99 protein-coding genes, 2 tRNA genes and 1 riboswitch (2 of these 102 cut by a window edge) are annotated in these 115,343 nt (G+C 43.3%); of the genes, 57 read left to right on the forward strand and 44 right to left on the reverse strand.

Annotated elements, in window-relative coordinates; all coding sequences use genetic code 11:
* Positions 1-136: the 3' portion of an aspartate/glutamate racemase family protein gene (locus U1P77_RS11570; RefSeq protein WP_321155129.1), read on the forward strand. The gene continues 635 nt to the left of window position 1, outside the view; the window shows 136 of its 771 coding nt (coding positions 636-771); its start codon lies beyond the left edge, outside the window; the stop codon is at positions 134-136.
* A gap of 120 nt (positions 137-256) precedes the next feature.
* Positions 257-1,204, forward strand: a complete 948-nt coding sequence (locus U1P77_RS11575) for an alpha/beta fold hydrolase (RefSeq protein ID WP_321155130.1) — start codon at positions 257-259, stop codon at positions 1,202-1,204.
* Positions 1,205-1,370: 166 nt separating this feature from the next.
* Here U1P77_RS11575 and U1P77_RS11580 read toward each other — a convergent pair whose 3' ends face one another.
* The 4 genes from U1P77_RS11580 to U1P77_RS11595 all read right to left on the reverse strand — a co-directional run bounded on the left by U1P77_RS11580 (position 1,371) and on the right by U1P77_RS11595 (position 4,431).
* Complete coding sequence (locus U1P77_RS11580; protein WP_321155131.1) at positions 1,371-1,748, reverse strand: DsrE family protein; 378 nt, start codon at positions 1,746-1,748, stop codon at positions 1,371-1,373.
* Between the two features lie 195 nt (positions 1,749-1,943).
* Complete coding sequence (locus U1P77_RS11585; protein ID WP_321155132.1) at positions 1,944-2,486, reverse strand: acyl-CoA thioesterase; 543 nt, start codon at positions 2,484-2,486, stop codon at positions 1,944-1,946.
* A gap of 45 nt (positions 2,487-2,531) precedes the next feature.
* On the reverse strand, positions 2,532-3,605 hold the full coding sequence (locus U1P77_RS11590; protein ID WP_321155133.1) for a YheT family hydrolase: 1,074 nt from the start codon (positions 3,603-3,605) through the stop codon (positions 2,532-2,534).
* 226 nt (positions 3,606-3,831) lie between these two features.
* A complete protein-coding gene (locus tag U1P77_RS11595) occupies positions 3,832-4,431 on the reverse strand; it encodes a YigZ family protein (RefSeq protein ID WP_321155134.1) in 600 nt (199 codons plus the stop codon).
* A gap of 115 nt (positions 4,432-4,546) precedes the next feature.
* On the opposite strand from U1P77_RS11595, the gene U1P77_RS11600 reads away from it, so the two are divergent.
* Together U1P77_RS11600 and U1P77_RS11605 are read left to right on the forward strand one after the other, a co-directional pair.
* Entirely contained in the window at positions 4,547-5,251 is a 705-nt protein-coding gene (locus U1P77_RS11600) for a pseudouridine synthase (protein ID WP_321155135.1), read from the forward strand.
* Between the two features lie 632 nt (positions 5,252-5,883).
* Positions 5,884-6,948, forward strand: coding sequence for a disulfide isomerase DsbC N-terminal domain-containing protein (locus tag U1P77_RS11605; RefSeq protein ID WP_321155136.1), 1,065 nt, complete (start codon positions 5,884-5,886; stop codon positions 6,946-6,948).
* Between the two features lie 45 nt (positions 6,949-6,993).
* Here U1P77_RS11605 and U1P77_RS11610 read toward each other — a convergent pair whose 3' ends face one another.
* Positions 6,994-8,058, reverse strand: coding sequence for a homocysteine S-methyltransferase family protein (locus U1P77_RS11610; RefSeq protein WP_414479013.1), 1,065 nt, complete (start codon positions 8,056-8,058; stop codon positions 6,994-6,996).
* A gap of 39 nt (positions 8,059-8,097) precedes the next feature.
* On the reverse strand, positions 8,098-8,757 hold the full coding sequence (locus U1P77_RS11615) for a DUF2939 domain-containing protein (protein WP_321155137.1): 660 nt from the start codon (positions 8,755-8,757) through the stop codon (positions 8,098-8,100).
* Between the two features lie 496 nt (positions 8,758-9,253).
* On the opposite strand from U1P77_RS11615, the gene dnaJ reads away from it, so the two are divergent.
* Both dnaJ and dapB read left to right on the forward strand, forming a co-directional pair.
* Entirely contained in the window at positions 9,254-10,393 is a 1,140-nt protein-coding gene (dnaJ, locus tag U1P77_RS11620) for a molecular chaperone DnaJ (protein ID WP_321155138.1), read from the forward strand.
* A 245-nt stretch (positions 10,394-10,638) separates the two neighbouring features.
* The gene (gene dapB, locus U1P77_RS11625) at positions 10,639-11,469 is read left to right on the forward strand and encodes a 4-hydroxy-tetrahydrodipicolinate reductase (protein ID WP_321155139.1); all 831 of its coding nucleotides are present in this window, start codon (positions 10,639-10,641) and stop codon (positions 11,467-11,469) included.
* A 168-nt stretch (positions 11,470-11,637) separates the two neighbouring features.
* Here dapB and U1P77_RS11630 read toward each other — a convergent pair whose 3' ends face one another.
* The 7 genes from U1P77_RS11630 to gshA all read right to left on the reverse strand — a co-directional run bounded on the left by U1P77_RS11630 (position 11,638) and on the right by gshA (position 20,018).
* Positions 11,638-12,813 carry a type III PLP-dependent enzyme gene (locus U1P77_RS11630; RefSeq protein WP_321155140.1) on the reverse strand — a complete coding sequence of 392 codons (1,176 nt, stop codon included), beginning with the start codon at positions 12,811-12,813 and terminating at the stop codon, positions 11,638-11,640.
* 206 nt (positions 12,814-13,019) lie between these two features.
* On the reverse strand, positions 13,020-13,565 hold the full coding sequence (gene def / locus U1P77_RS11635) for a peptide deformylase (RefSeq protein ID WP_321155141.1): 546 nt from the start codon (positions 13,563-13,565) through the stop codon (positions 13,020-13,022).
* Positions 13,566-13,915: 350 nt separating this feature from the next.
* The gene (locus tag U1P77_RS11640; protein WP_321155142.1) at positions 13,916-14,170 is read right to left on the reverse strand and encodes a GlsB/YeaQ/YmgE family stress response membrane protein; all 255 of its coding nucleotides are present in this window, start codon (positions 14,168-14,170) and stop codon (positions 13,916-13,918) included.
* A 511-nt stretch (positions 14,171-14,681) separates the two neighbouring features.
* On the reverse strand, positions 14,682-16,277 hold the full coding sequence (locus U1P77_RS11645) for a glutamate ligase domain-containing protein (RefSeq protein ID WP_321155143.1): 1,596 nt from the start codon (positions 16,275-16,277) through the stop codon (positions 14,682-14,684).
* A gap of 516 nt (positions 16,278-16,793) precedes the next feature.
* Positions 16,794-17,438, reverse strand: coding sequence for a copper resistance protein NlpE N-terminal domain-containing protein (locus tag U1P77_RS11650; RefSeq protein WP_321155144.1), 645 nt, complete (start codon positions 17,436-17,438; stop codon positions 16,794-16,796).
* 421 nt (positions 17,439-17,859) lie between these two features.
* Positions 17,860-18,387: a disulfide bond formation protein B gene (locus tag U1P77_RS11655; protein WP_321155145.1), complete on the reverse strand. Its 528-nt coding sequence runs from the start codon at positions 18,385-18,387 to the stop codon at positions 17,860-17,862.
* 56 nt (positions 18,388-18,443) lie between these two features.
* Complete coding sequence (gene gshA, locus U1P77_RS11660) at positions 18,444-20,018, reverse strand: glutamate--cysteine ligase (protein WP_321155146.1); 1,575 nt, start codon at positions 20,016-20,018, stop codon at positions 18,444-18,446.
* Between the two features lie 324 nt (positions 20,019-20,342).
* Here gshA and U1P77_RS11665 point away from each other — a divergent pair, with 324 nt between their 5' ends.
* The gene (locus U1P77_RS11665) at positions 20,343-21,044 is read left to right on the forward strand and encodes an IS1 family transposase (protein WP_321155147.1); all 702 of its coding nucleotides are present in this window, start codon (positions 20,343-20,345) and stop codon (positions 21,042-21,044) included.
* A gap of 289 nt (positions 21,045-21,333) precedes the next feature.
* On the opposite strand, the gene erpA is transcribed toward U1P77_RS11665, so the two are convergent.
* On the reverse strand, positions 21,334-21,714 hold the full coding sequence (erpA, locus tag U1P77_RS11670; protein ID WP_321155148.1) for an iron-sulfur cluster insertion protein ErpA: 381 nt from the start codon (positions 21,712-21,714) through the stop codon (positions 21,334-21,336).
* A 504-nt stretch (positions 21,715-22,218) separates the two neighbouring features.
* Between erpA and U1P77_RS11675 the strand changes: the two genes are divergently transcribed.
* Positions 22,219-24,279, forward strand: a complete 2,061-nt coding sequence (locus tag U1P77_RS11675; RefSeq protein ID WP_321155149.1) for an ATP-binding cassette domain-containing protein — start codon at positions 22,219-22,221, stop codon at positions 24,277-24,279.
* Positions 24,280-24,386: 107 nt separating this feature from the next.
* Here the strand turns inward: U1P77_RS11675 and U1P77_RS11680 are convergent, their stop codons facing one another.
* A complete protein-coding gene (locus U1P77_RS11680) occupies positions 24,387-24,749 on the reverse strand; it encodes a septal ring lytic transglycosylase RlpA family protein (RefSeq protein WP_321155150.1) in 363 nt (120 codons plus the stop codon).
* Positions 24,750-25,243: 494 nt separating this feature from the next.
* Between U1P77_RS11680 and U1P77_RS11685 the strand changes: the two genes are divergently transcribed.
* Together U1P77_RS11685 and U1P77_RS11690 are read left to right on the forward strand one after the other, a co-directional pair.
* The gene (locus tag U1P77_RS11685) at positions 25,244-26,239 is read left to right on the forward strand and encodes a DnaJ C-terminal domain-containing protein (protein WP_321155151.1); all 996 of its coding nucleotides are present in this window, start codon (positions 25,244-25,246) and stop codon (positions 26,237-26,239) included.
* An 83-nt stretch (positions 26,240-26,322) separates the two neighbouring features.
* A complete protein-coding gene (locus U1P77_RS11690; RefSeq protein ID WP_321155152.1) occupies positions 26,323-26,646 on the forward strand; it encodes a chaperone modulator CbpM in 324 nt (107 codons plus the stop codon).
* Between the two features lie 151 nt (positions 26,647-26,797).
* Here the strand turns inward: U1P77_RS11690 and sstT are convergent, their stop codons facing one another.
* From sstT to U1P77_RS11710, 4 genes are all read right to left on the reverse strand, one after another.
* On the reverse strand, positions 26,798-28,000 hold the full coding sequence (gene sstT, locus U1P77_RS11695; protein WP_321155153.1) for a serine/threonine transporter SstT: 1,203 nt from the start codon (positions 27,998-28,000) through the stop codon (positions 26,798-26,800).
* A 337-nt stretch (positions 28,001-28,337) separates the two neighbouring features.
* Positions 28,338-28,802 carry a DNA polymerase III subunit chi gene (locus U1P77_RS11700; RefSeq protein ID WP_321155154.1) on the reverse strand — a complete coding sequence of 155 codons (465 nt, stop codon included), beginning with the start codon at positions 28,800-28,802 and terminating at the stop codon, positions 28,338-28,340.
* A gap of 53 nt (positions 28,803-28,855) precedes the next feature.
* Entirely contained in the window at positions 28,856-30,511 is a 1,656-nt protein-coding gene (locus U1P77_RS11705) for a leucyl aminopeptidase (protein ID WP_321155155.1), read from the reverse strand.
* Between the two features lie 300 nt (positions 30,512-30,811).
* Positions 30,812-31,411 carry a cysteine hydrolase family protein gene (locus U1P77_RS11710; protein ID WP_321155156.1) on the reverse strand — a complete coding sequence of 200 codons (600 nt, stop codon included), beginning with the start codon at positions 31,409-31,411 and terminating at the stop codon, positions 30,812-30,814.
* Positions 31,412-31,788: 377 nt separating this feature from the next.
* On the opposite strand from U1P77_RS11710, the gene U1P77_RS11715 reads away from it, so the two are divergent.
* Positions 31,789-33,108, forward strand: a complete 1,320-nt coding sequence (locus U1P77_RS11715; protein WP_321155157.1) for an LPS export ABC transporter permease LptF — start codon at positions 31,789-31,791, stop codon at positions 33,106-33,108.
* Positions 33,109-33,146: 38 nt separating this feature from the next.
* Positions 33,147-34,367, forward strand: a complete 1,221-nt coding sequence (lptG, locus tag U1P77_RS11720) for an LPS export ABC transporter permease LptG (RefSeq protein WP_321156687.1) — start codon at positions 33,147-33,149, stop codon at positions 34,365-34,367.
* 114 nt (positions 34,368-34,481) lie between these two features.
* Here lptG and U1P77_RS11725 read toward each other — a convergent pair whose 3' ends face one another.
* Complete coding sequence (locus U1P77_RS11725) at positions 34,482-35,090, reverse strand: class I SAM-dependent methyltransferase (protein WP_321155158.1); 609 nt, start codon at positions 35,088-35,090, stop codon at positions 34,482-34,484.
* Positions 35,091-35,313: 223 nt separating this feature from the next.
* Here U1P77_RS11725 and U1P77_RS11730 point away from each other — a divergent pair, with 223 nt between their 5' ends.
* Together U1P77_RS11730 and U1P77_RS11735 are read left to right on the forward strand one after the other, a co-directional pair.
* Positions 35,314-36,228, forward strand: a complete 915-nt coding sequence (locus U1P77_RS11730) for a DMT family transporter (protein ID WP_321155159.1) — start codon at positions 35,314-35,316, stop codon at positions 36,226-36,228.
* A 432-nt stretch (positions 36,229-36,660) separates the two neighbouring features.
* Positions 36,661-36,858, forward strand: coding sequence for a hypothetical protein (locus U1P77_RS11735; protein WP_321155160.1), 198 nt, complete (start codon positions 36,661-36,663; stop codon positions 36,856-36,858).
* 40 nt (positions 36,859-36,898) lie between these two features.
* On the opposite strand, the gene xerD is transcribed toward U1P77_RS11735, so the two are convergent.
* The 7 genes from xerD to recN all read right to left on the reverse strand — a co-directional run bounded on the left by xerD (position 36,899) and on the right by recN (position 43,548).
* Positions 36,899-37,837 (reverse strand): site-specific tyrosine recombinase XerD, encoded by a 939-nt coding sequence (xerD, locus tag U1P77_RS11740; protein WP_321155161.1) that lies wholly within the window; start codon positions 37,835-37,837, stop codon positions 36,899-36,901.
* Positions 37,838-38,102: 265 nt separating this feature from the next.
* A complete protein-coding gene (locus U1P77_RS11745) occupies positions 38,103-39,296 on the reverse strand; it encodes a methyltransferase (protein ID WP_321155162.1) in 1,194 nt (397 codons plus the stop codon).
* Positions 39,297-39,583: 287 nt separating this feature from the next.
* A complete protein-coding gene (tusA, locus tag U1P77_RS11750; protein WP_321155163.1) occupies positions 39,584-39,844 on the reverse strand; it encodes a sulfurtransferase TusA in 261 nt (86 codons plus the stop codon).
* A 56-nt stretch (positions 39,845-39,900) separates the two neighbouring features.
* Positions 39,901-40,407 (reverse strand): hypothetical protein, encoded by a 507-nt coding sequence (locus U1P77_RS11755; protein WP_321155164.1) that lies wholly within the window; start codon positions 40,405-40,407, stop codon positions 39,901-39,903.
* Positions 40,408-40,514: 107 nt separating this feature from the next.
* Complete coding sequence (gene ruvX, locus U1P77_RS11760; RefSeq protein ID WP_321155165.1) at positions 40,515-41,069, reverse strand: Holliday junction resolvase RuvX; 555 nt, start codon at positions 41,067-41,069, stop codon at positions 40,515-40,517.
* A gap of 54 nt (positions 41,070-41,123) precedes the next feature.
* Positions 41,124-41,687, reverse strand: a complete 564-nt coding sequence (locus tag U1P77_RS11765) for a YqgE/AlgH family protein (protein ID WP_321155166.1) — start codon at positions 41,685-41,687, stop codon at positions 41,124-41,126.
* Positions 41,688-41,868: 181 nt separating this feature from the next.
* Positions 41,869-43,548, reverse strand: coding sequence for a DNA repair protein RecN (gene recN / locus U1P77_RS11770; protein WP_321155167.1), 1,680 nt, complete (start codon positions 43,546-43,548; stop codon positions 41,869-41,871).
* Between the two features lie 703 nt (positions 43,549-44,251).
* On the opposite strand from recN, the gene U1P77_RS11775 reads away from it, so the two are divergent.
* The gene (locus tag U1P77_RS11775; RefSeq protein ID WP_201554113.1) at positions 44,252-44,587 is read left to right on the forward strand and encodes a pyrimidine/purine nucleoside phosphorylase; all 336 of its coding nucleotides are present in this window, start codon (positions 44,252-44,254) and stop codon (positions 44,585-44,587) included.
* A 252-nt stretch (positions 44,588-44,839) separates the two neighbouring features.
* Positions 44,840-45,610 carry a 23S rRNA (guanosine(2251)-2'-O)-methyltransferase RlmB gene (rlmB, locus tag U1P77_RS11780; RefSeq protein ID WP_321155168.1) on the forward strand — a complete coding sequence of 257 codons (771 nt, stop codon included), beginning with the start codon at positions 44,840-44,842 and terminating at the stop codon, positions 45,608-45,610.
* On the opposite strand, the gene coaE is transcribed toward rlmB, so the two are convergent.
* The 4 genes from coaE to pilB all read right to left on the reverse strand — a co-directional run bounded on the left by coaE (position 45,573) and on the right by pilB (position 50,496).
* Positions 45,573-46,274, reverse strand: a complete 702-nt coding sequence (gene coaE, locus U1P77_RS11785; protein WP_321155169.1) for a dephospho-CoA kinase — start codon at positions 46,272-46,274, stop codon at positions 45,573-45,575. The two genes, rlmB and coaE, sit on opposite strands and share 38 nt — an antisense overlap.
* Before the next feature lie 108 nt (positions 46,275-46,382).
* On the reverse strand, positions 46,383-47,282 hold the full coding sequence (locus tag U1P77_RS11790; RefSeq protein ID WP_321156688.1) for a prepilin peptidase: 900 nt from the start codon (positions 47,280-47,282) through the stop codon (positions 46,383-46,385).
* Positions 47,283-47,307: 25 nt separating this feature from the next.
* Positions 47,308-48,531 carry a type II secretion system F family protein gene (locus U1P77_RS11795; RefSeq protein WP_321155170.1) on the reverse strand — a complete coding sequence of 408 codons (1,224 nt, stop codon included), beginning with the start codon at positions 48,529-48,531 and terminating at the stop codon, positions 47,308-47,310.
* A gap of 255 nt (positions 48,532-48,786) precedes the next feature.
* Positions 48,787-50,496: a type IV-A pilus assembly ATPase PilB gene (gene pilB, locus U1P77_RS11800; protein WP_321155171.1), complete on the reverse strand. Its 1,710-nt coding sequence runs from the start codon at positions 50,494-50,496 to the stop codon at positions 48,787-48,789.
* 360 nt (positions 50,497-50,856) lie between these two features.
* Here pilB and tpiA point away from each other — a divergent pair, with 360 nt between their 5' ends.
* The 14 genes from tpiA to pnp all read left to right on the forward strand — a co-directional run bounded on the left by tpiA (position 50,857) and on the right by pnp (position 64,416).
* Entirely contained in the window at positions 50,857-51,702 is an 846-nt protein-coding gene (gene tpiA / locus U1P77_RS11805; RefSeq protein ID WP_321155172.1) for a triose-phosphate isomerase, read from the forward strand.
* 220 nt (positions 51,703-51,922) lie between these two features.
* Positions 51,923-52,231, forward strand: a complete 309-nt coding sequence (gene secG / locus U1P77_RS11810; RefSeq protein ID WP_321155173.1) for a preprotein translocase subunit SecG — start codon at positions 51,923-51,925, stop codon at positions 52,229-52,231.
* Between the two features lie 223 nt (positions 52,232-52,454).
* Positions 52,455-52,538, forward strand: a tRNA-Leu gene (locus tag U1P77_RS11815).
* Between the two features lie 124 nt (positions 52,539-52,662).
* A tRNA-Met gene (locus tag U1P77_RS11820) sits at positions 52,663-52,739 on the forward strand.
* 443 nt (positions 52,740-53,182) lie between these two features.
* Entirely contained in the window at positions 53,183-53,683 is a 501-nt protein-coding gene (gene rimP, locus U1P77_RS11825) for a ribosome maturation factor RimP (RefSeq protein ID WP_321155174.1), read from the forward strand.
* 116 nt (positions 53,684-53,799) lie between these two features.
* Positions 53,800-55,284 carry a transcription termination factor NusA gene (gene nusA, locus U1P77_RS11830; RefSeq protein WP_321155175.1) on the forward strand — a complete coding sequence of 495 codons (1,485 nt, stop codon included), beginning with the start codon at positions 53,800-53,802 and terminating at the stop codon, positions 55,282-55,284.
* 151 nt (positions 55,285-55,435) lie between these two features.
* Complete coding sequence (infB, locus tag U1P77_RS11835) at positions 55,436-58,156, forward strand: translation initiation factor IF-2 (RefSeq protein ID WP_321155176.1); 2,721 nt, start codon at positions 55,436-55,438, stop codon at positions 58,154-58,156.
* A gap of 172 nt (positions 58,157-58,328) precedes the next feature.
* Positions 58,329-58,748, forward strand: a complete 420-nt coding sequence (locus U1P77_RS11840) for a ribosome-binding factor A (RefSeq protein ID WP_321155177.1) — start codon at positions 58,329-58,331, stop codon at positions 58,746-58,748.
* Between the two features lie 9 nt (positions 58,749-58,757).
* Positions 58,758-59,792 carry a tRNA pseudouridine(55) synthase TruB gene (gene truB, locus U1P77_RS11845; RefSeq protein WP_321155178.1) on the forward strand — a complete coding sequence of 345 codons (1,035 nt, stop codon included), beginning with the start codon at positions 58,758-58,760 and terminating at the stop codon, positions 59,790-59,792.
* A 136-nt stretch (positions 59,793-59,928) separates the two neighbouring features.
* Positions 59,929-60,312 carry a DJ-1/PfpI family protein gene (locus U1P77_RS11850; RefSeq protein WP_414479091.1) on the forward strand — a complete coding sequence of 128 codons (384 nt, stop codon included), beginning with the start codon at positions 59,929-59,931 and terminating at the stop codon, positions 60,310-60,312.
* Positions 60,313-60,425: 113 nt separating this feature from the next.
* Positions 60,426-60,593 carry a hypothetical protein gene (locus tag U1P77_RS11855; protein ID WP_321155179.1) on the forward strand — a complete coding sequence of 56 codons (168 nt, stop codon included), beginning with the start codon at positions 60,426-60,428 and terminating at the stop codon, positions 60,591-60,593.
* 119 nt (positions 60,594-60,712) lie between these two features.
* The gene (locus tag U1P77_RS11860) at positions 60,713-60,892 is read left to right on the forward strand and encodes a hypothetical protein (protein ID WP_321155180.1); all 180 of its coding nucleotides are present in this window, start codon (positions 60,713-60,715) and stop codon (positions 60,890-60,892) included.
* A gap of 264 nt (positions 60,893-61,156) precedes the next feature.
* Positions 61,157-61,423, forward strand: a complete 267-nt coding sequence (gene rpsO, locus U1P77_RS11865) for a 30S ribosomal protein S15 (protein ID WP_321155181.1) — start codon at positions 61,157-61,159, stop codon at positions 61,421-61,423.
* An 896-nt stretch (positions 61,424-62,319) separates the two neighbouring features.
* Positions 62,320-64,416: a polyribonucleotide nucleotidyltransferase gene (pnp, locus tag U1P77_RS11870; RefSeq protein ID WP_321156689.1), complete on the forward strand. Its 2,097-nt coding sequence runs from the start codon at positions 62,320-62,322 to the stop codon at positions 64,414-64,416.
* A 165-nt stretch (positions 64,417-64,581) separates the two neighbouring features.
* On the opposite strand, the gene U1P77_RS11875 is transcribed toward pnp, so the two are convergent.
* The 4 genes from U1P77_RS11875 to U1P77_RS11890 form a co-directional block, all read right to left on the reverse strand.
* Positions 64,582-65,172 carry a macro domain-containing protein gene (locus tag U1P77_RS11875; protein WP_321155182.1) on the reverse strand — a complete coding sequence of 197 codons (591 nt, stop codon included), beginning with the start codon at positions 65,170-65,172 and terminating at the stop codon, positions 64,582-64,584.
* 102 nt (positions 65,173-65,274) lie between these two features.
* Entirely contained in the window at positions 65,275-65,832 is a 558-nt protein-coding gene (locus tag U1P77_RS11880; RefSeq protein ID WP_321155183.1) for a hypothetical protein, read from the reverse strand.
* A gap of 157 nt (positions 65,833-65,989) precedes the next feature.
* Positions 65,990-66,247 carry a YheV family putative metal-binding protein gene (locus U1P77_RS11885; protein ID WP_321155184.1) on the reverse strand — a complete coding sequence of 86 codons (258 nt, stop codon included), beginning with the start codon at positions 66,245-66,247 and terminating at the stop codon, positions 65,990-65,992.
* A complete protein-coding gene (locus U1P77_RS11890; RefSeq protein WP_321155185.1) occupies positions 66,247-68,463 on the reverse strand; it encodes a M3 family metallopeptidase in 2,217 nt (738 codons plus the stop codon). The genes U1P77_RS11885 and U1P77_RS11890 overlap by 1 nt, the downstream gene beginning before the upstream one ends.
* Positions 68,464-69,055: 592 nt before the next feature.
* Between U1P77_RS11890 and U1P77_RS11895 the strand changes: the two genes are divergently transcribed.
* The 4 genes from U1P77_RS11895 to U1P77_RS11910 all read left to right on the forward strand — a co-directional run bounded on the left by U1P77_RS11895 (position 69,056) and on the right by U1P77_RS11910 (position 73,485).
* Entirely contained in the window at positions 69,056-70,168 is a 1,113-nt protein-coding gene (locus tag U1P77_RS11895; RefSeq protein WP_321155186.1) for an AOC03_06830 family ribosome hibernation factor, read from the forward strand.
* Positions 70,169-70,324: 156 nt separating this feature from the next.
* Complete coding sequence (locus U1P77_RS11900) at positions 70,325-71,137, forward strand: glutathione S-transferase N-terminal domain-containing protein (protein WP_321155187.1); 813 nt, start codon at positions 70,325-70,327, stop codon at positions 71,135-71,137.
* Positions 71,138-71,547: 410 nt separating this feature from the next.
* Entirely contained in the window at positions 71,548-72,306 is a 759-nt protein-coding gene (locus U1P77_RS11905) for an endonuclease/exonuclease/phosphatase family protein (RefSeq protein WP_321155188.1), read from the forward strand.
* Positions 72,307-72,477: 171 nt separating this feature from the next.
* Positions 72,478-73,485, forward strand: coding sequence for an NADP-dependent oxidoreductase (locus U1P77_RS11910; RefSeq protein WP_321155189.1), 1,008 nt, complete (start codon positions 72,478-72,480; stop codon positions 73,483-73,485).
* Positions 73,486-73,806: 321 nt separating this feature from the next.
* Here the strand turns inward: U1P77_RS11910 and U1P77_RS11915 are convergent, their stop codons facing one another.
* Genes U1P77_RS11915 through U1P77_RS11925 form a run of 3 tightly spaced genes read right to left on the reverse strand, consistent with a single transcriptional unit; the run spans position 73,807 to position 77,465 of the window.
* Positions 73,807-74,547: an alpha-ketoglutarate-dependent dioxygenase AlkB family protein gene (locus tag U1P77_RS11915; RefSeq protein WP_321155190.1), complete on the reverse strand. Its 741-nt coding sequence runs from the start codon at positions 74,545-74,547 to the stop codon at positions 73,807-73,809.
* Complete coding sequence (locus U1P77_RS11920) at positions 74,547-75,500, reverse strand: alpha/beta fold hydrolase (protein WP_321155191.1); 954 nt, start codon at positions 75,498-75,500, stop codon at positions 74,547-74,549. Before U1P77_RS11920 ends, U1P77_RS11915 begins: the two co-directional genes overlap by 1 nt.
* Before the next feature lie 48 nt (positions 75,501-75,548).
* Positions 75,549-77,465: an ABC transporter ATP-binding protein gene (locus U1P77_RS11925; RefSeq protein WP_321155192.1), complete on the reverse strand. Its 1,917-nt coding sequence runs from the start codon at positions 77,463-77,465 to the stop codon at positions 75,549-75,551.
* Positions 77,466-77,755: 290 nt separating this feature from the next.
* Here U1P77_RS11925 and U1P77_RS11930 point away from each other — a divergent pair, with 290 nt between their 5' ends.
* Positions 77,756-78,670, forward strand: a complete 915-nt coding sequence (locus U1P77_RS11930; protein WP_321155193.1) for an EamA/RhaT family transporter — start codon at positions 77,756-77,758, stop codon at positions 78,668-78,670.
* Between the two features lie 200 nt (positions 78,671-78,870).
* Positions 78,871-79,761, forward strand: coding sequence for a fructose bisphosphate aldolase (locus U1P77_RS11935; RefSeq protein WP_321155194.1), 891 nt, complete (start codon positions 78,871-78,873; stop codon positions 79,759-79,761).
* A 119-nt stretch (positions 79,762-79,880) separates the two neighbouring features.
* On the opposite strand, the gene thiC is transcribed toward U1P77_RS11935, so the two are convergent.
* Positions 79,881-81,824: a phosphomethylpyrimidine synthase ThiC gene (gene thiC, locus U1P77_RS11940; protein WP_321155195.1), complete on the reverse strand. Its 1,944-nt coding sequence runs from the start codon at positions 81,822-81,824 to the stop codon at positions 79,881-79,883.
* 271 nt (positions 81,825-82,095) lie between these two features.
* A riboswitch (TPP riboswitch) is annotated at positions 82,096-82,220 on the reverse strand.
* Positions 82,221-82,547: 327 nt separating this feature from the next.
* Between thiC and pstS the strand changes: the two genes are divergently transcribed.
* The 5 genes from pstS (at position 82,548) to phoU (ending at position 87,778) form a co-directional block, all read left to right on the forward strand.
* Entirely contained in the window at positions 82,548-83,699 is a 1,152-nt protein-coding gene (gene pstS, locus U1P77_RS11945) for a phosphate ABC transporter substrate-binding protein PstS (protein ID WP_321155196.1), read from the forward strand.
* A 143-nt stretch (positions 83,700-83,842) separates the two neighbouring features.
* A complete protein-coding gene (pstC, locus tag U1P77_RS11950) occupies positions 83,843-84,799 on the forward strand; it encodes a phosphate ABC transporter permease subunit PstC (protein ID WP_321155197.1) in 957 nt (318 codons plus the stop codon).
* A 183-nt stretch (positions 84,800-84,982) separates the two neighbouring features.
* Positions 84,983-85,831 carry a phosphate ABC transporter permease PstA gene (gene pstA, locus U1P77_RS11955; RefSeq protein ID WP_414479092.1) on the forward strand — a complete coding sequence of 283 codons (849 nt, stop codon included), beginning with the start codon at positions 84,983-84,985 and terminating at the stop codon, positions 85,829-85,831.
* Positions 85,832-86,138: 307 nt separating this feature from the next.
* A complete protein-coding gene (gene pstB, locus U1P77_RS11960; protein ID WP_321156690.1) occupies positions 86,139-86,897 on the forward strand; it encodes a phosphate ABC transporter ATP-binding protein PstB in 759 nt (252 codons plus the stop codon).
* A 161-nt stretch (positions 86,898-87,058) separates the two neighbouring features.
* Positions 87,059-87,778, forward strand: a complete 720-nt coding sequence (gene phoU, locus U1P77_RS11965) for a phosphate signaling complex protein PhoU (protein WP_321155199.1) — start codon at positions 87,059-87,061, stop codon at positions 87,776-87,778.
* 43 nt (positions 87,779-87,821) lie between these two features.
* Here phoU and U1P77_RS11970 read toward each other — a convergent pair whose 3' ends face one another.
* Both U1P77_RS11970 and argH read right to left on the reverse strand, forming a co-directional pair.
* Positions 87,822-88,118 (reverse strand): oxidative damage protection protein, encoded by a 297-nt coding sequence (locus U1P77_RS11970; RefSeq protein WP_321155200.1) that lies wholly within the window; start codon positions 88,116-88,118, stop codon positions 87,822-87,824.
* A 246-nt stretch (positions 88,119-88,364) separates the two neighbouring features.
* Positions 88,365-89,858, reverse strand: coding sequence for an argininosuccinate lyase (argH, locus tag U1P77_RS11975; protein ID WP_414479014.1), 1,494 nt, complete (start codon positions 89,856-89,858; stop codon positions 88,365-88,367).
* 377 nt (positions 89,859-90,235) lie between these two features.
* Here argH and U1P77_RS11980 point away from each other — a divergent pair, with 377 nt between their 5' ends.
* The 6 genes from U1P77_RS11980 (at position 90,236) to U1P77_RS12005 (ending at position 96,023) form a co-directional block, all read left to right on the forward strand.
* Positions 90,236-90,991, forward strand: a complete 756-nt coding sequence (locus U1P77_RS11980) for a histidine kinase (RefSeq protein ID WP_321155201.1) — start codon at positions 90,236-90,238, stop codon at positions 90,989-90,991.
* Positions 90,992-91,148: 157 nt separating this feature from the next.
* The gene (locus tag U1P77_RS11985; protein WP_321155202.1) at positions 91,149-91,886 is read left to right on the forward strand and encodes a LytR/AlgR family response regulator transcription factor; all 738 of its coding nucleotides are present in this window, start codon (positions 91,149-91,151) and stop codon (positions 91,884-91,886) included.
* Between the two features lie 295 nt (positions 91,887-92,181).
* The gene (gene hemC / locus U1P77_RS11990; RefSeq protein ID WP_321155203.1) at positions 92,182-93,213 is read left to right on the forward strand and encodes a hydroxymethylbilane synthase; all 1,032 of its coding nucleotides are present in this window, start codon (positions 92,182-92,184) and stop codon (positions 93,211-93,213) included.
* A 73-nt stretch (positions 93,214-93,286) separates the two neighbouring features.
* Complete coding sequence (locus U1P77_RS11995; protein WP_321155204.1) at positions 93,287-94,309, forward strand: uroporphyrinogen-III synthase; 1,023 nt, start codon at positions 93,287-93,289, stop codon at positions 94,307-94,309.
* Positions 94,310-94,429: 120 nt separating this feature from the next.
* Positions 94,430-95,410, forward strand: coding sequence for a hypothetical protein (locus U1P77_RS12000; protein WP_321155205.1), 981 nt, complete (start codon positions 94,430-94,432; stop codon positions 95,408-95,410).
* A gap of 112 nt (positions 95,411-95,522) precedes the next feature.
* Entirely contained in the window at positions 95,523-96,023 is a 501-nt protein-coding gene (locus U1P77_RS12005) for an acyl-CoA thioesterase (RefSeq protein ID WP_321155206.1), read from the forward strand.
* Between the two features lie 145 nt (positions 96,024-96,168).
* On the opposite strand, the gene ribBA is transcribed toward U1P77_RS12005, so the two are convergent.
* Both ribBA and U1P77_RS12015 read right to left on the reverse strand, forming a co-directional pair.
* Complete coding sequence (ribBA, locus tag U1P77_RS12010; RefSeq protein WP_321155207.1) at positions 96,169-97,281, reverse strand: bifunctional 3,4-dihydroxy-2-butanone-4-phosphate synthase/GTP cyclohydrolase II; 1,113 nt, start codon at positions 97,279-97,281, stop codon at positions 96,169-96,171.
* A gap of 327 nt (positions 97,282-97,608) precedes the next feature.
* Positions 97,609-98,898, reverse strand: coding sequence for a replication-associated recombination protein A (locus tag U1P77_RS12015; RefSeq protein ID WP_321155208.1), 1,290 nt, complete (start codon positions 98,896-98,898; stop codon positions 97,609-97,611).
* Positions 98,899-99,104: 206 nt separating this feature from the next.
* On the opposite strand from U1P77_RS12015, the gene U1P77_RS12020 reads away from it, so the two are divergent.
* Both U1P77_RS12020 and U1P77_RS12025 read left to right on the forward strand, forming a co-directional pair.
* Positions 99,105-99,638, forward strand: a complete 534-nt coding sequence (locus tag U1P77_RS12020; protein ID WP_321155209.1) for a type IV secretion protein Rhs — start codon at positions 99,105-99,107, stop codon at positions 99,636-99,638.
* Positions 99,639-99,801: 163 nt separating this feature from the next.
* Positions 99,802-100,830 carry a hypothetical protein gene (locus tag U1P77_RS12025; protein WP_321156692.1) on the forward strand — a complete coding sequence of 343 codons (1,029 nt, stop codon included), beginning with the start codon at positions 99,802-99,804 and terminating at the stop codon, positions 100,828-100,830.
* Positions 100,831-100,942: 112 nt separating this feature from the next.
* On the opposite strand, the gene gltA is transcribed toward U1P77_RS12025, so the two are convergent.
* On the reverse strand, positions 100,943-102,223 hold the full coding sequence (gltA, locus tag U1P77_RS12030; protein ID WP_321155210.1) for a citrate synthase: 1,281 nt from the start codon (positions 102,221-102,223) through the stop codon (positions 100,943-100,945).
* Positions 102,224-103,316: 1,093 nt separating this feature from the next.
* Between gltA and sdhC the strand changes: the two genes are divergently transcribed.
* The 8 genes from sdhC to sucC all read left to right on the forward strand — a co-directional run.
* On the forward strand, positions 103,317-103,703 hold the full coding sequence (gene sdhC, locus U1P77_RS12035) for a succinate dehydrogenase, cytochrome b556 subunit (protein ID WP_321155211.1): 387 nt from the start codon (positions 103,317-103,319) through the stop codon (positions 103,701-103,703).
* Between the two features lie 20 nt (positions 103,704-103,723).
* Positions 103,724-104,110: a succinate dehydrogenase, hydrophobic membrane anchor protein gene (gene sdhD / locus U1P77_RS12040; RefSeq protein WP_321156693.1), complete on the forward strand. Its 387-nt coding sequence runs from the start codon at positions 103,724-103,726 to the stop codon at positions 104,108-104,110.
* A gap of 398 nt (positions 104,111-104,508) precedes the next feature.
* Positions 104,509-106,359 carry a succinate dehydrogenase flavoprotein subunit gene (gene sdhA / locus U1P77_RS12045; protein WP_321155212.1) on the forward strand — a complete coding sequence of 617 codons (1,851 nt, stop codon included), beginning with the start codon at positions 104,509-104,511 and terminating at the stop codon, positions 106,357-106,359.
* 197 nt (positions 106,360-106,556) lie between these two features.
* Complete coding sequence (locus U1P77_RS12050) at positions 106,557-107,267, forward strand: succinate dehydrogenase iron-sulfur subunit (RefSeq protein WP_321155213.1); 711 nt, start codon at positions 106,557-106,559, stop codon at positions 107,265-107,267.
* 1,187 nt (positions 107,268-108,454) lie between these two features.
* A complete protein-coding gene (locus U1P77_RS12055; protein ID WP_321155214.1) occupies positions 108,455-111,322 on the forward strand; it encodes a 2-oxoglutarate dehydrogenase E1 component in 2,868 nt (955 codons plus the stop codon).
* 118 nt (positions 111,323-111,440) lie between these two features.
* Positions 111,441-112,715 (forward strand): 2-oxoglutarate dehydrogenase complex dihydrolipoyllysine-residue succinyltransferase, encoded by a 1,275-nt coding sequence (odhB, locus tag U1P77_RS12060; protein WP_321155215.1) that lies wholly within the window; start codon positions 111,441-111,443, stop codon positions 112,713-112,715.
* Between the two features lie 298 nt (positions 112,716-113,013).
* Positions 113,014-114,465, forward strand: coding sequence for a dihydrolipoyl dehydrogenase (lpdA, locus tag U1P77_RS12065; RefSeq protein ID WP_321155216.1), 1,452 nt, complete (start codon positions 113,014-113,016; stop codon positions 114,463-114,465).
* Between the two features lie 143 nt (positions 114,466-114,608).
* On the forward strand, positions 114,609-115,343 hold the 5' portion of the coding sequence (sucC, locus tag U1P77_RS12070) for an ADP-forming succinate--CoA ligase subunit beta (protein WP_321155217.1). It continues 432 nt past the right edge of the window; only the first 735 of its 1,167 coding nucleotides appear in the window; its start codon is at positions 114,609-114,611; its stop codon lies beyond the right edge, outside the window.

Genomic DNA, 115,343 nt, shown 5'->3' on the forward strand with positions numbered 1-115,343 from the left:
AGGCGCTGAGGGTGTAATATTGGGCTGTACCGAGATTGGACTGTTAATCAGCCAAGATGACAGCCCGATTCCTGTCTTTGATACCACGGCTATCCATGCGGCAGCGGCGGTGGAGTTTTTGGTGGGTGACCGCTAATATCTTCTTTGTTGTGCAAACTCTGACTTGACCGTAATCATAAATTAATTTGCCATAAATGGGCTTATGCTAAGATTACGTATTCAAGTTATTTTGCCAACCATAAACGAGGATGTTTTTATGACATTACTGCGCACGAGTTTAGCCGCTCTACTGACTCTTTCTGTAGTGGGATGTACGACGCCCAATACCTTTACAGTCGCCACGACCCAAAAGCTCGTACAGTATGAACGGAATAAATCAGACCTTGAGACCAAAGCATTTACGCTGGCGTCTGGTGAGCAGATGACTTACCTAGAAGGCAGCAACTTGGCTGGCGAGCCTTTATTATTGATCCATGGCTTTGGCGGTAATAAAGACAACTTTACGCGTATCGCAGATGAGTTAGAGGACTATCATCTGATTATTCCAGATCTGCTAGGTTTCGGTAATTCTAGTAAGCCGCCGCAGGCAGACTATCGCGCAGATGCACAAGCAGCACGCTTGAACGAGCTACTGCAAGCCAAAGGCGTGGCATCGGCCATTCACGTCGGGGGTAATTCTATGGGCGGTGCTATCAGTGTTGCCTATGCGGCAATGTATCCTAATAGTGTCAAAAGCCTGTGGCTACTGGACAGTGGTGGATTTTGGTCAGCAGACATGCAACGAGAGTTCAAAGCGTCGGACCTTGATAACAGTCCCTTGTTGATTGATAGCACCGAGGAGTATTTTGCGATGTATAAAACGGTTATGTACAAGCCGCCTTATGTCCCCAAAACCGTGCAAGCAGTCTTTGCACAGGAAAGTATTGCCAATCGCGAGCTGAATACCAAAATACTCAAACAGATCGTTGAAGATAATGTGGCGGCGCGTGCCAAAGTCATTGCCGAGTATAATATTCCTACGCTGATTGTTTGGGGAGCCGAGGACCAAGTATTAAAGCCTGAAACTGCTCATTTGATGAGTGAGTTGATACCGCAAGCGAAGGTCATTATGATGGATGAAGTCGGACATGTACCGATGGTAGAAGCAGTGAAAGAGTCGGCAGACGACTATAAAGAATTTCGTAAAGGGTTAGAGGCGAAGTAGCTTTTGTTATTCGAAAACATTAGCTCTTGAAATAGTCACTTTCAAAATGTGGGCTGCCAAAAAAAAGAAACATCAGGATATCTGGTGTTTCTTTTTTTTGTTAGTAGGGGACTGTTATTTGACTATGGAACTGTAATTAAAATAAGTGCTTATGCCAATTTAACTTTTAGTTCAATTGCAACGAGCCTTTCGCACTCATGAGCAACTCCACCACATCATCACCACTGATGACATCGAAGCGCGTATCGATTTCTGATTCATCTACACCACTATGCTTCATACAAGCACCGCAGACCAATACTTGACCGCCTTTTTCAATAAAGGCTTCTAGCAACTTGCCAGCAGGTTCAAAAGGGGCGCCAATATCAACATCATCTAGAGCGTTAGGTAGCGCTAAATGCACAGCATCCACCATCAAGATAACCGTTGCAGAGTGTCCTTTTTCTAGCGCTTTGCCAGCCATTGTAAAGGCCAAAGTAATTTTACTTGGGTTGGTTGTTTTGTTATCAAATAAAGTACCGACATAATTCGTAGTTTTAATCATATTGTTCTCCTATTAGAGTTTTATTCTATTGAATAAGTTACTAACTAATAGCCTACCATTTATTATGCATTATTATATAATGTATTGTTATAAGATAGTAACGCCTAAGTGACTTAAGTCACTTAGGCGTTGCAAGTTATCAGTAAGGTATCTGAGTGAGCGTAACCGCATAATTTACTATTAGACACTTGTACTTCAACTAATAAGCGGCCACGGACGGTGAGTATCACTCTCAATCCATTCTTTTACATAACCGGTTGGCGGCATATCCCACTCTGATTTACCCATCGTTTTAAGTACGCTTTGAGTGTCAATCACACGGCCCTTTTCAGTGACGCCAGTCCGTAGTAATGTCGAAGAGCAAGGCTTACCTTTGACCCACATGGAATGCTCAAGATACAGCCAACGCTCATCTATGGCGACGATATGGGTCTTGATAGTGACTTTGTCCAAAAATCGAATACGCTTACGGTATTGAATAGTGCTACCTGCGACCACCATCGCCCAACGTTTTTTAAGTAACATACGCCCAAGGCCCGTACGGATAATAAAATCAGTACGTCCTATATCATATATGGTCAATACCCGACCATTATTCATCTCTAACATGACGTCGAGATCGGTTAGGCTACAGCGAATCATTACTTCACTGGTCTGGGTAATATCTAGAGACCGGCCTTTTTTGTTAGCGATAACAGCATCAACGATAGACTTGGTGTAGCGAATATAGGGGTACATAAAGTAGTCTCAAAAGTCTAGAAAGTAGAGCCATGATTTGCCAGATTACACACCGATAGAGTGAAAAAAAGCACTGACAGTTTCGGGTATCCAGTTAATATCAAATTTTGACGTTTTTGCTTTTTTACCATTCGCTAGAGACGGCTTGGCATCTGACTGAGTAGCGTTGATTTTTTTATTAGAGTGCTTTTTGTCTGAACGATAGCGAAGATAGCCGATATGACCACCGTGATCCGTCTCCAGAATAGTGACGCTATCAGAAACATCGTTGGGGGTAGCGGTAAAGCCAATAAAAGGATCGTCTTTAGCGCTAATCAGCAGTAGCGGATGAGTCACACCCAATAAATGAGGTAGGGCAGAAGAGGAATGATAATAGTCGTTCTTAGAGCGATAGCCGTGACGCGGGGCCGTAAAAATATTATCGAAGTCGCTAATGCGATTGACTGCCTTAATAGAGGCGATTTCCTCTTTGGTTATATCATTGGCCAGCGCTTTTTTGATAATGGGATTGAGCAAATAGGGCGTATAAATACGGTGACTCAAAAAGCTATGCATAGTGATAGCTGCCGATGACATATCAACGGGTGCGGAGATGACCACTGCGCCATCACACAACGCTTTATCACCATGCTCACCCATGTATTTTGCCAACGCATTACCGCCCAATGAGACCCCAACGGCATAAATATGCGCATACTGTTGGCGTAAGTTTTCTAGCGCGTGATGTACTTCACCCGTGTCACCCGCAGTATAAAACACGCGTCCGCTAGCAGGAATACCACCGCAACTGCGAAAATGTGCTACGACAAAGTGCCAACCCTGAGCATGCATCTCATAAGCCAACACGCGCGCATAATGGCTGTCGCTACTGCCTTCCATACCATGAAATAGCACAATTAACGGTGTCTTTTCTAACGCATCATCATTACCTGTGTCTGTGTTCAGCTCATGGGCATCATAAAAGTCATAAGCAATATCGCTTTCATCCAAAGAGTCTTTTTCGACCACCCTTCTGTAAGTGGGTGCTTTTGGGGCAAAAAACTTGGGCAAGATACTTTGTAGGTGCGGATTAGTGAGCCAAAATGGCGGCTTAAATTTGTTATAAGTAAAATTAGTCATAGAGTCGTATCAGGTTTGATTAAGAAAAAAGGGTAATAGTACATTTTTTTTAATAAAATTGCTGTGTTTTCAAATATTAAGTTTCACGTGAAACAAATAATATATTTTAACTAAGGTATTAAAAGTAACTATCATACTCAGCTATGAGCAGGGTTCCAATATTTTTTAGTGAACCATTCAGTGAACAGACATATACTCAGAAGATAAGTTATTATTAACAATTTGATTAGTCGTCGTCATATAAAACCTTACCTGCCATCGCCAGCTCTATCTTTAGCGCTTCAATATCGCCCTCAGCAATGGTAACGGTTAATAGCACATTCTCACTATAAGCAACGTCGTCAATACTACCGTTTAAGCTGTCGACCACATAGCGGCATTGTGCTTCAGTGGCAAACTCAGCCTGTATTTTGATTTGAGCCATTGCCACATAAGGGCTTAATATCATTTCATCGACTGTGGCTTGCGCAGAGCCAGCATAGGCGCGTGTCAGACCGCCCGCGCCAAGCTTAATACCGCCAAAATAACGCACTACTATAATAATGATGTTGCCAATAGCTTTGTGCTGAAGGACGTTTAATATAGGTCGTCCTGCCGTACCACTTGGCTCACCATCATCATCGAAGCCAGCACTGGTGGTATTGGTTGGATCACCGATAATATAAGCCCAGCAATAATGACGGGCATCGGCATATTGCTCGCGCAGTTGTTCCACGTGAAACATAGCTTGTTCACGTGAAGTTACTGGATAAGCATAAGCAATAAATTCAGATTTCTTAATTTCAAGACGCGCGTTTACTGCTTTTTGTAGGGTTTGATAACTCATAATTAATTTAGGGTCTAGGTGGAATATGCTAAACTTGTATCATAACTACTGTCGCCTATATTGGGCGCAGTGTTCATTTTATTCTCCACTATAGCAACTGATGGTAGTAAATAGCATGCGTTTAGATAAATTTATTAGTAAAGCCACCGAGCTGTCACGTAAAGAATCCAAAAAAATTCTGCACGCTAGTGAAGTCACTGTCAATGATAAGGTGATTAAAGATCCTGGCGTACATGTTGATATTGTTAATGACGACGTCATGTGGGCAGGCGAGCCGTTATCGGTCGCTGCTGGCAATCGTTATATCTTATTGCATAAGCCAGAAGGTTTTGAATGCACGCTTAAAGTCAAAGAGCATCCTATCGTTACTGAGCTGATAGCTGTACCGGAGATTGGTAGTTTACGTATTGCCGGACGCCTTGATGTCGATACTACTGGGGCACTACTGATTAGTGATGATGGCAAATGGTTGCATCGCGTTACTAGCCCTAAGCACGAACACGCTAAAATCTATGAGCTGACCTTGGCTGATCCTATGGATAGCGATGCACAGGCCAATGCGGTAAAAGAAGTCGCTGAAGGTATCTTATTAGATGGCGATTACGAAGACACTAAGCCTGCTATTCTTGAATTCATTGATGAGACCCATGCACGCTTAACCCTAGAGCAGGGTAAATATCACCAGGTCAAACGCATGATGGGTTACTTTGGTAATAAAGTAACTGAGCTGCATCGCGCTAGCATTGGCCATATTAATCTAGACGGCTTAGAGAAAGGCGACAGTCGCTTTTTGACTGCAGAAGAAGTGGCAAAGTTTTAACAGGACTTTTCTTATAGTTGAGCCACTTTAAAAAAAATACAGTATGGCTGGGAGAAATTTTCGAAGCATCGAAAAGTGACGCAGTCACACAGCAAGCTAGAAAAATTTCTGCCAGTTATACGAAACCATGTGTATATCTATTTTATTTGGTACTGACTATACAACCAGTTTGTTTATGACTAGCTTTGCCTCTTTAGGTAGTATTAATTAGAAAGTATTTAAAAACGTAGCACTGTAAAAACAATAACGGCAGCAGCTCTCTAATCATGTGAGCTGGCTGCCGTTATTGTTTGTCTCTTAGTATTTTCTATTATTCATACCTTGCTGCCTGTCTCTGTTGCTTGTCTCTTAAACATGGGTAGCAGTTTTGCAAAATTAGCCGCCAGGTCCTTATCATGCCCTTATAAAAATATGCCAATGTGCTAAAGTCTGTCCATGTTTTTTAATCTACTTTTTTGCATAATGTATTTGAGCTTTACTAAAACTCATTATTAAAACTGTGTGCCAATTTTATTTTAGAGTAACAGTATCAGCTTAGTGTTTTTAACTTAAGTGCTTTTAAACTAAGTGCTCTTAAATTATATAGATTAGATTAGCCGACGACTTTGTATAAACTTGATAGGACAATCCCTGTGAAACTACCTGTATTAAAATCTGCTAGCCTCATTACTGCCATGCTATTGGCAACGACTGCTTGCGCGCAGCCTACTGCAACAACATCTCCTAGCGAAAAGGCTAGTAAAAGCGTTCAAAGTACACAAACTACAGGTGAGGTTAACGCAGCTGTTGATAGCCAATTACGGCAAGTATTAAAGCAAGCCGGTATCAAGACTCAGATAACGTCTATTGCGCCATCGAACTTGCCTAACATGTATCAAATTAACCTTGCTGGACAGCCACCGCTGCATATGACTGAAAGCGGTCAATATGTCATTCAAGGTAAACTACAAAAGAATCCGAGTAAGCGTCTAGTGCTTGAGACCCCAGTGCGTAGCAGTAGTGCGCAAGCTGGTATTCCTGTCAATCCCAAAACTAAATCTGGCCTGTTAGCCAATATGGGTGCTCTCAAAAATATGAGTACTAAGACGCCATTTTTTTATACGGCAGTGCCGGGTGTGATCTGGGGTGCAACGTTAGAGGGCGTACCGTTCTTAGTATCGGATGATGCTCAGTACGTGACGGATGGTGAAATCTCAGTGATTGAAAATGGACAGTTTACTGGACTGGATGAGAATTTTGAAAAACGTAAAAACCAGTCGGTATTTAGCACGTTAGATGAGTCGCAACTGATTACCTATCCGGCAACCACAGCTGAAAAAGCGGTGATCTATGTGGCTACTGATGTCAATTGCCCTTATTGCCGCATGTTGCATAAACAGATGAGCAGTCTTAATAAAAAAGGCGTGACGGTTAAAACAATCGGTTATCCTATTTATGAACAGTCACCGGAGCAAATGCGTGGCATCTGGTGTCAAGCTGATGAAACCAGCCGCCGGAACGCTTTGGATAAAGCGATGTTAACAGGCAAGATGACCCCAGCGCCGGCAAGTTGTAGCGTGGATCATGTTGCGCCCAATCGCGAAAAAGCGGCTGGGCTTGCTGTGGTAGCAACACCTGCGATTTATCGTGATGACGGCGTACTGTTTCAAGCCAGCTTTGAGAGTCCGGAATTTTTAGAATTTTTGGGAGTAGAATAAACCACTACATAGATAAAGTACTAAAGTTACAAACTTAAAAAGACATCATTGCCTATCAGCCATGTGCTGCGCGAGTCGTTCAATATGCTCGACGCCAATACCACAGCAACCACCAATAATGCTGGCACCAGAGGCTTGCCAGAGTGTTGCCCACATCAAGTAATGCTCGGGGGTAGTGTCTTTACGTATTTGGCGCAGTTGTGCATTGGCTTGTTTGTGGATTTGTTTTGAGACAAAAGCATTGGCATAGACGCCCAGCTGCTGGGGATGTGACGCTTTGTCGATAATCGCCTTCGCAACTTGCAATGCTGAATTCATGACCTCAGGTTGACTACAGTTAAATAGTACGGCATCGACGTTCAATGCCATCATAGCTTGTACCGCCTCTGCTACTGGTTCACCAGAGCGTAGCATAGGTGTGCTCATGGCTCGATCGGGTTCGATAGTGTCATTGGTGTCATCAGTAGCGCTATCTAGTTGACTGTCGTCTAGCGTAAACGCGATCCAAATGGGTTTCTGTGCGAGCTCTTTTTGAGTAGCTGTGAATTCAGTAATCAACTTATGCCATGTTAACGCTTCAACGATGCTGCTTTGAGTTTCCACCAGCCATATGTCCACATAGTCTACTTGTGCGGATAATAACGGATGCGCGATAGCAGGGGCTTGCTTGGCATCGAACAAGTCGGGTCGGTAAGAGCCAAACAGTGGGGGCAAACATCCAGCGATTTGTACGGTTGCTGGACTGTCAGGCTTTTTGCTTGCTTGCTTGTTGTTTGCTTGTACGGCTTCGAATGCGAGCTTCGCTGCCGTTTTTATGAGCCGTTCACCTTCAGCAAAAAATCTATCTCCTAAATGATAAGGGGTTACCGCATAGCTATTGACGGTGATAACCGTGGCACCAGATTTTATGTAGTCTAAGTGGATATCACGAACACTACTTGGCGCTAGACTCAATGACAGTGCTGACCATTCAGGTTGGCGAAAGGGGGCACCGCGTCGCTCAAGCTCACGTCCCATCCCTCCATCTAATATAGTCATTGGCGCCGGGGTTGTGGATGAGGCATGAGACTGACGGCTCATCACCTTAGGCGTTGTTTGAGTGTGCATCATAAACTCACTTATAAAATAGACCAAAAGACATGCCCTACATTAAGGCAGAATAACATCAACGATTTTCCAATCAATTAACCCTTCACGTGCCATCATTACGGTAAGCGGATAACCTTTGATCTGACCACTGATACTAAAGCAATTGATACCGCAGTAGCTTAATGTTGGCTTATTACTATCCGTCCCTTGAGCTACTTGCTGCTCTAATTGCGTGGCTTGTTTTTCCATGATCTGTTGCATTTGGTTTTTGACCACCGCATTGACATCACCGCGATGAATAATAAGATCTTGGATCAGGTTTTTTAGATCAACTTGATTGCTAGAGATTGCCCAAGCTGCGGCCAGCTCTTTGGTAGCGGTATTGGCTTGACCTTGAGTGTTGATTAGCTTTTCTATATTTTGCGGCGTGATGGCACCGTCTACGGCTTGTGCAATAAAGCCGTTCGCTGCTTGAGTCAGCGGCTCACCACCAAGCTCAGCGACCAATGGATATTGCGTCATAGTATTAGCAAACTTACTGGTCAACTGGGTTTGGACACTCGGGCGTACTTGCTCATAATCAATGGCGGCGGCGATGGTCGCACCGTCTTTGGCATCATAAGCATTTTTGAGCTGATAAGCGCTGTAGTAAGGTGAACCAGCATATACCGCTATGGCGATGACAACCAATAATATGAGTAATGTGGTCAGCTTTTTCATAGATATAGATACCTTTACAGTGTTTGTCCAGCGTGTTTGTGGCGATAAATACTAGCACGACTTAGCGATATAAAGGTACAAAAATATATGGGTATGACAAGGTAATATCAGTTCAGTATGGTTGTAGAGAGATACGTATTTATTATAGTTACCTTATTAGCCTGCTAGGTATTTTTATGGACTTTCAATCGTGAATTTTGCTGCCTTTAGACAAACACTAGCAGACCAGTCAGTAATTTCTCTATTCGATAACTTGATAAATCAGCGCACCATCTCCATAGATAGCGCAAACTTTTAATAATTGATCTGGTTAAACAGCATCCCGCCGTATTCGCTCGTCCATTCATTTAGTATCTTTTTTACATCGTTAATAGAGCCACTATGTTTCATGTGAAACAGTCGCTTGCGATTAGGTATAAAAAGATCAATGTAACAGTTGACGACAGGGTCGATAGACCTGCCAGCCGGCGGCACTGTGATGACGATAGGAGAGCTCATGAGTAAGCGCGATTTTTATGAAATATTAGGTGTCAGTCAAACAGCAGATGGCAAAGAGATCAAGCGATCTTACCGTAAGCTGGCGATGAAATACCATCCAGATCGTAATTCTGATGATCCTGATGCCGAAGATAAATTCAAAGAAGCCTCTATGGCTTATGAAGTGCTCAGCGATACCGATAAGCGTTCAGCTTATGATCGTATGGGTCATGCCGCCTTTGAAAACAATATGGGTGGTGGCGGTGGCTTCGGCGGCGCCGGTGGTGGCAACTTCCAAGATATCTTTGGTGATATCTTTGGTAACTTCGGTGATGTCTTTGGTCAATCGCGTGGCGGCGGTGGCGGGCGCTCGCGTCGCGGCTCAGACTTACGTTATGTATTAGAGCTGACTTTGGAAGAAGCCGTACGCGGCTGTAAAAAAGAAGTTAGCTTTACTGCGCCAGCCCCTTGTGACACTTGCGATGGTAAAGGCGCAAAAAATGCTTCGGATGTGGTCACTTGCCAGATGTGTCATGGTCAAGGTCAAGTACGTATACAACAAGGTTTTTTCCAGGTACAACAAGCCTGCCCTCAGTGCGGCGGTTCTGGTAAGCAAATCAAAAACCCTTGCCCAGACTGTCACGGTAATGGCGTCAAAGATAAGTCTCGTAACCTAGAAGTCGCTATCCCATCCGGCGTCGACGATGGCGATCGTGTGCGCTTATCCGGCGAAGGGGAAGCAGGCGGTACAGGTGTTCAAAACGGCGACTTATATGTCGAAGTACGGGTTAAGCCGCACAATGTCTTTACTCGCCAAGGTGCCGATCTGTACATGGACGTGCCAGTAAGCATCACTGATGCTGCGCTCGGTAAAGAAGTCGAAATTCCCACTTTAGATGGCAAAGTAAAAGTCAAAGTCGCCGAAGGGACGCAAAGTGGCAAGCTGCTACGTGTTCGCAGTAAAGGCGTGACTCCGGTACGTACCACCATGAAAGGCGATATGATCTGCCGCGTGGTTATCGAGACTCCAGTGAACCTAAACCGTGAGCAAAAAGACTTATTGCGTCAGTTCCAAGACACGCTAGATGATGACAGCCATCATCAGCAGTCACCGCATAAAAAGTCATTCTTTAAAAAGTTTGGTGAATTGTTCGATTAATAGATTTTATTATTAGCAATAAGCTTTATTGAATAAATCATTATCTTAAGCCCCTAAGTTTCACGTGAAACTTAGGGGCTTTTTTGTTTCAATCAACATAGTTAGCACTGTTTCTGAATAATCCTGAAATCACTCTATTCAACAGAACGCTTTTGCTAAACGTAAAAAAATTAATTCATGCTATGATATTAAAAAAGTTTATTAACGATTATCACCTCACAAAATAAAAATTTCAGGATAAAATCATGAGTCAAAAAGCAGACGAACAAACCATTAATATCGGCGTTATCGGAGCAGGTGGACGGATGGGGCGTATGCTCGTCGAGGCGGTACAAGACAATCCGCAGACCACATTAAGCGCAGCGATTGAACGTCAAGGTTCAAGTTTGGTTGGTGCCGATGCTGGAGAAGTGGCGGCTATAGGACGCTTAGAGGTACAAATCGTTGATGATCTAGCTGCCGTGATTAATAATATTGACGTGCTCATCGATTTTAGCTTGCCTGATGCTACTGAGCAAAATATGCAAGTTTGCGCTAAACATAAAGTGGCGATGGTCATCGGTACTACTGGCTTCAATGAACAACAAGAACAAGTGTTATCAGAGGCAAGCAAGAAAATTGCTATCGTTTATGCGGGTAACTATTCTACTGGGGTTAATTTGTCATTAAAGCTGTTAGAGATGGCCGCTAAAGCGTTCGGTGCTGATGCCGATGTGGAAATTATTGAAGCGCATCATAAGCATAAAATTGATGCGCCATCTGGTACGGCTTATATGATGGCCGAAGCAGTGGCACAGGCGCGCGGACAAAATCTAAAAGATGTAGTGAACTATGGCCGTGAAGGCCAGACAGGCGAGCGCGAAGCAGGTGAGATTGGTATTCATGCGATACGCGGTGGCGAAATCGTCGGCGATCATACCGTGATGTTTATCGCTGATGGGGAAGTGGTTGAAATTACCCATCGTGCCCGGGAGCGGATGACCTTTGCCGCAGGCGCAGTACGGGCCACTACTTGGATAGTTCAGCAGCCGGCTGGACAATATAATATGCAAGATGTCTTGGGTTTAAATGAGTAGGGCTGAAATAATTAATGCTTAAATGAGCAGGCTTAAATGCGTAGGGCTTAAATGCGTAGGGCTTAAATGAGCAGGCTTAAATGCGTATTCTTAAGTTATTGATAATAGGGAGTAGCACGTGGATACAGGCAAATATACCGCGCTTTTTTGATTGCGATTTATTGACGATTAATCAATATAAACCACTTCTAATGGCGGAAAGCCATTAAACTCAACGGACGAATAAGAGTTGGTATAAGCACCCGTGGTGAGCCAATAGATTTTATCACCAATCTCCAGCTCTTCGGGTAGCTGATAGCCCGTTTCTTCATACATAATATCGGCCGAGTCACAGGTTGGTCCTGCCAATACTACGGTTCCTTGACTGGTTGAGGTTTCCATCTTAGGGGTATAAATAGGATATTTAATTGCCTCACCTAAGGTTTCAATTAACCCTTGGAATAGTCCCACATCGGTATAGACCCAACGCGATAAATCGGTATGTGATTTACGTGAAATCAGTACAACATCACTGACCAACACGCCCGAACCGCCAACCAATGAACGCCCAGGCTCTAGGATAATCTCCGGCATATCTTCAGCGTCATAGTCGTCAGTCAGGTAGCGTTTGATTTCTTCTGCATAGACCTGTATTGGGTTTACTTCACTGATATAGTTGGCTGGAAAACCGCCACCCAAATTAATCATTTGTAGCTTGATGTCTTCTTCATGAATGATCCAATCAAACATATATTTGACCTTGGCCAACGCATCATCCCACGCTGCCACATCTCTTTGCTGACTGCCCACATGAAATGAGATGCCATAAGGCACTAGTCCCAAATCGCGTGCTTGAACCAGCAAGTCGATCGCCATATTAGGGTGGCAACCAAACTTACGCGACAGTGGCCATTCAGCGGTATCGGACCCTTGTACCAAGATACGTACAAATATGTTTGAACCTGGCGCATAGTTCGCAATATTTTTTAAATCGGCTTCCGAGTCAGTAGCATACAGACGCACGCCTTTATCATAAGCATACTTGACATCTTTGGCTTTTTTAATGGTATTGCCGTAAGAGATACGTGAGGCATCAACGCCGCAATTGAGTACCCGATCCAGCTCATAAACGGATGCACAGTCAAAGTTTGATCCCAGCTCAGCGAGTAAATTGATTACCTCAACCGCAGGACTGGCTTTCATTGCATAATGAATTTTAGCGTCGGGAAAAAATCCCACCATTTCATGATATTTGGTCGCGATACGGCTCAGGTCAACCACCAAAAATGGGGTTTCGCGACCTTCAGTAACTTGAGTGAATTTCTGCCAGCCGGCAGAGTCAAAATATTGGTCAATTTTGATCATGGTAGCAAACCTTTAATGAAGACAATAAAACAGGTAGACGATAAATGGATAAAATAAAGACAATACCGAAAAAAAAGGTCATATAGCACGCAACAATGACTCTAAAACATGAAGCATTGGTGACACAATCTAACGCTTTAAAACGTAATGACCATTAAGAAGACTCAATGATCGTCAAACTTAGCAACTATTAGATCCAGTAACCATTAAACAGACGTTGGTTGTAATTGCTTATCCGCTTCCTGCTTCTCTCTTATTTTGAGCACTTTACGAACTTTATCGCGGGCGCGAGTTTGTTTAAGGTGTGATAGGTAATCAACAAAGATAACCCCATTCAAGTGATCCATCTCATGCTGAATACACACTGCCAGCAAGCCTTCTACTTCTTTATCCATTGCTTGACCGTCTTGATCTAAAGCTTCGATACGCACTTTATTGGGGCGCTCAACCTTGTCATAGACATCAGGTACGGACAAACATCCTTCTTCGTATGGTTGCTTCTCTTCTACTAATGGCGTGATTTTTGGGTTAATAAATACCATCGGTGTGTCTTTGTCTTCGGATAAGTCCATGACAATCAGTTGGATATGTCGGTCAACTTGGCTGGCGGCGAGGCCAATACCTTCCGCGTCGTACATAGTCTCAATCATATCAGTGATTAGAGTCTTGATTTCAGCAGTGACCTCTTTTACTGGTGTGGCAATCGTGCGCAGGCGCGGGTCAGGGTAGCTTAAAATAGGGAGTAATGCCATGCGGCTTACCTCAATAATACGGTTAGAATAGGTCGTTTATTATAAGATAAATGGGGACAAAAGTAACATTTATCAATAGGTATAAATAATATTCAAGACAAAATAATACGGAACAGGATGCTTTAGCTCAAAAAAAAGGCTAGTAGGTAGATTAAACTTACAGTCTTTACTAAATGATCTCTGGTAAGACAGGTTTTACCAAATATACGGGCAAAAGTAAAGTATCCGCTTTTTAGCTTTACAATAGAAACTCTTTAGATCAAGACAATAAAAAAGACCTCGCTCTAAGCAAAGTCTTTTATGTAATTAGAATTTAGACTGTTTTTACTTTAAAATTATATGAAGCCCAGTTATACGCGGCGTTTGTTCATAATCATCTCATAGATGAATAACAAGATAATCGCACCGATTACTGAGAATATTAAACCTGTAATGCCACCATCAGCATCAATACCGATTAGACTGGCTATAAAGCCACCTAACATGGCACCGATAATACCCAGTACAATAGTCATAATCCAGCCCATAGGATCACTGCCCGGCTTGATAGCACGTGCTAGTAAACCAGCAACCAAACCTACGATAATCATCCAAATAAAACCCATTGCTGTTCTCCCAATCTATAATAAATAATTTTATTGTATTCAATGCTATTGTTCTCATGTTGATAGCCCTATTGTAATCACCCGCTGCTATTAAAAATAAGCACAAAATGTTACCAGTGTAGGGGCTATGTGAGAAAACCAGCTGATTTGCTATCTTGAAGGTAGATTAGGTAAATGAAAGGTTAATAAGGTAGCCAAGTCGCTAACGTAAATTTTATCTATAACTTTGGTTTCCAGAAATTAAACATAAAAATAGCGCAGCTCGTTAGTAACGACACTACGCTATAGACTTAAATATAATAAGGTCAAACAGTAATTTTTTTCAGTAATGCTTTACCGGTGTTGCTTTGTTATAGTCTGTAAACTTTAAGACAGATATAGTGTGGCTGGTAGAAATTTTTGCAGCTTCTGTCTGGCGAAGCGCACAGCACGCTAGAAAATTTTTACCAGCTGCACGCCTTTATCTACGTATCGCTTTTATTTAGCATTGATTATTGTCTTAAAGAAAAGGTCAGGATATCTGACGCAAGGCTACTAATAAGCGCTCATGAATACCTTCAAAACCACCGTTAGACATGATAACGATGGCATCGCCTGCCTGCGCATGGGTTCTGATATGTTCAATAATGGCATCAACACTAGGAAGGACTTGCTGAGATCCATTGTGCTCATTGCTAAGGTTGGCACGATCAATAACGTCTTTTAGGCCCCACTCAAGGCCAGCAGGTTCATACCATAGCGTATAGTCTGCTAACGCTACTGATTGCGCTAAGCTATCTTGATGAATGCCCATCTTCATAGTGTTACTACGGGGTTCAATAATAGCCCAAATTCGTCTACCCGTTAGCTTCTTTTTGGCACCATCTAAGGTGGTGGTAATGGCCGTCGGGTGGTGAGCAAAATCATCAAAAACTAAAATATCATTAACATCACCAATCAGCTCCATGCGGCGCTTGATTCCAGCAAATGCTGACAACGCTGCGCAGGCAGTAGGGATATTTACACCAACATTATAAGCAGCAGCGACAGCCACCAAGGCATTATTAACGTTATGGATGCCACTCATCGACCAATCTACAATAGCGGTCGCTTTGGTACCAGTATCAGTATTTTCATCAAAGCTGACTTTAAATTGGCTGCCATCTTGGTTGATTAGCTCGGCTTGCCAGTTGCTTTTTATTTCTGAACTACTTTCTTGATTGCTATATTCTTGATGGTTATGAGGCTGATTGTCAGCTGACTTATCATTACTGGGCTGGTCATCACTTAATTTTTTATCAATGACAGCAGTACGCCAAATGGGTGTCCAAACCCCTTTAGCTAAAGTTTCTTCTAAACTAATAGTCGCCGAAGGCATGATGATTTTTCCCGTACTGGGAATCATGCGCACCATATGATGGAACTGGGTTTGAATGGCATTAAGGTCCGCAAAAATATCCGCATGATCAAACTCAAGGTTGTTTAAGATTGCCGTACGCGGGCGATAATGAACGAACTTTGAGCGCTTATCAAAAAACGCAGAATCGTATTCATCCGCTTCAATGACGAAATAACCATTGTAACCACTGTCTGACTGTGGTGTCGCCTCGTTCTCGGCTTTATCTATCTCACTCGTACTGTGAGCTGCGCCCAAATAACTGCTATGAGCAAAAACCTGTTGCAAGCGCTTATCAGTGGTATCCACTAACGGCACGCCGCCAATCAGAAAACCAGCATCGATACCGGCATAATGAAGTATCCATGCCAGCATAGTGGTCGTGGTGGTCTTACCATGAGTACCAGCAACCGCTAAAACATGACGGGACTGCAATACTTGCTCAGATAAAAACTGAGGCCCTGAAGTGTAACGCATGCCTTGATCAAGCATATGTTCAATCACTTCCATGCCGCGTTTCATGGCGTTTCCGACCACTATCAAATCTGGCGTTGGCTGCAAATGCTCTACTAAGTAGTCCTCCAAGATAGTAACCTCGGCCTGCTTAAGCTGGGTAGACATTGGCGGATATATATTTGTATCTGAGCCTGTTACTGTATGCCCGAGCTCCCGAGCCAGTAGGGCAAGCGAGCCCATAAAAGTACCACAAATACCAAGGATATGAATATGCATAGACCTTCCGTGCTCACTTAAATAAAATAGATAAAAAAATGTAGAGTGATACTATAGTCAATGCTAAATAAAAGCGATACGTAGATAAATCCGTGCAGCTGGCAAAAATTTTCTAGCGTGCTGTGCGCTTCGCCAGACAGAGGCTGCAAAATTTCTACCAGCCACACTGTGTCTGTTTTAAAGCATACCGACTACATAACATATAATACAGCAGCATCAAAGCCCTGCTCAACCTCAGCATGCTGCACTAAAAATAGCAGATAGTTGTCAGCCTATAACCGCGGCAAATAAAAACTCATTGTAAAGTAAACACCGTTAGATAACCAATAAAAAACGCCCAATAAGTAGGCGTCATCCAGCTCATAAATTTTACTTATTCACTTATCTAATAGTGCGCTTAAGACAGAATATAATTCTTTAGACCTGTTATGCGTGGCTTTTCAAAAAGACAGCATATGTGAAGACCACTTATGCCAAAATCCCTTTATAGCTCGGCTATTTTGTTAACACAACCAGCTATTTGCGTGACAAAGTATAGTCAGCATTTGGATTCTGATCTTTATCCAGCATGACTAAGTGATTGTCTTGAATGCGATAAGTCTCGATATTTTTATTTTCATAAACGATCGTAATCGTATTACCGTCTTGGCGATAAGTACCGGATTCAACCAAGAGTACTTTCGGCGACTCTGGATTGTTATAAACACTGGTCTTTAGTATCGAACCATCAGCGAATAAATTTAGCGTAATGTCGATATCATCACAAAATAAGCAAGGCAACATGCCGATATAATCCCCTATTAATGTCGCCTGAAGGGTACTATTATTAAGTGCTCCTGAAATCATCGGCGTGCGCTGTGCTTGTGCACCATCGCCTACCTTAATAGCTGAGATGAGCGACTGACCTTCGTCCACACCACTCAATTCATTATCTGAGTTCGCATTATCATTTCCATCACTATTTTGCCTGGCTTCTGCTGTATTTTGCGCACTATCAACAGACGCGGTTTGAGTCACTGTACTACTATCAGTATCTGACGTGGTAGATGACGAACTATCACAACCAATCAACAGCATAAAGAAAGGCAACGCTAATAATAGGCGTCCAAAACGTTTGATAACGACATTAATAGCGGAGAAAACAAGCGTAAAATATATCATGATCACACCAATAACAAACCAACATTCTTCAAGGAGTAGCTCTGAACGTTATCTATTATTGACAACGTAAGTCAGCAATCGCGTTCAGGTCGTTAGGGGCATAAGGTAAGTCCATATGCGGCTAAGTCAAATAAACTGCTCTAAGATAACAAAGGTTGTAGGTGACTATGTGGACTTTTTGTTATGAGTGTTCCGGTGAGTAGTTAAATGAGGCAAGGTGGCAGCTACGAATAGGTGGAAATGGATAGGAATGGCAGGATGATACAATATTAATGGTATGAATGATAAAAGAGACTTAATAAGGTGTTTTAGCAAGAGAAGTTCAAAATACAACACGACCTTATGACATCATTTTATAATGATGAAGGCCTTATAGGATAAGCATTAAAGGAAGATAGTTTTATAAAGCCTTAATTGCTAGTCAACCCCGACGCGTGGACATAGTAGGCCGAACAATACGCCATAATATCAATACATGAATAAGTAATAGCAAACTAAAAAATATCAATGACTGCTCAGGGATACTAAGTCCCAAAAACTGCCAATCAATAGACGCACATTCTCCAGAGCCTGCAAAAACTTCTTTGAGGACTTGTTGCATAGGTAGCGTATCGAGCCAGTAATCAAGACCGGGCCCGCATGAAGGCACTTGGTCAGCAGGCAAGTGTTGTAGCCAAACATGACGCCCTGCTACCACAGCCGCCCAACCAATACCCGCTAAACTGCCCAACCACAATAACAGTTTGATCAGCATAGGCTTGGGATTAATCATAGCGGCAAATAATGCAAAGCCGCCCATTACCATCAGTCCAATACGCTGAAAAATACACAGCGGACAAGGCGTTAATCCCAAGTGACGCTGTAAAAAGAGTAACGCAAAACTCATACCGATGACGGCCATGAGTACTAAAAGCACTTGTAAGTTGCGGTAAGTGGTCAGTTGTTGCATTGGGTATGTGCTCTTATGGAATAATTTATCTACAAACGGCAAGGGTCAGTAAGGTATTAGCGATATTGCTGGAGGAATTCCATAAAGTCTTCCGTTTCGGCTTCTTCGATCTCTGCCTGCTGTAATATCGACTTTTCGGCCAGGACTTCGTATTTGGCTTGCGTGTTTGGACTTAATGTCTGCTGTAATAAAGACTCACGATGCTGCTGCGCTAAGGTAAAGCCAAGCTGCCATAAGCTACCCAAACGCTTACTATCATCGTTCACCTGTGCTGATATGGTCGACTCAGAGTGTCCGGCCTTGCCTTGCATCAGTGCTACCGCAGCACGGTAGTCATTGCCGCCATAATGAGCATCAAGCAGCGCCGCTAATGGTTGCATGCTGTTTAAGTGGGCGATCATCCAACTCTCTAAAGATTGCTCGGTACCATTATTAACGATATGTAAGCCATCACGGCGACCTTCATTGACCACGCGCTCAAGATTAACCGCCAGCTCTTCTTCTTCTTCAGGCATAAGCTCAGGTGAGTCATTGAGTAGGCAATATAGCGCCATCACTTCTAAGAAACAGGCGCTGGATAGACGAATACCGATATCACTATAAGGATCTAAATCAATGGCACGGAACTCAACATAAGCGATACCGCGCCGCTCAAGTGCTTCGGTTGGAGTCTCACCACGATCAGCAATTTGTTTCGGGCGAATGGGACTATAGTATTCATTTTCTATTTGTAGAATATGATTGTTGATTTGAATAGGGTTGCCATCCGCATCATTTAAGCCAAGTTTTTCAAAGCTTGCATGGGGTGTTTGAATAGCACGGCGCAAACCATCGACATACTCTGGCAGATGGTTATAACGGATATCGAGATGCTCTTGCACGCTATTAGTGTAGCCAAGCTTGCCCATGCGCAGGCTAGTCGCGGCAGGTTTATAATAAGTCGAATCATTGAGCAGTTCCAAATCATGGTCACGCCCTGCCAAAAAGCAAGGACAGACACTAGGACTGGCACCAAGTAAATATAACACCAGACTGGTGAGACGCTTAAAGTTACGAATGAGACCTAGATACTTATCATTTTTAAATTCTATTAGCGACTGATCAGCAGTTTTTGGCAATTGCTTTTGCCACTCGGCAAATAGAGTGTCCCCAAACGATAAGTTATAATGTAAGCCCGCGATAGTTTGCATGCGGCGACCATAACGTATCCCAAGCCCACTGCGATAGAGGGTTTTTAGTTTACCAGTATTTGAGCTGCCATAATCTGCTAGTGGAATATCCTGATCATCAGAGGAGAGCATACAGGGCATTGATAGCGGCCACATCAGCTCATCTTCGGGAAGTGCTTTATAGACCAAAACATGCAGTTGACGCAGCATCCCTAAAGTTTCTTTGGGTGTGCCTTTGGGGTCGGTAATCAGCTCAAGCAAGCTTTCTGAATAGTCAGTGGTAATAAAAGGATGAGTCAATTTTGACCCGAGTTTGGCAGGATGTGGGGTCTGTGCCAGATAGCCATCCGACTTGACGCGTAGGCCTTCTTTTTCGATACCGCGTAGCATTCCCGTTAATTGTTCGCTGTCAAACCAGCTTGGAATTTCAAAATTGGCAAAGGTAGTTGCAGAATTACTCATAATACTCATCTATTGTTATTTATTATGGCAGAACAAATACCGACTGGGGTTTGCTCAGAATTTGAGGGGAATTGGGTAGAATTAATGAAGTCAGTTTAGCCCAAAGCAGCCGTAAAAACTACGTACAATTACAAAACCAGTAAGCTTTACTTGAGGCTGTTTAACGATATTTATCTCATCAAATTCAGCTAGAGTAGTAGTAATAACTTAGTTTAGATGAGGAGTCATTGTCTGGCTATTTCATTATTCGGTGGTGTATCAAAAAGTATGCTGAGTAAATAAAGGAGGGGTGCCAGTCAAAGCAAAGATGCTATATTTGAGGTTATGAAGACACAAATAGAGATTAATTGCCCCGACTGCCACAGTCCTAGTCTAAAGAAAAACGGTATAAAAAGCTATGGTAAGCAAAACTACCAATGCAAAGACTGTAAACGTCAATTCATTGGCGACCACGCCATTACCTATCAGGGTTGCCACTCTAAAATAGAGCATAAGATACGACTGATGATAGTACGAGGCTGTAGTGTTAGAGACATTGCCACTATCACCTCTGTCAGCATTGGCAAGATACTAAGCACCATAGGCTCATCGATCTATAAGATCTCACCAAAGCAGCATTACTACTCGCGTTTAGAAGTTGATGAGTTCTGGACATACGTACGTTGCAAGAAGCAGAAGGTATGGTTAATCTACGCCTATGACCGTGATACTGGTGAGATTGTTGCCCATGTTTGGGGTAAACGTGATTTAGCCACGGCCAGAGCGCTTCGAGCTCGTCTTAAGAAACTTAAGGTGAGCTATGGTTCAATCAGCATGGACAACTGGGATAGCTTTAAAACTGCCTTCAAGGCAGACCCTAAGCAGATTGGTAAAAGATATACTGTTAGCATAGAAGGTAATAATTGCCGTTTAAGACACCGATTGAGGCGAGCAGTTAGAAAGACTTGTGCTTTTTCTAAGAAACTCGACAATCACTTTAAAACGTTCAATATGCTGTTCTTTTATATCAATTATGGTTATGTCTAATGCCAGCATACTTTTTGAAACACCACCCATTATTCATCTGACCGTGTCATTATTATCCGCTACTATTTGCTTTAATATGATTGAGTCTCACCTCATTTATACTAGGTCGTTTGCGCCAAGCTTCTCATGCCTATGATCCATAATGGACACTGAGATATAAATTAAAAAAGCACCAACCAATGAGGGTGATGCTTTAGAAGTCTGCCATCAGTCTATATCGATGCTTATCATTGATGTTTATGCTTATTATAAACATCAAGCAAAGCTCACTGAAATAGAAAATGCTCGCTTACATAGAGAATGACGAGCCGCAGCCGCAAGTGGTGGTAGCATTAGGGTTAGTGACCACAAAGCGCGCCCCTTCTAACCCTTCAGTATAATCAACGGTAGAGCCTTGTAGATATTGATAGCTTAAAGAGTCAATCACCAAGGTGACGTCACCATTATCAAAATTGGCATCGTCTTCATTCAGATCATTGGCAAAGTTAAAACCATAAGAGAAGCCTGAACAGCCGCCACCGGTGACATAAACGCGCAGCATAAGGTTACTATCACCTTCTTCTTCACGCAACCGACGTACTTTTTGAGCGGCACTATCGGTGAGGCTTAAGATGGTGGGATCCACAGGCTGGTTGGTAGTTGGACTATACTGGTTGGTTGCTGCGTTCATATTTACCTCAGTTGCTAAAATCAAATAGTGTCGTTTTCTACTTATGCCCGATCGTCTACTTACCTTTGATAGGTTGTCTATTTATCCTTGATAGGCGCGGCTTACCAACATTTGCTTATCAATAATAGGATGTGGCGAAGTCGTTTCGATTGGGGCCGTCATTAGGGCAAAGCAGTTAGGCTAAAACGAAGGCTGCTAGCGCTCAACCGCCTGATGTCAATGGTATTTTGACAGTATATCATACTTGGGGCTGGTGATAAGTTTGTCAAGGGTGACAGTGACCTTTGTTAAAAGAGACGCTTAGTTTGGCATTATATATAGTAGAGCCAAAAACTTATTGACGAAATAGTTATTTAATCGTTTGCCTATCTAGTAGGCGTTTGAAATAATAGCCGCCAGTTGGTGTGCTGCAAAGCGCATTTTGCCTATGAACTTGTTTTTGTTAGCAATACAGTCTACAAAACCTTTTTAACTTTTACAAAACTCTTGAGATGAAAAAACCTTATGATCGAATTTAAAGACGTTGGTGTTCGCCGTGATGGTCGTGAATTATTTGCCGGTGCTAGCTTTCAGCTACATCCAGGCCACAAAGTAGGCTTAACGGGCAATAACGGCACTGGCAAATCCACCCTATTTGCGCTATTACTAACCCGCATGGGCACTGGTGATACTGAGGTGACGCTCGATCGCGGTGAAGTGACTATTCCGGATGGCTGGCAGGTGGCGCACATGGCGCAGGAAGTCGGCGCAAGTGCGCAAACGGCGATTAATTATGTGCTCAGCGGTGATGAGCAGTGGTATAAAATTAATGAGGCTTTGAGTGATTTGAGTACGGTCAGTGATGACCAAATTGGTGTATTGCATCAGAAATTTGATGAAATTGACGGCTATCGTACCCCAACCAAAGCCGCACAAATCATGGCGGGCTTAGGTTTTAGCACCACGCAACACGAGCTGCCAGTAGACAGTTTTTCTGGTGGTTGGCGTATGCGTTTAAACTTGGCTAAGACTTTGATGAGTCGCGCGGATTTAATGTTACTTGATGAGCCCACCAACCATTTGGACTTAGATGCTATTTTATGGTTAGAAACCTGGATTAATGCCTTTACTGGTCTGGTTATTGTCATCTCCCATGACCAAACGTTCTTGGATAATACCGTTGGTCATATCTTGCACGTTGAGCAAAAGAAAGTCACCTTATATACCGGTAACTACCAGCAGTTTATTCGTACCCGTCATGAGCGTATGGCTCAGCAGCAGCAAGCTTTTGAGAAGCAAGAAGCGACTAAGGCACATTTAGACGACTTTATTCGTCGTTTCCGCGCCCAAGCCAGTAAGGCCAAGCAAGCGCAAAGCCGTATCAAACAGCTTGAGCGTATGAGTGAGCTGTCACCAATGATGGCGGATAATCCGTTCACTTTCCGTTTCTATGAGCCTGCCAATATGAGCTCGCCCTTGATTGAGCTGACCAATGCTGATATTGGTTATACCGACACACCACTACTCCATAACGCCAATGTGCAAGTAACCCCTGACACTCGTATTGGTCTACTTGGGATGAATGGTGCGGGTAAATCGACCTTGATTAAAGCACTGGTCGGTGAGCTTGGGGTATTATCTGGTACTTATGATGTCTCAGATACGCTCAAATTAGGCTACTTTAATCAGCATCAAATGGATGCTTTAGACGCTGTCGCCACCCCGCTACAGATGATGCGCCGCTTGGCTGGTAAGACCTCTGATGCTGAATTGCGTTCATTTTTGGGTGGTTTTGACTTTCGCGGCGACCGTATTGATACTCCGAGCGAGTTATTCTCAGGTGGTGAGCGTGCGCGTTTAACCTTAGCCTTGATTGTTTGGCAGCGTCCTAATGTGCTGGTACTCGATGAGCCCACCAACCATTTAGACTTACAAATGCGCCAAGCCCTAACTATGGCTTTACAAGGTTTTGAGGGTGCAGTAGTGCTGGTTTCGCATGATCGCGAACTGATTGCTAACGTCTGCGATGAGCTGTACTTGGTACATGACGGTATAATCGAAGAGTTTGATGGCGATATCAATGACTATGGCAAATGGTTGTCGGATAAACGCAAGGAAGCCAACAGTCCAGATAAAGGCGCTGATAAAAAAGGTAAGAGTAAAAAGGCCAAGAAAAAATTCGTTAATAAAGAAGACGTTTCACGTGAAACAAATCCTAACACTAGCGGTTCTGAGTCTGATAACTTAAAGCACGCTAAAAAAAAACTAGCAAATCCTAAGTCAGCTGCTGCATCATCGTTAACGAAAGAAGAGCAGCGCAAACTGGCCGCTGAACAGCGCAAGCTTAGCGCGCCTATTCGCCGCGAGATTGAAGATACAGAAAAAGCGTTGGCTAAGATTGACGATAAGCTGGCAAGTTTAGAAGTTAAGCTTGGCGATACTGATCTTTATGAAGAAGGCCGTAAAGCTGATTTGATGGTCTTACTTGATGAGCAAACCGCCCTACAGCAGCAGCATAGCGCTAGTGAAGAGTCTTTACTGGTAGCGATGACTACTCTTGAAGAGATGGAAGCAAGTTTTGAGTAGGAGGTTTTTGGGTAGAAGGTATTTGGTCAGCGCAGATAGCTACCAATGAGTAAGTGATACACAAAAAGGGGAGAGTGCTAGCTCTCCCCTTTTTTTACATTATTAAGTTATTGTCTACGGTATTTGCCATCACCGTAAGATAGTACATTCATACTAGTCGTACAGAGTTGGCAGTTTATTTTACCAGCAGCGGCTTTAGATAGATCAAGAATACGTCCCCTGATGAAAGGTCCTCTATCGGTGATTTTCACTATCACGCTCTGCTTTGTCTTTTTATTAGTCACTTTTACCTTCGTACCAAACGGCAGCGTTCTATGTGCAGCGGTCAGGGAATTCATATTGAAGATACTACCACTAGCTGTGCGTTTACCGTGAAATTTATTACCGTAGTAACTGGTGTTAGCGGCAAAAACCGTGGTACTTAACAGTAGTGATAACGTGATAACTAAAGACTTAATTAAATAAGACATTTAATACCTTTTTAAAATTTATAAAATAGACAGATACTCCTGCCTATGTTATCCATACTCCCTATGAGTTTGAATAATATAGGTATTTTACTATAAAAAGCTTACCACGTCCTCACGGCTCTGTAAAAAACGTACAAGGTCAAGCCGCTGAGCTGACTTATACTATCAATAAGCGCGAGGGTCGCTCGTCGCTCTCTCAAACTGAGCTGACATTGCGACAACAGTTGTCAAAAAATAATGATGCTAGAATTATTATTACTCATACTGACACCCACTCTAATAATAGCGTAGTCAATGACTCAGATAGCGTAAGCGCTGGTGCCGCTTGGCACTATTACTGGTAAGACGGTACTGGCAAGGCTTTGTTAGTAAAGTTATGGCTTCAAACTACAAGATGTTATTACACAGTCGCAGTCATATAGTTTTAAATACTATAACGTTCAGAATTCGTACACTATTATAATTAAAAAGCTTTTACCTTAAGGAACAATAATATGGCAGAAGAAAACTACTATGACATCTTAGGGGTCAAAAAAGACGCCTCAGATGCGGATATCAAAAAAAAATACCGCAAGCTTGTACGTCAATATCATCCGGATGTTAGCGATGCTCCGGACGCTGACAATAAGATTGCCGAAATTAATAATGCTTATGAAACCATAAGAGACAAAGACAAGCGTGCTGAATATGATGCCATGCTAAACAATCCGTTTGCCGGTCAAGGTGGTGGCTTCGGTGGACAGGCGGGCGGTGGTGGTCAACGCTGGGAAGATATGAAAGGTCAATTTGGTGAAGGCGAAGCCTTTGGCGATGGCGGCTTTCGCTTCGATGATATCTTTTCCGCATTTGGTCGCGGTGCACGCGGGCAAGAGGGCGGCCAATCACAGCAGAGCGGCTTTGATCAATTCGGCGGTGGTTTTGGCACGCAAGATAGCAAAGGTCAAGACCAGCACGCGGAAATTAACGTTGATTTGGCGTCGGTCTATAATGGCGATGACTATAGTATCAAACTGAACGTTCCCGTCCGTCAGCTTAATGGTAACGTGGAATATGATAATAAAACCCTCAAAATCAAGATTCCTAAAGGGATTACCGATGATAAACAGATCCGCTTAGCAGGACAAGGTGCTGCGGGTAGTGGGAGCGGCAAAAATGGCGATTTATTCTTAAAGGTTAAAATTACTCATGCCGATAATATTCGTCTAGAAGGCGCCAATGTTTATCAAACGGTAAACATCACCCCATGGGAAGCGGCGCTCGGTGAAAAAATTAATGTCACCACCCCAGCAGGAACTTTAGGCGTCACTATTCCCAAAAACAGTAAGTCTGGTAGTAATTTGCGCCTCAAAAATAAAGGTATCCCTGCCAAGCAAGCCGGCGATTTATACTTAAAGTTGAATATTGTCAATCCAGAGGTCAACACTGAAGCGGCAACCCAAGCTTATGAGCAATTAAAGCAAGCCTTTGCCGATACCAGTATTAACCGTTAATAGCCGCCATGATTTAACCGTGTTAGAGATGAATAATGACCATACGATAACGATGAAATAAAGCGCAAACGAGGATAATAATGATGAAACACTCGCCCGAATTAACCGACATTATCATGAGTTTAGATGAGCTGATATCTGCCTGTGGTCAAGAGCGCCAATGGGTTATTGCTTTGATTGAAGAAAGTATCATTGAATATGACGTACCTGAAAGCGAACAGTTCAGCGGCTATCAGCTGACTACTGTTCGTCGCGCATCCCGCCTTAGCCGTGACTTTGAAGCCAGCGTGCCAGCGATTGGCTTAATCATTGAGCTATTAGATGAACTTGAGCAGCTGCGTCAGTTTAAGCGCCAGTGGGAAGTAGAAACGCCGATGATTGAAGTAGAAGTCAGCACTTTAAAATAATCTATTGACTCAAAGTAGTTTGGCTGCTTAGATAAAATCATATCTAAGCGTGCATAGTAAATACTTGCTATTAATAGCAGATAAAATAAAAAGGGCAATAAATGCCCTTTTTTGTTTTTAAGAATAGCTTTTTGCTAAATTTTAATCACTATTAACGAGAATATGTAGGATCAGCTGCTGCCGTAAATAACACGTCAGTTGATGAGTTCAATGCAGTTTCTGCGGAATCTTGCACCACCCCAATGATAAAGCCGATGGCAACCACTTGCATAGCAATGTCATTCGGAATACTAAATAAGCTACTGGCAAGTGGAATCAATAGCAATGAGCCGCCAGCCACACCTGAGGCACCGCAAGCACTAATAGTAGCGACGAGACTTAACAATAGAGCCGAGGCAAAAGTAACTTCAATTCCTAATGTATGGGCAGCCGCAAGCGTTAAGACGTTAATAGTGATAGCTGCGCCAGCCATATTAATAGTGGCACCCAGTGGAATAGTCACTGAATAAGTATCTTCGTGTAGACCTAATTTGCGTGCAAGGTTCATGTTGACCGGAATGTTGGCCGCTGAGCTGCGAGTAAAAAATGCGGTAATCCCTGATTCGCGCAGGCAAGTAAATACTAATGGATAAGGGTTTTTGCCAGTCTTGATCAGCACAATTAACGGGTTAGCAACTAAGGCAATAAAGAGCATACAGCCGACCAATACCATTAAGATACGGGCATAACCTGCTAAGGCGGCAAAGCCAGTTTCAGCGACCGTATTGGCAACCAAGCCTAAGATCCCAAGAGGTGCCAGAGCAATCACCCATTTCACCACTTGGGACATGGCATCAGCAAAGTCGCCTACGATGGTGCGTGCGGTATCACTGGCTTGACGAAGCGCAAAGCCGATGATGATTGCCCACGCTAAGATGCCAATATAGTTGGCTTCAGCTACCGCGTTGACCGGATTAGCGACTAGGTTAAGTAGTAGGTTGGTCAGAACTTCTTTTAGGTTGGCCGGTGGTACTTGCTCAACGGTAGCGTTAACTAACACCAGCTCGGTTGGAAATAGAAAGCTTGCCCCTACTGCCGTTAGTGCAGCCAAAAAAGTGCCGAATATATACATAATAATGACGGGCTTAACGTAGACTTCATTGCCACTACGATGTTGGCTAATCGCTGCCATAACTAAAACAAACACCAGTACCGGAGCAACTGCTTTTAGCGCGCCAACAAACAAGGTCCCCAAAAGTCCTAATGCAATACCGATGCTGGGAGCAAGCCAGCCGATTAACACACCCAATACTAAGCCAATAATAATCAGCGGTACCAGCCCTATTCGTTGGTACATCGCAACTAATGAACGCATCTATACACCCTTAACCGAGTCAATAAAAAAACTAAGAATAATTAATCATGATAACAGCATGATAATTTGGGGGGAATGGTAGCATTTTTTCAGATATTCGCCTACTGCAATACAGCGATGATATCGACTTAGAGCATAGATTTAAGGCAAGCTATTGAAAGCCAAAAGTACGAAGGGAGAAGCATTATAGTGAATCGAATATAAAGCTAGTATCCAAGTTCTGAATGGGAATAGTAGCTAGTTTATCGAAGTAAGTAATTTAAGTGAGGCTGTTCAAAAGGGGGTAAACTTAATGGGGTTTGGCTCATTATATAGTTGGTTAGCTGTAAATAAGCGATTACACTTTAAAGTGAGTGAGTTCATAGCCTAATTGTTGATAACGCTTATATTTAACGCGTCCATCTTGCACGCTTGCGTCATCTGGTTTGATAATCTCAAGAACACGCGCGGGCTGTGTATTACTAGTAGCAGTGATAAAGTCATTAACGGGACGGGAAGTGGTATTGATAACAATCCCATTGAACTCCGCTGGCAGATAAGCGCCCAGTAGGACTGGGGCTAGAGATGACCCTATATTATCAACAGTGTTTTCGTTAGCTATTAGACGTTGATGTGGAATAAAGCTGCTGGCATCCTGGGCCCATAAAGCCTCATCAAAATCGCTAAGCAAAGCTTCATCCTCAGCAAGAATTAATAACGACTGGCTGCTTTTGTTGAGTGCGGTTTGGGTCAACTGACAAATAAAGCCCAAGAAATCTTGGGCTTTACTCTCACTTAACACATAAAAACTAATTTGCATCATGTAAATACTCTACATCACTAGCAGTTATGAAAGTCTATAACAGTTCTAAAGGGCTATGCCATATCTGCACAGTTTTTTAGATACTGCATGAATAGTGGCACAGGACGACCGGTTGCTGCTTTTTCTTTACCTGAGTTCCATGCGGTACCAGCAATATCTAAATGCGCCCATGCTTGACCGTCTTCGACAAAGCGAGACAAGAAACAAGCTGCAGTCACTGCGCCTGCACCCTTGCCACCGATGTTTTGCATGTCAGCGATAGGAGAGTCGAGCAATGATTGATAAGCATCATCCATCGGCATGTGCCAGATTAGATCACCTGATTGTTCACTAGCGTTCTCGAGCTCAAATAATACATCTTCATCATTACTAAATACTGCTGAGCGAACGTGACCTAAAGCAACCACACAAGCGCCCGTTAGAGTAGCAACATCAATAATGGCTTTTGGCTGATAACGCTGGATGTAGCATAAGGTATCTGCTAGTACTAAACGGCCTTCAGCATCAGTATTTAGAATCTCGACCGACTTGCCGTTCATGGCTTTAACAATATCACCGGGACGTGTTGCATCACCTGATGGCATGTTTTCTGCACAAGCGAGAGCACCCACAACGTTAATTGGTAGACGCGCTTCGCATAAGGCTTTCATCGTGCCCAACACGGCTGCTGAGCCGCCCATATCGAACTTCATTTCATCCATTGCGGCGCCAGGTTTGATAGAGATACCGCCTGAATCAAAGGTCACGCCTTTACCAACTAATACGATAGGCGCGTCGTCATTTGAAATTTGCGCGTTATCATCGCTATTCTTAGCCGCATTTTTCGCAGATTTTTTGCTAGGAAGTTTATCTGTGAGCACTTTTAGACCACTGCTAGCTTTTGCGCTACTGTTTGTGGTTTTATTGGCAGCTTGGGCACTGAATTTAGATTTGCCTTGATATTCTAAGATGACCAGTTGGCCTTCTTTAGTAGAGCCTTGTGACACCGCTAAAAAACAACCCATGCCTAACGCTGACATCTCTTCTTCACCTAGCACTGTCACTTTCAATAGATCAGGATAAGCTTTAGCCAAGTCTTGCGCTTGCTCTGCCATATAGGCGGGGAAGCAAATGTTCCCTGGCTCATTGGCCACATCACGGGTTAGATTTTGGCCGATAAATACGGACTGGGCAAAGTCTAGAGCTGGCTGCAAAGACTTGTCAGCGAGTAGATAGATATCAGTTAATACCGGTGTTGTTTGCTCAGATTTGTATTTATCAAAACGATAGCTTGCTGCTAATAAGTTTAGTGAAAATTGTCCAAACTGCTTCTCTTCTAGCGTATCACCTAAGGCGACAGTGATTGAAGCGACGCGCTTTTGCGTACTCTGATAGATGGTATTGGCAATTTTTTGTAGGACAGTGTTATTGAGCTTATCACAGCAGCCGACGCCGACTAATAATAGCTGGACAGGATTTTGCTTGGTGGTTTTTTTATCACCTGCCAATGCATAATCGGCAACGGTTTCGCAGGCTTTACCTTTAAAGTGTGAGACTTCAATGAGCTGCTCAATACGCGCTTGATAATCGCTCAAAGCGGATTCAGCCAGTATATTCTTCTTATCATCGACTAAAACGACCAAACAGGCCTCGTCTTTATTTTTGGCTTCTTTTTTGAGAATCTTTTGGGTGTGAGTCTTTGGTAGATGCTGAGTTAACTTAATATTCATATATTGTTATCCTTATTTATTTTTAGGGTAAAAGTTTAGAGTAAGAATTAATCTAAAAAACAGAAATGCAATTTATATTTATGAGCTCGTTAAGCTGTCTTTATAGTGTAGCATATCAAGGAATAAGTACGCAGTAAGCAAGGGTTAGGTAATGTTTTTAAACGCCGTTGTTGCCTGATCTTATCGACTTTACCACCTACATGTGACAATACCCGCCATACTGTTAATAGAATGACTAATGATGTGACGAGTATTGTTGTGCATAGGTTGATTGGCAGTCAGCTATTCTAGCTACTGCAACTATTTACCAACCAACTTATCAGTCGAGACTAAAGTGGCAAATCTATCTTGCAGCGCTGCCATGGCAGTGTTATGCACGACATCAGCATTTATCGCTTGCCCTTTTGCATCAGGTAAAGCGCGAGTAGCACAGGCGTCATGACAAACAAAGTTCTCAAAGCCCAAATCAAAGGCCGCCCGCACGCTTGAGCTAACACACATGTGACTCATAAAACCAGCAAAGATAATTTGCTGTTTGCCAGTGGCCTTTATAAGCTCTTGTAGCTGTGTGTCATGAAAGGCATTGGGGTGCGTTTTGGTGACGGTTTTCTCGTCGTTCATTGGTTGTAAGCTATCAACAATGGCAACATTGGAAGATGACGGATCAAAAATCTTCTCATTACCGTGATGGGCAATATGAAATAAAGGAATACTTTCTTTTCGTGCTTTATCAAGTAGCAGACGCGCGTTGGCCGTTGCTTTGCTACCGGCATCACCTAAAGGCATCGCACCGTCAACATATTCATTCTGAAAATCAATCAAGACAATAGCGCAATTTGACCAATCAATCGTAGCAGATTGACCACCAGCGAGTTCAAGTAGGGTAGAAGGAACAGACATCTTATTCTCCGTTAATGAGTAAACGATATGAAGCTAAATTCTAACAATTAATGGCGATGATATTCGGTGCATGATACGAACAACACACAAAGCCGCTGGAATGATAAGCATTAAAATAAATTAGAGATTTAGTTATTAGGACTTATAGTCCTTTTGTTTTTTAACTTTTATGTCTTAATTCGACCCTGTCTGATATCAGATGATAAGTACGTAGTTAGCAAGGGTTAGGTAATGTTTTCAAACACATTTCACAGCTATTTTTTACAAAAATATGCTAGCATTAGCGGTTACGCCTATCGTCTTCAGACAAATTTGAATAAGCCTATCAATCAACATGCGATTACTCGTGTGAATGCCAACCGCTAAGAGTACCTATTGTGATATTACGCCGCTACATGACCCGTCAGGTTGCCTCAACCACTGCTTTGGTATTGGGGTTTTTGATGATGATGATGCTTGGTGGACGGCTGGTACGTTACTTTGGTATCGCTGCCGAAGGCAACTTAGATATCAGCCTGTTATTTACTATCATTGGTTATAACCTACCGTACTTTTTAGAGTTAATTCTACCTTTAGCCTTTTTTATTGCCCTGATGCTAGTGTTTGGGCGGCTTTACGTTGATCAAGAGATGGCGGTTATTAATGCGAGCGGGGTCTCTCGCGGTAAGCTCGCGCGGTTGATGACACCATTAATTTTGGCCTTATTCGTAGGTGAAGCGGCGTTATCAGTGGTTGGTAAACCTTGGGGCGTACGCTCATCCGAGACTATCTGGCAGGAGCAAGCACTAACCAGCGCCTTTGATCTGATTCGCCCAACTGAATTTATAACCAATGGTAATTATCACTTGTATGTGGGCAGCCTAAGCGATAATAAAAAACAGCTACAAGACGTAATATTAATTCAAACGAAACCTGTCGATCAAGGCAGCGCTATAAGAAATACAGATACAAAAAATACAGACCCTGATCCAACCGATCAACTGTCCATTCCTGACTTGCCTAAAGCGTTAACTGACACTATAGACAGCAGTAACCAGTCTATTAGCAAAGATATTATTACGCTGGCTAAACGTGCGGAGCAAGTGGACAATGACGGTAGCGGCGTAACTCAGTTGGATTTATTTCAAGGGCGGCGTTATGAAGTGGGCGCGGGCAGTCTAAAGTATAATCAAGTTAGCTTTGATCGCTACCGTATTACTTTAACCGGATCGTCTAAAGAGGTAGTGACTGAAGACAATATTAAAACTCAAGCGATTGGACCCTTATGGCAAGCGGCGACCGGTAGCGCGCAAACCGGCAGTGTCAATGCCATACGTGCCGCGAAAGCGGAGCTTGGCTATCGTTTAGCGCTACCGTGGCTGATGATTATTGCGCCCATGCTGGCCGTGCCGCTGGCGCAAGTGCGTCCCCGTCAAGGGCGCTGGCTGCGTCTGTTTCCATCGGTATTGCTATTTGTCAGCTGTGCGATGGGGGTTATATCGCTGAAGAACGCAGTAAGTAAAGGTAGCGTTAGCGTGTGGTCGTACGCTTGGTTGATATTAGGATTTATGGTATTGGCACTTTATATGAATTGGGGCAATCGTATCCAACATCGGCTGCGCTTTCGCCAAAAAGACAAGCAACCTGTAACGGACAATAGCTTCGATCATTCAGACAGTAACAACCATGGCAACGGTTCTCAAGGAGGGCAATTATAATGCGCTCCTCACTATCTAAACAGCCATCTAAAAATCAGATGTCCAAAACTCAACCTGCCAAACTAAAAGTGCTCGGGCGCTACGTTAAAGTCAATGCGCTACTCGCGATTATCGGGGCGGTACTTGGACTGTGGGCGCTACAACTTTTATTCTCTTACTTATCTGAGCTTGATTCGCTAAACGACAGCTATACTATGTCTGAGGCGCTCAAATATATTCTTTATCGTTCACCTTATTTTTTAGAACAATTTATTCCCACAGGGGCGCTATTAGGCGCGGTAGTAGGCTTAGGGTTGCTGGCGAATAAAAGCGAGCTAGTGGTCATGCGCGCTTCAGGGATCAGCGTCTATCGTATTGTTGGCTGGGTATTACAGCCCGCCTTGGTTTTTGTGCTGTTGGCATTGGCTATCAATCAGTTTGTGCTGCCCCATAGCAATCAATTGGCTAACAACATTCATAATGAAGACAGCAGCTCGCTGGTCACGTCCGTACGCGGTTATTGGACGGTGCAGCCGCGCTTTAAGACCGTTGATGGCAATTATGACAACAATGCTGAAAATGGTGCCGACAATAATTCTGAGAGCTCAAAACTACAGCCTGATGGTAGTGATATTTTATATATTGATTATGCCGATGTGCAAGGTAATATTGGCACGGTAAAACGTTGGCATTTGGATAACAATGGCAACTTACAAATGGCTATTCATGCCGAGGGTGGGCGCTATTCCGGTCGCAAGCCTATAAACAATGCCAGCTCAAAAGCTAGCGAGCAATATAGCTATGAGTGGCAACTGAGCAATATGACCAGGCTGACTATCAATCAAGGCTTTGATAGCAGCCAAGCCAAACAGTCTTCTGACACTTTAAGTCTGCCATTTGCCCCTAAATCTGTCTATCTACTTACGCGTAAGGCGGAAGATCTGTCGCTCACCCAATTATATGAGCATCGTCAGTTTATGCGACAGCAAGATAAACGCTCTTTAACGCATGAGTTGGCTTTTTGGCAAAAGCTACTGTCCCCCTTATCTATTTTATCTCTAGTGATTGTCGCTTGCTCATTCGTCTTTGGTTCCCTGCGTACGCATAGCTTGGGTCTGCGTATCGTAGTGGCATTATTATTCGGCTTACTGTTTAGTTATGTTCAGGATTTGGTCGGCTTTATATCGCTGGCAACTGGATTTTCGCCGTTATTGATGGTGTTATTACCTATTATCGCTAGTGCTGTATTGGGCGGCTATCTGCTAAAACGGCAGATGTAGACTGATATGCTTTGATATAGATAGACACAAAAAAAGCACGCTAAATCATGACAGATTCAGTGTGCTTTTTATGGCTTAGTTTTTATTTGAATTTCACTACTTAATAGTTGCCGCTTAGTCTTTGGTCGCCATAGTAATCGTGTAGGTTTTACCTTGTTTCACTTTCTCACTATTACCAAATACTTCAGTAAATGAGCGCTTCATAAATTGACGTAAACCGTTGATCGTCACCACATAAAAGCGTCCGCCTTTACGCATACGTGCATGCGCATCGAGGAAATAGAGATAGTGCTGCTCTTTACCTACCTTGGCTGGTAAGTTTGACATCACCAAGCTAAAATCCTTCGCTTTATCTACATGATTAAAGCCGTTAGACAAATGCACATCGACATTATTCAAACCGTTCTTCTCGCAATTACGGCGCGCATATTCTACTGCCATAAAGTCCTTATCAATCAAAGTATGCTGACCATTTGGACATTCGCGTGCTGCCGCCATTCCTAGCACGCCATAGCCACAGCCTAAATCTATTGAGTCATCATCCTGCTCAAAATCAATATAATCGAGAAGCATCAAGCTACCGTCATCGAGCTTTTGTGGTGAAAAGATTCCCCACGTGGTCGCAAAGTCAAAAGGCTTGCCCAGCACGTCTTGGCGAAAATTAATATCATCGCGCCAGTGTTTTGCTTTGTCTAATAGGTCAGCAGGAGGTCTATGGCTCATGGGGTTCTCGGATAATGGATATGAAAATGGATGCGTGCAATTTATGACAATTAATAAGCCAAAATAAGTGAACGCTTTATAGTACGTATTGTAACGAGAAAAGAGGAGGTTTGCAGCTATGGATTGGTAGAAATTGTACTGATAAAATTGAGAGTTGGGGTTGAAGTAGGTACAAGGGTGGGTTAGTTTAATGTTTAGAGCTTAGCCTATCAGGAGTATCTACTTGAAATCTAGTACACACTTTAAAGAACATAAAGATAACTTACCTCTCGCAGTATCGGTAATTATCATAGCGGTATTAGCGCTTTCACTAGGTGATGCATTAATCAAGTTCACCAGCGCAGAGTTTGTTATCTGGCAAATATTTGTTCTGCGCTCGCTCCTAGTGATGCCTATTCTTCTGCTTTATCTTTGGATTAAAGTGCCAAGTGCTTTATCTGTTCCACCAGCGCTAGGCTGGACAATGCTTCGTAGCATCATGCTAGTTGGCATGTGGCTCGCTTACTACCTGGCTTTACCAAATCTAGATTTGTCGATTGCTGCTGCGACCTATTATACACTACCTATTTTTATAACTCTTTTTTCAGCCGGGTTTATTGGTGACAAAATCAGTCGTCTTGGATGGATGGCAGTAATTGTCGGATTTTTAGGGGTCTTATTAATACTGCGCCCAAAAGCTGGAGATTTTAACCTCTTTGCTATTTTGCCGTTAATTTCCGCTGTGCTTTATGCCTTGTCAATGATCCTAACTCGTACCAAGTGCCGAGAAGTTAATCCAGTCATGCTATCGCTTGCACTGAACCTGACATTCGTTGTCGTAGGGACACTGGCTGCGTTTTTGATTTCGTCAATCGTTTCTGAACCACGTAAAGGTTTCTTATTAGCTTCATGGACAAACATGGGGTTCGTAGAATGGGCGTTAATGGCACTGTTGGCAGCTGCAATTCTGATAGGTAGTGTAGGAGCAGCAATTGCTTATCAAAAGGCACCGCCCGCAGTCATTGGTACATTTGACTTTGCGTATGTTGGATTTGCTATATTATGGGGGCTAGTATTTTTTGCCGAAGTTCCAGACATGCTATCTTTAATTGGAATCTTCTTGATTGTCGTAGCAGGATTCATGTCCTTACGGCAATAATTGCTTCGTTTGCCCATAAACAGCTTTGTAGGGTGCGCCTAGCGCACCGAATAGCTCGCAAAAATTCATTTTCTATACGCGGTGGTATTTTGTAAAAGGCTTGGTTCAACTAGAAATAAGCTCGTCCCAAATTAGGGCGTGTTGAACATTCACAAATAAGCACTGCTGATAGCTAAAACTGTTCCAGACAAGATGCAAATTGACGATAATGCAGATGCCTTAGCTAGATTTGCTACACAGTATGGGGCAGTTTTAGCATTAGCCCGAAGGGACAGGACTCTTTTTTGCCGCTACTTTGTCAAAACTATCCGCTTAGAGTGACTAAACTAGATACTTTTGACTTTGAATCGCCTAAAAAATAGTCGCTGTCAGTGTTATGGTCGAATGTTCAACACGCCCTAGGATCATAAGCTATATCATGGATGAAATATTATGAACAATCTAAAAAAATTAATCAGGTTAAATGAACTTTTTATTGAATTAAAAAAGGTTTTGATCCGAGAGAATGAAAATAACTATGTAAAAGGAATTGATGCAATTTTAAGCAGGATACACTATGCGTTAGAGGATAACGAAGACGCTAAAGAAACGATTAAAAGCCCCGCAAGCTCCCGTATAAAGCTGGGCTAGAGCCAAAATATACACTAAATGACCACTTTTAGTTTATTAATCATCCCCTTGGATGATGCTTAGCATGCAACTTCTGCAATCTAGCCGTCGCCACATGCGTATATATCTGAGTAGTCGATAAATCACTATGCCCAAGCAACAACTGCACACTACGCAAATCCGCACCATGATTGAGCAAATGCGTAGCAAAAGCATGACGTAGGGTATGTGGCGATAAGTCTTTATCAATACTGGCGACATTGGCGTACTTCTTTAGTAGATACCAAAAGTTTTGCCGGGTCATATAGCCGCCTTGTGCGGTCAAAAAAACCGCTTGGCAATTTCCTGCCTTCAGGTGAGCAATCAAATCACCGCGTCCATGGGCTAAATAGTCTTCAAGCGCGTCTGCTGCATATTCACCTAATGGCACTAAGCGGGTTTTATTGCCTTTGCCGGTAATTTGTAGCCAGCCAGCATTCAGATTAACTTGCTCTATTGATAGATTAACCAATTCACTGACCCGTAGACCACAGGCATATAATACCTCTAGCATGGCTTTATCACGCAAGCCGAGTGCCGTGCTGCTATCGGGTGCCGCCAGTAGGTTATCGACATCAGCTTCTGCTAAGTCTTTTGGTAGTGGACGGCCAATCTTGGGGGTTTTGATACGCTCGCAAGGATTGTCTTCACGCAGATTACTAGCAATCATCCATAAATAAAATTGGCGTAGGCTGGAGAGCATTCGCGCTTGCGTACGTGGGGTTTTGCCGTCTTGAGCAAGAATAGATAGGCAATGCAATGCTTCATCGGGTTGCCAAAGTGTCAGTGCCGTATGATTGGTCAGCTCACAAGAGCGTAAGTCGCGTACATAAGCATTGCGAGTGCGGGTCGCTAAACCACGAGCGAGCATCGCCTGACGAAACTCGGTCATATAAGTCGGCTCGTCATCAACGGCTAGCGCTTTTGGTTGACGCTGCTGTACGGCACGGTCGCGACTCATAGGACAATACTCGGTGGTTGTATAGAATAGGTTGATTGGTTTAGACGTTTATCGCTTCATATAGTCGATCCAATTTAAAAACGATACGGTGCTGTTGGTATGAATTTTTTGCAGGCTCGAAGTACGCTTGCGAACAGCAAGCAAGAAACATTTATACCAGCAGCACGTTGATAGGAACGACTCTCTTTTATGTTGAACTGACTATAACGTTAATAAAATTTTTGTTAGGCAATTTTTATGCTTTAGGTACTATTCAAGTATTACTTCAATTATCAAAAGGCACTAAACACCATAACGAGGTGATTTCTGCACTGCGCGCAGCAAACAGTGGATCAGTAGTGTCTTGGCTGCGACCGTGCTTAGGTTGGGTATCGAGACGGTATTTCACTGCCAAACCAGCATCCGCAAACCAGCCCAATAACTCATCACGGCTGCGCAACTGCAAATGTTCCGCCAAATCCGACAGAATCAACCAGACCTCTCCCTGCTCGGCTAAGTGCTGTTTTGCGCCCTGCAAAAACCCACGCAACATCGTGCTATTGGCATCATAGACGGCGTATTCCAATGGCGAGGTTGGTTTAGCGGGCAACCAAGGTGGATTACAGACAATCAGATTGGCCACTGGCGCGTCAGTCGGAAACAAATCTGCTTGCTGCAACTGCACGGCTGACTCTAAGCGTGCAAAGTTCTCGCTGGCACAGGCCAAAGCACGTGGATTTAAGTCCGTCGCAATCACCTGTTGCATACCGCGCTGCGCCAAGATAATTGCCAGCAAACCGGTTCCGGTACCAATATCAAAGGCGATATCATGTTCATTAGGCAGCGGTGCATCGAGCAACAACTGCACATACTCATGACGTGTTGGCGCGAAGACACCATAATGTGGGAAAATTGATAGACCTAAATTTTCAATCGGCACCCCTTTCGCGCGCCACCCCGCCGCGCCTAACGCCCCTTGCAAGTCACGAAACGAGAGTAAACATGGCTCATCCAGCTCACCAAAAGCAGCCGTACAGGCAACACTCACATCGGGGGCGCGACGTAACTGACTGACATAACGGGTATCAAGTTTTAATAGCAAGCGGCTTAACACGCGCGAACGCTGGGCTTGGGCTTGGCGTTGCTGATGAAACAAGTTAGGTAACGTTTCAGGTAACACTGACTCAGCCGTAGGTTTAGCAGATTTATTCTTGTTGGCCGCTTTGCTAGTTTTGCGCTGCTCAGAGCGCTCAATGCGTCGAGTGAGGGCTTGTAGTAATTGCCGCGCATTATGAAAGTCACCGTCCCACAGCATTGAAGTGCCCGCGCAAGACAAGCGATAGGCCTGATCTGCTGTCGTTTTGTCGTCGACCAAAACAATACGCGCGGGCGGCACTTGATTGCTTTGGGACAACCAGCGGGCATTACGTAAGGTTTCGTTTTCGTGCCACTGCACATACTGCTTTTCTGTTGGTAACACGCTGCCTACCTTTAACTTGTGAATAATATGTTCCCTACAATGCAAAGATATAGTCGATTCAATTTAAAAACGATACAGTGCTACTGGGATAAATTTTTTGCGGCCTCTGTCCCGCTTGCGAACAGCACGTAAGAAAAATTTATACCAGTGGCACGTTGCTATACACGACTCTCTTTTATTGTGAACTGACTATATCTTCGCGTTATGTATTGCGCTGTTATGAGTGCTCTATGTAGCTATACGTACATTTGAATGCATTCAAGTTGGCAACCGACAATTAGCAACTATTAGGCGCTTTTTTTCTTTACTAAATAGCGATATGTTGGCGCCTCATTTAGAGTTTCTTGATGGACAAGCGTGTGCCCCAAATGACGGCAAAAATTAGGAATGTCGCGCGTGGTGGCTGGATCAGTGGCTAATATCTCGATAATATCACCGCCATCCGCTTTACGGATGGTCTTATGCAACATCATGACTGGCTCAGGACAAATCAGCCCCTGAGTGTCTAAATGATGGTTAATAGAGATGTCTAGTATTGAAGTTGTCATAGTCATTTTTTTAAATTGAATGAGTTAAATGCAATTTTTCTGCCAAATGTACTTACTTATAATGGCTTATTATCCAAATCAGTAGCGATATCCATAGATGTCTCTTCAGTGGTTTCTGACAAATCATCTACTTCTAAAAAGTCAAAAAAGCGCTTAAAACTAACTTTAAATAAGAATGCCACACCAAGCCATGAGGCCAACCCCAGCCAAGCGGTATCAGCAAACAGCAGCCCACCGATAAGAATAATGCTCGAGACCCCAATAGTCATTATCACCATCGATGCTTGGTTGAGCCGATAGCGATAAATAATAAAGGCATCATAAAGCGTCATAGGAATGGTCAGGGCAATCAGCACATACGGTAGATTAAAAAACAATCGATACAGCAGCTGATTGTCATGAAACATCTTTATGCTGGCAATCGTCCCAAAGACCATAAAGGCAAAAATAGCGGCATAAATCAGGTACACCGCAATTTTGTTTACTCGCTGTGCGCCTTTAATACGAGTAACCGCAAGCGGAGTAAAGCCGTACTGCGTAGATTGATTTGGGGCATTGGTCATAACAAGCAGCCGTCTTTTAGGTAAATATTATTAACAGAGTTATAAATGTGCTGATAATTTTTGGTCTGACTACTACTTGTCTGACTACTACTTGTCTGACAGTTGCCTTAATCAGCTTGGATGGCATCAATCGCTATGCCACTACTAGGCTCAGCGAAGTAAGTAGACATCAAGATACAGGCAGAGATATCATCAATCGGATCGCGCTGATTTTTAATCCAACCGTTCTCCCATGCCAGCTCGCGCGCTTCTACTGAGGTCAAGCGCTCATCACAAAGTATCACGGTCGCCGGTGAGTGCTGCTCTAATAGGCGATGAGCCAACCTACGTGCGAACTTATGCGCGCGCTTCGAGAGCATGGAGCTGCTGCCATCCATATTTAGCGGTAGTCCAACGACCACTTGTGCGACGCCCCAAACTTTAATGATGCCAAGTAAATTATCCCAGTCAGGTTGTCCGTTATTCATCGCTAGAATATCGAATGCGCGCGCGGTCTCGGTAATGGTATTACCTAGTGCCATGCCCATTTTTTTAACCCCATAATCTAGTGCCAATATGAGGTGAGGCTTAGTGGCGGGCTCAGCAACACTGGTATCATCGATTTTGTCGATTTCTTTGTTGATTTCTTTGTTGATTTCGAAGTCGGTCTCACTATCTACCATAGTAGGGGGCGTTTCCTATATTGTTTTTATAGTGTATTGAGATTAGCTTAGTTATCAAGCGTGACCGATATCACTGCTTAGATAATCAAAATTGACCCCAATCTTATCAGCGGCTAGCTGCCAGCGCTCTTCAAAAGGCGTATCAAATAATAAGGTTAAATCAGCAGGACATACTAGCCAGTCACCGTTATCAAGCTCGCGCTCAAGCTGTTTTTTACCCCAGCTGGCGTGACCTAAGCACAGTTGATAATGACCGACCCCTTGACCCGCAGCAATACGTTTAAGAATATCTTGACTGGTGGTAATACAGACGTTCTCAGAGATGGCAAATGAGGAAGCCCACTCTGGCTGGCCTGTATGAAGTACAAAACCCACTTCAGGGTACACAGGGCCGCCTTCTAACGCTAAATCTTCCATCACCTGTGTATTAGTGACCTCGATATCTAAATCTTCTAGCAGCTTGCCTACCCGCGATTGCTCTAGCGGACGGTTGACTATCAGACCGAGGGCGCCTTGTTTATCATGGCGACAGATATAGATCAGCGCCTGCTCAAACCTAGGGTCTGACAGCTCTGGTGCCGCAATTAAAAAATGATGGGTCAAGTTAGCTCTAGGCATAGGGGCAAGTACAATATAAAAGAGGTGGGGCACTACTATATGGTGATACTGAGCAGAAAATCAACTGAAGCCAAAAATCACTGACGTCAGAGGTGGAGCTGGCTGGGAAAATATTAACTGGCAGCAATATTGAACGTTATCAACTCACGAGTATTTATAACCAACTTGTTATTCAACGGCTTTATTTAACATCAGTTAGCAAGCTTCTCGCATGATCACGAGTTACGTCGCTGATAGTCACACCGCCGGACATTCGTGCCAGCTCATCTACTTGGGCGTTATCGGTCAAGATAAGCAGCTCGCTTTGGGTCTGCTCATGATGATGTTTTTGTACTAAAATATGCTGGTGCGCTTGCGCCGCGACTTGCGCTTGATGAGTAATGGCCAATAACTGCTGAGTCTGCCCCAAGGTGCGCAGTAACTCACCCACCACTTGCGCGGTACCACCACTGATACCGACATCAACTTCATCGAACACTAACATAGGTTTGGCGGCATTATTATCCGCATTGGTCGCTTGCAATACTTGCATGACTAATGCCATTCGCGACAGCTCGCCGCCGGAAGCGATTTTATGTAGCGGCTGCATTGGCATGCCAACATTAGCACTAAATAATAGGTCAATATCGTAGCAGCCTTGAGCATTATAATGGGCTGAGTCTGATTTCTTGGTAAAGACAAATTCACAGCGTGCATTAGGTAGCGCCAGCGGTTGCAACTGCGCAATCAGCTGCGTACAAATAGTCGGGGCGGCCTGCGATCGCTCATCATTCAATTGAGTTGCCAGCTGCAGGTATTCTTGCCATGCTTGCTCAATTTGTGCGGCCAAGACATCGCTACTGGGCTCATTTTCTAGTTGCTCTAATTGCTGTTCCCAAGCCTGCGCCTCGGTGATTAAATCGCTTACTGGCAAATTATGCTTGCGTGACAACCGATGACCTAAGCTTATCATGCTATCTAGTGCTTGCAGACGCTCAGGATCAGGCAGTTGTTGCTCAGCATAATCTGAGAGCAGCGCCGTTACCTCGGTAATCTGCTGTTGCGCTAAATGCAGCTGCTCTGAAGCCTGTTCAAAGGTTTGACTGACACCCATTTGATAATCACACAGCTTGATAGCTTGTCCGAGCAGGGTCATTACATCCGGCTCATCAATGTCATTATCCAGTAGATGCAGACCATGACTGGCTTCTTGCATTAAGGCTTCAATATTAGACAGCTCTTCGTGCTCCGCTTCGATCTCAAAATAATCAACGCTCAGTAGCGGCGAGATATCAGCAAGTTGGCTTTGCAGTAGCTGAATTCTATCTTGACGTTGAGCCTCGCGGCTAGCAATGTCATCAGCACGGCGTTTTAGCTGTTGATACTGCTGATAGCTACTTGCCGTTTGTGCCACTAACGACGTTATCTGTGCCATCTCATCAAGCCATTGCACGACAAACTGCGGCTTAAGAAGTGCTTGCTGGGCGTGCTGGCTATGAATATTAACCAACAATGCGCCCAAGCTCTTAAGTTCAGCCAGACTAACGGGTGTGCCGTTTAGCCATGCCTTTGAGCGTCCATTGCTACTTAGTTGCCGGCGAATTAATACTTCTGGCTCATCTAATAGTCGATCATGCTCAGCAAACCAATCAGCGACGACACTATTGTCTTGAACATCAAACTGGGCATAAATATCAGCGTGAGCGGCACCATGCCTTACCATCGCACTGTCTGCTCGTTCACCGACGCATAAGGATAGCGCATCAAGTAGCAGCGACTTGCCGGCTCCTGTTTCACCGGTGATGACATTAAAGCCTTCAGCAACGCTCAGCTCATGCTTGGCTATCAACGCAAACTGATATAAAGTTAGTGATAACAGCATCAACGCCTCTCATGGCAGACAATTAACATCGAATAAGATCCTCGGTGAGTCATATCTAAAATAGATGGGTACTTATTAGTAAAAGGTAGGTATTATTAAGTAGGTAGCATTGATAAATAGTATGGTGTCAAAATACTCTAAATACAAATTTTAGAGATGACTAAGCACATAAATCTACATAGATAAGCGCCTATAAAATCAATAAAAATAGTTGTTAATAAACATTGTAATGATAGTTAGACTAACGATAAGCTTTATCAAAAGCAACTGTATTCAAAGCAGAGCACTGAGCAATTTACTTTAAGGTAATTTTATAATATCGGTGCCCAAGGTATAATTGCAAACACTACCTTGCTTTATAGCGGTCAGGCATGATTAAGATAACCGAAAAATACTGACTCCAATCAGTAACAAAAATTTCAGCTGGGTTGTAACAAAATTTGTAGATATAATGTGGTAGCATAATCTCACATAATGATAAAATCTTGCTACAATCTCTATATACGTGGCGATACATTATAAGAAGTCAGCGCGTTGTAGGACAGTGTACTTTTAGTAAAGTGAGCAGCTAACTCAGTATTTTAAAGAGTTTGATTTAAATTCTTTATCTGTATCTGAAACCTTTATGTGGTTTTAGAAACAACCCCCTCAACCAGTCGCTTATTTTTTAGTTTAGCAATAATTATTTGATAAGGAAGCCACTATGACAGCGGCAAAATTTACCAATGTGACGGTCAATTCTCAGGCCACAATATCTTATGATGGGCGTTGTTCAAGCCACACCATCATGTTTGAGGACGGTCGCCATAAAACATTAGGCGTCATACTACCGTGTGATAATATTGTCGAACATTATCACTTTAGCACCAATACCTCTGAACGTATCGAAATCATCAGCGGTGAGTGTGAAGTCAAAATCAATGGTGATGAGGAATTCAGCTACTACCGCGCTGGACAATCATTTGTGGTCGAAGGTAATAGTGGGTTTAACTTACGTACTGAAGAAATCGTTCAGTATGTCTGTCACTTAGAAGGCTAATATTAGTTATCCAGTAAACCATAAAACCATAGCCCAAATATTAGAGCTACAGCTTGAAATTGTAGCTCAAAACTGTAGACCGCCAACTTAGAAATCGTAGCATTATCAATTGAAAATAAAACAAATAAGATCACTCTGATTTTGTTTGTTTCTTTTTAATAAGACCGTCTATAATCGCATGTTACCTTCTATTCTATTAGCCTATCTTATTTAGCGATAGCCAACTTTTAATTTTTAATCAGCAGGCCTGTTATGGCAAAACCCAGCTATTTTTATGGCATTCATGCTATCGATGCCTTACTTGAATATCGTCCTCTCGATGCGCTAAGTTTATTTGTACAGCAAGGACGCGAAACCGACAGTCATGTACAAGCTATTATTGCGCAAGCGCAAGCGAATGGTATCAGTCTTCAACCTACCCAAAAAGACAATCTGACCCAGTTGTGTGGCAGCCCGCAGCATCAAGGAGTAGTACTCCATGCCCGTCCGCTAAGTTTCGCAGATGATGGCTTGCTGGATACCATTACCGGACGCGATCAGTGTTTACTGCTGGTACTCGATCAGATTACCGATGCGCATAACTTTGGTGCTTGTCTACGCACGGCAGTAGCAATGGGTGTCGATGCCGTTATTTGCCCGAAGCATCATGCGGCTAGCCTAACGCCAACGGTTGCTAAGGTATCGGTTGGTGCAGCAGAGATGATGCCTATTATCAGCGTGACCAATCTAGCGCGCACGCTATCGAAGATCAAAAATGCCGGCGTATTTGTATTCGGTACCGCACTCAATGCCGATGCCAAACCCATACATGTCGCAGATTTGACTGGCAAAACCGCGCTTATTATGGGTTCAGAAGGTGACGGTATGCGTCGCTTAACCACTGAAAGCTGTGATGAGCTGGTTTATATTCCGATGTCAGGTAACGAGCATGGCAATCTACAAAGCCTTAACGTCAGTGTCGCTACCGGTATGGCGCTTTATGAGATCAATCGGCAGCGTACTTTAGCTGCTGGGCAAGGGTAAGATAGGTCTGATGCAAAGGCTCTAGTTGCAAATGTAGGCTAGCCAAATCACCTTCATTGACGACAACGTCATCAGCATGAAGATTGCGTTCTTCGCGATTAAGTTGATTGACCATAATGGCTCTAATCTTTGCCGCGTTTTGCTCATCACGCAGACTTGCACGCGCAAGCTGCGTGTCCTCGGTCGCATCAATGACTAAGATACGCTGACATAGATTGGCCAATCCTGCTTCTGATGCCTCAATGAGCAAAGGTGCCGATAGCACTACATAAGCTGATGTGCTGCCCGCTAACTGTATTTTTGCAGCTTCACGTATCGCTGGATGGGTAATGGCCTCAAGCTCAATCAGCGCTTCAGGATGGGTAAATACGTGCGCACGTACCAGCGCGCGATCCATTTCTCCTGCAGCATTAATCACCCAATCCCCGAATTTTCTCTGGATTTTACGTAAGGTTGCGCTACCTTTAGTAACCACTTCATGGGCGATTACGTCAGCATCGATAATATCAATTCCTTGTTCAGCAAACCAGTTAGTGGCAGCGGACTTACCACTACCGATACCCCCGGTTAACCCAACTACTAAGGTTTTGTTTTTAGCTTGCTGACGCGTCAGGTTGGTATTAGTAACCGCGTGATGAGACGTTGAATTAAAGTTTGTTGACATATAAATGACTTATTTGGCTGATAGAATAAAAAATAAAAACAACTAATAAACATAATAGGTAGGATCTGGCAATATGACGACAATGGAGGGTTATAACCGCTATTGCCTTTAAGCGTACATGCCCAAATACCAGTTGACGATATCTGAGCCATATAGTAACGCGATGATTCCAGCGATAGCGATATAAGGACCAAAGGCGAAAGGTTGGCTCTCGCCCTGTTTCTTCATTAAAATAATACCAATGATTGAGCCGAGTAAGGATGACAATAGAATAATAAGTGGCAACATTAGTGGCCCAAGCCACGCGCCCATTACCGCTAATAGTTTAAAGTCGCCTTGGCCCATACCGTGTTTTTTGGTGATCAAATAAAATACTTTGACCACTACCCATAGCGATAAGAACCCTAATAATAGGCCCCAAATTGACTGAGTTGGCGTTACAAACCAGCTTTGGGAGTTGACCGCTAGGCCCAGTCCTGCTAATGGAAAGGTAAAGCGATCAGGTAGCAGCTGGGTATCAAAATCAATGCCTGTTAAGGCAATGAGCGTCCATACCAATATCAATGCTGATAGACCAACTGCATTAACACCAAAATGATAAACAACCACTGCTGTTAATAGCGCGGTGACCAGTTCAACGATAGGATAACGTAGCCCAATAGCTGCTTTACAGTCAGAGCAGCGTCCGCGTAAAGCTACCCAGCTTACAAGAGGAATGTTTTCATACCACTTGATTTTGTGTGCACAGTGAGGGCAGCGTGAGGCTGGTAGACTTAAAGTAATGGGAACATCATTAGCGACCATGCGAGTCAATGCTGCTGAATGTTCAGGGTTCATATCCGCTTGTTGAGATAAGAACTGGCCACACTCTTGTCGCCAGCCATAGACCATCATTAGTGGAATACGGTGAATCACTACATTTAAAAAACTGCCTACGCAAAGACCTAGTAGCGCAAACACGACTAAAGCCAAGCTCATATTATCTTGTAATAACGGTATCAATTGCATCAAGTCGCTGTCCTTCAATTAGCCATTAGCCTACCACTGAGCCCATCTGGAAGATTGGCAAGTACATGGCAATCACTAAGCCACCGACCAACACACCTAACACCGCCATAATCATTGGTTCCATTAAGCTGGTTAAGCCATCGACCGCGTTATCGACTTCGTTTTCATAATAGACAGCTACCTTCTCCAGCATTTCCTCTAAACTACCGGACTCTTCACCGATACTCACCATCTGAATGGCCATACTCGGAAATACGTTGGTTGTGCGCATTGAAAACTGCAATTGTTGGCCCGTAGAAACATCGTTTTTTATTTGTTGAGTGGCGTTATAAAACACCACATTGTTGGTTGCCCCAGCAGTGGATTCTAGAGCATCAATCAGTGGCACACCAGCGGCAAAAGTAGTAGATAGCGTACGAGCAAAACGGGCTATAATGGCTTGATAGGCAATATTACCAAATATCGGCGCCTTTAAGGTGGCACGGTCTAAAAAATCGCGAAACTTCTTAGATCGTTTTTTAGACTCTGAAAAACCAACAATGGCAGCGCCAATCACAATAATCAAAATGAACCACCAAGCTTGCATCCACTCAGACATGCCCACGACCATTTGAGTAAACGCAGGTAGCTCTGCGCCAAAAGACTCAAATAGATCTGAGAATACTGGTACCACTTTAATCAGCAAGATCATAGTGACAATGACAGCAACCACGATGACCGCAATAGGATATTTCACAGCTTTTTTAATTTTTGCTTTGAGTAATTCACTTTTTTCTTTGTAAGTCGCCACCCGTTCAAGCATGGTTTCTAGGGCACCTGACTGCTCACCAGAATCGACCAGCGAACAAAATAGATCATCAAAGTAGCGTGGATGTTTGCGAAGGGCAGAGGCAAAAGTACCTCCGGCTTCAATATCAGCCTTTATCTGTAAGACCAAATCTTTCATACTGGGATTATCAAGTGAGTCAGCGACAATCTCAAAGGATTGGGTCAAGGGGACGCCCGCTTTCATCATAGTTGCCAATTGGCGCGCAAAAATCGCAATATCAATAGGCTTAATGGCTTTTTTAAAGGTGTATAGTGGCTTGGGCTTTTTCTTGATACCTTTAACAGTGATGCCCTGTTTACGTAAGGTCGCTTTGGCCAGCTCCAAACTACGACTGGTGGTCTCACCTTTGACTTTTTGTCCGCGTCGGTTAACCCCATCGTAGACAAAGTCTAACAGCATATCAGTCTTAGCTTTCGCCATGTTTCTACCCTCAAATTTTGTCTAAGATGGACTTCTTAAAAAATAGAACAATGCCTGAACTAAGGTATTAAACTTATAGGCCTTATTTTAGCGTAAAAAATCAGTGATTAATCAATGATTATAAGTTTTAAGGCTTTTATTTTAAGTACTATTGACTACTAAAAGCTATTTATAGAAGTTTGAACTATAAAAGCCTAAATTTTGAAAGTATAAAAGTTAGCTGTACTTCGGTTTATAATCACTTTTTTATAGTTATTATTCAGAGGTGACCCGCATCATTTCTTGAATACTGGTCACTCCCTGTAATACTTTTAAAATGCCAGAGCGGCGCAAATCCCTAAAGCCATTCCTGAGTGCTGCATCTTTAATATCAATGGCATTACCGTCCTCCATGATTATGCGCGAAATATCTGGGCTAACTTTCATGACCTCATAGATACCCACCCGGCCTTTATAACCATCGCGGCATTCGCCACAGCCTACAGGTTCATAGATCGTGTTATCTGGATTGTCCAAATCAATGTCAGCAAAACCAATTTCAAGCAAGCTTTGGCGTGGAATATTGACAGCTTTTTTACAGTTCTTACATAAGCGTCGCGCTAGCCTTTGCGCGATAACTAGGTTCACTGAGGTGGCAATGTTAAATGACGCTACTCCCATGTTACGCAGACGCGTTAAGGTCTCAGGAGCAGAGTTGGTATGCAGGGTTGAAAGTACCATATGACCAGTTTGTGCCGCTTTAATAGCAATCTCGGCAGTCTCAAGGTCACGAATCTCACCTACCATGACGATATCTGGATCTTGGCGTAAGAACGATTTAAGAGCATTAGAAAAGGTTAGTCCTACTTTCGGGTTGACGTTAACTTGATTAATACCTTCAAGGTTAATCTCGACCGGATCTTCAGCGGTCGAAATATTGGTCTCCCCAGTATTAAGAATATTAATGCCAGTATAGAGTGATACCGTCTTACCGGAGCCGGTAGGTCCCGTAATCAGTAACATCCCTTGCGGTTTATGAAGTGCTTCTAAGAACATCTCTTCTTGATCTGGCTCATAGCCTAGAGCTTCAATACCAAGCATCGCTGATGAGGGGTCTAAAATACGCAAAACCAGTTTTTCACCGAATAGGGTTGGTAAAGAGTTTACCCGAAAGTCGATGGCTTTATCTTTAGATATTTTAAGCTTGATACGTCCATCTTGCGGGACACGGCGCTCAGAGATGTCCATTTGTGACATGACTTTTAGACGTGCAGCAATTTTACTGGCCAGCTGTACTGGTGGGTTGGCCATTTTCTGCATAACCCCATCGACTCGAAAGCGTACACGAAAGGTCTTTTCATACGGCTCGAAATGTAGGTCGGAGGCGCCCATGCGGATAGCATCAACCAGCATTTTATTGACAAATTTTACTACTGGCGCTTCATCGACACTATCAGAAAGTTTGGTCTCGCCTTCATCATCACTGGTCTCTTCAAAGTCGATGTTTAAGTCGCTATCAGCAAAACTACCGAAGTTTTGCATACTATCTTCATAAACGCTATCAATACGTTTTTTAAGTTTATCTTCTTCGACTATCACGATTTCAACAGACAACCGCGAATTAAAGGCAATAGCATCAATCGCGTCAATACGTGTGGGATCACTCAAGGCGACAAACAATCGCTGTCCACGCTTAAAGATTGGGAGTGCATTAAACTTACGGACGATTTTTTCATCAACCAAGTCTTTTGGAATCACATCGTTACTGAGTGCATTGAGGTCAAATAGCGAGTCACCGAATGCTTGTGACAGCATTTGTGCCAACTGATAAGCCTTGGCCACTTTATTGTCTACCAGATAAGGCACCAGTTCTATTTGCTGCCGCTGCGACTCAGTCTGCGCCGTTTTCATGTGCGCTTCGCTGACAACGCCTTCGCTAACCAGTTGCTGCGCTAAACCACCAAACTTGCTAGTTGTGGTAGACATTACTATCTCTCCTCGGTGCTGAATGTGCCATAAACTTATATAAAACCAAAATACTATTTATAGTATAGTGCTTGTTTTATATAGGGCTCTTTATCGACATAGTCTGCTGTTACTGTATCAATGAGCTGGCTATTGGCCGTATGCGGTTTTTTATTAATATTGTTTTATAACGACTGAATTGTTTATCGATTGATTTTAGAGTAACGCTATTAAAAATTCTAGTTTGGCTAGTTTAAAAGGCCATTAACAACAGAACACATCCTTCAGCACTATACTATAACTATAGCACTTGTGAAATATTTGTTATACTTGCGCGCATATTAGCCGAATCGGCAATGATGAATACAAGGTAGATGAGTAATGCAAGCTTGGGTAATTGGAAATTGGAAGCAGAATCCAGCAACGAGTCACGACGTCAATGCACTTATGGATGATCTATTAACAGCCGTTACCGCTGAAGAGTCAACTAGGGCAGGGACAGCGAAACACTGTCAGTTGATGATAGCACCAAGTTGTATTCATATGGCAGCTGCCAGTGCGCGCCTGCAAGGGTCTTCCGTATTGTGCGCCGCTCAAGACATTAGCGCTCATAGTGCTACTACCGGAGCCTATACCGGTGATTGCTCAGCGCAGCAAGTGACTGATGCGGGCGCAATATGGACGCTAATTGGACACTCTGAGCGTCGGCAGTATCATCAAGAATCTCATGATTTGCTTGTACAGAAACTTGACAATGGCCTTAAACAAAATTTAGGAATCGTGCTATGTATCGGTGAAACTCAAGCGCAATATGATGCTGAGCAGACCTTTGACGTACTTGACGAGCAGCTAGCCGTAATAAAAGAGTTGTTAGAACAACAGGCAAACCAGCAGTCAGGCCAACAATCAGCTGCGCCGTCCGATGTTGCTGTAACTTTATCCGAACGCCTAATCATTGCTTACGAACCCGTTTGGGCAATTGGCACCGGCAAAGTGCCGACCGTAGCTGAGGTGAGCGCCACTCATAAATATATCAAGCAAACTATAAGCAGCTTTGCGGCACCCTTATCTACCGTTAGTGTGTTATATGGTGGTAGTGTCAATGCTGACAATGCCGATAGTTTTGCAGCAGATTCTATGATAGACGGGGCATTGGTTGGTGGTGCCTCATTAAAAGCAGAAAGCTTTTTAGCAATCGCTGAAGCCTTTAACCGAGCTAAAACTTAGTTAATATCGCTAAAGCTTATATGCCTAGCAGCCGTATAGCATTTAAAATGTCTTTGTAAGTCAATAAAAGTGGGTTTAACAGTGCCCTTGCAATCGTGTACAATGCGCCTTATTTAACGTCACTGTACTTTTATAATCATTGTACTTCTATATACCTAGTATTAGACCCTAAGATTTAACTCCCGTTATCAGTCGTCATTACGCGGCAAAAGAGGCCACCATGTTTACGTTTATATTAGCCCTGCACATTATCGTGGCCATTGCCATGATTGGCTTGATTTTGATACAGCATGGTAAAGGGGCAGACGCTGGGGCTTCTTTTGGTGCTGGTTCGTCTGGAACCATATTTGGCGCGGCGGGGACAGCAAATTTTTTGACCCGTGCTACGGGAGCATTAACAGTAGTGTTTTTTATAACCAGTATGACGCTTGCTGTAAATGCGCGTAAGCAAGCTGAAGATCAGTTTCGTTTAGATGCGCCAGTCTCAGCGCCGCAAACGCCGCGCCCTTTGACAGAAAATCCTCAGTAGCTGTATTTAATTCAACCTTTTATAGTGGTAGTATCTGCTATATAGCTTCTGCGTTTTTTTTATTGGCAGCTCTTGCTATTCTAGTGGGTTAGTTTTACAATGCTTTCCTGTTTTGGCAGTCTGCACTTCTCGTAAGTACCATCCTCATGGTATAGCACAATAGAATAAGAGCAGTAAGCTAAAACAGGTTAGTAAAAAAAGTTAAAGCAACAAGTAGACATAAGCGATTGTGGTGGAATGGTAGACACGCTACCTTGAGGGGGTAGTGGCGCAAGCTGTGGGGGTTCAAGTCCCCCCAATCGCACCAACTTTTTTTATACTGAACCATATTAAGTTAGTAGTTATAGCAACGATGTTTTTAGTTTAAAGTTTATTTGAAATAAAGATTGACAGTTCTATAAAACTTCCCTATAATATGCGTTCTAGATTGATGCGGGGTGGAGCAGTCTGGTAGCTCGTCGGGCTCATAACCCGAAGGTCGTTGGTTCAAATCCAGCCCCCGCTACCATATTTTATACTGATATTTTGTATACTAAATTCGTCAGTGACAATCAGCCCACCATTATGCTTGTGGGTTTTTTTGTATCTGTTAGTCAGGGTTATCGCGGTATCTACCCTACTTATGCTAAGCTCTATGCCCATAGAGTACGATACTATTCGTCTACTTACGCGATTGTTCGTAAGCGACACTGCCTTTTACTTCATACTCTTTTATTGATAACTTTGCCTTATATATAATAAGCACATTCATGAGCTGAGCTTGATGTTCCTAAGTCATGTCCTTATATAGTGTAGACGTAAAACAAATATTGTAATGAGCTAGAGCTATTATATAATTAACAGAATACATAACAATTACTGTGAGCCTCGTAAATAAAAAAGTAATAAATAAGCAAATAGCGCGGTTCATTAAGTACGACAGATAAGTGAATAGGAAGATATAAATAGATTATGAAACTTTCGACCAAAGTTGCAGAACTAACCAATATTATTGCCCCTGCGGTAGCTGCTTGTGATGTAGCGCTGTGGGGCTTAGAATTTGCGCCACAAGGCAATCGCTCGTTGTTGCGTATTTACATTGAGGCTTTACCTGAAGGAAAAGCGCAAGATAAACAGGTGAGCATTGAGAATTGTGCGGCGGTTAACCATCAGGTGAGCGGCATCCTTGAAGTGCATGATCCTATTGCTGGTGAGTATGTACTAGAAGTCTCTTCACCAGGCTTCGACCGCGCGTTCTTCTCAGATGAGCAAATGCATGATTACGTCGGTCAGACTGTGAGCTTACGTTTGATACAAGCTATTGGAGAAGGCGATCAAAAACGCCGCAAAGTAACAGGCAGCTTAGATAGTATAGATGCAACGTCGTTAAACTTGACTGCGGCTGATGGTGAGCGGTTTGAGATCGCTTTAACTAATATCGATAAAGCCCATTTAATTTATGAAGACGCCTAATTGTTGAAGCTATTTAATCATTGAGACTTAGTTATTGAAATACTTAAATAGCATATGGCTTACGATTACAACATAACGTCAATACAGCAATTATAAAATGATAGGACAGGTATAGCATGAGTCGTGAAATTTTAACGGTAGTAGAAACTGTCAGTAATGAAAAGGGCTTAAATCCTGAAGATATCTTTGAAGCCATAGAAGATGCCTTAGTGGTGTCGACTAAGAAAAAAGTATATACCGAACAGCCAGAAGTGGCCATACGGGTTGCCATTGATCGTACGACTGGTGACTATGATACTTATCGTTACTGGACGGTGGTTGCAGATGAAGATCATGAGATGCCTGCCTGTCAGCTTGCCATTACTGATCTTGACCAAGAACAATGGTCAATCGGTGATGTTAAAGAAGAGCAGATTGAATCCATTGAATTTGGTCGCATTGCAGCCACTCAAGCCAAACAAGTTATTATTCAAAAGATCCGTGAAGCTGAGCGTGCCCTAGTGGCAGACGTTTTTGAGCCACGCGTCGGTGAAATGATGTATGGTGAGGTAAAAAAACAAACGCGCGATGGCTATATCATTGATCTTGGGGATGATGCTGAAGGCTATCTATCACGTGATCAGATGCTTCCACGTGAGCAGCTGCGCGTAAAATCACGTATTAACGCCATTCTATATCATGTGAACCGTGAAAATCGCGGTGCACAGTTATTGTTATCTCGTACGCATCCTGAAATGCTCTCAGCTTTAATGCAAAAAGAAGTGCCTGAGATTGCTGAGCAAATTATCGAGATTCGTAACGTTGCTCGTCTGCCGGGTACTCGTGCTAAGATATCGGTCAAAACCAATGATCATCGTATTGATCCGGTTGGCGCTTGTATTGGCATGCGTGGTACGCGAATTCAAGCAGTACAGCAAGAGCTTGATGGTGAGCGTATTGATGTAGTGGTGTGGTCAGATGATCCCGCCCAATTCATTATTAGCGCGCTTGAACCAGCGGATGTCAGTAGCATTATTTTGGACGAAGATATGCAGACTGCTGATATTATCTTTAGTACTAATGATCAGCTAGCACGCGCTATTGGCTCACAAGGCCAAAACGTACGTCTGGCTTCTGAGCTGACGGGTTACAAGCTTAATATGATGCTTGAAGAAGAGTATCAGCAGCGTCAAGATAACGAATTAAAAGCCTTTATCGAGTTATTCTATGAGCGTTTAGAGGTTGATAAAGATTTAGCACACGCGCTCGTTGATATCGGCTTTACCAGCATCGAAGAAGTGGCTTACGTACCGGTGGAGACTTTTTATGATATCGAAGGCTTAGATGACGAAGCCATTGATATGATTCAAGAGCGTGCTAAAGAAGTGGTCATCGCTGATGAGCTGGTAAAACAACAAAACATGAAAGAGCCAAGTCAAGAATTGCAAGATATGGAAGGTATGACGGTCAGTTGGGCTTATAAAATGGCTCAAAAAGACATCATTACCGTTGATGATTTAGCAGAACAAGCTGTATTTGACCTAGAAGATATCGAAGGTTTAGATACTGAAACCGCAGGAAAACTTATTATGAAAGCTCGGGAATCTTGGTTCAATGAATAGGCACTAACGGCATATCGCTGTCTTTTGGTGATATGCTATTGGTAATAAAGCGTTGATATTGATATAAAATTAATAGCAACCTTAACGCAATCATTTGTAGCCAACAACTGAATTGAACATATAGCAAACAATAGACAGTAGGTGATAATCAATGGCAGATAAGACCGTCAAAGAACTGGCAGATATGGTAGGCAAAACCGCTATTGCTGTAAAACAGCAATTAGTGGATGCTGGGCTGCCTGCTCGTGGGGAGGATGACTCAGTCACCGAACTTGAGCAAGCGAAGTTGGTGACGTATTTAAAGCAAAGTCATGGTCAGCAAGACAAGCGCCGTATTAGTCTCAAATCTAAGACGACTAGCACTGCACGCGTGACCGGCTCTTCAGGAAAATCTAAGAGCGTCAATGTTGAAGTGCGTAAAAAGAAAGTTTTCGAAAAGCCTGATCCAGAAAAAATGGCTGAAGAATTGGCGGCACGTGAACAGGCGCTGATTGAGTCACAAGCTCGTGCTGCTAAAGATGCTGAAGAGCGTTCTGCTACTAAGAAAAAAGCTGAAGAGCGCCAAGCGGCTACCTTAGCGGCCATGCGTGCAAGTTTAGGATCTAACAAAAGCACAGCAGGCAAAAATGCTGAGCCTTCTACTTCTTCAGTAGTGGTCAAAAAGGGTGGTAAAGCTGCCGTTGAGATCAAAGTCAAAGAGAAGAAAAAAGTCGCTGCTACTAAGCCAAAAGTTGAAAGCGCAGCTGAACGTAAAACCCGTGAAGCTCGTGAAGTAGAAGAAGAGCGTCTACGTCAAATGGAATCAAAAACTCGTCGTGCACAAGCTGAAGAGACGCAAAAACGTACTCTCGAGCAGATGCGCAAAATGGCAGGTCAATATACCGATCAGCCTGTTACGGAAGTTCGTAAGGACGAGCCATTAGCCGAAGGGCTGGTAGGTGATGCGTTAGAAGAGTCATTTGAAAAAGAACGTCGTGAGATTAAGCGTGGCGCAAGCAGCACTGGAACCCGTGGTCGTCGCCGTAAGAACCAAGATGAGCGTGAAATAAAAAACCGTAAAAACGGTTTAAGTTCCACGCAAGCGTCGCAGCATAAGTTCGAAAAACCAGTTGATAAAATCGTTTACGATGTCGAAATTACTGAACAAATCGCGGTAGCAGAACTTGCTCAGCGTATGGCCGTTAAAGCCCGTGAAGTTACCAAATTGCTAATGAAAATGGGCGAAATGGCGCGTGAGACAGATAGTATTGACCAAGCGACAGCCAGTTTAATCGTTGAAGAAATGGGTCACAATCCAGTACTAGTAAGTGATACTAAGGTTGAAGACGATCTTCATAGTGCAGTTGATGAGCGTAGCAGTAACGTGCAAACGCGTCCACCAGTTGTTACTATTATGGGTCATGTTGACCATGGTAAGACTTCATTACTAGATAAGATTCGCGAAACTAAAGTTGCTACTGGCGAGGCTGGTGGTATCACACAGCACATTGGTGCTTATCACGTGAAAACAGATCGCGGTGTTATTACTTTCCTTGATACCCCAGGTCACGCGGCCTTTAGCGCCATGCGTTCACGCGGTGCTCAAGCGACGGATATTGTCGTACTGGTGGTCGCAGCTGATGACGGTATGATGCCGCAAACTGAAGAAGCAATTGACCATGCTCGCGCTGCTGGTACCCCGCTTATTGTAGCTATTAATAAAATGGATAAGCCAGGTGCTGATCCTGATCGCGTGTTGAATGAATTGACCACCAAACAAGTAGTCTCTGAAGAGTGGGGCGGCGATACCCCAATGGCACGTATTTCAGCCAAAACTGGTGAAGGTATCGATGATCTGCTTGAGTACATTAGCTTACAAGCTGAAGTGATGGAATTAGAAGCACCTTTAGATGGTGCTGCTCAAGGTGTGGTCATTGAATCAAGACTTGATAAAGGTCGTGGTCCTGTTGTTAGTGTGCTGGTCAAAAAAGGCACGCTCAAACAAGGCGATTTGGTATTAGCGGGTGAATACTACGGTAAAGTCCGTGCCATGGTTGATGAGCATGGTCAACGCATTCAATCGGCAGGTCCTTCTATCCCCGTTGAGGTTTTAGGCTTGCCTGATACCCCAGCTGCAGGTAGCGAGTTCTTAGTCGTTACTGACGAGAAGAAAGCGCGTGAAGTCGCTGACTTTAGAGCCAATCGTGAGCGTGAGCGTCAACTTGAGCGCCAGAACAAAATGCGCTTAGAGAGTATGTTTGAGCAGATGGAACAAGGTGATGTGTCATTCTTGAATATCGTGCTAAAAACTGACGTTCGTGGTTCGCTTGAAGCTTTACTTGCTGCGTTAGATGAATTATCAACTAATGAAGTCAAAGTAAGGGTTATCAGCTCAGGTGTCGGTCCGATATCAGAGTCTGATGTGACACTTGCAGAATCTAGCGAAGCCGTATTGTTAGGCTTTAACGTCCGTGCAGATACTACCGCGCGCCGTAAAGCAGATGCTGCTGGTATGGATATTCGTTACTACAGCGTTATCTATGGTTTAATTGATGATGTGAAAGCGGCAATGAGTGGTTTGCTTGCCCCAGAACATCGTGAGAAAATCTTAGGTGTTGCTGACGTCCGCGAAGTATTCCGCTCTAGTAAATTTGGTGCAGCTGCTGGTTGTATGGTGGTTGAAGGCACTATTTATCGTAACAAGCCAATTCGCGTATTACGTGATGATCAGGTTATCTTTACCGGTCAATTACAGTCATTACGTCGTTATAAAGAAGACGTCAATGAAGTGCGTACTGGCATGGAATGTGGTATGGCAGTTCGTGGCTATAGTGTCGAAGCGGGCGATAAGATCGAAGTCTTTGAAATACAAGAATTCGAACGCACCATCTAAATGTTTTACTTAAGCATGCTATAAGCCTAATAAGCTGAACATACATCGCATTGCTTACTGATATTACGATGTATTGAGGCCTAACAGGTTCATCCTGCTAGGCCTTTTTTATCGTATATAATATGCTTTTAGCATTATTAAAAATAAATAGTAGTAAAAATAGGATAATAATATGAACCAACGTCTACAACGCTTATCGGATCAAATCCAGCGCGAGCTTGCTGTTCTTATTCGTGATGAAGTTAATGATCCACGTCTGACAGGTTTTGTGACTATTTCTAGTGTCAAAGTTAGCCCTGACCTAGGTTACGCAGATATTTATGTCACCATCATGGAACCAGAGCTCAACGGTGCCATGAACAAGACTGATCATGAACCGAGTGTGCAAGTACTTAATAAAGCGGCTGGATTTTTACGTACTGAGCTAAGCCGTAGCTTAAAAACCCGCACTACACCGCGTCTGCGTTTTCATTATGATGAAGTAACCGCTCGTGGTAACTATATGATGGATCTGATCAGTCAAGCCGTTACTAAAACTGAGAGCAATGAAGCTGATGATCAAGAGATAGATCAGAAACAAACTGACGAATAAGTAAATAATATGTCTATTGCGAAGCAAGCAGCCGATCAAGAAAGTAAGCAAAAGGTTTCTGGGGTAATCTTGGTAGATAAACCTCAAGGCATGACCTCGCAGCAGGTGGTGTCCAAGGTCAAATATCTATTTAAGTCGCCCGTGCACGATAGCAAAAAAGCTGGCCATACTGGAACCCTTGATCCGATGGCAACCGGTCTGCTGCCTATTTGTTTGGGTGAGGCGACCAAGTTTAGTCATTACCAGCTTGATGCTGATAAGTCTTATCAGGCGACGATTTTGCTCGGTCAGCAGACAGATACCGGAGATGCAGACGGAAAAGTCATTGCACAAGCTGCTATTCCTACCCTTAACGAGGAATTACTGAACCGTATTGCTCAGCAGTTTATGGGCGCGCAGCAGCAAATTCCGCCCATGTATTCCGCCTTAAAAAAAGACGGTAAGAAGCTGTATGAATATGCGCGTGCTGGAATAGAAGTTGAGCGTGAGCCTAGAGATATTGTGATTAAAGCCATTGATCTAATAATGGTTGATGACCAACAGATTCAACTGACGGTTACCTGTACTAAAGGGACCTATGTGCGCGTTTTAGCTGAAGATATTGCTAAAGAGTTAGGTACATTAGGGCATTTGATTGCTCTGCGTCGTTTGCAGGTAGGTCATTTTGATTTGAGCGAGGCTATCACTGTATCTCAGCTGGAGCAGCAGGAACTGAACACGCGCTTATCACAATTATTACCTATTGATGCCTGCGTTAATATTACCGCTGAATTGATGCTGAATACCGCGCAGTGTGAGCGTATAAAGATGGGTCAACGCCTAAACGTTATTGATCAGCTTACCACCGAGCTCCAGGCTTATATTATAAGTAACGTGCAGCATAGCGCATCATCTACTACAACTTCAGAAACTGATAATGATCGCCATGCAGAACATGAGCTACCGGTTGATATCCGCCTGATAGATGAATCAAGAAAATTTCTAGGTTTAGGGGCTGTTAGCCTCAATGGACGTTTGCAACCTAAAAAAGTGATTTCGCGCTAACCTGAAACTTTCATAATTTACTAACATCTTACACTAATCACATATCGTCACATTTTATTGCAGGTTTCACCTATGGTGGAACCTGTTTTTTTTATACACTGATTAAGTCAGCTAGGGAAAGTGACGTCAACTATAAATTGATAAGGGTGATACTTTTACTGCAGAATTATTTGCAAAAGAAGCTAAACCTGAAGATTATGATGCTTTAGTATTACCAGGCGGTACAGTGAATGCTGATGGCATACGTGGTAATAAAGAAGCACAGCGCATTATCAAAGGTATCAACGATGCTGATAAACCACTGGCAGCAATATGCCATGCACCTTGGGCGCTAATTAATACTGGAATCGTTAAAGGAAAAACCCTAACGGCATACCAATCTTTACAAACCGACCTAGAAAACGCCGGGGCAAAATTTGTAGACAAAACGGTACAAGTAGACGGTAATCTTATTACCTCACGTAATCCAGATGATATTAAAGACTTTGTTGAGGCAATTGATAAAGCTTTGTCTTCATAATCTACTTCAACTAAAATCATTGTTATACAAATAAGTTATATAAATACGTTATATAAACAATAGAAATTTTAACTTACTACAATTAATTTAAAACCACCAAAGAGGAAATCATCATGGCACAGCCCAACCCAAACGATACCAAAATTGAGCAACAACGTTCTGAAGCTGCTACTGCATCGCTAAAGAATCAAACTGAAAGCAACTATACAAAAGATACGGAAGAAGCCGCAGATCGTATCGCTGATAACGCAAAAGAAGCTAAGAAAGACGAGGATAAGTAGCTTTTGATGGGTGACTCTTAATTTACTCATTAGCGCCTCGCTACTGATGCTTTAGCAGATCAGTAATGAGGCGTATTAACACACCTCTGATAAGCAACGTGTAAATCGTAGGAGACATTATGGATAAGCCACAAAAAGATATGGACAAGCAAGAACAAAAAATACAACAGCTAGCAGAAGATATCAATCCTAGTGAAGATGTTTTTCCTGATAGCGAAGCTGAAGCAACCACAGTTCCATTAGCAGATGATGAACTCGGTGGTAATGCAACCCAAGATGACGTTAAGAAAAATAAATAAATCTTTTATTTATCTAGAGTTACTCTAAAGTTATTTTTAAAGACTGTTGAAACTACTGGCAAAAATTGCTGTTAGTTCAACAGTTTTTTGTTATAATCCCCTCCTAGTTAAAACAACGTGTTTGTTCATCACTAGGTCAACTCTAGTAATGCAGGGTTGTCCTGAATGACGTGCAAACTATTTCATTTATACTATTCTATCGTTCCATAAGCGCTCAAATTTATTGAGTGTGTACTGGAGCTTTTAGCATTGCCGGAGAAATTTATGCTAACTAACACTGATCGCGAACAAATCATCTCACAATACCAGCGCGGCGAAAACGACACAGGTTCACCAGAAGTACAAGTGGCTTTACTAAGTGCTCGTATTGATGATTTACAAAATCATTTTAAAGCCCATAAAGCGGATCATCATAGCCGTCGCGGTCTTATCCGTATGGTTAATACGCGCCGTAAGTTGCTTGATTACCTAAAAGGTAAAGATCTTGGTCGTTATACCACAGTTATTAAACAGCTAGGTCTACGTCGTTAATTTAGCGACAATGGCACAGGTGGCAATCAAGTTAAAATACACTGTATATTTACGGTGTAATTTTAGAGGTCTTGATAGCCCTAAAGTAATTTACTTGTTGTTATTGACGTAATAGTTGAGCAGTATAAAAACGGTGTGGAATAGTTTCACGCCGTTTTTTTTATGCCTATTATATTGAGATAATTTAAAAGAAAGCCATGTGGATAGTTAATTCAATTTGAAAACGACACAAAGTTGCTGGGCTACTGGAATGAATTTTTTGCAGCCTTTGTCAAGCTTGTGAACAGCATGCAAGAAATATTGATATTAGTAGCACGTTGCTACAAGAGTAGGCCTTTTATTTTGAATCGACTATAGCTTGCTTAGTATGTATAAAGGTATAGGTCAGGAGCAAAAGTTTAAACAAAGATGATTTGTGGTAAAGAGCAGGGAGGAACAGGTAAAAATAGTAACATTTGCTCAGTTTCTTAATTAATTGGTCAATGGCTATAAATCCCTGTAAAATAGTGCACTGTGCGTTTTCATAGTAGGCTTATATATAAAGATAAGCGTAAAACAAAGTAAATAATGCCAGACATGGTTTGGTCTTTATAATGACAAAGATTTACTAATATTTATAGAAAACCGAATTTAAATCACTAGAAAGATAACGTAGTACCGATGAATAGCAACTATGAATAATACCAATGTAATAGTATTGATGTATTAGTACCTTAGATAAATACATTAGATAAATGCATAACGGTAGCCGTACTGATGAATAGAACTTGCAAGCACAACGCTCATCAGTTAGCGGTTACACACTAAAAATTTCTAACGACCGATATCAGATTGTTTGTATTATTGATATTATTTTCGTCACTCAACATTAGGAAACTTATATGACAACTCCGACAATGTTTAACACCATTAAGCGTGAATTCCAATACGGCAACCAGCAAGTTATTCTTGAAACTGGCCGTATCGCTCGTCAAGCCAGCTCAATCATGGTACACATGGGCGGCGTTTCTGTATTAGTCGCAGCAGTAGTTAAGTCTGAAGCGAAAGCAGGGCAAAACTTTTTTCCATTGACTGTTAACTATCAAGAAAAAATGTACGCAGCGGGTAAAATTCCAGGTGCTTACGGCAAACGTGAAGGCCGTGCTAGCGAATTTGAAACCTTAACCTCGCGTCTGATTGACCGTCCGATTCGTCCGTTATTTCCTGAAGGCTATCTGAATGAAGTTCAGATTACTGCTACGGTTGTGTCATCAGACAAAACCCAATCTGCAGATATTGCGGCACTAATTGGTGCTTCAGCTGCGCTAGCTATCTCTGACGCGCCGTTTAATGGCCCTGTTGCCGGTGCACGCGTTGGCTTTATTAACGGTGAATATGTTTTAAACCCGACTCTTGAACAACTCAAAGAGAGTGATCTGGACTTAATTGTTGCTGGCACAAAATCTGCAGTATTGATGGTTGAATCAGAAGCCAAAGAGCTATCAGAAGACCAAATGCTTGGCGCAGTACTATATGGCCACGAGCAACAGCAGATTGTTATTGACAATATTGCCTCATTAGCAGCAGAAGTGGGTACCGCTAAGCAACAGTTCAGCGTTCCTAAGCATGACGAAGCGCTTGAAAGTAGTATGAAAGAGCAGTTCGGCGAGCAAGTTGCTGATGCTTATACCATCACTGATAAGCAAGAACGCTACACTAAGCTTGATGATATTAGACAAGCGGCTATTGATGCGCTTGCTGGTGATGCAGAGTCAGAAACTTATAGCAGCAAGGTATCCGAGCTTAAAGAAATCTACAACGACTTAAAATATCGTACGGTTCGTGACAGTATCTTGTCTGGTAAACCACGTATTGATGGTCGTGATCTTGACACGGTTCGTGCCCTTGACGTGCAAGTGGGTGTTCTACCATTTACGCATGGTTCAGCGCTATTTACTCGCGGCGAAACCCAAGCATTGGTTACAACGACTCTTGGTAACAGCCGTGACGTCAACATGATTGACTCGCTAGCCGGAACTATTCGTGACCATTTCATGTTGCATTATAACTTCCCGCATTTCTCAGTTGGTGAAACCGGTCGCGAAGGTATTCCTAAACGTCGCGAAATCGGTCATGGCCGTTTAGCACGCCGTGGTGTACAAGCGATGCTTCCTGATAGCGAACGCTTCCCGTACGTCATCCGTGTGGTATCAGAAATCACTGAATCAAACGGTTCATCTTCTATGGCTTCAGTTTGTGGTGCCAGCTTGGCGTTGATGGACGCTGGCGTACCAATCAAAGCACCCGTTGCTGGTATTGCGATGGGTCTAGTTAAAGAAGGCGAGCGCTTTGCAGTCTTGTCTGACATCTTAGGTGATGAAGATCATCTTGGCGATATGGACTTCAAAGTTGCTGGTTCTAAAGATGGTATCACCGCGCTACAGATGGACATTAAAATCGAAGGGATTACGCCAGACATCATGGAGCAAGCACTTAAACAAGCCCATGCTGGTCGTATCCATATCTTAGACGCAATGAATAAAGTATTGCCTGAGAGCCGTACCGAAATCAACGCTCATGCGCCTAACTATGCGGTTATCGAAATCAACCCAGATAAAATTCGTGAAGTTATCGGTAAAGGTGGTGCCACGATTCGTCAGCTAACTGAAGAGACTGGTGCGGTTATCGATATTGATGACGGCGGCACGATTCGTATCTTTGGTGAAAATAAAGCAGCAACCAAAGCCGCTATCGGTAAAATCGAAGCCTTAACGGCAGAAGTTGAAGTGGGCAAAACTTATGAAGGTACGGTCGCTCGTATCGTTGACTTCGGTGCCTTCGTTAACGTCTTACCCAATACTGATGGTCTAGTACATATTTCACAAATCGCAGAAGAGCGCGTAGAGAATGTATCAGATTACCTAAAAGAAGGTCAAATCGTTAAAGTATTTGTCCAAGACGTTGATAACCGTGGTCGCATCAAACTGACCATGAAAGGTATTGAGCAGAACTAATAGCTGATATTTTACTAATACAGTATTAGATTTTTGCTTTAAAAAAACCGCTTTGAGTCACTTATTATTAGTGCTCAAGGCGGTTTTTTTATGGGTTGAAATTTAAATATGATCCGTTATTTAAAATAAATAACTGAGGTGCTTTAATAAGTTAAAAACTTATATTTAGAGCGGGATACTTTTAGGAAGGTGCAATTCAACACGTACTTTTGGTAAGTCTTGCAATTGCTGAGTAAGTAGGGGCAAGGTGTCAGCATGCCAATCTAACGGTTTGAAGTTAGATGAGCTGGAAGCGTCAAATGAAGAGGTATTGTTCACGGTACGCGTGTCATCATGCGGTGAGCTGATAGAAACAAGTGGGCGTGCTAATAAAGCTATTTTGCGGACACCCTGATAGCGTATCAATGATGTGAGCTGCTGTTGTAAATCGATAAGAGCGGCATTTAGCCATCGGGAACGTGTCGGATGATAAGGATGGTCTGATATGACTAGGTTAGCAATATAGCTTGGCTGATTACCGTTGGAACTTGCAATTAGACCGGCGCGCTCACGTTGGCGTTTATGGACTAAACAACTACCGACTTTTAGACTGCTATCACGGCAAGCTCGTAGATAGCGTTGGTAATTATCAGGATAGAGGGTTTTGCTACGCAGCAGTACAGGATCCAACAAGATGCCGGCGCTATTAACCGGTAATATTAGCACTTGTGCATTACTGTTTAAGATAGAGGCATGGGTCGATTGAAGAATTGCCATAACAGATATCTCATGAGAGCAGATTTTGTAAATGAATAGTCTAAAAAATTAAAATGAACAAATTATTTTTGAAATAAGAATCGTAATGGATATACACAAGCCTTATTTTGTAGTGTTTTTAGCCAATTCATCTGCCTCTAACTGAGCGATTTGCTGTTCAAGTAACTTGATTTGCTGAGCTTTCATATCTGTTAATTGTTTATTCATAGTGACTTGTTCGGCTGCTAACTTTTCTTGTTCAGCCAGCCGCCGTTGCTCATCTTCTAAACGATCAATTTCTTCTTTAGCTAAGCTGTCAGTCTGTGGTAGTGGGGCATTTAAGATAGTATTAGATTTAGGACTTTTGACGTCAGAAGCCTCAATACCCTTAATGCTCTCATCAATCGCGCTGCTGCTATCAGCATTATCGACGCTATCAATGCTTTCGATCCTATCTTCTACTGGTATTGAAACCGATTGAGAAACTTCGGTCGGTGTGGTTGCTGATGGGGTATTGGTAATTGGCGCAGAAGCATCAGGTAAAGATCGTGCCCAGACTAAATAACCGACTACAATAAGTAGCAAACCCAGTAGGGTTGCTATCAATAATTTTTGGCGTGATTTAGTAGGTTTGGAATTTGAAGATTTACTTGAGATAGGACGCGTTTTTTTGCTTTTCATACCAGGGTCGATTACTTCAAAAATGAAAGTACCCATACTATAGCAAACCAAAAATTAAAAGCCTATCTATTGATAGGCTAAAGGCGTAAACATTATTTGTGTATAAAACTAGCACTACACGTTTTGAGAGTGGTGTTAGAGATTTAAAAATGCAGCTTTAAGTTTTGAATTTTACTGTACCACTAGTACCAGTCGCCATTGCATCGCGGGTTAGCTGATCTTCAGCATGGTTTTTAGCACTAATAGCATCAGGATCGGGGCGACGTTCAATATGTCCGCACTGAGTACACTCGATATATTCATCAGGCTCAGGCGTCACTATATTTACTTGCACCACTGCGTCCATTGTCTGACATTTAGGACAGCTTACCCCTGCTAAGAAGCGCCGTTTAGGCCGGCTAGATTGATAACGCATCAGCTGGCCTCAAGGTTAGTGTGTGCATCGCTGTTGTTAGAACTGGCAAAACCACTGTGACGCAATAAGGCATCGATACTGGCGCTACGACCCCGAAAATTCTCAAAATTAATTTTAGCGGGTAGGCTGCCACCAACGGATAAAATGGTCTCGCGGAAGGCTTTACCCGTAATAGGGTTAAAGATACCTTCTTCTTCAAATTTACTGAACGCATCTGCAGATAGTAGCTCCGCCCATTTGTAAGAATAGTATCCCGCTGCATAACCACCGGCAAAGATATGACTAAAGCCATTGGCAAAACGGTTATAGTCAGGGGTTTCCATAATAGCAATGTCACTGCGCACATTATCTAAAGTGCTGAGGATACCTGCATAATCCAGCGCTGGCGTGTGCGAATGTATCAGTAAGTCAAACAAGGAAAATTCAATTTGGCGTAGGGTTTGCATGCCGCTTTGGAAGTTTTTAGCTGCTAACAAGGCATCAAGCTTGTCTTTCGGTAGTGGCTCACCAGTTTCGACATGACTACTAATAAGGGCAATACCTTCAGCGTCCCAAGCCCAGTTTTCCATAAACTGACTGGGCAGCTCAACCGCATCCCACTCTACCCCATTGACGCCTGCGACATCGCCGACCGTCACTTGGGTTAGTAAATGGTGCAGACCATGACCAAATTCATGAAATAAAGTCAGCACCTCATCATGGGTGAGTAGGCTGGGCTTGCCATCGAGCGCTGGGGTAAAGTTTCCGACCATAAAGCAGACAGGTAGTTGATGATGGTTCTGTGCATCATGACTATAACGTGATTGAAAACCATTCATCCACGCGCCACCACGTTTACCACTACGAGCAAATAGGTCAAAGTAAAAGCCGCCTATTAAACTATCATTTTCATCGAATAGTTGATAAAAACGTACCTCATCATGCCAGCGTGATACCGTATTTTCCGATTTATTATCATCATGTTTTTGTTCTTTTACCGTGATGCCGTATAGACGCTCAACAATGGCAAATAAACCATCAATTACCTTTGGTAATGGGAAGTACGGACGAATCTCTTCTTGCGACAAGCTAAATTTGTCTTGCTTCACTTTTTCGGCAATATAAGCGCTATCCCATGGCTGCAACTCGCTTATGCCATAGTCTTTGGCGCTGTTTTGTAATTGTGCTAAATCTTGCTTAGCAGTAGGCGTGGCTTGGGTCGCCAGACTACGCAAAAAGGTCTCAACTTCTGGCACACTATCCGCCATCTTAGTAGATAAAGACACTTCAGCATAAGTAGCAAAACCTAGCAGATGGGCTTTTTGTTCGCGCAGTTGTAAGATTTGACTCATGATATCAGCGTTATTGAGTGACTCACCTGCAGCGCCTTTAACATCAGTATGAGAATCAAATTCTGATGCACGGGTCACATAAGCACGGTATAAAGTTTCGCGCAGTTCACGATTGTCCGCATGGGTCATGACTGCAATATAAACCGGAATGTTTAAAGTGGCAACATAATAAGGTTCGGGCAGCGCATCAATATCCGCTTGGGTAAGTGTGCCATTTTCCAATTCACGCGTTTTGTACTGCTTACCTGCATCGGCTAATAAGTCAAGGCCACTATCGGTCAACCCTGCTAATTGCTCAGGCTTAAGAGGCAGCGTATAAGCTTGGGTTGCATCCAAAATATGATCTGAGAAAGTCGCTGATAAGGTCGATAGCTGACTTTGAATATCAGCAAATTTATCTTGTTTTTCTTTTGGTAACGCCACTCCTGATAACTCAAAGCTCTGTAGCGCTAATTCAATAGCACGCGCACGTGCAGAATCAAGCTGTGCTAAAAATACTTCATCATTCACGATAGTTTTATAACGCATAAATAGTGGCTGATGTTGTCCAACACGGGTGCCATAAGCGGATAGCTTAGGTAGCAGTTCATGATGTACATGACGAATCTCATCATTACTCATTACGCCATTGAGGTGCGATAAAATACCCCAGCTGCGATCTAGAGCTAGATTGATATGGTCAAACGCCATTACATCAGTTAGAGCTTGTTCCACGCTTATTTCGCTGCCAGTCTGCTTATCTTTGTTATCGCTATTTGTTATTGCTGACAGCTTATCTAAAAAGGTATTGGCTTGATTGATAGCCGTAGTCACCTGCGCTTGTAGGTCGCTCGGAGTCGCAGCGGCAAAGTCAACAAGGTGCAAATCTGAAGCAAGAGTAGTCATAGAGATGTCCAGTATTAATGAATGATTCGGTTCACGATTGAATTATTATGTCGATGTTTGTATGTCGTGGTCTACTATTATGAAGGCCTATTTTTATAGACTCTAAATACTAACGACTATCTAAAAGATGGGTATCGTTCGGTAAGAATGCAACCCAATAAGGCATAAGCGTTAACTTCATTTTGAAGTAATAAAATTTTCATGTTCTAACTTTAAGAGACCTACGTATTAAGCTTTGGTAGTCGAATTTATAGCCCTGCATGAATAACAGCAATCCAGTCGAAAGACTTTGCAAATACACAATTCTGAGTACCTTACTTACAAAGCGTCATCATTTGCTTGCAAACTACTCCTACATCTAGCAAGGTGGATTTGGTAGCATAGTATTGATTGAGTACAAGCAATCGAATAAAAGACAGCATAATAAAAGACGGTCATTAATCTATTTAATCAGGTTAAGCAATCAAGTCTGTCGTTATATTAGTTCCTGAATCTTGATTCCTGACCAAAAAAGCAAATAATAAATTGTTAGTAACATCAAATCGCCATCTTTAGCTAAAGACAATAAAATATAAAATAAGGAGCAGTATTTATGAAAGCGACCCTCAAGAGTCTACGTGAAACCAAAGCCAATCCAGCGGTAAGTATCTTTGTTAAAACCCACCGTGAGCATCCTGCCAATGATAAAGACCCTATTGCTCTCAAAAATCAGTTGAAAGCTGCCGAAGATCGTTTGATTAACGAATACGATAAGCGTACAGCAACAACTATCCTAGATAAAATTCATGCCGAACTAAACGAATTCAATCACAATTACAACCTTGATACCTTGGCTATTTTTGCTAGTACTGATGATGTACAGGTCGTTCGTATGCCCATTGATACTACAGAGCGCGTTGTAATTTCTGATCGTTTTGCGACGCGTGATTTGGTACGTGACATGGCCAGTGCTGTCCATTTCTATACTGTGGTACTTACTCGTGATAACGCCCGCCTCATTGAAGCTTCCAATGATCGTGTTGTCAGAGAATTTAATAAAGATGATAATATACAAAACAATATGGAAAGTATCGCTTTTCCTGTCGAAAACAACGGCCTATATACGACAGGTGATGGTGGCTCTGATCGCTCATCAAACAATGAAGACAGTTATTTGAAAGAGTTTTTTAATCAAGTAGACAAAAGCGTACAAGAGCTATGGGGCGAGCATAAGATGCCGCTCGTCATCGTCGGTGATGTACGCAATATCGGTTACTACAAAGACGTCTGCGACCGTCCAGAAAATATCATTGCGACGGTATCAAATGTTACTGAGCTTGAAGATGGTAGCGCCCAGCATATCATTGATGGGGTACAAGAGGCCGTAGAAGGTTATCGTACCTCGCTACACCAAGCAGCAATAGGTGAGATCGATAAAGCTCGTGGTGCTGACATGTTGCGTACCGACTTACAGGACGTTTACCGCGCGGCCTATCAAGGTGCTGGCGAGACGCTATATGTCCGTCGAGGTTATATCCAGCCCGCTAAAATTGACGAAAAAGCGCAGACTCTTATGGTCGTCGATGATTCAGCCGCAGATGGTGTCACAGATGATGCAGTTGGTGAGGTCATTGAACACGTGATGCATAATGGCGGTGAGGTAGTCTTCATGCCCCAAGACATTATGGCAGAAGATCAACCAATCGCTCTTGTGACCCGTTACTAATTGCTTGATGGCATTGATTGAGCCAATCATTTTGACTTAATAAGCTATAAACGACAAATTCAGTATAATATCAGAGCATTGGTTCAATAAGAATCAATGCTTTTTTAGCTTTATGTTCAACAACTGTCCCTTAATGCTATAAAAAGGATACCCATAATGATTATTCCAAATAACGCTTTAGGTCACACAGTCAAAAGTGTGCAAGCCACTGCTTCGTTGCTCTTACGCGGTGGACGCGGAGTTATGGGCACACCCAATCCTATACAGCCGGAGCAATCGTTAGTCTTGTACGAGCATGAAGCTTGCCCTTATTCTCGCCGCGTACGTGAAGTCATGACTTATCTCAATTTAGATTTTGAGAGTCGTCCTAGCCCGCATAAAGGCCACGTCTATCGTGATGAGCTAAAAGAGCTAGCTGGAAAAGCGCAAGTACCGTTTTTGGTCGATGACAATACGGGTGATCAGATATTGGACTCACAAGCGATTATTAATCATTTGTTTTTGCACTATTCAAAATTTGGCGCACCACCAAAAAAATATCAAGGACCTATGGGCGATGACAACGCTACCATCATCAATAAAGCAACCAGTGTGGTCTCCATGATGCGCGGCGTCAAAGCAGATCATCCGAAAAAGAACCAAGCACGTGGCAAGCCTGAGAAACCACTACACCTGTACGGTTTTGAAGCCAGTCCATTCTGCCGTTTGGTACGCGAAAAATTGAGTGAACTTGAAGTGGGCTATGTCAATCACAGTGTTGCACGTGAGCAAGTACAAGACATCGGTGCGTTTGGCTTGCGTCTCAACGTCGGTGAATATCATCCTGTCAAAGGTGGGAAGCGCGAGCAACTTATGAATGGGATCATGAATGGCAAGCTACAGTTTCCTTACCTTGTCGACCCTAATACTGATGCTGAGATGTATGAATCAAAGGATATTATTGATTATTTAGATAAAAATTATGGTTGATAGGCAAAAGCCTAAATGTTCAACTCATATAGCATTTAGCAGCCGTATAATAATTAAAGATTACAGCAATTAAAAATTATAGCAATCGGGGGCGAATAGTCACGACCCCTTTATCCTCTTGGTTTCTTGTCTTTTTAACGTAACTCTGAGCTAAAATAAACCATCAGTTTAATTAGGCTAATAGCAATTTTATTGAGCAATAAAGCGCTTTAAAACCAGCTGTCTTTTCCTAAAATTCTAGCGTTGATGGTTTGTTAAGTTTTATTGATTAGCGGCATTTTTTTGTCAGCGATGGTTTATGATAGTGATAAGCCAAACGATAGGTAGCACTGTTGTTGCCGTTTTATTAGCACGTTACTAGTGCCTCGAGAATAATCCTCTTCAATCCTTATTCTATGAATACTGAGTTTATGAATACTACAACCTCTTTTGTTATAACCAGCTACAACATTCATAAAGGCATGTCGCCACTGAACCGCCAAGTAAAAATGCAAGGGATCGCCCAAGCACTGGACGCAGTGGGTTCGGATGTTCTGTGTCTACAAGAAGTGCAAGGACAAAATCTCAAACGCAATATGCAATATAATGAATATCCTGACCAATCGCAGCATGAGTGGTTTGGCGAGTTTTTGCAGCTGCAGAATAGCTATGGTAAAAACTCAGAGTATGAAAATGGTCATCATGGTAATGCCGTACTCAGTCGCTTTCCCCTAGATCCGAAGCATAACGTCAATATTACTGTTAATAAACTTGAGCAGCGCGGAGTTTTGCACTGTGAGGTACAGCCGATAGGTTGGGACAGGCCAGTAGTCGTATTATGCGCTCATCTGAATCTGTTTGAGCGCGATCGAATCAAGCAGTATCAGGCAATTAGCGACTATGTACGTAACGAGATTGCCCCTGACCAACCGCTGATTTTGGCTGGTGATTTTAATGATTGGAAGAAGATGTCATGTGATAAGCTGGCCACTGATCTCGGTATGACAGAAGCCTTTAAATCCTGTCATGGTAAGTTGTTACCGACCTTTCCGGCGAAGCTGCCGGTACTGAGCTTGGATCGCATCTATGTGCGTAATTTAATCGTAAAGGATGCTTGGGTACATACTGGTAAACCCTGGTCAACGCTATCAGATCATTTGCCGATCAGTGCCAAGCTGGCTCTGCCATAATGGCTTTTACTGGTCGATATTGATTTAAAAATAAGCAGTCTGTATCATCAAAGCTATCTATTAAAAATGTTATTTAATAAAGATGCTGTCTATTAAATAAATTCTAAAAGTGAACAAAATAAAGATCAATTGATAAATAAACCCTGATGAATAAAATAAGGATGTTTTACGATGTCTAACGCTTCTAATCAACAACTCCCTATCACCCAACATGCGGTGCTTATCCGCGAGTTTGGTGAACCTGAAGTCATGAACTATCAAGATGGTGTGGCCGTCCCTAAGCTTGGTGATGAACAAGTACTGGTAAAAGTCGCTTATGCAGGTATTAATCCTGTCGATTATAAAACCCGTCAAGGTAAAGGCTGGGGCGCGGATAATATTCGAAAAGATAAATTCGATAATAATCAGCCTGCGATCTTGGGATTTGATGTTTCAGGGGAAGTGGTACACAGTAATAGCGATCAGTTTGCTGTCGGTGATAAAGTCGCTGCCCTTACCTTCGATGGCGGCTGTTATGCTGAGTATGTGGCGGTAGATGCTAAGCTGCTGGCTAAAGTTCCGGAGTCGGTAACCTTAGAACAAGCCGGTGCGCTACCTTGCATAGGACAAACGGCGTTACAGTTTATAGCGTTTGCTGATATTAAAAAAGGTCAGCATGTGGTGATGAACGCCCCAGCTGGCGGTGTGGGTCATCTACTGATTCAGTTATTAATGGAAAAAATAGTGGAAGATGGCATTAAAGTAACCGTTATCTGCTCACCAGAAAAATATGCCAAGCTTGATAAAATAATAGACAAAAGCCAACTAACGAGCTGGATTGATTATACTAAAGATGAGGCATTCCCTGACTTGCAAGCCGACGTATTACTTGATTTAGTCGGTGATGAAGCAGGTGTACGTGCGCTCAGTGTACTCAAATCAGGTGGACGGGTTAATGTGTTACCAACGATTTGGGTCGATAAGCTTAAAGAGGCGGGCGATGAGAAAAGCTTAAGCGTTGCTGGTTATGCGGCTCAGCGAAATGGTCAAGATATGGCACGTATCTTACAACAAATCGCTGATGGTAAGCTGGCCTTACATATCCAGCAGACTTATCCGCTGTCTGAAGTTGTTACCGCCCATTATGAGCTCCAAAAAGGCGATACCTTTGGCAAAATCGTCTTAGAAGCCTCTGCATAAAAATAGTAAAAAGGGTAGGTATGCTGACTAATTTCAGTATATTGCTACAGCTGCATACTTTTACCCTTTGTACCTGGGTGCTGTACGTGCCCTATTACCTTATTACAATGGGCGTAAGACGTTACGGCTGCCATTAGAATTGATTTGCTCTTCATTTAGCCAATGTCAGCCTTATTGACCCTCGCAGTTTTAGTTTAGTGGTTAATACGGCAGTATAAACAAGGGTAAAACTAGGGTTGGTCATCCATTGGATGGATCTCAATTATAGTTATCCAAACCTGTACTATCCAAACCTGTACTATCTAAAAATGGCGAGTTTTGTTAGGCTGTAACCATATGCCGAAAAGTGAGGCTAATCCGACCTTCATTAACCTTTTTAGTTTTAGTAATACTGTGTTTCCAATGCTGCTGAGTAACGCCTGTCATCAAGATAACCTGTCCAGAGGTAAGATAGAGTTCCACTTTGTCTTGCCTCTCTTCATCTTTAACTGGTTTATGCTTAAATAGCATCTTACGAGTTGCCCCCAAAGACAGTGCTGCTATTAAGGGCTGCGGGCCAAGCTCTTTTTCATCGTCTGCATGATAGCCCATACCTTCATCACCTGAAGGATAGTAATTAAGCAAACAAGCATTAAAATATGGACGATGGTCTTGAGCGATATGATCTTGGCCGTTAGTGCTAACTATATCAGTCGCATCAACCAAATCAAGGTTTAGAGCGCGTATTTTGTCTTCGATAATTTGTTTCACATGAAACACTATAGGATGCCAACCTGTGGCCTGTCGGGTATGCCCAGCGTAGCGATAGCTCAAACCCTCATCACCCATCCAAACAATTTGTCGTTTAGTAATATGAGTCTTACCAAATAAAGTGACGATATCAGACTGCCAGAGTAGGGTCGTTAATAGCCTTTGGTATAGGTGGTCATCACTATAATCACAATCAGGGTTACAATTATAGTTATCAACTATCTGCTGGCAGTCTATCTGCCCTAAATCGTAAATTCTGCCATCATAGGGTAATAAATTCTCAGTAGGATGGGGTGCAAATAAATCTGCCATTAGTTCGACTTTATCTTATTGTGCGCCGCTGTTTTACTCTTTTGAGCTTGAGCGCCTTTATTATTATCATACTGGTCATACCCATTTAAGATAAGACGAGCACATTCTATAGGCGCTTCCATTGGTAGCAAGTGGCCGTAATCGGGCAAAGAGATAATGCGCTCAGCAGGGACAAATTTGTGCCACTGTTTTCTGACTTTATCATTAATAAATAGGGTAGGTTTGCCAGTAATAAGCGTATAAGGACAGCGTATTTTTTTCAACGCAGCATCAATATAAGGCGTACCGAAATAGTTGGCCAGCTCTTGCTCAGGAGTAAACATCAAGGTATAACTGGCATCTGTTTGCGCTACTAAGCTTTGTTCAGCAAATACTTGTAGATGCTCATTGCTAATACGACGATAGGCACGCAGCGCACGCAAATGTTCATAAAATGCTTGCACACTTGGCCATGTGGTTTGCTTGGTTAATGTGCTTTTGAAAGGTTCACGAGTCATTTTGAGGGCGCGTGGCATTAGGTCATACAGTAGCGTTTGCGCCTTGGTGAAAGTCACCGGCTCTATGAGGTATAACTGTGAGAACAGATCAGGACGCTTGGCTGCAGCGATGGCGGTGGCAGTGGCCCCTTGCGAATGACCAATACCAACGATAGGAGCCTCTTGGGTCTTTTCTAAAAACTCAATCAGCACATCAGCATCTTGGGCGCGAGTGAGTCGTTTACTTTGTGGCTTATCGTACCAGTAGCCACGCATTGCCAATGACGAGATGTCAAAACCTGAACCCAGCGCCTTTAATAATGGTGTATAGGCACCGGCTGTGAAACCATTACCACCATAAAAGTGTGCCGGCACCCGTAAGTTGGCATCTGCATCAGCCATCTCATTAAGTTCACTTAAATCGTAATAGCGCGCTTGTTGCCCGTTAATAGCAATACTCTTTGCAAATGCTTCCATAATCGTGGCACGTCCTTGTGTTTTTTAACTTAGATAAGTTCTGGCAGTCTAGCTGTCTTCCCCTAAGAAGCCACCACTTTGACGATGCCATAATCGGGCATAAACGCCATTTAATACCAGTAATTCATTATGGCTGCCTTGCTCAATAATATGACCTTTATCCATCACCACCAAGCGATCAAGCGCGGCAATAGTAGACAAGCGATGCGCGATTGCAATAACCGTTTTGCCGGTCATGATATCGTTTAGGCTCTCGGTAATGGCAAATTCAATCTCAGAATCAAGCGCACTGGTGGCTTCATCCAACAATAGAATAGGTGCATTTTTGAGCATGACCCGTGAGATAGCAATGCGTTGACGTTGACCGCCAGAGAGCTTGACCCCGCGCTCACCGACTTGGGTATCAAGGGCAGTGTTGCCTTTATCGTCATATAATTCTTTGATGAAGTCCCATGCCTGTGCTTGCTTGGATGCAAATATAATTTCATCATCGGTAGCATCAGGGCGACCGTAGGCAATGTTTTCACGGACAGTGCGATGCAGCAGCGAGGTATCTTGGGTCACCATACCGATTTGCTGACGTAATGACTCTTGGGTGACCTCATTAATCGCTTGCCCATCGATATAAATTTTGCCACTATCCACATCAAAAAAGCGCAGTAGCAGATTAACTAAGGTTGATTTACCGGCACCTGAGCGTCCAACTAAGCCTATCTTTTCACCTGCTTTGATATCTAGATGAAAGTCATCCAGCAGTCTTACGCGTGAGGTTTCTAGCGTTGTTGCCGCTGTCTTGACCTCATCAACTTTTGCGCCTGTTTGTATCGCAGCCACACCATTCTCACCCTCGTAGCTGAAGTCCACATGATCAAAGACAATATTACCGTTGGTGACTTTTAGAGCTGGGGCGTTGGGTTTATCCACGATGGTTTGCGGTGCAGACAACGTACGCATGCCGTCTTGAACCGTACCGATACTCTCGAACAAACTTGCCGTCTGCCACATGATCCAGCGGGTCAGACCATTTAATCGCAATGCCATCGCTGTCGCGGCTGCAATAGCACCAACACCGACCGCACCTTGCTGCCATAAATATAAGGCAATGCCAGCCGTGCTGCTAACCAAGATTACGCTGATAAGGTGGGTGGAGACTTCCAAATAACTGACCCAGCGCATTTGTGCATGGACGGTCCCCAGGAACTGCCCCATGGCATTTTTAGCATAACCCAGCTCACGTCGTGAATGACTGAACAGCTTGACGGTCATGATATTGGCGTAAGCATCAGTGATACGTCCCGTCATCAAAGCCCGCGCATCAGCTTGGATAACAGCGGTCTGCTTGAGCTTGGGGATAAAGTACCACATGGTCAGCCCAACCAGTACAAACCAAACCACAAACGGTATCAATAACAAGCTGTCTAAATTAAATAGAATGACGCTTGTCGTTATAAAGTAGACGGTGACATACATAAACATATCAGTGACCGTCATCACAGTCTCGCGTACTGCCAGTGCCGTTTGCATCACTTTGGCAGAGACCCGACCAGAAAACTCATCCTGATAAAATTGCATGGATTGACCAAGCATCCGCTGATGAAAACGCCAGCGCATTTGCATTGGAAATACGCCTTGCAAAGTTTGAAAATGAATCAAGGAGGATAAGGCGATCCAAAAGGGACTAATAATCAGCACCGCAAGCATCAGTAGCATCGTATCGCCTTTTTCAGCCCATAGATTCTGCGGCGTATAAGTACCGAGCCAATCGACCAGATTGCCAATCCATGCAAATAGCATGGCTTCATAAATCCCGATACCCGCGGACAAAATCATAAATAGCAACAGCCAGCCGCGTAAACCTTTAGTACACGCCCATAGAAATTTTATCAGCCCCTCACGAGGCAGGGGCATTGGCGTGTCAGGGAAGGCTGAGAGACGCGATTCAAAAAAGCGAAGTAGAGAATTCATAGGCAATAGCAATACGCCAAGATAAACGTTATCTTGCGCTGTGACTTGTATTAGTGGGATAGCCCTGTATTTTACCAAAAATTCGCAATCTCACCTGCATGGTAATTGTAATTTGTACGCAGCAGACACTATCTAATGCGTGATTTTATGAACAATGACAAATAGATTGCTGTAAAAGAAATACTTTGTTACCTTCTATGCTTTTGTTTTGATTAAGCAGGGCTGATTTATAAGCGCTGAATCAAATAATTACCAATGGGCAGTATGGTTATTGAATAAGGTGGAGACTGATGATGTATTTAACGATTGCGGTACTGTGTAGTGTCGCCGTCTCTGTGCTACTAAAAATATTACGACAACAAAATATAGATATTCGCCAAACCATCGTCGCTGGTTATCCAGTTGCTTTTTTACTCACTTGGCTATTGCTCAAGCCCGATATTAGCGGTATGGATAAGCTTGGCGATGCGTGGGGCATTATTATTGCGCTTGGGGTATTGCTCCCAGCGGTGTTTGTTATCCTTGGTCGTGCGATTGCGGCGGTCGGCATGGTCGCTACTGATGCTGCTCAACGCTTATCTTTGATTATTCCTATTATTGCTGCGTTTGTCTTATTTGGTGAAGTATTAACGGGCACGCGCATTTTTGGCTTGGCCTTAGGGTTTTTAGCGCTTGGGGCGCTGGTTTATCGTCCGCAGCAAACAGCTATTGCTGGTGATAATACCAGTAAATTTACTAATAATAATAGTACGAATGCTTCTACCGATAAAGCTGTTAATAAACAGGCGTTACGCACGCCGTTATGGCTGTTTGGAGTGTGGGCAGGCTATGGTATTATTGATATTCTATTTAAACAGGTTGCCAAACAAGGCGCGGCATTTCCGCTAACGTTATTTATCAGCTTTGGCCTTGCTGGCTTATTGCTGTTTATCTATTTGCTTATCACTCGCGTGCGCTGGCATGGACGAGCATTGGCTGCTGGATTAATTCTCGGTGCGCTCAATGTGGGTAATATTTACGCTTATATTCGTGCCCATCAAATATTATCCGAATCGCCAAGTATTGTTTTTACTGGCATGAACGTTGGTGTTATCGCAGTGGCAACCCTTATTGGGGTGGGCGTGTTTAAAGAATCGCTTAATCGTATCAATATGCTTGGGTTGTTATTAGCGATTGGCTGTGTAGCGGTGCTGTTTTTAGCATAATGGTTTTAGCATAAAGGTAATTTTTTATTGTTTCTTTGATTTGTCTCCTTTAATTTAACCTCTTTAACTTATCAGATATAGGCACACAGGGCGTCCTATGGTAAGGTTATCTACAAACGGTCAGACTTACATAAACTAAAATATGGCCGTTCACATTTGTAACACTTGACCTTGATCAATAAAAATAGGATGCTCATTCAATGGAATACCAACAGCAATTGCAACGTATAAAAGAGGGTTCGGGATTCATTGCCGCGCTCGACCAAAGTGGCGGCAGCACGCCAAAAGCGTTAGAGAATTACGGCGTCAATGGTGATGACTATGATAATGATGTAGCGATGTTTGACCTAGTGCATGAGATGCGCGCGCGTATTATGTCTTGTGACTGCTTTGATGCTAAACGTGTCCTTGGTGCGATTTTGTTCGAAGACACTATGGAGCGCAAGGTTAACGGTAAACCAACGGCTAATTACCTATGGGAAGATAAAAACATTGTTCCTTTCTTAAAGGTAGATAAAGGTCTAGCAGAACAAATGAACGGCGTGCAAGTAATGCGCCCGATGCCCGATTTGGATCTTTTATTAAACAAAGCGAAAAACTACCCGGTATTTGGTACTAAAATGCGCTCGGTGATTTATGAGCCGAATGTTGATGGTATTGAGCTGGTCGTGCAGCAGCAATTTGATGTCGCCAAGCAAATAATCTCAAAAGGTCTGATGCCCATCGTCGAGCCCGAAGTGGACATTAACAGTAGCCAGAAGCATGACTGCGAGCTACTGCTAAAAACCAATATCTTGCACAACCTTGAGCGTTTAGACGATGGCATACAAGTGATGCTTAAGCTAACTTTGCCAGAAGAAGCTGGATTTTATCAAGAGCTGGTTGACCATCCAAAAGTACTCAAAGTCGTGGCGTTATCGGGTGGTTATAGCCGTAGCGATGCCTGTGATAAGCTCAAACAAAACCCTGGTATGATTGCCAGCTTCTCACGTGCCTTTACTGAAGGGCTGAGCAAACAGCAAAGTGATGAAGAGTTTGCAGATACTATTAATGCCTCGATTGATGAGATTTATCAGGCGTCGAAAGTGTAGGTTTAATAAGTTAACATTAAGACAGTTCAATAAAAAAAGCCCCGCAAAATAAGTATTTTTTTACTTAAATAGCGAGGCTTTTTTACGAACTAAGATAATATATTGCTAACTAATTACGCCTACGCTTCTTTACTCTTCAGACCAGCCGCATATTCACGGACGTTCTGAGTAATTTTCATTGAGCAAAATTTAGGGCCACACATCGAGCAAAAGTGAGCAGACTTGTGCGCGTCTTTTGGTAAGGTCTCGTCATGATATTCACGCGCCGTATCAGGATCGAGCGCCAAATTGAACTGGTCGTCCCAGCGGAATTCAAAGCGGGCTTTCGACAAAGCATTATCACGCGCCTGTGCACCTGGATGGCCTTTGGCAAGGTCAGCAGCGTGAGCAGCAATTTTATAAGTGATAATGCCGTCTTTGACATCCTTTTTGTTGGGCAGACCCAAATGCTCTTTAGGCGTCACATAACATAGCATCGCCGTGCCAAACCAGCCAATCATCGCCGCACCAATGGCACTAGTAATATGATCATAGCCTGGCGCGATATCAGTCGTTAAAGGCCCCAAAGTATAAAATGGCGCGTCAGCACACAGCTCAAGTTGCAAATCCATATTTTCTTTAATACGGTTCATCGCCACGTGACCCGGTCCTTCAACCATCACTTGCACATCATGCTGCCAAGCTACTTTGGTCAGCTCCCCCAGCGTTTTTAGTTCGCTAAATTGCGCTTCGTCATTGGCATCCTGCAAGCAACCAGGACGTAGGCCATCACCTAGACTAAAGGCGACATCATAGGCTTTCATAATCTCACAGATGTCTTCAAAATGAGTATATAAGAAACTCTCTTGTTGATGCACCATACACCACTGCGCCATGATAGAGCCGCCGCGCGAGACAATACCCGTCAGGCGTCCGGCAGTCAGGGGCACGTAATCTAGCAACACGCCAGCATGTATGGTGAAGTAATCAACGCCTTGTTCCGCTTGCTCAATAAGGGTATCGCGGAATATCTCCCATGTTAAATCCTCAGCGACGCCATCGACTTTTTCTAATGCTTGATAAATAGGGACCGTGCCAATCGGTACGGGTGAGTTACGAATCAGCCATTCGCGAGTTTCATGAATATGGTTACCAGTGGATAAATCCATAATGTTATCCGCGCCCCAACGTGTTGCCCAAGTCATTTTGGAGACTTCTTCATCAATAGATGAACCCAGCGCCGAGTTACCGATATTGGCGTTGATTTTGACTAAAAAATTACGGCCGATAATCATCGGCTCAGACTCAGGATGGTTAATATTATTAGGAATAATTGCACGACCTGCCGCCACTTCACTACGTACAAATTCAGGCGTAATAACAGTAGGCGTGTTAGCGCCAAAGCTCTCGCCATCATGTTGACGCATGTCCGTTGATTCATGCTGCTTTTGGGTTTCGCGAATAGCGATATATTCCATCTCAGGAGTAATAATACCGCGGCGGGCATAGTACATTTGGGTGACATTGCCGGTTTTACCAGCGACATCTTTGGCACGGCGCGGCTTATCGATATGAGCAAACCTCAGATTGGCAGTGCTGATGTCGCGGGCGCGCGTTTGTCCGTAGGTACTTGATAGACCGCTTAACTGTTCGGTATCACCGCGCTCGTTTATCCAGCCTTCACGTAGCTTAGGCAGCCCTTTGGTAAGGTCGATTGTGGCATTGGGATCAGTATAAACGCCTGAGGTATCGTAGACATAAAAGGGAGGATTGTGCTCACCCTCTTGGTCGCCAGTACCGCCGACAGGGGTATCGGCTAAATTAATCTCGCGCATCGGGACTTGGATATCGGGTCTTGAGCCTTCGATATAGACTTTGCGGGAGGCGGGAAGGATACGATGTAAGTCACGAGCGTCTTCTTCAAAACGGGCGTCTTTTTGGTTGCGATGGGCAGGTGTCTTTAGAGCGTCCGCTTTTTTATCTGCCTTGCTGACAGTCGTGTTAGCTGGTGTTTCTACTGAATTGTCGGTTGGGATATAAGTCTTAGCGACGTGTGCATTCGAAGTAGCGTTTGAAATAGTCATATGCTGTCCTAGCGTGTTGTCTAATGGTAAAGGCAACACCGCCAGAATCTGCGGGGTAAGCGTCAATTATGCATGCAAGTTTAACCCAATCGTCAGTATAAATTAATCGCACTAGCAAATATGATGCTAATGGATAGGACTAACTGGAGCGTTGGGTGCCACTTATTATTAACCGCCATACTTTTTATTAACCGGCGAACTCTAGCTACTAAAACAGAGCTAAAGAGTAATTCTAATAATAAGGCATTTCTGCACACCCGTTGCAAGACCATAACATCAGCTCAGACTTCCCTGCGTCGGTACTAACCGCATCAGGTTCGGCGGGTGGTTTCTCAGCGAATATACGATGACTGCTTATAAATCAGTCAATAATACATCGCACCCCGAGTCTGTCAGTGTTGTAAATCAACTTCATACTAGCAAACTTTCGACCTGACTGCTAATGATATTCGGCCATATTTATAATCATTTGGAATCTATAGTTTTATTAAGATTAATTATTAATATTGTTTAGCTAAATTATTTAATGGTATTCGATTTTAGATCGGTTAATCAAGGTTGGTTTACTAACATGGAGATGCTTTCGCCCTTATTACTACTGCTTTTATTACTGTTGTTATTAATATTACTATTGTCATCAAACTGTCATTAAAGCTTGGCACAATGCAACGCATGTCACGGACTAGAATTTTTCGTACCGTTGTTAAACTTTAGGAGTCTTACATGCGTTATTCATTATTAGCAGTGGCCGTCAGTTGTACCTTAGCACTTACGGCGTGTAATAAATCAACCGACACCGCAGAGCCGGCTACTGACAGTAGCGCAGTTGCCAGCAGTAGCACTGATAGTAGTACCACGAATAGTGCCAGCCCTGCCAGCAACGATCAAATTTCAATGAATATTACTGGAGCCGGTGCTTCATTCCCGCAGCCTATCTATGCCAAATGGTCAGCCGACTATAATGACGCGACCGGTGGAAAAGTCAACTACCAATCTATCGGCTCGTCAGGCGGTATTAAGCAAATCGTCGCAGGCACCGTCGATTTTGGTGCCTCAGATGCACCAATGACGCCAGAAGAATTGACGAAAGAAGGTTTGATCCAATTCCCAACCGTGATTGGCGGCGTGGTACCAGTGGTCAATATCAAAGGTATAGAGCCGGGCGAATTGAAGCTAGATGGCAAAATGCTGGCAGATATTTATTTGGGTAATATTAAAAAATGGAACGACCCTGCTATCGTGCAGCTTAACCCAGATTTAAGCTTGCCAGACAGGCCTATTACCACTGTGTTTCGCTCAGATGGCTCAGGCACGACTTTTAACTTCACCGATTACTTAGCAAAAGTATCACCTGAATGGCAAAGTGATGTTGGCGTTGACAAGACAGTCAAATGGCCAACGTCTGCTCGCGGTGCAGCAGGTAAAGGCAACGAAGGTGTGGCAAGTTATGTCAGCCGAATGGACAATGCCATTGGTTATGTCGAATACGCCTATGCCAAGCAAAATAATATGTCACATGTGGCACTCAAAAACGCGGCAGGCAACTTTGTGCAGCCATCAATAGAAAGCTTTGCGGCGGCAGGGGATATTGACTGGTCGCAGCAAGCAGGGTTCTATAAGGTCATTACCAACTCTGAAACTGCCGAGGCATGGCCGATTGCCGCTGCAACCTTTATTTTAGTACATAAACAGCCGCAAGATCCTAAGCAAGTGGCCGGCGCGCTAAACTTCTTTAGCTGGGCTTATGACCAAGGTGATGACGCAGCAATTGAGCTAGATTATGTGCCATTTTCTGATAAGGCAGTCGCGCTATTCAAAGACAGCTGGAAGCAAGTGGTCGGTAAGGACGGCAAGCCGGTCTATACCCCGCAGTAACAATAACAATAATAGTAACAACATACCCTCCCATGCGCCTGTGATTTTGCTGATAAGCAGATCATAGGCGTAACTCATAGTTAAAATATTTATATTTAACCCATTCATTTTCAAGCATATTTATCAAACTAATTGAGGTGGTCATGGCAGGACTTAATTTGCAGACACAACTGAACAAACAAAAACGTTGGGATGCAATATTTGTCACCACTACCAAAGCGGCAGCACTTTTTGTGTTGCTAAGCTTAGGGGCGATTTTACTGTCACTGGTTATCGGTGCGTGGCCAAGTATGCAAGCGTTTGGACTGGACTTTTATACCAGTAATAACTGGGATCCAGTCGCCAATGAATATGGCGCTCTTGCCCCTATTTATGGCACGCTTGTCACTTCCGCTATGGCGCTGGCTATTGCCGTTCCTATTAGCTTTGGTATTGCGATATTTTTGACTGAGCTGTGTCCCTCTTTTCTCAAGAAGCCACTGGGCATTGCCATCGAGCTGTTAGCCGGTATTCCTTCTATCATTTATGGTATGTGGGGTTTATTCGTATTCGCACCTTTTTTTGGCAACAACATCCAGCCATGGCTGACCGAAAATTTAGGCGGTTTGCCCCTCATCGGTAAGCTTTTCGTTGGTGCGCCGATGGGTATTGGTTTATTCACCGCCTCGTTGGTGCTTGCCATTATGATTATTCCCTTTATTGCCGCCACCATGCGTGATGTGTTTGCGGTTGTGCCTGCACTTCTCAAAGAATCTGCCTATGGCATGGGCGCGACCAGGTGGGAAGTAATGTTTAAGATTGTTCTACCCTATGCCAAAACTGGTGTGGTTGGCGGCATCATCTTAGGGTTAGGTCGGGCGCTGGGGGAAACTATGGCGGTGACCTTTTTGATTGGTAATACCTTTAATATCAGTCCCAGTATGTTTGCTTCGGGGGTCTCTATCACTTCAGCCTTGGCCAATGAATTCGCGGAAGCGTCCGATCCGCTGCATCTATCGGCGCTGCTGCATTTAGGGCTGATACTATTTATGATTACCTTTATCGTTCTGAGTATCTCACGTCTGCTGCTACGCGGCATGGATAAGCGTGCTGGAGAATAACTTTTGGATAGTAGCCGCTGTCATTATTGTTAAGTCGTTTTTGCTAAGCCGGACATTTTATAAATGGTTTATTAAAAAATACTATTTAATGAAAAATATAAACTGTAGAAAGTTAGTAAATAATAAGGAATCTGCTGCATGACCGCATTGTCTGCCATTACTCAAGCCTCGACTAAGCCCATTATGGCCAGCGACCAAAGGTTATATCGCCGTCGCCGACTGTGGAATAAAGTAGGATTGGGCTTTGCAGCCTCAGCTATGATATTTGGGCTATTTTGGCTGTCGTGGATTTTGATTACTTTAGGCGTTGAAGGCTTTAGCGGTTTGGTGCAAATGCCAGTATTTACCGCCGACACGCCACCACCAATGACCGACGGTGGTCTGCGCAACGTTATTGTCGGCTCGCTGATGATTTCAGGTAGTGGATTGTTTATCGGGGCGCCAATTGGCCTGCTGGCAGGGATTTACTTGGCGGAATTCTCGCATGGCAATTGGCTGGGACAAGTCATTCGTTTTTTAAATGACATTCTGTTATCTGCCCCATCTATTGTGATTGGCTTATTCATCTATGCAATATTAGTCAAAAATTATAGCTTTTCTGGTTGGGCAGGCGCGTGTGCCCTAGCGTTAATTGTCATTCCAGTGGTGGTAAGAACCACCGAAAGCATGCTGTTATTAGTGCCCAATACTCTGCGTGAAGCAGCTTACGCGTTAGGAACGCCGAAATGGAAGCTGGTACTGGGCGTAACCATCAAAGCAGCGCGGGCAGGCTTAATCACCGGCGTACTATTGGCATTTGCGCGTATCACTGGCGAGACTGCTCCGCTGTTATTTACCGCGTTGAATAATCAATACTTCAGCTTAGACATGAGCAATGCGATGGGCAATATGCCCATCACTATTTATCAATTTGCTATGAGCCCTTATGACAATTGGCATACCTTAGCCTGGGCGGCAGCATTATTAATTACCTTAACAGTGCTTACCTTGAATGTAGCAGCACGCTATATCGGCGGCAAAGAATATAACTAATAGTTTTTATCAGATGCTTTTATTAAAGAGCTTTACTGAAAAGTCTTACTGCTAAAAATTAATACTTACCCAACTTCTTAATTTTTATCTCCTGTTAAAGAACTTCACACTAAAGAATTTCATATTAAAGATAATAAGGAATATGACCATGACAGATATCGCTACCCGACCTACTAAAAAAAATATTCAGATTCCCGTACCTGTACCTAGTTTGAGTGATCCGAGCGTGCATGGTCTTGCCCCAGTAACCACTGAACGTACAGCAGGCAAACATACATCCGCTGCATTTAATGAGTTCGCAGACACTATGCCTGCCCCAAAACTCCAAGTCCGTGACTTAAATTTTTATTACGGTAGCTTTCGTGCTCTAAAAGACATCTCCCTTGATATTCCCGAAAAGCAAGTAACCGCATTTATCGGCCCTTCTGGCTGCGGTAAGTCGACGCTACTGCGTACCTTTAATCGCATGTATGACTTATATCCCAATATGCGCGCTGAAGGTCAGATTCATCTTGATGGTCATGACGTATTGGCTAAATCAATGGATGTCAATTTACTACGCGCTAAGGTAGGCATGGTTTTCCAGAAGCCCACGCCGTTTCCGATGTCCATTTTTGATAATGTGGCTTTCGGGGTACGGTTGTACGAAAAGATGTCGAAGGCGGAGCTTGCCGAGCGAGTAGAGTGGGCGCTTAAAAAAGCCGCACTGTGGAATGAAGTTAAAGACAAGCTATCGGCCTCAGGCTTGTCATTGTCTGGCGGCCAGCAGCAGAGATTGTGTATCGCGCGCGGAGTGGCCACTAAGCCTGAAGTCTTATTATTAGATGAGCCCACCTCATCGCTTGACCCTATCTCAACGGGGGCAATCGAGGCTTTGATTGAGGACTTAAAGCAAGACTATACCATTGCTATCGTGACCCATAACATGCAGCAAGCGGCGCGAATTTCTGACTACACCGCTTATATGTATTTGGGCGATATGGTAGAGATGGGCAACACCGACCAGATTTTTACCAATCCTTCGCAGCAAGCGACTGAGGATTATATTACTGGGCGTTATGGCTAATTGTCCTATTTATTATGGTTTTTCTATTCATATCATTTCTAAAAATTCAAAATAACGAAAAACAAGATTATAAGTACTACCATTAGTAGGCTTAGGAGTCTGACAACGTTAGCTTGTTTTTTGGGATTGCTATTGTCATGGTTTTTATCGAGAATTTTATTATGTCCAATCAAATGTTCCACACCTCCAAAAGCTTTGACCAAGACTTAACCGAGACCACTGATTTATTTTTAGAGATGGGTGCGCTTGCTGGGCAGCAAGTGGCACAAGCGATGCACGCTTTGATAGAAGGCGATATGAATTTGGCCTATCAGGTGGTTGAGCAGGACAGTGCGATCAATCAGTTAGAGGTACTAATTGATGAGCGAGTACTATTATTAGTGGCTAAAAGGCAACCGGCGGCTCGCGACTTGCGCTATGTCATGGCGATCAGTAAAGGGGTGGTAGATATTGAGCGTATCGGCGATGAGGCGGCTAAGATTGCCCATATGGCGCAGCAAGTGGCCGCTGATAGTGTTACAAGTGCGAGCGATCATGAAGTACAGCATTTGAGTAATCAGGTGCGTATGATGCTACACAGTGCGCTAGCAGCCTTTGAGCATTTAAAAGCAGAGCGCGCCTTTGATGTGATGCGTAGCGATGGCAACGTGGACTTTGAATATCAGTCTGCCATTCGCGCCTTGATGACCTACGTTATGGAAGACCCACGGCAAGTCAGTCATGTGATTAACTTGATGTGGATACTCAGAGCGCTTGAGCGCATCGGTGACCATGCCCGCAATATTGCCGAGCTAGTGATTTATATCAGCAGTGGCACGGATGTGCGCCATAGTGATTTTGAAAAGGTGCAACAAGCGATTGACGCTAGCAAAGTAGGCTAGCGCCTCGTTTTTTTACATTTCATTTTCTATTCTAAGCGTTGGTCTAGCTTTTGGTTTCTGGTGTCCAGCCCTGAGCACGTTCATAGTTTTCATTATCCAAAAATTTATCACGTTGTTCCGTCAAGAATTTCTTGGCTTCAGGATCCATCATACTTAAATGGTTTTCGTTAATCAGCATAGTTTGGTGCTCGAGCCATTCTTTCCATGCCTTTTCCGATACTGTTTCTTGTAGCTCTTGACCTTTTTTGTTCGGGAAGGGAGGATGCGCCATTTTAGGTAGATCTTGCTGATATTTACGGCAAAATACGGTATTGGCTTGGGGATTGAAATTCTCGGTCATGAGTCGCTCCTTATTATTGATATTGAATATATTAGCAGTTTGCTATTAACCTATGATAAAGGTCTTAGTGCACTTAGCAAATGCTAATAGGGTTATAAAGGTTAATAAGTTTAAGGGTATCAGGTTTATAAAGGTTAACCGCAAATTTATTTAAATAGGGTAACAAAAACACCCGCAATGATGGCGGGTGTTTTGATATTAATCGCTGTAGTCAGCGAAGGCTATCAAGTTAATAAAAATATTAGATTAAGCAAAGACTTCTAAACGGGTACGTCCACGGCGCACCGCCTGCTTCACTTGATTGGGTGCAGTGCCGCCCAAATGGTCACGCGCTGCTAATGAACCTTCTAAGGTTAAGTAGTCAAACACGTCATCGCCGATGGCATCGCTAAATGACTGCAATTGTGCCAATGATAAGTCGCTCAAGTCCACACCTTCTTTAATACCCAAAGCAACAGCATTGCCCACCACTTCATGGGCATCACGGAACGCAACCCCATTTCGCACTAGATAATCGGCCAAATCGGTAGCAGTGGCATAACCTTTCATGGTCGCCGCGCGCATATTTTCTTTATTAGGCGTGATATTTGGTAGCATATCGGCAAAGGCTAATAGCGAGCCTGTCAAAGTGTCTACGCAATCAAAAAGCGGCTCTTTGTCTTCTTGGTTGTCTTTATTGTAGGCCAGTGGCTGGCTTTTCATGAGGCTCAATAAGGTCATTAACTGTCCGAATACGCGAGCCGCTTTACCACGTACCAGCTCTGGTACATCAGGGTTTTTCTTCTGTGGCATGATGGATGAACCAGTACAAAAGCGATCCGGTATCTGCACAAAATTAAATTGTGCGGACATCCATAAGATAATTTCCTCACTCATGCGCGACATATGCATCATTAAGATAGAAGCGGCAGCGGTAAACTCAATGGCAAAGTCGCGATCGGATACGGCATCGAGCGAGTTTTGGCAAATGCCCTCAAAACCAAGAAGTTCCGCAGTAATCGTACGGTCGATTGGGAAGGTCGTGCCAGCAAGAGCGGCGCTGCCGAGTGGTAATTGATTGATACGGCGACGCGCATCCACCAGTCGCTCAGTATCACGAAATAGCATCTCAAACCATGCCATCACGTGGTGACCAAAGCTGACCGGTTGTGCGGTTTGCAAATGGGTAAATCCCGGCATAATAGTATCGGTATGTTGTTCAGCTAAATCTAATAAGCCGCTCTGCAAGCGTACCAATAGCGCAATGATATTATCGGTTTCTTCACGCAGCCACAGGCGAATATCGGTTGCGACTTGGTCATTACGACTACGACCGGTATGTAGCTTTTTACCGACCGCACCAATAATATCAGTCAGGCGCGACTCAACGTTCATATGTACATCTTCCAGCTGAATTGACCAATCAAACTCATCGGCCTCAATCTCGGCTAGCACTTGCTGCAGGCCTTCAATAATTGTCGCGACCTCATCAGCGCTTAAAATATCGCACTCTTTGAGCATAGTCGCATGAGCGATTGAGCCTTCGATATCATGACGCGCAAAGCGTTGATCGAAGCCTACTGAAGCGGTAAAGGCGGCAACGAAGCTGTCTGTTGCTTCACTAAAGCGCCCGCCCCACATTTGCTGGCCTGGGCTGTTTTGTGCAGCAGCGTTTGTTGTGGCAGCATCTGTGCTAGAATCAGATGCATGTGAATTTTTATTTTGCTCGGGATTACTAGGATTTGAAGAAGTGGCGTTCATATCGGTCTAAGACAAGTCAACAGAATAAGAACTCGAGTATAGCAAATGATGAGGTTGCCTTACTAGCGGAGCGCTTAGAGTTTTTTATTCCCAAACTCATGGAAATCATGAGGCCTGGGCAGTGGCTACTGTATATCTTTCTTTGGTCGTTGTTTCTTACAGTAATTGATCGCCATGATATGGCTACTTGGTCACAGTTTTTGATCAAGTTTATGAGTAGGGTTATTCAAAATACTTTAACCGTCATCCCGTCATTATATTTGATTGATTATTTACGTCCTCTCTTTAAGCACGCGAGTATCCTTAGAGTCAGTATATATGTTTTCCTGCTATTTACGATTGGCTCTGCAATACCAATAACCTTAGTTATGCTCGTTATGATTAATATTGGCTGGCTTGACTACAATCCTCAAGCGTTTGTCTTAAATATATTGTTTAATAGTATGATTACTGGTAGCTTCACATTAGTGTTTTTACTGTATTTCATACGCCGTCATCGAGAGCTCAATGCTCTTAAGCTATCTTTTGAGCATAAGCTGACCGCTCAAAACGACTTGATCAAAGCTCGTCTCGCCCCGCACTTTTTCTTTAATACGCTTAACACTTTAACTTCACTTATTGAATCCAATCCGTCACGTGCAGCCGCGTTATTGCAGCACGTATCAGCGTTGTTCCGTGCTAGTTTTAGTGGCACGCGTGAAATTAGCTTTGAAGAAGAAGTGGCGCTTTGCGAGCATTATTTGGCGATTGAGTCGAGCCGTTTGGCCGATAAACTTGCTGTGAGTTGGCAGCTGCCCGACGAAGATGTAATGTACGATATGGTCATCACTGTTTTGACCTTGCAGGGTGTGCTTGAAAAAGTACTGTTTAGCGTGGTAGAGATGACCACCGAAACCATTATTATTGATATCGCCGTGACCTGGCAGCAGCACCGAGTTACTATTACCGTTACTGCTCAGCTTCCCAGCAAAACGTTAATGATTAGTCATAATTTGCGCCAACATGTGGACTTTTATGTTCAAGCTGAGCGCTTAAAAATTCATTTCGGACAAAGTGCCGATATTCAAAGCACGGTCACCAGTCAGCAAATCATAACCATCATTGATTATCCCCTACAAGATGTTGGTTTGTAACCCTTTCTTAGTATTTTAATACTTCCATAATATCTATCATGGCATACTTATTGCATCAATTATTTTATTGATGTAATCGTTACCTTATGTGATTGATAATTGGTAACTATTAATAGTGTCTAAAAATTTTTAGGTGGGCTATGCGAAAGGGATTTACATGCGAATTATAGTTTGTGATGATGAGCCATTGGCACGTGAGCGTTTGGTCAGGATTGTGCAAGAGTCAGGTCATCAGGTGGTCGCACAAGCAACGACCGGGGTAGAAGCCATTGTCGCAGTAAAAACCCATCAGCCAGATGTCATATTACTAGACATTCGGATGCCCGAAATGGATGGTGTGCGCTGTGCCCAAGAGCTCAGTGAGCTCAAGCATCCGCCGGCTATTATCTTCGTTACCGCTTATGATCATTATGCGATTGCGGCCCTTAAAGCCAATGCTATTGGCTACTTATTAAAACCTGCAAACAAGGATGAGCTGTTAGAGGCACTTGGCAAAGCCAAAAATCTAAACGCCGCCCAATTAAATGAAATTCGTAAGCTTGAAGATCCAACTGCTCGGCCAGTACGAGAGCATATCGCCGCCCGTACCCATCGTGGGGTAGAGCTGATTGAGTTGAAAGATATTTATTATTGCAGTGCCGATCAAAAGTACGTCAAAGTTCGTCATAAAGAGGGCATTGTGTTGATTGATGAGACCTTAAAGGAGCTGGAGCAAGAATTTGACGATCGACTGTTTCGTGTGCACCGTAATGCCATGATCAATCTAAAATTTTTGGATTTTTTAGAGACTGTAGATGCTGGAAATTACCAAGTACACTTTAAAGGTATTGAGGAGACTTTAGCCGTCAGCCGTCGCCATCTACCCGCGTTACGTGAAAAAATTCAAAGTATGTAGCTCGTATAACCTATTTTAACAAACATATACTTTCAACAAATATGGGCAAGGAGCGTTTTTAAATCCTGAAGCTTCCTCCCATATCATCAATCCCTTATTTATGCTTAAATAGGGGTATTTTTTTGCGTCACCACATACCGTTAATAAAAGTACAGTGAACCCAATATACAACTGGGACCAGACAGACGAGTGAGAGTTGCAGCTGGCCTATCAAAGCAGGTGCATTCAGCGAGTCTGATGCTGTAACAGGTTTGTAGTTGGTTCTACTATAGCGTTAATCCTATTGAGGCCTCATATGAGCAACTCGTCGCAACAACCTGCTTTGACTACCTTAAATATCGCCACCCGTCAGAGTCCATTGGCATTATGGCAAGCCGAACACATTCGTGATCGCTTGCTAGTACTGTATCCTAGCTTGACTATTAACTTGCTAAAAATTGTCACTAAAGGTGACAAAATTTTGGACACGCCACTGGCCAAAATCGGTGGAAAGGGGTTGTTTGTGAAAGAGCTTGAGCAAGCAATGTATGACAAACAGGCAGATATTGCAGTGCACTCATTAAAAGACGTTCCCATGCAATTGCCTGAAGGTTTGATGCTGGGTGTCTATTGCACGCGTGCCTCTCCGACTGATGCGTTCGTCTCTAATACCTATAACGGTCTTGACGAGTTACCTGAAGGCGCAGTGGTGGGAACCTCAAGTTTACGCCGTCAGTGTCAACTTAAAGCCTATCGTCCAGATTTGCAAATCAAAACCCTGCGCGGTAACGTTGGGACGCGTCTAGGTAAGCTGGATGCAGGCGATTATGATGCCATTATTCTAGCCACCAGCGGTCTACAGCGTATTGAGCTGGACGCGCGTATTCGCGGAGAATTAGATATTGATGTCTGCTTGCCTGCTGTTGGACAAGGGGCATTAGCAATTGAATGTCGTGAAGATGATGCTGAGATATTAGCCTTACTCGCGCCGCTCAATGATGACAAAGCACGCATCCGTTTAATCGCTGAGCGCGCTTTAAATCGTCACTTAGAAGGCGGCTGCCAAGTCCCGATTGCTGCTTTTGCTGTTTTACATGCCGCTGATGACAGCGTCGATATTGAGAATAATTATATCGAAAACGATGATGCTGGCAATAGGTTGTGGCTACGTGGCCGAGTCGGACAAGCCGATGGTAGCGAGTTGCTAAAAGCTGAAAAACGTACTATTTTGAGTGGTACCCAAGTAGAACAAGAAGCGCAAGCCAATCAGCTCGGCATTGAAGTGGCTGATATGCTACTTGCAGATGGCGCTGGTGCTATTTTGGCAGCGATTTACCATCCTGAATAGCAGGCATGTATCTGTTTTAAAGTAAATCGACTATATCACTCTAATCCCATAAGCCTTACGTCGTGGTATGTTTATGTCTTGGTCATCGCCGCCCACTTACTCTAAGTCAAATCAGGAAGTTGATGGTGTAGCAATGCCGCCGCAAGTGGTGATTAATACCCGCCCAGTAGAGCGTGCTGCGCCGCTTACCTGTCATTTACAAGCAGCAGGTTTTATAGTCGTTGATATACCGATGCTAGCGTTGCAATCGCGCGCAGTCATAGAAGAAGATATGAGACTGATGCGCCAATGGCTGGCGGGCGATTATCAAGCCTTGGTCATTGTAAGCCCAACAGCTGCTGCTTCAGGCTTAGCGGTTTGGCAAACACTTGAACTTGAAAGAAATGCTCAAGATATTAATAGTAAATCAGAAATAGCTTCGACGAAACCACCAAGCCATTTAATTGCCGTTGGGGAAGCTACCGCCGCCGTATTGAATAATGCCCAACTACCAGCGGCAAACTACCAAGTGCGACAGCCTACGAGTGCCAATAACGAAGGTATGCTGGTCATGCCTGAGATTGAAAGGCTAGAAGCTGGTGATAAGGTACTGATATGGCGTGGACTTGGCGGACGCCGACTATTGGTTGATGCCTTACAAGCGCGCGGTGTACATATCGATAGCATTGCGTGGTATGAGCGAGTTATGCCTACCGATGCCAATACTCACTACCAACAGTGGCTGAAACAATTCAGTGTGCAAAAGGCAACGCAAAAGCTAGCGCAACCCATAGCGCAAATACAGCAACCAAAGCCTATTGTTGTTATTAGTAGTGGCACGGCCTTTGAGCATTGGGTAAGTATAGTCGATCCAGTGCAAGCGCTTGACTCAGAATCGAAGTCAGATATAAATCTAGATGCAAATTCAGATGGCAGTTCGCCTGTAATTTTAGATACGAATTTGAGTAATGGGTCGCCACTTAAATTGTCGGACTTTGCTTATGTGGTACTAGGTGAGCGCTTAGCTCATATGGTCGCTGAGCAACAACTGAGCTATTGGCGAGTAGAAGATCTGACTCCTGAGACTATCCTTGCAGCAATTAGAAGTAGTTGTTAATTTTAACCGCGACTAGTTCTAACAGCTACTGATTTTAACAAGTATCAAAAACTTAATAATTAATTTATCTTACCTGCTTATTTTAAGTACGTTTAAACCTATCAACAACGGTGCTGCTTTATGTCAACTAAGTTTGAATCGTCACCTAACGATCCCTCTGCCGGTCAGCAGCGCCGCCAAGCAAATATCTTGCTATTGCGCCTGCAGTGGTTACTTATTTTACTGCTCATCGCCGCGTTATCATGGTTATATATTAGTCAACAGCGTTTTCAAAATCATGTCAATGAGCGTTTGCAAAGTAATGAACAATTGGCCAGTCGGCTAAACGAAATGGACGATCGCTTATTTGCTATCAATCAGCAGAGTCTGCCACCGCCGAGCACTGTGGTCGGTAGCCAATCACAAAACCAGCTGGATTTATTACGTATTCAAATACAAGCAGCTGATAGGTTACTGTTAGATAATAACGATAGGGCAGCGATTGATTTATTACGTGGACTACAATGGCAGCTATCACAAAACAGTAATGAGATTGCGCCAGCCCTGACGATTGTCATCAAACAAAGCTTAACCAAAGATATCGAGCGCTTGCAAGCGCAAAGCTCTCAACCCAGCCCATGGCAGATACAAAATTTGGCGATTCAAAACATCCAAGAATTTTTACACAGCCATGAGCGTCTAAACAGCCATGATAAACAAGGAAGCTCTGTTAACGTAGCAAGCAATAATATTGCACTGACCCGCAGACAACTAACGATTCACGAAGTTATCATGACACTGAATCTAGCGAATCAAGCCAGTAATATGCGTGATAAAGGCCAGCTGGTTTCTTACTTGCGCCAAGCTCGAAACCAGTTGCAAACTTTAGTTACAGACCCTTCAAGCACGCCGAAAAACAAAGTTAGCTCCAATTCTAATCCGACATCGTCGTCAGTCATAAAAAGCAGTACGAAAACGTCTGACAATCAAAGTAATTTACAGACTATAGGGGCGCCACAAAATATCTCAGAAGTGATTAATTGGCTGGATAAACTGATTGCTAACTCCCCAACACCAACGCCGCTATTGACCACTCAGATTTTAGATAAACCCAAGCGTTGATCTGTGCCCGTTTATTCTAAGTGCCCAGTTAGTTTAAATACTAAGTGGGTTTAAATACTAAGTTATTTGAAGTACTGGTATATTTGGTAAATACAAAAATTTAAGGTGAATCATGAACAAGGCCAATCAACCCTCAAGTTTAACCACTGATAAGCAAGTCAACAGCGGTCCTGACACACCTGACGCATTGGCGCGTTATCCCATTATTCATACTCAGCCGATCCACTGGGGTGAGATGGATGCTTTTAACCATTTAAATAATGTGGTTTATTATCGTTATGCTGAGTCAGCACGTATCGCCTATTTGCAGGCGTTGGGTATGTTTGATGGCAGTATGGTGACGGTGCTGGCACAGTCCAGCTGTCAGTATTTACAGCCAGTGACTTTCCCCGATACTTTGTTATTAGGCGTGCGTTGTCAGCGCTTGGGTACAACCAGTATCGTGATAGATTACAGTTATTATAGCTGCACACAACAAGCAATCGTTGCTACGGCTGAGGCAGTAGTGGTACGTCTGGCTAGCGGTGGTGAACAAAAGTTACCGTGGACAGAAGAGGAACGTGCGCGTTTATTAGCGTTAGAAAAAAAGGTAGGGCATACGCCTGAATTATAACTATTTTCTCGTCTTTTACTTTTGAGAGTTTAGTAAACAGTAATAAGTAAGTAACAAAAAGGCACGCTAACATCAGTTAGTGTGCCTTTTTTATTAACCAGTTTTATCGTAGTGGCATTTGCTTAGTTCAAGTTATTTGACCGTATTAATCTTGCTTAGGAGCATGAATAAAGTCTACTACATTCAGATCAAAACCTGACAGCGCATAGAACTTCATCGGTGATGACAATAAGCGCATATCACGCACGCCCAAATGCCGTAAAATCTGCGCGCCAACGCCAATACTGCGATAGGGTTGCTGGGCAATAGTAGACAACGATTGATTGTCTGAAGCTTTATCTAACGCATCTCCCAAATCAATCGGTTGATGGCTACCAATCCATACCAACACACCGCGCTCTGAGGCGTTGATTTCTTTTAAAGCAGATTGCACACTCCAGCCGCTACGTCCGGTCGTATCATTCTTAGCCGCAAACAAGTCACGCAAAGGATGAAAACCATGTACACGCACAGTACTGACGCCTTCACTAACGTTACCTTTTACTAAAGCTAAATGGGTTTCATCAGCACCAAACTCGCGGAAACGATGCAAAGTAAACGTACCGTATTCGGTCTCGAACGGACGCGACTCAATCTCTTCTACGGTTTGCTCATTAGAAATACGATAGTTGATTAAATCTGCGATAGTGCCAATCTTGAGATCATGCTCTTTTGCGAATATCTCAAGGTCATCACGGCGCGCCATCGTACCATCATCATTGATAATTTCTACGATAACAGCTGCTGGTTCAAGCCCTGCAATGCGGGCTAAATCACAACCTGCTTCGGTATGGCCAGCACGGTGTAATACGCCGCCGTTTTGGGCCATGATAGGAAAGATGTGTCCAGGCTGGACGATATCTTCAGGTTTGGCAGAAGATGATACTGCTGCTTGAACGGTACGTGCGCGGTCTGCGGCAGAAATACCGGTAGTCACGCCTTCAGCCGCTTCAATAGATACGGTAAAGTTAGTGCTAAATTTCGCTTCATTACGATCTGACATTAGCGGCAGAGCCAACTGTTGGCAACGGGCTTGTGATAAGGTCAAGCAGACTAAACCGCGAGCATGGGTAATCATAAAGTTAATATCTTCGGGGCGCACATGAGTCGCTGCCATGATGATATCGCCTTCATTTTCGCGATCTTCATCATCCATCAAAATGACCATTTTACCTGCGCGAATATCTTCGATAATCTCAGGAATCGTATTTAAATTCATAGGAAGTCTCAATGTTTTATTATTTATCAGTATATAAAAGGTTATGTAAAAGTGTAGGTATAAAAAGCTATCCGCCTATTGTAGCAGTAGATTAGAGAAAGCGCTGTAGCTGTTGAGCAAAGCGCGTAGCAATTAGGGGTAGATGGTTATTAATCTATCGTTTTTATATACAAGCATCCTAACATTTTAACGGTTTTACCGTAACGTGCTGCCTCATCGAGATACTATATGGCCTATTATCTCGAAAAATAGTGATAAGTATTATCAATGACGAGCGCTATGATGAATGATGCACATTATAAATGAACCAAACAATCAAGGAGCCATTTATTCATTGCTGGCCGCTTGGGTTCTTAGCCAGTCCATAAATTGCTTACTGTGTTGCTCACGCTGATTATCCGCAAATTCATAGAAGCGTGTGCCCACTAAGTTATCAGGAAAATAGGTTTGCGCATAGTAGTGATTGGGATAACCATGCGGATAAACGTAACCTTTACCGTAGCCTTGGTCGCGCATCAGCTTGGTTACGCCATTACGTAGATGCAAGGGTATGGGTGAGGCATCTTTTTCCGCCAGTGTCATCGCCGCATTAATCGCTTTATAGGTACTGTTACTTTTAGCACTAGTCGCTAAATAAACCACCACTTGTCCTAAGATAATACGCGCCTCCGGCATACCAATAGATTGCACGCTACGCAAGGCGGCATCAGCCAGCAATAAAGCATTAGGATTGGCATTACCAATATCTTCACTGGCTAGAATGACCAGCCGCCGTGCGATAAAATCCGCCGGCTCACCGCCAACCAACATCCGCGCCATCCAGTATAAAGCTGCATCTGGGTCTGAGCCACGCACCGATTTTATCATTGCTGAGATAATATCGTAATGCTGCTCACCATCTTTGTCATAACGTACTAGCGCAGTCTGGGCTACGCGGGCTACTAACTCATCATCGATGACTATAGGCGACTGGTTTGGATCTGCTGTTTGTACGGCAAGTTCCAGTAAATTCAGCGCTTTACGAGCGTCACCCTGTGCCAATTGACTGATAGTATTTTGTGCCTGTAAATCGATAGTGAGACTTTTAAAAACAGTATCTTCTAAAAGTGCCCGCTGTAATACTGCAGCGATTTGCTCGCTACTAAGCGGCTCTAGGCGATACACTTGGCAGCGTGATAGTAGTGCATTATTGACACTGAAAGACGGGTTTTCAGTGGTCGCTCCAATCAAAGTAATATCGCCAGATTCTACCGCACCCAATAGTGCATCTTGCTGGGCCTTATTAAAACGGTGAATCTCATCAATAAAGACCACCGGCGATTCAAAGCTTAACGAGTCTTTGCTATCTAACACCTCACGCAATTGCTTAACCCCAGTATTTATAGCTGACAGCGCATGAAAGGGGCGGTCAACGGCATTGGCTAATAGCATCGCAATGGTGGTTTTGCCGATACCAGCCTCCCCATGCAAAATGATGGATGGTAGATGGCCTTGTTCAACCAAACGTCGTAATGGTGCCCCTTCTGCTAGCAGATGTTCTTGACCTATAATAGAGTCAAGGGTAGCAGGGCGCATGCGCTGGGCAAGGGGGGTGTCGGCATGAAAAGGTGCAGGCATAAAACTCTCTATTATAAAAAATATTAATTAAATTAGAAAAAATAAGACAGTTTCTAGTAGGGGTTGTATAAGCTAGGCTAACGCAGTTTTACGTTAAGGAAAGTCAGGTAAGTGTACAACTTATGTCTTAAACGCTTTGATTTTTAGACGCTTACCCTTATTAATAGCTTACCAAAATAAATTAAGTCCAAGGTAGAGCCTTAGTTATGCTTCGTCAAACACTCAAGCGATTTCTCAATACAAACTTACGTCTAAACGGCTCAAATAATTCGAATAAACAATCACGGCCGCTGAATGCTGGTGAGATTATGCTTGCGCGCTCAGTCTTTGGCGATAGTATTAAACTTGATGAGGTGACCCTTAAAACAGCATGGTGGGTATTCAAAAACTATGCAGTCAGTCCTAATGGCAATATATATTTTCATCCAGCCGATTGGACAGTAGACTTTAGCGAGGCTTCTATTAATAAGCAAAGCTGGCTGATTCATGAGCTCACCCACGTTTGGCAATTGCAGCAAGGACTTAAAGTTGTGCGCAGTGCGCTTATCGATCGCCGCTATGATTATGTTTTAAAGACCGGCAAGTCATTTTTTAATTACGGTATTGAGCAACAAGCCCGTATGGTACAAGATTACTTTGTACGTCGTGAATATAGGCAGGACTGTCAAGCGCTAGAAGCCGGCATTCCCTTTTTAGACAGTCAACCTAATAAGTATCATGACGGCTCGTTCACCGTTTGACCTTTACTTAACAAGTGTGAGAAGAAAAAAGGTTATACTTAATAACTTTTATTTAATAGCTTCTGTCTTAATAGCTACTAAAAATATTTGAAATTATTCTAATCTTAATGCCGTACCCTTTTAGCTTTCCACTTTTAGTTTTTAAAACAGGAACTGTGCCGTGATGTTTAACTTTTTAACACCGAAGCCCGATGCTGATTTATATAATACCGCAATAACTCATAGAATAACGACTGCGCGTCTGCGCCAGACGCCGACTTTGCTAGCAGCAACACTGGTAGGGACGTTAATGTTGATAGGTTGCCAGCAGCAATCAGCACCCGTGGCAGATAATGATAGCAACACCAGTGAACAAATAAGCGCTGAAGATAATAAAACTGTTGTGCAAAGCGATTCGGCTGCCGCGCGTATAGAGCGATTCCAGCCTTTATATATTGCCCAAGCACAGAGATTACAGCGACGCTTACAAGCAGAGTATGAGTCGCTACAAGCTGCTGACGCAACAGATAGTGAGAATAGCTTATCACTGAATAGTGCTACTGAAACTTCTGATGGTGACACTAAAATGACTACTAGCCCCAGTGCCACGGCTAGTCCTACTAGCAACACCAATAAATCAACCGAGACAAGGGTGAATAAGCCCGAAAGTAGCATGGCATCTGGCACTAATTCTGCCGGAGCGGCTGGCACTACTAGCGACACTACTATCAATGCTGCACCCGAAGCGGCAGAAACTGATGCTGAGGTGAATACCAGTACTGAGGTTGGCGAACGTGATTTAACAGTATTAAAGCGTATTAGCCTTGAGCCACGTAAACCTATCATACTGAACGAAGAACAAATTATCGAACGTTATCAGCAAGCGATGGAAGCGCTTTATCAGCCCGTAGCGACGCCATTTAGTGACCAAGACATCGATACCTTGCTCAATATAGCCACTTTAGTACCGCAGCTGTTCGAACATGCGGAAATTGCTGACAGAGTAAATGCAAAAAGCCCCGCGCTGGCTCGTTTGATTATTCAACATCAAGTTTGGGAACAGATAGAAGCGCAGCAGGTGCTCGATATGCAGCAGATGAAACTGGACCAACAACAAGAGTTTGACAGTCTCATGATCAAGTTTAATGACACTATCAAAGGTTATGATGAACAAATTGCCAAATACGAGCAGACTCTTAAATCATTTCAATAGTCTCTTATAAACAAACTTTTATAAAAGACAGACGGCTTAAACAGATATAAAAGATCCCGCACATTGGCGGGATCTTTTATTGAATCAATGGTTAAGTCTTAGCATAGCTGACCTATTTACGGTCTTCTATTTTAACGAAGTCGCGATGGGTCTCACCCGTGTATAACTGACGTGGACGACCGATTTTGAACGGTGCACTATGCATCTCTAACCAATGGCTGATCCAACCAGAGGTACGAGCCAATGAGAAAATTACCGTAAACATAGACGTTGGAATACCAATGGCTTTTAGAATGATACCAGAGTAAAAATCAACATTTGGATACAGGTTACGTTCGATGAAGAACGGATCTTCTAGCGCAATTTTTTCAAGTGCCATGGCAAGCTCAAGCTTAGGATCATTGATACCCAATGCGCTTAGAACTTCATCACAAGTCTCTTTCATGACTTGTGCACGTGGGTCAAAGTTTTTATAAACACGGTGACCAAAGCCCATTAGCTTCACTTCACGGCTTTTTACTTTTTCCATGAATTCAGGAACATTTTCGACGGTACCGATTTCGTCTAACATCTCAAGTACGGCTTCGTTAGCGCCGCCATGTGATGGGCCCCATAGGGCTGCGATACCTGCAGCGATACAAGCATATGGGTTTGCACCAGTAGAACCGGCTAAGCGTACGGTAGACGTTGAAGCGTTTTGCTCATGATCAGCATGCAAGGTAAAGATCTTATCCATGGCCTTAGAAATAACCGGATCCACTTTATAATCAACATCAGCAGGCGTGGCAAACATCATATATAAGAAGTTTTCCGCGTAGTTGAAGTCGTTACGTGGGTACATGAACGGTTCGCCCTGTGAGTATTTATAACTCATCGCGGCAAGCGTCGGCATTTTAGCAATTAGGCGAATAGCAGTAATCTCACGATGAAGCTCTTCACTAACGTCCAAGCCTTCATGATAGAACGCTGATAATGCACCAACCACACCGACCATAATAGCCATAGGATGTGCATCACGGCGGAAACCTTCAAAGAATTTACGCAGTTGATCATGCACGCCAGCATGCTTACGGACTTTTTCGTAAAAGTCTGCTTTTTGCTCAGCGTTAGGTAGTTCACCATGAACGAGCGCATAGGCCACTTCTAAGTATTCAGCGCTATTTGCTAACTGATCGATAGGGTAGCCGCGATATAATAGCTCACCTTTGCCGCCATCGATAAACGTGATTTTTGATTCAACAGGCGCGGTAACTTTAAAACCAGGGTCATAAGACCAAAAACCCGAATCTTGCAAAGCAGCGATGTCGATAACAGGGCGGCCTAAAGTGCCTTTAATAATAGGAAGTTGGTAGTCCTTACCATCTGCTGTTAGTGTGGCGTTATTATCAGCCATAATTTCCTCTCCATTCGGTTTATCTTGTTAGAGTAAATGTGCTATCGACGCATACTGTTGCGTCATTATCAGTCAAATCAACAAACAAGAAGTCAAATTCAACTAATCTAAGAACCCGGTTATATTAACAGTAAAGCTGCAACATTTGAAAAGAGTTTTCTGTGCAATCATCCCCGTTCACGTTGTTTTAGGGCATTTATCTAATGTAATTTTTGTATCAAAATATGTCTGCTTGGTTATTCAGAGTAAAACCAAGATTTTTGTAGGCATAGAATAAAAATTACTATCACGATAAAAATCCAATACTTCTAGCACTAAGGTAGCGTCAGTTTCTTAGACGTTTGAGGTAAAAACAGACAGAATATGAGCGGCAGACGAATCAAAATAAGGTTATAATAGTCTAAGAGCGCGTAATACTACGGACATAATATTGCTCATTGCTAATAATTTGTTATAACTGCCCTAATATCTATTATTTAAGGGATAAGTTTGTAATTGTCGGCTAGGCATTTTATAATTAGAGTCATTAACTGACATTAGCTTTGTGCAAATTAATAATTAGTCATGATGTTGTATCGATTAGCCTGTTATATGCTCATATCTTGTTACGATTGAAAGGCTACTTTATAGACTAAACCTGAGCTGATCGCTTGAATTTTTTTGTTATCTGTTCTATTTTTAGATAGCCGACAGTGAAGTTCACTTTAACAAAGCTGGACTTATAGAGATGACACAGTAGGGTTGTCTTTTTTTCGTTAAGGGACACTATTAAAAATAGAATAGTTAATTCATTCAATGATTGATTGGATTAAGGCTTAGTTTTGACTGTGATTAATTTGGTTGTTCTTAATGAATAGGTATTAAATAGACAGTTTGTTGTTCAGAAAAGTCTATTAATATAGCGACTTATAGTCAGTAGACTTAAGTAGACTATAGATACCTTGTATGAAAGGCACGATCAGTCATTTAGATTTAACACAAACTAAAAGAAGTCAGCTAGCTCTTCCTTACTTTATTCGTCTCGCGTGGTACTCAGTGTATTTGGTAGATAATTGCCAAATCATAAGTAACTACCAGACATAACCGCAAAAGGATGCCCGCTGTGAAAAGCAACCGACCTATTAATCTGCCTTTGAGCCAAGTGATTAGCGTTAACAGCTCACCGATTGCGATTGCCTCAATTCTGCATCGTATATCTGGCATTATCTTATTTTTACTTATTCCTGTCATGCTATGGATACTTCAGAACTCTTTGGCGTCACCTGAGAGTTTCGAGACCGTGTTTGATAACGTGTTTGTGCGCTTTTTGGCGTGGATCTTTGTTGCGGCCATTGCTTATCACTTTGTGATGGGTATCAAGCATCTATTTGCTGATAACGGCAGCAACGAAGAGCTGAAATCTGCACGTATGGTGACCGTAGTCAGCTTCGTGATTGCAGCGATTCTAATTGTTGCGTCATTTATATGGGTGATGTTCTAATGAGTAAAAATAATTCAGGAATCAAAAGCGCCACCGGTCTGACAGGGTCAGGCTCACGTGACTGGATAGTCCAGCGTATTAGTGCTGTGGTTTTAGCGGTCTATAGCGTTGTGTTACTTGGCTTCTTTTTGATACATGGTAACGTGGACTTTTTTGAATGGTCAGCATTTATGACCAGCTTGCCAATGCGTTTATTCAGCCTAGTGGCTATTATTGCTTTAGCCGGTCATGCTTGGGTGGGGATGTGGACGGTATTTACTGACTACATTACCACTGGCAAAATGGGTTCTAGCGCTGCAGGTCTACGTCTGGTGTTACAGTCATTAATGATTATCGCCATTCTGGTTTTTCTATTCTGGGGCATTATGATTTTTTGGGGTAATGGCTTCGGTATCGTTGCTGTTTAACCTTTAAATATCTGAACCCTATAATATTCAATTTATAGAAATTAAATATTATGAATAAAGACGGACTGTCCGGTCAGTTTTATTGACTGGTAAAGTATTTAAAAACAGTCCGTTAATAGCCATATAAGAGTCATTGTATTATATCGTATCGGCGCATGTAGTTGCTCACTTGCTTTCGAGCATGGTTTGAACAGCGCATGAACGAGTTGAACTTTATATAACGATGACTATGCAAATTTTAGTAAGTGGTTGAAGGTTGAAGGTTGTTTATATCATCATGTGTAATTAAAGCCTGACAAAAATGAGTATGAAAAATGCTCAGTAGTGCGACCATGATGTCACAATAAACAATTCTTGTATTTACTTCGCAAGCATTAACAGGCATTAGGAAAACCGTAATGGCAACTAGACAAGATAATACCATTAGCAACATCAAAACCCTAAACTATGACGCGATCATCGTTGGCGGTGGTGGGTCAGGTATGCGTGCCTCACTACATCTGGCCGAAGCGGGCATGAACGTTGCGGTAATCACCAAAGTATTCCCAACGCGTTCGCACACCGTTGCCGCTCAGGGCGGTATTGGTGCCAGCCTTGGTAACATGAGTAATGACAACTGGCATTTTCACTTTTATGACACCGTCAAAGGGTCAGATTGGTTGGGTGATCAGGACGCTATTGAGTATATGTGCCGTGAAGCACCAAAAGTGGTGTATGAGCTTGAGCACATGGGCATGCCATTTGACCGTAATGAAGATGGTACGATTTATCAGCGTCCGTTTGGTGGCCACACCTCAAACTACGGTGAAAAAGCGGTCCAACGTGCTTGTGCAGCAGCTGACCGTACGGGTCACGCAATGCTACATACGCTATATCAAAAAAACCTTGAACGAGGTACGCAGTTTTTCATTGAATGGATTGCACTGGATTTGATCAAAGACGAAGCCGGCAATATTAATGGCGTCATCGCTCTTGAGCAAGAAACAGGTACGGTCGCGGTATTCCAAGCACCGATTACTGTCTTAGCAACTGGTGGTGCAGGTCGTATCTTTGCCGCATCTACCAATGCTTATATTAATACTGGTGACGGTATTGGTATGGCGGTTCGTGCTGGTGTACCTCTACAGGATATGGAATTCTGGCAGTTCCACCCAACGGGTGTCGCAGGCGCTGGCGTACTATTGACTGAAGGTTGTCGTGGTGAAGGGGCTATCTTACGTAATAAAGATGGTGAAGCCTTTATGGAGCGTTATGCGCCTACCGTAAAAGACTTAGCACCCCGAGATTTAGTCTCGCGTTCAATGGATCAAGAGATTAAAGAAGGTCGTGGTTGTGGTCCTAATGCCGATCATATTGTTATGGACATGACCCATTTAGGGGTTGAAACTATTATGAAGCGCTTGCCATCGGTATTTGAGATTGGCAAAAACTTTGCAAACGTTGATATCACTAAAGAGCCTATTCCGGTTATCCCAACCCTTCACTATATGATGGGCGGTATTCCTACTACCATTCATGGTCAAGTGATCACGCCTGATCTAGAAGCAGGTACCGATGAAGAAGGTATATATAACGAAGGTACTGTAGTCAAAGGCCTTTATGCTATCGGTGAATGTGCGTGTGTTAGTGTCCACGGCGCTAATCGTTTAGGGACTAACTCCTTGCTTGATTTATTGGTCTTTGGTCGCGCCGCTGGTAAACATATCGTTGATGAATATCATCATGCTGATCATACTTACAAACCGCTTGATCCTCATGTGCTCGACTTCACGGTTAACCGTTTAGACAAGCTACAACAGTCTACTGAAGGCTACAATGCGCAAGACGTGGCTGATGAGATTCGCGAAACCATGCAAAAGCATGCTAGCGTATTCCGCACCCAAGCAATGATGGACGAAGGGGTTGCAAAAATTCTAGCACTAGGTGATAAGATTGATCAAATTCATCTTGCTGATAAGTCACAAGTATTCAATACCGCGCGTATTGAGGCCTTTGAAGTGGCAAACCTTTACGAGGTAGCGAAAGCGACTATGGTATCGGCAGCCCATCGTCATGAAAGTCGCGGCGCGCACAGTGTAGCGGACTATGATCGTCCAGAAGATGATGACTATGCACCAAACGGTCGTAACGATCACGACTGGATGAAGCATACCTTGTGGTATTCTGAAGGCAACAAAATCGTCTATAAGCCTGTACGCAAAATTCCACTAACCGTAGATTATATTGAGCCAAAAGTTCGCGTCTACTAATCAGTTTTATGGTTAGTAAGCAACCGCGTATCCTAGGTGTACGAATAGCTTAAACGTTTTATCCCTTATTAATTTATTAAAAAGGTGACCGCCAGCGACAAACCCATGCCAGCGCTAGTATAAACCAGAGTAACTTTAGCGCTGTTATGATGCCTCTTTTGTCTGCCCGCCGTCACCTATGTGTGGAGTTTAGCATTATGAGCCGAGGTACTCGCACCATCGAAATCTATCGCTACGATCCTGATCAGGACGCAGCGCCACGTATGCAAACTTATACGGTTGAGCTGCTTGAGTCAGACCGTATGTTGCTTAACGTTTTATTACGCCTAAAAAAGCAAGACGAAACCATTACTTTCCGTCGTTCGTGCCGCGAAGGCATTTGCGGGTCTGATGGTATGAATATTAATGGTAAAAACGGCTTGGCATGTCTAATAAACATGAACACTTTGCCTGAAAAAGTTACCATTCGTCCGTTACCAGGCTTACCAGTAGTTCGTGATTTGGTGGTCGATATGAACCAATTCTATGAGCAATATGAAAAAGTACATCCGTTCTTAATCAATGACCAACCAGCGCCGCCAACCGAGCGCCTACAGTCACCTGAGCAGCGTGAAAAGATGAACGGTCTATATGAATGTATCTTATGCGCTTGCTGTTCAACCAGTTGCCCATCGTTTTGGTGGAATCCTGATAAGTTCTTAGGGCCAGCCGCATTATTGAGCGCCAACCGCTTTGTAATGGACAGCCGTGATACCGATACCCAAGCACGTTTGGCACGCTTAGATGATCCCTTTAGCTTATTCCGTTGCCGCGGTATCATGAACTGTGTTGCCGTATGTCCAAAAGGCTTGAACCCAACTAAAGCGATCGGTAATCTACGTAATATGTTGATTGACGAAGCGGGTTAAGTTTACCAGTCGTTGAACGGCTCGTTTAGAGCTGAGCATTCAGAGATTAGAGACTGGGGCCTAGAGATAAATATTTAATTATAACCATACAAAAACACCGCCCAATAATTTGGCGGTGTTTTTCATTATCGATAAAACGAAAGTATGGTTAAGCTTGGACCAAATAACAAAAAGCAAAGTAGAAAGTGTAGAAGTAACAGCTGTAAACGACGGTTGGCACAATCGATATTGTACTTTCTTGATTCAAAGTGTCGTCTAGAAATTTAAAGTTTGGGGGTAAGAAAGGACTGGTTTTAAGTTATGGTCAAGTGCCTATTTTGCTTTTACCCTTTAGCAACTTATAGTTTCACAAAACAATACCATTATCTATCACTTGGGATAAAAATTTGGTTGCAAAAATGCTATCATAGTAGCGGTAAATTTCATCACCCTTCAATTGCGGTTTAATTGTATATTTATGATGGTATATCTATTGTTTGATCTTATAGAAAGACTCATAATAAGCATGATTGAAACGAAGATGATAACGGATATTTATTACGTAAATACTTAGTATTGAACAAACAAACTATGTGAAGTAATTTTGCCATGCTACCCTAGGTAGCAATTTATGTTTGGTACAAATGACAATGCACCTTAGTTATAAAAGACGCTTTTAAATGGCCGACTAGTTGTTAGCAATTAGTCCAGTGGTAAGTGTAATAAATGACTTAATCATAAGCTAATTGAATTAAATAACCGTCTATTATTCTTTATTATTAATAAAGTTATTAATATATTGGTTATGGCTGATGTCATTATATATAAATTAATGTTGTGAAACGAGGCTATTAACAAGACCGAACGTTCACAAATAATTTTAACTGCGATATTGCCATTGTAATAAAGACTTTATGCCACTACTTAATTTGTCGTTTACCTTGTAAATATTAACCACAAAGTAAATTATGAGAAAAGGGTGAAATCTAAGTTTTATATTATGACCGTTTATATTTATTATGATTGCTAATGGCTAGCTATTAGCAACTATCTATAACAGTGATGCTACAACAGTAATAAATAACAATAGCTTTCCTAGTAAATAATCCTTTACGATATATGTCAACTTGTCTAAATGCCTAGCATACGACGGATTACACAACAATAAGCACGTTTCCATTCATTTATCTATCAAATAGACGATCATTATGAATAGTATAACTAAAGAAGCTGAAGGCGTAGACCATACTGAGCTCGCCGCTGATAACGCCCACTATATTGAATCTCTCTATGAACAATACCTAAGCGACCCGACCAGCGTCGATACGGATTGGCAAGATTACTTTAAGCAGTATCAATCCCCTAATGATGCTAAGCATAATGCGATTAAAGACCAATTCTTATTGCTGGCACGTAATCAAACAGCTAATAAAGGCAGCACCACGTCTGAAAGCGCAGCAACTGCAGGTTCAGCCAATTGTGCAGATCCTAAGCAAATGGGCGTGCAGCAGCTTATTTCTGCTTACCGCCGCCGTGGTCATCGCCGCGCACAGCTTGATCCTCTAGAGTTGCACCCACGTGCCGAAGTTGAAGATTTAACTCTGTCGTATCATGGTTTATCAGAAGCAGATCTTGATACCGTATATCCTACTGGCGATTTAGACATTGGTAAGACCGAAGCGCCATTACGTGAGATTATTGAGATCATGGAGCGTATTTATTGCCGCTATCTCGGCATAGAGTACATGCACGTGACCACCAGCATTGAAAAGCGTTGGATGGAAAAATATCTTGAAACCAATCTAGGTTATATTAAATTTGATGACGAAAAACGTTTGTCTATTCTTGAGCGTTTAACGGCGGCCGAAGGATTAGAGAAGTATTTAGCCCGTAAATATACTGGCGTGAAGCGTTTTGGACTAGAGGGCGGTGAAAGCTTTATTCCTGCACTTAACGAAATCATCCAACGAGCGGGTGGCTACGGTACCAAAGAGATGGTCATCGGTATGGCTCACCGTGGTCGATTGAACTTATTGGTTAACGTTTTGGGCAAAAATCCAGCAGATTTGTTTGATGAGTTCGACGGCAAAGTACAGCCAGAAAAAGGCTCCGGTGACGTTAAATACCATAATGGTTATTCGTCTAACGTGATGACGCCAGGCGGTGAAGCGCATTTAGCTTTGGCCTTTAACCCGTCGCATCTGGAGATTGTTTCGCCCGTTATCCAAGGGTCAGTACGTGCGCGTCAAGTTCGTCGTAATGACACTGATGGTAACTTAGTATTACCGATTGTGATTCATGGCGATGCCGCATTTTCAGCTCAAGGGGTGGTGCAAGAAACCTTCCAAATGTCACAAACTCGCGCTTATACCACTGGCGGTACGGTTCGTATTGTTATTAATAACCAAGTAGGCTTTACCACCAGTCGTCAAGAAGATGCACGCTCAACAGAATACTGTACTGACGTGGCAAAAATGGTGCATGCGCCTATTTTACACGTCAATGGCGATGATCCTGAGTCAGTAATATTTGCAGCTCAGCTCGCGCTTGACTATCGTCATGAGTTTGGCAAAGACATTATTATTGACTTGTTTTGCTATCGCCGTAATGGCCATAACGAAGCAGATGAGCCCTCCGCCACCCAGCCACTTATGTACGCAGTGATTAAAAAATTGCCAACCACTCGTGCTATCTATGCCAAAAAGCTTATTGAAGAAGGCGTCATTACCAGTGCTGAAGAAACCCAGTACGAAGATGAATATCGCGAATCACTGGATCGCGGCGAATATGTGGTCAATTCTTTAGTCCTTGAGCCTAATACTGAATTATTCATTGACTGGGAACCCTATTTGGGTCATGACTTGGTTGACGAATGGGATACCAGTGTCGATATCGAAAAGTTAAAAGGTTATGGTCGCAAAATGGCAGAGATGCCAGAAGGCTATAAGCTACAGCGCCAAGTACAGAAAGTCGTTGATCAGCGCTTAGCCATGCAAACCGGTGAAGAGCCTTTAAACTGGGGCGCAGCTGAAACCTTAGCATACGCGACACTAGTGGATCATGACAACACCTTAGTCCGTATCACTGGTGAAGATGTGGGTCGTGGTACTTTTGCTCATCGCCATAGCGAACTATATAATATCAATGATGGCAGCATGTATGTGCCACTTGCCCATATGAGTGACACGCAATCGCGTTTTGCTATTTACAACTCATTGTTATCAGAAGAAGCTGTTCTGGCCTTTGAATATGGTTATGCGACCACAGTTCCGAACGCTTTAATCGTTTGGGAAGCGCAGTTCGGTGACTTCGTCAACGGCGCACAAGTGGTCATTGACCAGTTTATCGCAAGTGGCGAAACCAAGTGGCAGCGCGTTTGTGGTTTGACTATGCTGTTACCGCACGGCTTTGAAGGTCAAGGTCCTGAGCATTCTTCAGCCCGTCTTGAGCGCTTCTTACAGTTGTGTGCTGAAGACAATATGCAGGTCATCACGCCAACCACGCCCGCGCAAATTTATCATGCGCTCCGTCGTCAAGCAGTGCGTCCAATTCGTAAGCCGTTGATTGTGATGTCCCCTAAGAGCTTACTTCGTCATAAGCTTGCGACCTCACAGTTAGAAGAGCTGGCAAATGGTAAGTTTGAAACTATATTGCCAGAGATGGATCAGCAGAATGCCGATGAGGTAACACGCTTAGTGTTATGTGGCGGTAAGGTCTATTATGACTTACTGGAGCAGCGCCGTGCCTTAGGTCTGGATCATGTTGCTATTGTTCGTATCGAGCAGCTGTATCCGCTACCAGAAGAGCGCTTGATTGCTGAAATTGATAGATATAGTAATCTAAAAGAGATCGTTTGGACGCAAGAAGAACCATTAAATCAGGGTGCCTGGTATTATTTAGCTCCTGATATGTACCGCATTGTGGTACCGCATCCAACCAAAGCAAAAGTTTTAGAGCCAGTTGCACGTCCTGCAAGTGCTGCACCTGCGACTGGTTCTGCAAAATTACACCTTCAGCAGCAACAAGCATTAATCGCTGGCAGTCTTGGCGTTAGTGTCGATGAGTTGGCTAAGTAAGTGCTACCAATATAAAACGTATCAATCGGGCGATGACAGTTAGCACTTTATGACTCAAGCTGACTGCCTATCACGACTTAATAATAAATAGTAATATCCAAATCTAAGGAGTATATCGATGGCTGAGATCAAAGCCCCCGTTTTTCCAGAATCGGTTGCCGATGGCACAATCGTTGAATGGCATGTCACTGAAGGCCAACAAGTTAACCGTGATGACCTATTAGCTGAAATTGAAACTGATAAAGTCGTATTAGAAGTCGTTGCGCCTGATAATGGTGTAGTGACCAAAATCGTCAAGCAAGTTGATGATACGGTATTGTCTGATGAGCTGATCGCAGAATTCGAAGCGGGCGCAAGCGGTAGCGCTGATGCCAGTGCCAGTGCGGATGACAATAGCAGTGCTCCTGCTGTAGATCCAGATCAACCAGCTGCGCCTGTTCAAGCAAAACAAGCAGCTGATGGCGGCGAGCCTGTACAGGTCACTGACAAAAAAGACAGTGTTGAAGCGGATCATAAAGATCAAAGCCCAGCGGTACGTAAAGCAGCTAAAGAAAGCGGCGTTGATCCTAAAGATGTTGAAGGTAGTGGTCGCGGCGGTCGTGTGACTAAAACTGATATGGCAAGCCCAACCTTAAAAGCAGATAGCAGCATTACTACTGATAGTGGTCGTCCTGTCGCTGAGTCAGCCGGCGAGCGTAGTGAAAAACGCGTACCTATGACTCGTCTGCGTAAGCGTGTGGCCGAACGTTTGTTATCAGCGTCACAAGATACAGCGATGCTGACTACATTTAACGAAGTTAATATGAAGCCATTAATGGATCTTCGTGCCAAATACAAAGAAAAATTTGAGAAGCGTCATGGTGTCCGTCTAGGCTTTATGTCCTTGTTCATACGCGCAGCTACTGAAGCACTTAAACGCTTCCCAGCCGTCAATGCGTCACTTGATGGCGATGATATCGTCTATCATGGTTACTATGATATCGGTGTTGCGGTTTCATCAGATCGTGGTTTGGTAGTTCCGGTATTACGTGATACTGATAAGATGAGCATGGCTGATGTTGAAAGTAAGATCCGTGAGCTTGGTGGTCTGGCCCAAAAAGGCAAATTGGGTCTAGATGATATGATTGGCGGTACGTTTACCATTTCAAATGGCGGCGTCTTTGGCTCATTAATGTCAACGCCTATTTTGAACCCACCCCAAACCGCTATCTTAGGTATGCATGCTATCAATGATCGCCCAATGGCAGTCGATGGCAAAGTTGAAATTCTACCTATGATGTATTTGGCGCTATCATATGATCATCGCATGATCGATGGTAAAGAAGCGGTACAGTTCTTAGTGACTATTAAAGAGCTGGTAGAAGATCCATCACTACTTTTATTAGACCTATAAGCTCGTAAGCTTGTATTGGCAACCGCTGATACAAGCTTTTTACCTTTGTTATAGTGGTTATCCTAGTTATTTAGAACTTAGTCATCTAGATGTTAGTCATTTAGATCTTAGCTATTCTTCACATCTCATTACCGTGTAAGTAATAATTTAAGTAAATCTGGTAATCATTCATTATTATCAATCAATGATAAACGCATATAGCCTACTGAAGTAGCGTATTAACTATACGGTTGGCATGCGGCTCGTTTAAATGATCTGAACACTAAATTAAACTATAAATAAAATATGGAAACGTATTATGAAAGACAATTATGATTTAGTCGTCATTGGTGGCGGCCCTGGTGGTTATGAAGCCGCTATCCGTGCAGGACAGCTTGGTATGAGCGTTGCTTGTATCGAAAAACGTATTTATAAAGGCGAGCCAGCTCTTGGTGGAACCTGCTTAAACGTGGGTTGTATCCCATCAAAAGCCTTACTTGATAGCTCTCATCGTTTCGAAGCCACTAAGCATGATCTTGACGAACATGGTATCAGCACCGGTGATGTTGCTATCGATGTTGAAAAAATGATTACCCGTAAAGAAGGCATCGTCAAGCAATTGACTGGCGGTATTGCTGCTTTATTAAAAGGCAATGGCGTTGATTGGCTACAAGGCTGGGGCACGTTAGTTGACGGCACTGGCACTGATAAAAAAGTTAAATTTACGGCCCTTGCTGACGAAGCAGAAAGCACCATTACTGCCAAAAATGTTATCCTAGCGGCAGGTTCAGTCCCTATTGATATTCCAGTTGCCAAAACTGATGATGATCGTATCGTGGATTCAACCGGCGCGCTTGATTTCACTGAAGTACCTAAGCGTTTGGGCGTGATTGGTGCTGGCGTTATTGGTCTTGAGCTTGGTTCTGTATGGCGTCGCCTAGGTAGCGAGGTGGTTGTTTATGAAGCGTTACCTAAACTCTTAGCTGCTGTTGATAAAGATATGGCCAAAGAAGCCGGTAAAATATTCAAAAAACAAGGCCTCGATATCCGCGTTGATACCAAAGTCATCAATGCCGAAGTGCAAGGTGATGAAGTAGTCGTTACTAGTGAGAATAAAGGCGAATCTCTCGATGAACGCTTTGATAAACTTATCGTTTGTGTTGGTCGCCGTGCTTATTCTGAAAAATTGCTTGGTGAAGATAGCGGTATCAAGCTGACTGAACGCGGTCTCATCGATGTTAATGATCAATGCCAAACCAATCTCGATGGCGTTTATGCTATCGGTGATTTGATTCGTGGCCCTATGCTTGCGCATAAAGCCATGGAAGAGGGCATGATGGCCGTTGAGCGTATTCATGGCGAAAAAACTCAGGTTAACTACGATACTATCATCAATGTTATCTATACCCATCCTGAGATTGCTTGGGTTGGTCTTAATGAGCAAGAAGCAACTGAAGCGGGTTATGAAGTCAAAATCGGTTCATTTAACCTAGCAGCCAATGGCCGTGCGCTTGCTCAAAGTGAAACTCAAGGTTCTGTCAAAGTTGTGGCCGATGCCAAGACAGATCGCTTGCTAGGTATGCATGTTATCTCTGCTGGTGCGGGTGATATTGTCCATCAAGGTATGATTGCGATGGAGTTTGTCTCTAGTATCGAAGACTTGCAGCTGATGACCTTTGCTCACCCAACCATATCAGAAGCAGTCCATGAAGCTGCGTTGTCAGCAGATGGGCGCGCTATTCACGCCATTCAGCGTAAAAAGCGCAAGTAAAGAACGGACGTTTTACAACCTGACCAAGCAATAGCGCTCGCCATTATATGAGTACTATGGCTTTTGTCACAAGTGTGTAGGCAGATATTGCTGCGCACTTGTTTTCACTTTTTATTAATTGTAAAAAATAAAGGATACAATCAATGAATTTACATGAGTATCAAGCAAAAGAGCTATTAAAAAGCTACGGATTGCCCATTCAAGAAGGCATTATTGCTTATAGTGGCGACGAAGCGGCAGCAGCTTTTGATAAAACCCCAACTGACATTGCGGTTATCAAAGCGCAAGTGCATGCGGGTGGCCGTGGTAAAGCCGGCGGTGTTAAATTGGTTAAAACTCGCGAAGAAGCCAAGCAAGTAACCGATGATTTGATCGGTACTAACTTAGTTACTTTCCAAACTGACGCTGATGGCCAACCGGTCAACTTCGTATTGGTTGCAGAAGATATGTACCCCGTACAAACTGAGCTATATCTTGGCGCCGTTGTCGATCGTGCTACCCGTCGAGTAACCTTCATGGCGTCAACTGAAGGCGGCGTTGATATTGAAGAAGTGGCCAATGAGACCCCAGAAAAAATCTTCAAAGTTAATGTTGACCCATTAGTAGGCCTCATGCCTTATCAAGCGCGCGATGTTGCGTTCAAATTGGGTATGGAAGGCAAACAAATCAATCAGTTCGTTAAAATCATGACTGGTGCTTATCAAGCATTCGTTGAAAATGATTTTGCCTTGTTAGAAATCAACCCATTAGCCATTCGTGAAAATGGCGAAATTGTTTGTGTTGACGGCAAAATTGGTATCGATTCAAACGCACTATATCGTTTGCCTAAAATCGCAGCATTACAAGACAAGTCACAAGAAAATGAGCGCGAGCTAGAA

This window comes from Psychrobacter sp. LV10R520-6 (assembly GCF_900182925.1).
Classification (GTDB): Bacteria; Pseudomonadota; Gammaproteobacteria; order Pseudomonadales; family Moraxellaceae; genus Psychrobacter.

Coding starts and splice junctions, on each gene's coding strand:
- U1P77_RS11875 (WP_321155182.1), bottom strand. CDS start 65,172: ATGGCAATTCTTCAATCGACCCATGCCTCTATCTTAAACAGTAATGCA.
- U1P77_RS11930 (WP_321155193.1), top strand. CDS start 77,756: ATGATGTATTTAACGATTGCGGTACTGTGTAGTGTCGCCGTCTCTGTG.
- U1P77_RS11910 (WP_321155189.1), top strand. CDS start 72,478: ATGTCTAACGCTTCTAATCAACAACTCCCTATCACCCAACATGCGGTG.
- U1P77_RS11690 (WP_321155152.1), top strand. CDS start 26,323: ATGAAACACTCGCCCGAATTAACCGACATTATCATGAGTTTAGATGAG.
- lptG (WP_321156687.1), top strand. CDS start 33,147: ATGTCCAAAACTCAACCTGCCAAACTAAAAGTGCTCGGGCGCTACGTT.
- rlmB (WP_321155168.1), top strand. CDS start 44,840: ATGGCAAAACCCAGCTATTTTTATGGCATTCATGCTATCGATGCCTTA.
- U1P77_RS11590 (WP_321155133.1), bottom strand. CDS start 3,605: ATGACTAATTTTACTTATAACAAATTTAAGCCGCCATTTTGGCTCACT.
- pstB (WP_321156690.1), top strand. CDS start 86,139: ATGCCTGCCCCAAAACTCCAAGTCCGTGACTTAAATTTTTATTACGGT.
- nusA (WP_321155175.1), top strand. CDS start 53,800: ATGAGTCGTGAAATTTTAACGGTAGTAGAAACTGTCAGTAATGAAAAG.
- rimP (WP_321155174.1), top strand. CDS start 53,183: ATGAAACTTTCGACCAAAGTTGCAGAACTAACCAATATTATTGCCCCT.
- hemC (WP_321155203.1), top strand. CDS start 92,182: ATGAGCAACTCGTCGCAACAACCTGCTTTGACTACCTTAAATATCGCC.
- U1P77_RS11680 (WP_321155150.1), bottom strand. CDS start 24,749: ATGTCTTATTTAATTAAGTCTTTAGTTATCACGTTATCACTACTGTTA.
- U1P77_RS11600 (WP_321155135.1), top strand. CDS start 4,547: ATGCGTTTAGATAAATTTATTAGTAAAGCCACCGAGCTGTCACGTAAA.
- U1P77_RS11895 (WP_321155186.1), top strand. CDS start 69,056: ATGAAAGCGACCCTCAAGAGTCTACGTGAAACCAAAGCCAATCCAGCG.
- U1P77_RS12055 (WP_321155214.1), top strand. CDS start 108,455: ATGAATAGTATAACTAAAGAAGCTGAAGGCGTAGACCATACTGAGCTC.
- pilB (WP_321155171.1), bottom strand. CDS start 50,496: ATGTCTACCACAACTAGCAAGTTTGGTGGTTTAGCGCAGCAACTGGTT.
- U1P77_RS11665 (WP_321155147.1), top strand. CDS start 20,343: ATGAAGACACAAATAGAGATTAATTGCCCCGACTGCCACAGTCCTAGT.
- ribBA (WP_321155207.1), bottom strand. CDS start 97,281: ATGAATTTAAATACGATTCCTGAGATTATCGAAGATATTCGCGCAGGT.
- phoU (WP_321155199.1), top strand. CDS start 87,059: ATGTCCAATCAAATGTTCCACACCTCCAAAAGCTTTGACCAAGACTTA.
- U1P77_RS12020 (WP_321155209.1), top strand. CDS start 99,105: ATGCTTCGTCAAACACTCAAGCGATTTCTCAATACAAACTTACGTCTA.
- U1P77_RS11995 (WP_321155204.1), top strand. CDS start 93,287: ATGTCTTGGTCATCGCCGCCCACTTACTCTAAGTCAAATCAGGAAGTT.
- U1P77_RS11765 (WP_321155166.1), bottom strand. CDS start 41,687: ATGCCTAGAGCTAACTTGACCCATCATTTTTTAATTGCGGCACCAGAG.
- argH (WP_414479014.1), bottom strand. CDS start 89,858: ATGAACGCCACTTCTTCAAATCCTAGTAATCCCGAGCAAAATAAAAAT.
- U1P77_RS11985 (WP_321155202.1), top strand. CDS start 91,149: ATGCGAATTATAGTTTGTGATGATGAGCCATTGGCACGTGAGCGTTTG.
- pstA (WP_414479092.1), top strand. CDS start 84,983: ATGGCCAGCGACCAAAGGTTATATCGCCGTCGCCGACTGTGGAATAAA.
- secG (WP_321155173.1), top strand. CDS start 51,923: ATGTTTACGTTTATATTAGCCCTGCACATTATCGTGGCCATTGCCATG.
- U1P77_RS11935 (WP_321155194.1), top strand. CDS start 78,871: ATGGAATACCAACAGCAATTGCAACGTATAAAAGAGGGTTCGGGATTC.
- U1P77_RS11795 (WP_321155170.1), bottom strand. CDS start 48,531: ATGGCGAAAGCTAAGACTGATATGCTGTTAGACTTTGTCTACGATGGG.
- U1P77_RS11840 (WP_321155177.1), top strand. CDS start 58,329: ATGAACCAACGTCTACAACGCTTATCGGATCAAATCCAGCGCGAGCTT.
- U1P77_RS11650 (WP_321155144.1), bottom strand. CDS start 17,438: ATGATATATTTTACGCTTGTTTTCTCCGCTATTAATGTCGTTATCAAA.
- U1P77_RS11905 (WP_321155188.1), top strand. CDS start 71,548: ATGAATACTACAACCTCTTTTGTTATAACCAGCTACAACATTCATAAA.
- lpdA (WP_321155216.1), top strand. CDS start 113,014: ATGAAAGACAATTATGATTTAGTCGTCATTGGTGGCGGCCCTGGTGGT.
- U1P77_RS11880 (WP_321155183.1), bottom strand. CDS start 65,832: ATGAAAAGCAAAAAAACGCGTCCTATCTCAAGTAAATCTTCAAATTCC.
- U1P77_RS12050 (WP_321155213.1), top strand. CDS start 106,557: ATGAGCCGAGGTACTCGCACCATCGAAATCTATCGCTACGATCCTGAT.
- U1P77_RS11640 (WP_321155142.1), bottom strand. CDS start 14,170: ATGGGTTTTATTTGGATGATTATCGTAGGTTTGGTTGCTGGTTTACTA.
- U1P77_RS11700 (WP_321155154.1), bottom strand. CDS start 28,802: ATGATGCAAATTAGTTTTTATGTGTTAAGTGAGAGTAAAGCCCAAGAT.
- U1P77_RS11860 (WP_321155180.1), top strand. CDS start 60,713: ATGGATAAGCCACAAAAAGATATGGACAAGCAAGAACAAAAAATACAA.
- U1P77_RS11790 (WP_321156688.1), bottom strand. CDS start 47,282: ATGCAATTGATACCGTTATTACAAGATAATATGAGCTTGGCTTTAGTC.
- xerD (WP_321155161.1), bottom strand. CDS start 37,837: ATGAGTCGCGACCGTGCCGTACAGCAGCGTCAACCAAAAGCGCTAGCC.
- U1P77_RS11675 (WP_321155149.1), top strand. CDS start 22,219: ATGATCGAATTTAAAGACGTTGGTGTTCGCCGTGATGGTCGTGAATTA.
- truB (WP_321155178.1), top strand. CDS start 58,758: ATGTCTATTGCGAAGCAAGCAGCCGATCAAGAAAGTAAGCAAAAGGTT.
- U1P77_RS12000 (WP_321155205.1), top strand. CDS start 94,430: ATGTCAACTAAGTTTGAATCGTCACCTAACGATCCCTCTGCCGGTCAG.
- rpsO (WP_321155181.1), top strand. CDS start 61,157: ATGCTAACTAACACTGATCGCGAACAAATCATCTCACAATACCAGCGC.
- U1P77_RS11925 (WP_321155192.1), bottom strand. CDS start 77,465: ATGAATTCTCTACTTCGCTTTTTTGAATCGCGTCTCTCAGCCTTCCCT.
- U1P77_RS11595 (WP_321155134.1), bottom strand. CDS start 4,431: ATGAGTTATCAAACCCTACAAAAAGCAGTAAACGCGCGTCTTGAAATT.
- U1P77_RS11735 (WP_321155160.1), top strand. CDS start 36,661: ATGAACAATCTAAAAAAATTAATCAGGTTAAATGAACTTTTTATTGAA.
- U1P77_RS11630 (WP_321155140.1), bottom strand. CDS start 12,813: ATGATCAAAATTGACCAATATTTTGACTCTGCCGGCTGGCAGAAATTC.
- U1P77_RS11705 (WP_321155155.1), bottom strand. CDS start 30,511: ATGAATATTAAGTTAACTCAGCATCTACCAAAGACTCACACCCAAAAG.
- U1P77_RS11615 (WP_321155137.1), bottom strand. CDS start 8,757: ATGAAAAAGCTGACCACATTACTCATATTATTGGTTGTCATCGCCATA.
- recN (WP_321155167.1), bottom strand. CDS start 43,548: ATGCTGTTATCACTAACTTTATATCAGTTTGCGTTGATAGCCAAGCAT.
- dnaJ (WP_321155138.1), top strand. CDS start 9,254: ATGAGTAAGCGCGATTTTTATGAAATATTAGGTGTCAGTCAAACAGCA.
- U1P77_RS12025 (WP_321156692.1), top strand. CDS start 99,802: ATGTTTAACTTTTTAACACCGAAGCCCGATGCTGATTTATATAATACC.
- U1P77_RS11885 (WP_321155184.1), bottom strand. CDS start 66,247: ATGCGTTATCAATCTAGCCGGCCTAAACGGCGCTTCTTAGCAGGGGTA.
- infB (WP_321155176.1), top strand. CDS start 55,436: ATGGCAGATAAGACCGTCAAAGAACTGGCAGATATGGTAGGCAAAACC.
- ruvX (WP_321155165.1), bottom strand. CDS start 41,069: ATGGTAGATAGTGAGACCGACTTCGAAATCAACAAAGAAATCAACAAA.
- sstT (WP_321155153.1), bottom strand. CDS start 28,000: ATGCGTTCATTAGTTGCGATGTACCAACGAATAGGGCTGGTACCGCTG.
- odhB (WP_321155215.1), top strand. CDS start 111,441: ATGGCTGAGATCAAAGCCCCCGTTTTTCCAGAATCGGTTGCCGATGGC.
- U1P77_RS11980 (WP_321155201.1), top strand. CDS start 90,236: ATGATTAATATTGGCTGGCTTGACTACAATCCTCAAGCGTTTGTCTTA.
- pstC (WP_321155197.1), top strand. CDS start 83,843: ATGGCAGGACTTAATTTGCAGACACAACTGAACAAACAAAAACGTTGG.
- thiC (WP_321155195.1), bottom strand. CDS start 81,824: ATGACTATTTCAAACGCTACTTCGAATGCACACGTCGCTAAGACTTAT.
- U1P77_RS11575 (WP_321155130.1), top strand. CDS start 257: ATGACATTACTGCGCACGAGTTTAGCCGCTCTACTGACTCTTTCTGTA.
- U1P77_RS11580 (WP_321155131.1), bottom strand. CDS start 1,748: ATGATTAAAACTACGAATTATGTCGGTACTTTATTTGATAACAAAACA.
- U1P77_RS11725 (WP_321155158.1), bottom strand. CDS start 35,090: ATGAGCCATAGACCTCCTGCTGACCTATTAGACAAAGCAAAACACTGG.
- U1P77_RS11710 (WP_321155156.1), bottom strand. CDS start 31,411: ATGTCTGTTCCTTCTACCCTACTTGAACTCGCTGGTGGTCAATCTGCT.
- def (WP_321155141.1), bottom strand. CDS start 13,565: ATGGCATTACTCCCTATTTTAAGCTACCCTGACCCGCGCCTGCGCACG.
- sdhA (WP_321155212.1), top strand. CDS start 104,509: ATGGCAACTAGACAAGATAATACCATTAGCAACATCAAAACCCTAAAC.
- tusA (WP_321155163.1), bottom strand. CDS start 39,844: ATGACAACTTCAATACTAGACATCTCTATTAACCATCATTTAGACACT.
- gshA (WP_321155146.1), bottom strand. CDS start 20,018: ATGAGTAATTCTGCAACTACCTTTGCCAATTTTGAAATTCCAAGCTGG.
- U1P77_RS11655 (WP_321155145.1), bottom strand. CDS start 18,387: ATGCAACAACTGACCACTTACCGCAACTTACAAGTGCTTTTAGTACTC.
- gltA (WP_321155210.1), bottom strand. CDS start 102,223: ATGGCTGATAATAACGCCACACTAACAGCAGATGGTAAGGACTACCAA.
- U1P77_RS12015 (WP_321155208.1), bottom strand. CDS start 98,898: ATGCCTGCACCTTTTCATGCCGACACCCCCCTTGCCCAGCGCATGCGC.
- coaE (WP_321155169.1), bottom strand. CDS start 46,274: ATGTCAACAAACTTTAATTCAACGTCTCATCACGCGGTTACTAATACC.
- U1P77_RS11610 (WP_414479013.1), bottom strand. CDS start 8,058: ATGATGCACACTCAAACAACGCCTAAGGTGATGAGCCGTCAGTCTCAT.
- sdhC (WP_321155211.1), top strand. CDS start 103,317: ATGCCCGCTGTGAAAAGCAACCGACCTATTAATCTGCCTTTGAGCCAA.
- U1P77_RS11915 (WP_321155190.1), bottom strand. CDS start 74,547: ATGGCAGATTTATTTGCACCCCATCCTACTGAGAATTTATTACCCTAT.
- U1P77_RS11900 (WP_321155187.1), top strand. CDS start 70,325: ATGATTATTCCAAATAACGCTTTAGGTCACACAGTCAAAAGTGTGCAA.
- U1P77_RS11685 (WP_321155151.1), top strand. CDS start 25,244: ATGGCAGAAGAAAACTACTATGACATCTTAGGGGTCAAAAAAGACGCC.
- tpiA (WP_321155172.1), top strand. CDS start 50,857: ATGCAAGCTTGGGTAATTGGAAATTGGAAGCAGAATCCAGCAACGAGT.
- pnp (WP_321156689.1), top strand. CDS start 62,320: ATGTTTAACACCATTAAGCGTGAATTCCAATACGGCAACCAGCAAGTT.
- U1P77_RS11775 (WP_201554113.1), top strand. CDS start 44,252: ATGACAGCGGCAAAATTTACCAATGTGACGGTCAATTCTCAGGCCACA.
- dapB (WP_321155139.1), top strand. CDS start 10,639: ATGAGTCAAAAAGCAGACGAACAAACCATTAATATCGGCGTTATCGGA.
- U1P77_RS11585 (WP_321155132.1), bottom strand. CDS start 2,486: ATGTACCCCTATATTCGCTACACCAAGTCTATCGTTGATGCTGTTATC.
- erpA (WP_321155148.1), bottom strand. CDS start 21,714: ATGAACGCAGCAACCAACCAGTATAGTCCAACTACCAACCAGCCTGTG.
- U1P77_RS11890 (WP_321155185.1), bottom strand. CDS start 68,463: ATGACTACTCTTGCTTCAGATTTGCACCTTGTTGACTTTGCCGCTGCG.
- U1P77_RS12005 (WP_321155206.1), top strand. CDS start 95,523: ATGAACAAGGCCAATCAACCCTCAAGTTTAACCACTGATAAGCAAGTC.
- U1P77_RS11755 (WP_321155164.1), bottom strand. CDS start 40,407: ATGACCAATGCCCCAAATCAATCTACGCAGTACGGCTTTACTCCGCTT.
- pstS (WP_321155196.1), top strand. CDS start 82,548: ATGCGTTATTCATTATTAGCAGTGGCCGTCAGTTGTACCTTAGCACTT.
- U1P77_RS11855 (WP_321155179.1), top strand. CDS start 60,426: ATGGCACAGCCCAACCCAAACGATACCAAAATTGAGCAACAACGTTCT.
- U1P77_RS11645 (WP_321155143.1), bottom strand. CDS start 16,277: ATGCATATTCATATCCTTGGTATTTGTGGTACTTTTATGGGCTCGCTT.
- U1P77_RS11970 (WP_321155200.1), bottom strand. CDS start 88,118: ATGACCGAGAATTTCAATCCCCAAGCCAATACCGTATTTTGCCGTAAA.
- U1P77_RS11920 (WP_321155191.1), bottom strand. CDS start 75,500: ATGGAAGCATTTGCAAAGAGTATTGCTATTAACGGGCAACAAGCGCGC.